This window comes from Finegoldia sp. P1-F-LS, from assembly GCF_052932205.1.
The window spans coordinates 1-112,735 of sequence record NZ_JBRFJH010000006.1 but is presented as its reverse complement, the minus strand read 5'-3'; the positions used below and the strand labels follow the sequence as shown (position 1 = coordinate 112,735).

Here is a 112,735-nt window from a genome sequence, read left to right as displayed (position 1 = left end):
GCACAGCTCGGTAGCTACGTCTGGGAAGGATAAGTGCTGAAGGCATCTAAGCACGAAACCAACCTCGAGATAAGATTTCTATGAGATTACTTGAAGAAAACAAGATAGATAGGTCAGAGGTGTAAAGATAGTAATATCAAAGCTAACTGATACTAATAAATCGAAAACTTGACTGGAAATATATACTGTTATTGATTGAAATGTAAAAGTAAATAAGTATGGTGATAAAAGCAAGAGGGATACACCTGTACCCATGCCGAACACAGAAGTTAAGCCTCTTAACGCCGATGGTACTACGATGGAAACGTCGTGGGAGAGTAGGTAGTCGCCAAACAATTAAGATCTAGTGATGACAATGTCCGCTAGGTCTTTTTTTGTGAGTTCTTTTAGCTATACTAATATAGAAAATGGTGTAAAGATTTCTCTAGACAATAGTCGCAAGAAGCACAAGGGTCAGAACCGTAGCAAACATCTCGCACGAATATCTAGACTACGAAAATAAATAAATTCTAAGCTTGTGAACCTAAAATCGCAAACTCGCTAACGCTCAAACAGTGCGATTTTTTAACGGTTCCCTTCGCTTGAATTTATGATTATTTTCTCCGTATGATATTCTTAGCTTCGATTGTTTGCTTGAAGGTTTCGCAAGATTTACAGTTGCAAGACACACAGAGCTCAAAAATCAGAGCAAACATCTCGCACGAATATCTAGACTCCGAAAATTAATAAATTCTAATCTTGTGAACCTAAAATTGTGAACTCGAGCAAAGCTCTCAAACAGCACAATTTTTTAACGGTTCCCTTCGCTTGAATTTATGATTATTTTCTCCGTATGATCTTCTTAGCTTCGATCGTTTGCTTTAAGGTTTCGTTATTTTGAGAATTGCAGAGCAAGGATAAAAATTGTGCAAAGACTTTGCAAGACTACAGTTGCAGGACAAAGATAGGTCAGACTAGAAGCAAACATTTCGCACGAATATCTTTGGTTAAAATTTAATGTTCTCACTCGCTCAGCCTCACTTCAGAAATCTTTTTTAAAGATAAAGAAATGTAGATTTACTCGTTCGAAGCGTCGCTCATGAAAAACATTAAATTTTATATAGTAATATTCTTAGCTTAGATTTTTGATTTTTTAATTTGAGGGATTTTCTATAGGAGATAGTAAATGATTCATGGATTTTTTTAAATTAAATATTTAAAATAAAACGAGTAAAGATTATTATAAATGTTTGTATGAATTTAGTAATGTTGTCATAAATATTTTAAAGAGAATGTTGAGGTGTAAATAAGAAGGTAAGTTTGATATAATAGTTAAGTAAATCAATAGTAATTTTAAATATGATTAATAGAAGCAAAGAAAGGAAATAATTATGAAGGATAATAAGTCGAAGATTTTTTTAGTTATAGGATTTATTGCTGTGGCTATTTTGGTCATGGTTTTTGTAAAAAAGAAGCCTAATGGAACAAGTGAAGTTAAGTCAAATCAATCTGAACAAAATGTTAGTGAAAGCTCGAACAGCTCTGAAAAGAAAGACACATCAGACTTAAATAGTTTCAAAGAAGCTTATAAGCAAGTAGACAAGGAAGATGTTTTATTTGCTGGTAAGGATGCTGGTTTTGAGAAGTTTTTCTCATACGATAAGCCGGTTTTTGTAAATTTCACTTGGATTGAATGTGCTCCTTGTAAGGAAATGGCTCCATATATTGAAAACACGTTCGATAAGTTTAAAGGAAAGGCTGTTGTTAAGGATGTTGAAGTTAATGTGAACAATGATTTCGCATCACAAGCTGGTATTAGGGTTACGCCTACTCAAATTTTCATTCCTTTAAAAGAAGATTTTAAATTTTCCGATAAAGCTAAGAGTGTGATGGATGAATATTTCCAAGAGGTTACTGTTAATGGTAAAAAGGGATATATTCACGAAGGTTTGTTGAAGGAAAATGAATTAGAGATTTTGATTTCGGATATGATCAATGGATAGTTTATTAGATTTTTTATCGAAACTAGTAAAAGATTATGTTTATTTGGCTCCGATTATTTCTTTAGTTGCGGGTATTTTGACTAGTTTTCTTCCCTGCTCATTGCCGATGATTCCAATTATAATTGGGTATTTGTCGGGAAATAATTACGATAGAAAAAAATCGTTCAAGGTAGCTTTGGTTTTTAGTTTAGGTAGTATTTTAGTTTTCACAATTTTTGGATTAACTGCTGCCTTGGTTGGTAAAATTTTAAATCAATTTAGTAGAGTATTTTATATTATTATTGGAATACTTTTAATTCTTATGGCGTTTCAAAATTGGCATGTTATCAAGATTATTAGTCTCAATAAGTCCAGTAAGATTACAAAAACTGGACTTCTGGGAGCTTTTCTAGCTGGTGTTATCCAAGCGGTATTCGCATCGCCATGTTCAACACCTGTTTTGGTTTCGTTGATGGCTATAGCGGCTAATACTAGAAACATTTTATTTTCTATTGTTTTATTTGTATTCTACGGCATAGGTAATTGTTTTTTGGTGTTTATGTCTGCTTTATTGATGGGTAAAGTCGAAGAGATTATTCAAAATGATTCATATACTAAGGTTTCTAAGATTATTGAAATAGTTCTTGGTGCAGTATTGATGTTATTTGGATTATATTTCTTGTACCAAGGTATTTAGGAGGAAATTTATTGGAAAAAGACGTATTAGAGTCAAAAAAATTGCAAGATTTGAAAATTATTGCTAAGGCTGTTGGCGTTGCAGGTATTAGCAAATACAACAAGCAAGATTTGATAGAAGAGATTATTAGTCAGGTTAATATTAATGAGAGGAATAATTCTGAAGAAGATTATGATGAATCATCTTCTAACGATGAAAAAGATTTGAAAGATCCATTAAAAGTTGAAGGGATATTGGATTTGCACGAAAATGGATATGGATTTTTGAGATCAGAAGGTTATGATTCAGGAGATGATGATATTTATGTTCCACCTGTTCAAGTTAGAAGATTTAAGCTAAAAACGGGAGATTTTGTAGAAGGATTATCTCGTGAAAAAAAAGATAAAGAAAAATTCAATGCTTTGATTTATGTGAACCGTGTAAATGGAGATACTGTTGAAAATCTAAGAAATAGGCCTGATTTTGAAAATTTGACGCCGATTTATCCAACAGAAAGATTAACGCTAGAAAGAGATTCTAACAATGTATCGATGAGAATTATGGATTTGATAAGTCCTGTTGGAAAGGGGCAAAGAGGATTGATTGTTGCCTCACCTAAAACTGGTAAGACGACTTTGCTTAAAAACATTGCAAATTCTATTAGAAAAAATTATCCAGATATTCACGTTATTGTTTTGTTGATTGACGAAAGACCGGAAGAAGTTACTGATATGAAGCGTTCTGTTTTGGGAGCAGATGTTGTAGCTTCAACTTTTGATGAGATGCCTCAAAATCATATTAGGGTTGCTGAAATCGTGATTGAGAGAGCCAAGAGACTTGTAGAACATAAAAAAGATGTTGTAATATTGGTCGATTCAATTACTAGATTATCTCGTGCATATAATGTTACTAGCCCTTATTCAGGTAAGACTTTGTCTGGTGGACTTGATCCTCTAGCATTGAATGGTCCTAAAAGATTTTTCGGTGCTGCGAGAAATATAGAAGAAGGCGGTTCTCTGACTATATTGGCGACGGCTTTGATAGAAACAGGATCTAGAATGGATGATGTTATATTCGAAGAATTCAAGGGAACTGGAAATATGGAAATCAAATTGGACAGGAATTTGTCAGAACAAAGAGTTTTCCCTGCAATTGATTTGAATAAATCTGGAACTAGAAAAGATGAATTGCTTCTTACTAAAGAAGAATTATCTGCAATTAATAAAATCAGAAAACAATTGAATTCACAAGAAAATAAAGATATTGCAGATCAAATTATAAAAATGATTAAAAACACAAAAACAAACAAAGAATTTGTAAAATCAATAAATGATTTGCAAAGTTTGTAAATAAAATTATAATGAAATATTCAAATTTGGTAGACAAGTTAATACTCATGTGTTATAATAGGTAAGTCGAAAATAATTTTGAGAAAAACGAGGTGATAATATGAAAAAAGATTTACATCCAGAATACCACGAAGCTACAGTAACTTGCGCTTCTTGTGGCAATACTTTTAAAGTAGGATCTACTAAAGAAAACATAAACGTCGAAGTTTGTAGTCAATGTCACCCATTTTATACAGGACGTCAAAGATTTGTAGAACATGGTGGTAGAGTAGAAAAATTCAAGAAAAAATACAACATGGATTAGCATTTTGCCAGTGCCTTTTTGGTGCTGGTATTTTTGTGTTAAAAAATAGATAATGAACAATGAAAAGGTAAATTGAAATGAAGAAAACTACAATTGGGGGACAAGCCTTAATCGAAGGAATTTTGATGAGAGGTCCTTCAAAGTATTCCATAGCCGTAAGAAAACCAGATCAAGACATTGATTTGGTTGTAAAAGACTTAGAAAACAATAAAATAAATTTGATGAAGATTCCTTTTATTAGAGGAGTTGTTAGCTTGTTTGATTCTATGAAATTAGGAATGGATGCATTGATGTATTCGGCAAGCTTCTACGAAGATGATAGCGAAAATTTTTTCGATAAACATTTTAAAAACAATGCCAGAAAGATAGAAAATGTGTTTTCTATAATAGTATCAGTTTCATTGGCGTTATTGTTTTTCTTCTTTATTCCAACTTTTCTTACATCATTTGTTAAGCTAAACCATTCATCTTTTAGCTTCAATTTAATAGAAGGACTGATACGAATTATAATATTTTTTACATATCTTTTTATAGTTTCTCATTCAAAAGATATGAAAAGAGTATTTGAATATCATGGAGCTGAACACAAAAGTATTTATTGCTATGAAAAAGGACTTGATTTGACAGTTGAAAATGTTAGAAAACAAAGTAGACTTCATCCAAGATGTGGTACTAGCTTTTTGTTTACTGTTATGATAATTTCTATTTTGGTTCTGGGCTTAGTTGGATGGCCAAATCCACTGATGAGAATGTTGTATCGTATAATATTACTTCCGGTGATTGTGTCGATTTCTTATGAGATTAATAGATTAATCGGAAAATACGATAATAAAATTACTGCAATGCTTGTTAAGCCAGGATTATGGGTTCAAAAATTTTTCACAGTAAGAGAACCTGATGACAAGATGATTGAAGTAGCTATCTTGGCGCTAAAAAATGTAATTCCAGAAAAAGAAGATGAAGATTTATGGTAATAAAGGATATTTATAATTTGTTCGATAAATCCGATTGTCTGATGATTTTGGAAAAATTGTATAACTATAATTTCTCTGACTCTATTATCCATTCAAATGACAAGATAAATGAGAATGATGAGAAAATAATATTAGAATACAAAAAACTTTATGATGAGGATATTCCAATCGAATATATACTTGGGTTTAAATACTTTTACAACAGAAAGTTTTACACAGATTCTAGTGTGTTGATTCCAAGATTTGATACTGAAATTTTGGTGGATGAAATAATAAATATAAATCGTAAGTTTGAAAACATATTGGAAATCGGGATTGGATCGGGGATAATATCAATCACTTTGAATTTGGAATTGAATTCAAAAGTTTTGGGAGTAGATATAAACGAAAAAGCCATTGAACTTTCCAAGAAAAATGCAGAGAGTTTGAATGCGACTAACGTTGAATTTATTTATTCTGATTTGTATGAGAATGTGAATTATAAGTTTGATTTGATAGTTTCCAATCCGCCTTATATAGACAAAAAAGATTTCAATTCACTTGAAACAAAAATTTTAAAAGAACCACGATCTGCACTTTTCGGTGGAGATGATGGACTGTATTTTTATAGAAAGATAATAAATCAAGCTAGTGATTATTTAAATGAAGATGGTATGCTCGCTTTTGAAATAGGTTATAATCAAAGAGAGAGCATATTTGAGATTTTAGATGAAAACGGATTTGAAAATCACTATTGCATAAAAGATTTTAACGGTTTTGATAGAGTAATAATTGCGAGGAGGTAATTATGTTTGAAAATTTAGATAGCGTTGTTGATAAATTCAAAGACTTAGAAGTAAAAGTCGCAGATCCTGAAGTTATCGCTGACATGGAAAATTGGACGAAATTAATGAAAGAACACGCTGATTTAGAACCAGTTGTTAATAAATATTTGTCATACAAAGATAATTTGAAAAATTTAGAAGAAGATAAGGAGTTGTTGGGTACTACTGGAGATAGTGAAATGGAAGAACTATTGAAAGATGAAATCTCAACATTGGAAGAACAAATCGAAAAAGACCAAGAAGAATTGAAGATTTTGTTGTTGCCAAAAGATCCTAACGATGAAAAGAACGTATTTATCGAAATAAGAGCAGGCGCCGGTGGAGATGAAGCGGGATTATTTGCTGGTGAACTTTTGAGAATGTATCAAATGTATTCCGACAAAAAACACTGGACAACTGAAATAATGGATATTCAACAACAAGGTGTTGGTGGAATCAAAGAAGTTGTAATGATGGTAAAAGGAAAAGGCGCTTATTCTAGATTAAAATACGAATCTGGAGTTCACAGAGTTCAAAGAGTTCCTCAAACTGAAAGTTCGGGAAGAATTCACACTTCTACTGCAACTGTTGCGGTATTGCCAGAAGCGGAAGATGTCGATGTAAAAATCGAACAAAAAGATTTGAGAATAGACGTGTTCAGAGCGAGTGGTAACGGTGGACAATGCGTAAACACTACTGACTCTGCTGTCAGAATTACACACATCCCAACAGGTCTTGTAGTAACATGCCAAGACGAAAAATCACAAATTAAGAACAAAGACAAAGCTATGAAAGTTTTGAAATCTAGATTGTATGATTTGATGGAAGAAGAAAAGAATAAAGATAGAGCAGATGCTCGTAAATCTCAAGTTGGTACTGGAGACCGTTCTGAAAGAATTAGAACTTACAACTTTCCACAAGGAAGAATTACTGACCACAGAATCAACAAAACAATATTCCAATTACAAAATTTCTTAGATGGAGATATCGAAGAAATGATTGATGATTTGACAAGCTACGATCAAGCTGAAAAATTAAAAATGATGAATTAAAAATTAACTCGAGTTTAATCGCTCGAGTTTTTTATATTATAGTAAGTAATGATATAATTAGATATATATTTAGATTTAGGAGATAAAAATGAATAGCGAATTAATTTATGAATATTTAGATAAAATCGGAAGAGATGGTTACAAGTTGGGACTTGATAGAATGCAAAAAACTTTGAAGATTCTAGGCAATCCCGAAAAAAGTTTTAAAATAATCCATGTTGCTGGAACGAACGGGAAAGGTTCCACATCAACTTTTATATACCAAACACTTAAAGAACATGGATATAAAACTGGACTTTTCACATCACCTCACATAATTAATTTCTACGATAGAATAAAAATCGACAAGGAAATTTCAGAAGAAGATTTCATGAGGATTTTCGAAATTATCAAGGATACTATTGAAGAAAATGATATAAAAGTGTCTACATTCGAATTTATAACTTTGTGTGCGATTTATTATTTTGCAGAACAAAAATGCGAATATGTTGTCCTTGAAGTTGGAATGGGTGGAAGATTGGATGCAACAAATGCTACAGATGAAACATTGTTATCAGTAATTACAAAAATTGGATTGGATCATCAAGAATATTTGGGAAATACATTGGAAGAAATCGCCTACGAAAAAGCTTGCATCATGAAGCAAAACGGAAGATGTGTCGTTTACGATCAACAAGAAAGTGTATTGGACGTTTTCAGAGAGGTCGCAGAAGAAAGAAACAACAAACTATATATTTGTGATTTTGATGAAGCTAAAAACATCGAAATCAACGCAACACACAATTCTTTTGATTGGAAAAATTTGCACATTGAAACTAGATTAGTTGGTAGATATCAATTATTCAACGCACAGTTAGCATTGACTGCGATTGACATATTAAGAGACGAACTTGATTTGTCTGATGAAGATATTATAAATGGTTTCAAAAACGCATACATTCCTGCAAGATTTGATGTAATTAGACACAATCCTACTGTGATTTACGATGGTGGGCACAATGCTGACGGCGTAAAAGCATTAAAATCATCAATAGAATCTGTGTTTGGCGATAAAAAAATTGTATTTGTTTACGGAGTATTGAAAGACAAAGACTACAACGACGAAATCAAACTAATTTATGAAAATGCCAAAGCATTTGTTACATTTACTCCAGATTCTCCAAGAGCATTAAAAGCAGAAGATTTGAAAAAACAAATTGAAGTTTATAGTGATAAAGTTGTTGCAAAATCAAATGTAAATGACGCCGTGGATTATGCTATTGAACATTTCAAGGATGATGTAATTATAATTTTTGGAACATTGTACAGTGCGGAGCAAGCTTATGAACATTTATAAACAAGTTTTTGATGGAAAAAACATCGGGGAAATCTTGTACGATGAACCGATGAAAAATCACACTACTTTCAAAATTGGAGGTAATTGTGATGTTATGATATTTCCACAAAATGAAGAACAAATAATAAATTCTCTCCAATTAATTAAACAAAACGACTTTGCATACAGAATTATAGGCAACGGATCGAATTTGTTAGTTAGCGATGATGGGCTAAGAGAAGTTGTAATTAAATTACACGATAATTTCAATGAAATAAGAATTGATGGTGATCTTTTAATAGCACAATCAGGCGCGTTATTGAGCTCTGTTAGTAAATTAGCTATTAACAACTCATATGCTGGTTTTGAAGCTGTTAGCGGCATACCTGGAGACATTGGAGGAGCTATTACAATGAATGCAGGTGCCTATGGAACAGAAATGAAAGATATTGTTCACAGAGTCAAAGTGATTGATACAGATTTGAAAGTAAAATATCTTAACTGTGACGAGATGGATTTTTCATACAGACACTCAAGAGTTCAAGATGAAAAATTAGTCGTTTTGGAAGTTGAATTTATATTAAAAAAAGGCGACCAAAAAGAAATTCTCGATAATTTTCATGACTACACAGAAAGAAGAACATCAAAGCAACCTTTAGAGCTTCCTTCATGCGGCTCAGTGTTCAAAAGACCAGAAGGACACTTCGCTGGACAATTGATTGATGAAGCAGGCCTCAGAGGCTATAGGTACAATGATGCGATGGTTAGTGAAAAGCATTGCGGTTTTATAGTTAATGTTGGAGATGCAAAATGCTCTGATGTTGTAGCTGTTATAGAACATGTGCAAAAAGTTGTGTTTGAAAAGTTCAATGTGAAATTAGAACCAGAAGTGAGAATTATCGGTGGAAAATAAAATAAAATTAACTAGAGAATATCACGTGCATTCAGTTTACAGTCGTAACAATCACGGGAAAAGTACAATCGAAGAAATTGTACAAGAAGCTAGAGCAAAAAAGTTAAAGACTATAAGCATAACTGATCACGGTCCAGGACATATGATGTATGGAATAAAAAGAAAATTAATTCCAGTACAACGTCAAGAAATCGACAGACTCAAAGAAAAATACGACGACATTGAAATTTTGATGGGAGTTGAAGCCAACGTAATTGGCTACGATGGAGAGATAGATATTAGAGAAGAAGAGAAGAAGTATTTTGATTTTATTAATGTCGGATTTCACAATGGAGTTAGATTTGTAGATAAGAAATCTTTTTATAATTATCATGTTTTAAAAAGATTGAGTTGGATGGGGCCATCAGTCAGGAAAAAAATGATTGATTTGAACACAAATGCAATGGTAAAAGCGTTGGAGAACAACGATATTTTTATAATAACTCATCCAGGAGATAAAATAGATGTGGACATCGAAAAAATCGCACAAACATGCGAAAAAACAAATACAGTAATGGAAATTAACAACCACCATCCACATTTATCAGTAGAAGAAATCAAAATTTCTTCACATTATAATGTTAAATTTAGTCTAGGAAGTGATGCTCATCACAAGAAAAATATTGCTAATGTGAATGACAGCATCAGAAGAGTAATTGAATCAGGTTTGGATATTAGTAGAATTATAAACATCGATTAGGAGAATTCATGGAAGTTGTAATTGTTACAGGAATGAGTGGAGCTGGCAAGAGTGCTAGCAGCCATATTTTAGAAGATTTGGGATATTATACATTAGATAATATGCCTCCATCTCTTTTATTAAGTTTTATAGATTTGACTACAAAAAGCAAGAAAAAAATCAATAAAATAGCGTGCGTAGTTGACATTAGAGGTGGAGAATTCTTCGCTGATTTGATGAAGTCAATAACACTTTTGAAAAATCAAAGCATTGATGTAAAAATATTGTATTTGGATGCATCGGATGAAATTCTAATCAGAAGATACAAAGAACACAGAAGACCACATCCTTTGGCTATCAATGGAAATATTTCACAAGGAATTTCTAATGAAAGAGAACTTTTGAGTGAAGTTAGAAATTCAGCAGATTCAATTATCAACACATCAAATCTTACACTAGGAGAATTGAGAAGAAAAATTTTATATGTATTTTCTCTTAAAGATGTAGACACCAAACTTGCAATATCCGTTGTATCATTTGGATTTAAGCATGGGATTTTGTTGGATGCAGATTTGGTATTTGATGTAAGATTTCTCCCAAATCCTTACTACATTGAAGAATTAAAAAAATCTTCGGGATTAAATACAGATATCAAAGATTATGTATTCGGATTTGATGAAGCAAATGAATTCTTAGATAAATTAGTAGATATGGTGGAATTTTTGATTCCCAAATATTCAAAAGAAGGAAAAACAAACTTGGTTATAGGAATAGGATGCACCGGTGGAAAGCACAGGTCCGTTGCAATAGCACAAGCTTTGACAGCAAGGCTTGAAGGAAATGGAGAAAAAGTTTATGTATCCCACAGAGACCAAAAATTTTGGTAAAAAAATAGTAACTATCGGTGGAGGAACAGGAAATTCTATATTATTAAGAGGAGTAAAGAATTTCACATCAAACATAACCACAATTGTGACTGTGGCTGATGATGGTGGTGGAAGTGGAGTTCTTAGAGAAGATTTGGGAATGCTACCTCCTGGTGATATTAGAAACTGTCTTGTGGCGCTAGCTAATACTGAACCGATAATGGAAAAATTAATTAATTATAGATTTTCAAATGGCCAATTAAAAGGACAGAGCCTAGGTAATTTATTGATAGCAGCGATGAATGATATATGCGGAGATTTCAATGAAGCGATAAAAGAAATAAGCAATGTCCTTGCGATTACAGGAAAAGTGTTGCCAATGACTTTAGATAATGTCAAATTATTCGCTGAATTGGAAGATGGATCTACAATTGAAGGTGAATCTAACATCACGTTTTTGAACAGAAAAAACGGAGGTAAAATCAAAAGGGTATACACATCACCAAAACTTATTTTGCCATTGAAAGAATCCATAGATAGTATAATGGATGCAGATATTGTTCTATTAGGGCCAGGATCATTATACACATCTATAATTCCTAATCTTCTAGTAACAGATATATCACAAGCACTAAAAGAAACAAAGGCAGAAGTTGTGTACATATTGAATATAATGACACAACCTGGAGAAACTAATGGCTACAGCGTTACAGATCATGTAGCTGCCATTATCGATCACGCAAATTCAAATATTATCGATAAAATAGTCGTTAATTCCAAAGAAGTAGACAAATATGCCAAGTACAGATACAAATCAATCGAAAATTCTACTCCTATATATCTTACTGATGAAGATCGTGAAGATATGAAAGAATTAGGAATAGAAATTATCGAAGCAGATATATGTGATATAAGCTATGACTACATTGTACACGATCCTAATAAACTAATGAAAGCTATATTAGAAAGATATTAATATGAATACAATTATAGAAAATTTAGATGAAAAAAATAAAATACAAGCACTTGAAAAAGCTGCAGAGTTGATAAAAAATGGAAGTGTAGTAGCATTTCCTACAGAAACTGTTTACGGATTAGGTGCAAATGGATTGGACGAAGAAGCTTGCAAGAAAATATTTGATGTCAAGAGAAGAAAAAGAGATAATCCATTAATTTTACACGTAACTAACGAAGATATGGTGAAGAATTTATCATCAGAAATAACTGAAGATCAGAAAAAATTGATGGATAATTTGTGGCCAGGCCCATTGACTATAATTTTTAAAAAAAGTGATAAAGTTAATGATGTGGTAAGTTGTGGTGGAGATACAGTTGCAATTAGAAATCCTTCTGATGAAATTGCAAGATTTTTGATAGACAAATCAGGATGTCCAATAGCAGCTCCTTCTGCAAACAAATCAGGAAGACCATCTCCAACTAACGCTCAAGATGTATACAGCGATATGCAAGGCGAGATTGAAATGATTTTGGATGGAGGAAGCTGTAACATTGGAATTGAATCAACAGTTGTTGATTTGACAGAAAAACCTTACACAATACTTCGACCAGGTTTTTACACAAAAGAAGATTTGGAAGAGTATTTGGATGAGGTTGTTTACGATAAATCATTAATTGATTCTAACACTATTCCAAAATCGCCAGGACAAAAATACAAACACTACGCACCCAAAACAAAACTTATAGTAATCAAAGGAAACATGGATAACATACAAAATTATGTTGATAGCTTGGGAATAAATACCGATGAAGTTGGATTTATACTCACAGAAGAAACTGCAGAAAATGTAAATTTTGAAAATGTAAAAATAATTTCGAAAAGAAATGATTATTTAAATTTTGCGCATAACATATTCACATACCTCAGAGAATTAGACAAATTCAACTACAAATTATTAATTTGTGAAGGGGTAAATGAACAAAAAATGGGTATAAGTATAATGAACAGACTTAAAAAATCTTGTGCTAATAACATAAAAGTAATTTAGTGTGTTATAATAAAGAGTATAAAGTTTATTTTATAGGAGGAATTATGAGTAAAGTAACTGTATTTGATCATCCGTTGATTAAACACAAATTAACAATTTTACGTGATAAAAACACAGGAAGTAATCAATTTAGACAGTTAGTTTCAGAAATAGCAACTTTAATGTGCTATGAAGTTACTAGAGACTTTAAATTAGAAGATTGTGAAGTAGAAACTCCGATAGGAAAAACTACCGGCCAAACATTGAGTGGTAAAAAGCTGGGAGTAGTTCCAATTTTAAGAGCAGGTTTGGGAATGGTTGAAGGATTTTTAAGTGTATTACCAGCAGCAAAAGTTGGACACATTGGATTATACAGAGATCCAAAAACATTGAAACCTGTTGAATATTATTGTAAATTGCCAAAAGATGTTGAAGAAAGAGATATTATCGTTGTAGATCCAATGCTTGCAACAGGTGGATCTGCAGAAGCAGCAATTACGTTCTTAAAAGAACATGGATGTAAGAACATCAAATTGGTGAATATAATAGCAGCTCCAGAAGGAATCAAAATGGTTCAAGAAAAGCATCCTGATGTTGATATATACGTGGCAGGTCTAGATGAAAAATTAAACGATCACGGATATATCGTACCTGGTTTAGGCGATGCAGGAGACAGATTATTTGGTACTAAATAGCTTTAAGCTTTTAGTTATATACTTATGGTTTTAGAATAATTTTCAAATATTCTAAAACCATCTCTAAATTAGGAGGTGAAACAATGTCAGATACTGCTATATCAAAAATTAAAGAAGCTGAAGAGAAGGCTAGGCTTATTGTCGATGAAGCTAATGAAAAAAGAAAAAGCATTGTAGAAGATGCAAAATCAGAAGCTAAACAAAAATACGACGAAATTATCAACGAAGCTCAAAAAGTTCGAAATGAAAAACTTGAATCTTCAAAGAATAAAGCTATTGAAGAATCAAAAGATTTAGAACAAAAAGCTAAGATGAATAACGAAAGTATTAAAAACATCGACTTAGATACAGTTGAAGGACTTGTAGACAAAATCGTTGAAAGGATAGTGAGTTAATGGCTATTGTAAAAATGAGCAAATTTGATTTGTATTCATTTGATTATGATAGGGAAAAATTACTCGAAGATCTTCAAAAGTTTAATTATGTTCATATTGATGAAAAGAAAGTAGAAGACGAAAATCAAGGTGTAAGGAATTTAGATAATTCTGAACAAATTGTTAGCATTAGTGAAAAGCTTACCAAAGTAAAATGGGCTATAGATTTGCTTGAAAAGTATTCAGAAAAGCACAATAAAATAGACGAATTAAAACAAGGTAAGAAAACATTTAAGCTAGATGAGCTTACTAAAAAAGCACTTGATTTTGACTTTGATGAAAACTACAAAGAACTTTCATCTTTAGATAAACAACTGATAGAGCTCGATCAAAACAATCAAACTTTGAATCAAAAGAAGTCCGAATTAACTCCTTGGGAGAATTTGGATTTGGATATTTCAAAAATCGATGATTTTAAAAGAGTTAAGGTAGTTACTGGAACTGTGAGTGATAAATTCATCGATCAGTTGAAATTAAACACAAAAGATATTGAAGATATTTATATCGAAGAAATTTCTCGAAATTCAGGCTTTGTATACTTGCTTGTTATCGCTAAGGATTATGAAAAAGCTCAAGATATCCTTAGAGACAATGGATTTGTCAATATTAACATTAAGTCTAACGGACTTGTAAAAGATGAAATTAAAAATATTGACGAACAAATCATTGCAAATAAAAAGCAATACAAAGAAATAGAAGATCAAATTAAATCAAAAACAGATTTGACTGAACAATTTAAGATTTATCATGATTATCTTGAAAACAACAGCTTAAAAGAAGAAGCTACAAGTAAAATTAAGAGGACAGATAAGATTGATATAATCGAAGGATACATTCCTTCTGACAAGGAAAAAGACTTTGAAAATCTATTACAAAACTCATTAAATAATAAGTATTATTTGGAAATGAATCCAGCAGATAAAAACGATCCAAATGTACCAATTATTTTGAAAAACAGAGGATTTGCAAAAGCTTTTGAAAGTATAACAGGAATGTATTCATTGCCAAAATACAACGAAGTTGATCCAACACCATTATTGGCACCTTTCTATTGTTTCTTCTCAGGAATGATGATTGGTGATTTAGGATATGGATTGATTGTATTTTTAGCAATATTAGTAGCTCTCAAGATTTTTAATCTTGATGAAAAGAAAAAGCAATTCTTGAAATTCTTTATGTTCATATCAATTGCATCGATGTTCTGGGGATACATTTATGGATCATTCTTTGGTGGAATTATACCAATGACTCCAATCATCGACACAAGTAAAAATGCTATGACTTTAATAATTTTATGCTTAATATTTGGTTTTATACATTTATTCTTTGCATTGGGAATCAAGGCATACATGTTGGTGAGAGATCACAAGCCTTTGGATGCATTTTATGATGTAGGACTATGGTATTTAATTATTGTTAGTATATTAGTTTTACTAATTGGTAAGTCTTTAGCATTGCCGGCTATTGCATTGACAATTGCAAAATGGATTGCTATTGCATCAGCTGTTGGAATTATTCTTACAGCAGGAAGGGATGCAAAAAGCATCGGTGGTAGACTTGGCTCAGGTTTGTATTCATTGTACGGAATATCAGGCTGGATAGGAGATTTCGTATCTTATATGAGACTTATGGCTTTAGGTTTATCAGGAGCATATATTGCAGTAGCAATTAATATGATTGTAAAAATGATGGCTGGATCAAGCATTATAGGATTTATATTTGGACTTATCATATTCGTGGTTTTCCAAGCGTTCAACGCATTCTTATCATACTTGTCAGCATACGTTCACTCTGCAAGATTGATTTTCGTAGAAATGTTTAATAAATTCTACGAAGGTGGTGGAGTGCCATTCAAGAAACTTATAACAGAATCAGATTATTTTAACATAACAAACAAATAGGAGGATATTATGGAAAAATTCTTTTTAGAAAATGGTGGATTAGTTTTAGGAGTATTATCAGTAGTAATAGCAGTTTTATTTTCAGGTATGGGATCTGCTAAAGGTGTAGGTATGGCAGGGGAAGCTGCAGCTGGAGTAGTTATTGAAGAACCAGAAAAGTTTGGTAAATCATTAGTACTTCAATTATTACCAGGTACACAAGGTTTATACGGATTCGTAATTGGTATCTTAATTCTATTTAAACTTGTAGGTGGAAATATTTCTTTGGCACAAGGTTATGTTTACATCGCAGCAGCATTGCCAGTAGGTGTTGTAGGATATTTCTCAGCAATTGCTCAAAGTAAAGTAGCAGTTAGTGGTATCAACATCTTAGCAAAGAATGAACCTCAACAAGCAAAAGGTATTATCTATGCCGTAATGGTTGAGTTATATGCCATCTTAGCATTCGCTATTTCATTCTTATTAATGAACCAAATCCAAGCTTAGTGGTGATTTAGATGTCTAATTTAGATAATATAATTAATGAAATTCTTGAAGATGCAAAAAAAGAATCAGAACACATTCTAAATGATGCAAATCAAGAAAAAGAAAAAATCATTGAAACTAAAATAGACCAGGCTAATCAAGAAAAAGATACAATATTAAAAAAAGCAGAATCTGAAGCAAAAGGTGTATACGACAGACATTTATCTCAAGTTGTTTTAAAATCAAGAGATAATGCGCTTTTTGCAAAACAAGAAGTAATTGATAGTGTTTTACAAAAAATTAAAGATAAATTAAAAAACATGTCTCTTGAAGATTATAAAAAATATTTAACAAATAGTTTATCCAAAATGGATTTGAATAGCGATGATTTGTTAGTATTGCAATCAGATAAGTACGACAGTTTGAAGAATGAAAACTTTAATGTAAAATTATCAGATGAAACAGTTGACAGCGGATTTTGTATTAAAAGAGGTAATGTATTAATTAATAATAATTTTTCTTCACTGGTAGATTCAATGAAAGATGAATTGGAAGTAGAAATTGCAAAAACTCTTTTTAAGAAGTAGGTGATAATATGAAAAAAGAAAATTTCATACATCAATCTGCTATAACTCGTGTCAAAGAAAAAGAATTATTGAGCAAGAATGATTATGAAAGACTGATAGATGCAAGTAACTTAGAAGAAACTGTAAGATTACTTTCGGATTCAGTATATCAATCAGAATTTGCAAAGCTTGATAATTATAAGAATTACGATGTTGCTTTGAAAAATGAGTTAAAAAAGACTTATAAATATATGTATGATATGAGTAGTTTCCAATATCCTGTTGATTTAATTGCATTAAAATACGATTATCATAATTTAAAAGTGTTAATTAAAGAATATCTAAAAGATGAAGATTTTTCTTCTATGTTAAGTGATATAACTAGAATGGAATTCAAAACTATGAGGGATTCTATTAAAGAAAATACCGAAAGTGAAATGGAACATTTCGATAAAGTTATAAGAGAATCAATCGCTGATTACGAAGAAAACCAAGATCCTCAAATGGTAGATATTTATGCTGACAGAGAATATTTTGTGGAAACATCAGAAATTGCAAAACAAATTGATTCAGTTTTGATAAATGAATATGTTGAAGATTTGATAGACTTTACGAATATTAAAACTTTACTTAGAGTTCAAAATCAAAAGAAAAGCCTAGAATTTTTGAAAAAAGTTATTATTCCAAATGGAAGTATTGAATCTGAAAAATTTGAAGCTGAATTGCATTCTGAAATTACTGAGGATAGTCCATTATTCAAACAAGCTAGAATTTACTACTATGTGAAGGAAGCTATCAGCGAATATAAGAAATCAAATAGTTTGTCTGTTTTTGAAAAAGCAATGGATGATTATTTGATGGAAAAAATCAAAGAAATCAAAAAGGTTACTTACGGACCTGAGGTTTTGTTTGGATATTTATTTGCGAAAGAAACTGAAATTAAGAATTTGAGGATTATTTTTGTAGGAAAGATTAACTCATTGAAACCTGATTACATCAGGAGTAAGTTGAGGTTAAGTTATGCGTAAAAAAGTAGCTGTAGTAGGTGATAGAGATTCTGTATTAGTCTTTAAGGCTTTGGGAGTAGATGTATTTGAATCTATTGAAAGCACAGATGCTAGAAAAACTGTAGACAGGCTAGCAAAAGAAGATTACGGCGTGATTTTTATTACTGAACAAATAGCAGAAAAAATCAAAGAAACAATAGACAGATATAATGATAAAGTTTCACCAGCTATTATCTTGATACCTTCTAATCAAGGTAGCTTGAACATTGGAATGAACAGAATAAATACTAATGTTGAAAAAGCTGTTGGAGCAAACATTTTGTAAAGGAGAGCTTATATTGAAAGAAGGTAAAGTATTAAAAGTATCCGGACCTTTAGTAGTTGCTGAAGGAATGGAAAACGCAAGCGTATATGACGTGGTTGAGGTTTCAGACGATAAGCTCATTGGAGAGATTATTGAAATGAGAGGCGATAAAGCCTCAATTCAAGTATATGAAGAAACAACAGGAATAGGCCCTGGAGATAAAGTTGTATCTACAGGACATCCACTTTCAATCGAATTGGGACCTGGTATATTAGAGCAAATGTTTGATGGTATTCAAAGACCATTAAAATCTTTGCAAGAAAAAGCTGGAGACTTCTTGTTAAGAGGAGTTAGCGCTCCATCATTAAACAGAGAAAAGAAATGGGAATTCAAACCTGTTAAATCTGTTGGAGATGAAGTTGAACCAGGAGATATTATAGGTGAAGTTCAAGAAACCGAAGTTATTGTTCACAAAATAATGGTTCCAGCAAATGTATCTGGTAAAATCAAATCAATTGAATCTGGAGAATTTACTGTTGAACAAACAGTTTGCGTTGTTGAAGATGAATCAAAAGATATTGAAATAAACATGATTCAAAGATGGCCTGTAAGAGATGGTAGACCATATAAGGAAAAAGAAGATCCAATTAAACCATTGATTACTGGTCAAAGAGTTATTGATACATTCTTCCCAGTTGCAAAAGGTGGTACCGCAGCAATTCCGGGACCTTTCGGTAGCGGTAAAACAGTAGTTCAACACCAATTAGCTAAATGGGCAGACGCTGAAATAGTTGTGTATGTAGGTTGTGGAGAACGTGGTAACGAAATGACAGACGTACTTAACGAATTCCCTGAGTTGATTGACCCTAAGACAGGACAATCATTGATGAAGAGAACAGTTCTGATAGCTAACACTTCCAACATGCCAGTAGCAGCCAGAGAAGCAAGTATCTACACTGGAATTACAATTGCTGAATACTACAGAGATATGGGTTATTCAGTAGCAATGATGGCAGACTCAACATCAAGATGGGCAGAAGCTCTTCGTGAAATGAGTGGTAGACTTGAAGAAATGCCTGGTGATGAAGGTTACCCTGCATACTTGGCATCAAGAATTGCTGATTTCTACGAACGTGCTGGTAAAGTAAAATGTTTAGGTAGTGACGGAAGAGATGGATCATTAACAGTTATTGGTGCGGTATCTCCTCCAGGTGGAGATATTTCAGAACCAGTTACACAATCTACACTTAGAATTGTAAAAGTATTCTGGGGATTGGATTACGCATTAAGTTACATGAGACACTTCCCAGCTATTAACTGGATTAACTCTTATTCATTGTATCAAGATAAGATTGACGAATATTTGGATGCAAATGTAGATTCTAAATTCTCAGATTATAGAAAACAAGCTATGAAGTTATTACAAGAAGAATCATCTTTACTAGAAATAGTAAGATTGGTTGGACGTGATTCATTAAGTGATGAAGATCAAATCAAACTTGAAACTTCAAAATCTTTGAGAGAAGATTTCTTGCAACAAAACGCATTCCACGAAACAGATACATTCTGTTCATTGGACAAACAAGCAAAAATGTTGGATTTAATATTAACATTCCACAAGGAATCCTTGGAAGCTTTGCAAGAAGGAGCTTATGTTTCAGAAATTTCAAAACTTCCTGTAAGAGAAAAAATCACACGTGCAAAAAATATTCCAGAAGACGAATTACAAAGATTTGACGAAATTAAACAAGAAATTAAATCACAAATTACCGATTTAGTTAATGGAGGTGAACGTTAATGATTAAAGATTATAATTCAGTAACAGAAGTAGTCGGACCATTAATGGCGGTAGAAGGTGTAGAAGGCGTAAAATACGACGAACTTGTTGAAATAGAATTACAAAATGGTGAAAAAAGACGTGGTCGTGTTGTAGAAATTGACCACGATATAGCAATGGTTCAAGTATTCGAAGGTACAAAAGGAATCAACTTACAAGAAACTACAGTAAGATTTTTGGGTAGACCTTTGGAACTTGGAGTATCTGAAGATATGATTGGTAGAGTATTCGATGGTTTAGGTAGACCAATAGATAATGGCCCTAAAATTATTCCAGAAGATAAAGTGGACATCAATGGTTCATCTATCAACCCGGTATCTAGAGATTATCCATCAGAATTTATTGAAACAGGTGTTTCTACAATAGATGGTTTGAATACTCTTGTTAGAGGACAAAAACTTCCTATATTCTCAGGGTCAGGTCTTCCTCATAACAAACTGGCAGCCCAAATAGCAAGACAAGCAAAAGTATTAGGTAAAGACGATAAATTCGCCGTAGTATTTGCTGCGATGGGAATAACATTTGAAGAAGCTCAATATTTCATCGGAGACTTCAATAAAACTGGAGCCATCGACAGGGCAGTATTGTTCATGAACTTAGCGGATGACCCAGCAATTGAAAGACTTTCAACTCCAAAAATGGCACTTACTTGTGCAGAATTCTTGGCTTTTGAAAAGGGCATGCACGTTTTAGTAATCATGACAGACATGACAAACTACGCAGAAGCACTACGTGAAGTATCAGCAGCCAGAAAAGAAGTTCCAGGACGTAGAGGATATCCAGGATATTTGTATACTGACCTTGCAACTTTATACGAAAGAGCTGGTAAGATTGTTGGAAGAGAAGGATCTATTACACAAATTCCTATCTTGACAATGCCAGAAGATGATATTACTCACCCAATACCAGACTTGACAGGATACATTACAGAAGGTCAAATCATACTTTCACGTGAATTATACAAGAAAGGATATGAACCTCCTATCAATGCTATTCCATCATTATCAAGACTTAAGGATAAAGGTATTGGTAAAGGCAAAACAAGAGAAGACCACGCAGATACAATGAACCAAATTTACGCAGGATATGCATCAGGACTTGATGCAAAACAATTATCCGCAATCCTTGGAGAATCTGCGTTAAGTGATGCTGATAAAGCATTTGCTAAATTTGCTGAAAGATTCGAAAGAGAATATGTAGATCAAGGTTATTATACTGATAGATCAATCGAAGAAACTCTTAATATAGGTTGGGATTTATTAAAAGAAATACCACGTACAGAATTGAAGAGAATCAAAGATGAATTAATAGATAAATATCTTGGAAATGGTGAAGGGACTGATGAGTAATGGCAAGACTCAATGTCAATCCTACAAGAATGGCTCTTTCGGAGCTGAAAGCTAGGCTCAAAACATCTTCTAGAGGTCACAAGTTATTAAAAGACAAACAAGATGAACTTATGAGACAATTCATCGAAATGATCAAAGAGAACAAAGCTCTAAGAGAAAAAGTTGAAGCGAAACTTCAAAACTCTTTTAGTGATTTTCTAATGGCGAGTGCAATAATGAGCCCAGAGTTTTTAGATGAAGCGGTATCTTTTCCAAAAACAAAGGTAAATGTTGATATCGAAACTAAAAACGTAATGAGTGTTATTATTCCACAAATGAAATTTACTCGTGAAGGCGAAGCTGATTCTAGTGAGATATATCCTTATGGGTATGCACAAACATCACAAGATTTGGACTTGGCAATTGATTCATTGAATTCAGTAATGGATGAAATGTTAGAATTGGCACAAATCGAAAAAGCCACACAATTAATGGCGGATGAAATTGAACAAACTAGAAGAAGAGTAAACGCTTTGGAATATAGAACAATTCCAGACTTAGAAGAAACAATTAAATATATCAGAGCTAAGCTTGATGAAAATGAACGTGCTAATATTACAAGACTTATGAAAGTTAAAGATATTATAGCAAAACAAGAAAGCTAATAAATTAAAATTAGACTGTATTTGATAAATAAAATTATTAAATGCAGTCTTTTTTTATTTTTTTGGATAAATTTTTTTAAAAATTTCGCATAAAATTATGATTAGTTATGTTGATAATATTTATTAGCTATGCTATTATTTTAGTAGTATTAATCTAAGTTTGAAGGATAAATGAAAAAAATTTTTATCAGATTTAGTTATTTAATTTTTTGAACTATTTTAAAATATTGTTTTTTATTAAAAATCGCTTTTAATTAGAATTTTTTAAATAAAAAACTTTATACTTGGAAAGGGACTGCTCAATGAAAATTACGATAGATTATAAGAAACAATTATTGGATATTATGTTTGATATTTACATAAAAGACCATAAAAGTGAAAAAGATTCGATGGAAAGCCTAAGGCTGTATTCTCACAATAGATTGGAAAATTGTCAGAATAAAGATAAAAGAAATTTTTGTTCATCATGTTCAATTAGATGTTTCAGCAAAAACAGAAGAGAAGATATCAAGAGAGTTATGAAATATTCAGGGCCGAGGTTGATTTTTTACAGACCATTAGCGCTTCTCAGACATACATTTAATCACTTTTGGAGGAATTTAAATGATAAATAAAAGACTTATTGCTATGATGAAGGATTCAACAAAATATGTTTTGTACACTGTTTTATTAAACTGGATTGGGCTTGTTTTTAATATTATTTTTGTAATAACGATTTCAGGCGTTATTCAAAATATTTATGAAAAAAAAGAAATTGGAGACTCATTTTACATTTCTTTGGTTATTATGATTTTGACAATAATTGTAAGGTATTTTACAAGTTATAATAGTCATATTCTATCGCAGAAAGCATCTGTTATAGTGAAAAAAGAGTTGAGACATAAATTATACGAAAAATTACTTAGCTTTGGTACATCATATAATAAATTCGTAAACACGTCAGAATTATTGCAACTTGCAGTCGATGGAATAGAACAACTTGAAATGTATTTCGGTGGATTTTTACCTCAGTTTGGATATAGCATTCTTGCACCAGTTACTCTATTTGCGGTACTTATGTTTTTTTCTCCAAAAGCAGCTTTGGTGATGATAATAGCAGTTCCGTTGATTCCATTATCCATAGTAGCAATTATGAAATTTGCAAAAAAACTTTTGGGAAAATATTGGGGAAATTACGCAAATTTAGGACAGACATTTCTTGACAATGTAGCTGGTCTTACTACATTGAAGATATATCAAAGAGATTACGACTACGAGAAAAAAATGGACAGGGAAGCTGAAGATTTCAGAAGGATAACGATGAAAGTTTTGAGTATGCAGTTAAATTCCATTACCGTGATGGATGTAATCGCATTTGGGGGAGCTGCGATTGGTTCTATCATATCAATAGTTCAACTTGTAAATGGTCAAATTTCACTAAAATCTGCGATTATTGTGATATTACTTGCAGCGGATTTCTTCATTCCACTAAGGCAACTCGGTTCGTTTTTTCACGTATCAATGAATGGTATGGCAGCGAGCGATAAAATATTTAAAATACTTGATTCTCATATTGAAGAAAGAGGAGATAGAGAATTTCCGAGAGAACTATCTTCTATTAAATTTGAAAATGTGGATTTTTCATACGACGGAATTAGAAACATAATAAACAATTTGTCTTTTTGTATAAGTTCCAATTCTATTACTTCTTTTGTTGGAGAATCCGGTTCGGGAAAATCAACTGTTGCATCTCTTCTTCTCGGTATAAACAAAAGAGCTTCCGGAAAGATAATGTATGAAGATACCGAGCTTTTCGACATTAAAGAATCTGATTTGATGAAAAATGTGACGATAGTTTCGGCTAACAGTTATATTTTCAAAGGCAGTCTGAGAGATAATCTTTCTATGGGAGATGTAGATGTATCAGATGATGATATGTATACTATACTGAAAAAAGTAAATCTCTATGATTTTTTCGAATCTGAAAACTCATTGGACACAAAAATTAACGAAGCGGGCTCAAATCTATCAGGTGGACAAAGACAGAGATTGGCAATTGCGAGAGCCATACTAAAAGATAGCAAAGTATATATTTTTGATGAGGCGACATCTAACATAGATTTGGAAAGCGAAGAAATAATAATGAATCTGATAAATGAAATTGCAAAAGACAAAATTGTTGTGTTGATTTCTCACAGACTTGCAAATGTTACTTCATCAGAAAAAATTTACGTTTTGAAAAACGGAAATATTATAGAACAAGGTTGCCATAAGCAATTAATCTCGAATGATGGTTTGTATAAAAAGATGTTCACAGAGCAATATAAATTAGAAAATCTAGGAGAAATATAATATGAGGAGAAGTGGATTTAATATTATGATGAAATTGATAACTCTTGTAAAACCTCTTATAGGGTTTATGTTTCTGGCAATAATAGCAGGAGTTATTGGGAATTTGGCAGCAATTTTTATCCCTGCATATTCTTCTTATGTAATTGCGAATATTGTATCAAGAGCAGATCAAATTAATTTGAATATGAGCTTCATATTGTTGATAGTGCTGGCGATTTCACGAGGATTTTTGAGATATGTAGAGCAGTTGTGCAACCACTTTATCGCGTTTAAGCTACTAGCTATAATAAGAAATAAAGTTTTTAGAGCGCTTAGGAGACTTGCACCAGCAAAGCTAGAAGGAAAAGAAAAGGGAAATCTTATTTCTCTTATTACAAGCGATATAGAACTTCTTGAAGTTTTTTATGCACACACTATATCGCCAATTTTTATAGCTTTTATCACAAGCGTTATTGTTGTTTCGATTTTATTCGCATACAGTGTTAAAGCTGCGATTTTTGCGATGATTTCATATTTAATTGTTGGGCTATTTCTACCTATCTTTTCTTCAAAAAGTGGCAAGAAGGAAGGGTTGGAATTGAGAAATGAATTTGCAGATTTAAATTCATATCTTTTGGATTCTTTGAGAGGAATGAAGGAAGTAATACAATACTCTTATGGAGAAAAAAGACTCGACTACATTGATGAAACTACTGTGAAACTCAATAGAAAACAAGAACGCATAAAAGTTTTTGAAGCACAAAATAGGGGTTTTACAACATCGATTGTTGCACTTCTTGGTCTTATTATGTTTGTAATTATGAAAAACGAAATGGTAGCTATCTTCGATATAAATAAATTAATTGTAGTCACAGTTCTTTTTATGTCGAGTTTTGGGCCGGTGATAGCTCTTTCAAGTTTGTCGGCAAATCTTAGAAGCACTTTTGCCAGTGGAGATAGAGTGCTAAACATACTTGAAGAAAAACCTCAAGTTCTCGAAGTTTACGACCAAAATAAAACGTATTTTAGTGATTTGAAAATTGAGGACATAACTTTTAGCTATAATGATGAGATTATTTTGAATGATTTCAACCTCAGTTTAGAAAATGGCGAAAAATTAGCGATTTTTGGAAAAAGCGGCTCTGGAAAATCGACTCTTTTGAAACTTATAATGAGGTTTTGGGATGTCGACAAAGGCGAGATTAAAATATCGGACAGAAACATCAAACAAGTCAACACAAAAGATTTGCGCGACATAGAAAATTATATGACCCAAGAGACGTATCTTTTTCAAGGTAGCATACTAGAAAATATTAAGATAGCAAAAAAAGATGCGAGCTTGAATGAGGTGATAGAGGCTTGCAAGAAAGCATCGATTCATGATTTTATTTGCTCGCTTAAAGATGGATATGAGACAAATGTCGGAGAACTCGGAGAAAAATTGTCCAGTGGTGAAAAGCAGAGAATTGGTCTAGCAAGGGTTTTTCTACACGATGCGCCATTATATATCTTAGATGAGCCAACTAGTAATTTAGATGCGTTGAATGAGGGCATTATTTTAAATGCGATTTCGAAAGAAGAAAACAAATCTATGTTAATAGTGTCCCACAGGAAATCTGCGTTGAATATCGCTGATAAGACTATTGAGATAAAGACAAAAAGAAATTCGTAAAGATTTGATTGAGTAGATGAAAATTTCTTACGAGCGATTTTATCACGAGTGATTTGAAAAAATGAACAGGAACGGATAATGAAAATTATAATTTCACCAGCGAAAACATTTAAGATTAGAAAATTAAAAAAAGAGAATATTGATTGTTTATTTGAAAATAAGAAAAATGCGCTAGTTTCAATAATGAAAGAAAAATCCATTGAAGAACTAAAATCAATGTGGAAATGTTCTGACAAAATAGCTGAGGAAAGTTACAAGCTATATAAAAACTTTGATGTATCACCAAAAGGTTGTGCTATAAGAAGCTTTGACGGGATTCAATATCAGTACATGGATGTTGACTCATTAGATGAAGATAAACTCGAATATTTAGAAGAACATCTCAGAATTTTATCGGGACTTTATGGAATACTTAGGCCATTCGATCAAATATTAAGATACAGATTGGATTTCGAAGATAAGTTTATTAATCTGTATGAATTCTGGGAAGATGAAATAAGAAATCACTTTGAAGGTGAAGAAATAATCGACTTGGCTTCAAAAGAGTATGGGCAAAATATTTACAAGTACCTAGATAAAACACCAGTTAAAATTGAGTTCAAAGAAGAAGTATTGATCGACGGAGATATTAAATTGAAGACAAAAGCAACTCCATCGAAAATTCTTAGAGGTAGAATGGTAAATTATATGGCAAGAAATCATATTGAAAATATTGAACAACTGAAGAAATTTTCTTGTGATGGATATAGTTATTCTGAAAAAAACAGCGATAAGAAAAAGCTGGTGTTTGTGAAATCATTAGTGTCTGAATAAGTAAAAAAAGACTTTGTTTGTAACATTGATATGTTAAACAAAGTCTATTTTTTTATTTTTTTGATTTTTGTTTTGTATTTGTTTCTATAATCGTTAGGAGTGACTTTTACAACTCTACGAAACGCTTGATCAAAATAAGATTGTGAATTGAATCCGCAGAGTTTAGCTATATCGTTAATAGGCTTATTTGATGTTTTTAATAACAACATTGCTGATTCCATTCTTCTGTTGAGCAAAAACTGCATTGGAGTTTTTCCGTAATTATTTTTAAATTCATGAATTAAATGTGATTTAGAGATCATGAATTTTTCTGATATGGAGTCAAGTGTTATTTCTTGGTTGAAATTTTCATAGATGAAATCATGGACATGTTTAGTAAATGAATCTTGTGCGGGATCATCCATTGTAAACTTTAGGTCTCCACGTCTTTGAATTTCTGTAATCAAAATACTTATCAAACAAGAGCATACTCTTTGATATCTAAATCTTTTGTACTTAGCTTCTTCAAGAATTTTGTTAATATAGTACAAAATAACCATATCTCGGTCATTGATGTGGTTGTGTTTGATGCTTAGTACGGCTTTATCTTTTTGTTCTGTATCAAATGAAACTTCTGAAACAGCTAATGTATAAAACTCAAAACTTTCTGATTTTGAAATTTCTGTTATTTTGGATCCTTGATTGACGATTAATACATCAAAAGGTAGTATTTCTATTTTTTTGTCGTTTACAATAAAAGTTCCATTTCCTTTTAGACAATAGTACATTTGGTGAAAAGGAAGAATTCCTCGTTTTATTTCTTCATTGATTTTAAGTTCTGTTTTTGAAATAAACAATAACTTAATGTACAAATCATCTCTAGGTTCAATCTTGTAAAACTCACTATTCATTTTCTTTATCCAAACAGTCCTTACATATTCCATTAATCAAAATATTTGTAGAATTGATTTTGAATCCTTTTAAATCAGAACTTTCAACTGTATTTTCCGTATTAAAATTGTAAATCTTACCACATTTTTCGCATTTAAAGTGACCATGAGTTTCTGTTTTAATGTCGTATCTAAGTTCAGAATTATCGATATTAAGCTCGGACACAATTCCTGCTTTGAGAAAAACCTTAACTGTATTATAGATAGTTGTTCTGGATAATGTAGTTAATTTTGGAGCTAAATAATTGTAAATATCATCAACAGTAGGATGAATAAGATTATTTTCCAAATAATCTAAAATTACAATTCGTTGATATGTAGGTTTGATACCATTGTCTAGTAATTTTGTTCTCAAATAATTTCCATTGTTTTCCATAATAAATTCCTTTCAAATAACGACTTTTATTATATCAGCTAGAAGATATACAAGTCAAACTACTTGAAATATATTTGACTTCAATGTAGAATATAAAAGATAAAAAATCAAGGAGGATTTATGAAAAGAATTATTGGAGTAGACGAAAAAGTATCTCCAAAGATGCTAATACCTCTAAGTATTCAACATACTTTTGCAATGTTCGGTGCAAGTGTATTAGTACCTATAGTTTTGGGGATCAATCCTAGTATTGTTTTACTAATGAACGGTATCGGGACACTGTTATTTATTTTGATTACAAAAAGAAAAGCACCTGCTTATTTGGGAAGTAGTTTCGCTTTCTTGGGACCCGCAACCATAATTATTGGGCAATCGGGATTTCGTTATGCACAAGGAGCTTTCGTTGCAATAGGACTTATTGGGTGTATTCTGGCATACATAATTTATAAATTCGGAACGGATTGGATTGATGTTGTTTTGCCACCTGCAGCTATGGGAAGTGTTGTAAGTTTGATAGGATTTGAACTCGCGCAAGCTACTGTTTCTGGCGGTAAGATCGGTGCAAATATTATGACAGATACAAGAACTACAAATGACCTTATAGTTTTCTTGGTTACATTGTCAGTAGCAATTTTAGGTTCAGTTTTGTTTAAAAAATTCTTAGCTACAATACCAATTTTAATCGCAATTATAACAGGATATATTGTAAGTGTTGCTTTAAAGATGGTTGATTTTACACCGGTTATGCAAGCATCACTATTTACATTACCTAAATTTCAACTTCCAATATTTGACCTAAAATCAATAATCACAATGTTGCCTGTAATTTTGGTAATAACTAGTGAACACATTTCACACCAAGTAGTTACAAGTAATATAATAGGAAGAGATTTATTAAAAGAACCTGGTCTTCATAGATCGATTTTTGCAGATAACTTTTCAACTGCATTATCTGGTTTTATTGGAGGAGTTCCAACTACAACTTACGGTGAAAATATCGGCGTAATGGCAATTACTAAAGTTTATTCGGTATATGTAATTGCAGGAGCAGCTTGTATATCAATTTTAATGGCATTCATTGGACCATTATCAGCATTAATATCATCGATACCAGGTAATGTAATTGGTGGAGTAACATTCTTACTTTACGGCATGATAGGAACAAGTGGTATCAGATTATTAGTAGACCAAAAAGTAGATTACTCACAATCCAAAAACTTAATATTAACTTCTGTAATATTTGTAACTGGACTTTCAGGATTGAAGATAAACTTCTTGGGAGTATCATTATCAGGAATGGTTCTCGCATCAGTTGTTGCAGTAGTTTTAAGCTTATTATTCTATGTATTTGATAGAATGGGAATAATGAACGATTAGTAAATATAATTAGTGAACTTTTATTAGTTCACTAATTTTTTTATTGCGACAATAGCATAAGTATCATTTTCACTTTAGTTTATGTATAATTTTAGTATGAAGGTTTTAATTATTGAAGACGATAAAATAATTTTAAATTCGCTTAAAGAATATTTAGAAAATTGGGAATACGAGGTGTTCACAAATTCTGGAATAGATATTATGGAGGATGTCAAAAACATAAAGCCAGATATAATTTTGATGGACATTATTCTTCCTAGCTTTAATGGATATTTTTGGTGCGAAAAAATACGAAATACAACTGACATTCCAATAATTTTTATATCCTCAAAATCAGAAGATTTGGATATCATAATGGGAATGCAGATGGGAGCAGATGATTATATCACCAAACCATTTAATTTTGATGTACTAATGGTGAAAATTAATGCCATAATGAAGAGATATTACGGAAATAATACAATCAAAAGTGCCTTAGATTTTAATGATGCTGTGCTCTTTATTAACGAATTTAGGCTGGAATATAAAGACAAGGATACTAATCTTACCAAGACAGAAATGCTAATTTTAAAATCGTTATTCGAAGCTAAAGGTGAAATAGTAACAAGAGAAAAATTGATGGATCAGTGTTGGCAAAATGATTTTTTCATTGATGATAATACATTAGCCGTGAATATAAACAGAATCAGAAAAAAATTAAATAAACTTGGCTTGGATAATTTTTTGTTGACTAAGAAATATTCGGGATACTATTTAAATGACGGAAGTAATCAAAATGAATAAATTATTATACTTTTTGAAGAAAAATTTCAATTCGATTTTGTTTTTCATATCAATAAATGTTATTTATTTTATAGTCTGTTATTTGAACAATGTGGATATAAGAGTGTTTATCCAAGGATTTGAAATATGTTTGATTGTATTTTTTATTTATTTGGTAATTAAATACTTTGATTTTCAAAAGGAATTGTCAAACGATGAGAAAATTGAAGAATTAGAAAAGCAAATTGAAAGTATGAGAAATGACTACATTTCATGGCAAAAAGATATCCAAGAATATTTTTCTATGTGGGTACATCAGATCAAAACACCAATAACTTGCTTGGAAATTCTGACAGAAGATAATAAAGAAATGAAAATGCAACTTAAATCAATCGACAACTACACGAATATGGCTATAAATTATTTGAAGCTTAATTTGCACGAAAAAGACATGGATATAAGTGTTGTAGATGTTGATAATCTACTCAATATGTTGATAAAAAAATACTCACTTCTGTTTATTAACTCACATATACGATTGGATTTTAGAAAAAACGGATTAAAATGCATTACAGATAGCAAATGGCTAAGTGTTTTGTTGGAACAAATTCTCTCCAATGCGATTAAATACTCCGAAAATTCACAGATCATTGTAGATTCTTTTAAGAAAGACAATTCTATAGTGATTTTAATAGAAGATTACGGAATAGGGATTCCAGAGGAAGATATCAATAGGATTTTTGATAAAGGATATTCGGGATTTAATGGAAGATTAAAACAAAAATCGAGTGGGTTGGGTTTGTATTTGGCAAAATCTATCGCAGATAAACTGGAAATAACTTTGAAAGTCGATTCTACTGTAGGTCAAGGTAGTAAATTTTATATAATTGTGAATAACTAATCTTACGATTTTGTAAGATTGAATGATTTTTGTTAGTTTAGATAAATGCTACTTTTTCTAAATTCATTTAACATATAGTTATGGAGGGTGTTATGAATATTTTAGAATTAAAAAACATAAGAAAAGTATACAAAACAAAAAATGTAGAAACAGTAGCATTAAAAGATGTGAATTTTTCTGTAGAAAAGAATGAATTTATAGCAATAATGGGAGAATCAGGTTCAGGTAAAACAACTTTACTGAATGTAATATCAACATTAGATAAGCAAACTAACGGCAAGGTCGTATTAAATGGCAAAGATATTTCCGCTTTAAAAGAATCGGAAGTTGCAAAATTTAGAAGAGAAAAACTTGGATTTGTATTTCAAGATTTTAATTTATTGGATATTTTCTCAAACAAAGACAATATATTTTTGCCAATGGTACTTTCAGATTATAAGCCAAAAGAAATGGAGAAAAGATTATCTGAAATTCAAGATTTGTTAGGTATTGAATCGTTTGTTAACAAATATCCTTATGAGGTTAGTGGTGGACAAAGACAAAGAATTGCGATAGCAAGAGCTTTGATTACAAAACCAGATTTGATATTGGCAGATGAGCCGACAGGTGCATTGGATTCAAAATCATCAGATATGATACTTGATTTATTTACAAAAATTAATAAATTAGGACAAACTATATTAATGGTAACTCACTCTGTGAAGGCAGCTTCATTTTCTAACAGAGTAATATTTATAAAAGACGGCGTTGTGTTCCATGAAATTTATAAGGGAAACAGCGACAACAAGGAATTTATGGAGAGAATTAATGAATCATTGACTGTTATAAACAATCGAGGTGTAGATAATGAATTCTAAATTATCTACGAAGTTCGCTCTCAAAAACTTAAAAGCCAACAAAATCGTAAATATTCCATATATTTTGTCAACGAGTATTATGGTGGCGATTTTGTTTATTATGATATCTCTATTAGATAACAAATACGTTATGCAAAAAGACCAATTTGGAGCGATAATAGTTTTCGGATCAATTATCATATCGATATTTACATTTGCTATTATTATGTATGCAAATAGATTTTTGATAAAACGAAGATTCAAAGAATTCGGATTGTATCGTGTTTTCGGATTGGAGAACAAGCATATCAATAGAATTTTGTTAAAAGAAAAGTCGATATTTTTTGTTCTTATTTCAACATTAACAATTGTATTCGGTATTACATTGGGGAAAGTATTGTTCTTAGCCGTTGGAAAATTGATGCAAGAAAATTTCAGCATAATGCAGTTTGGAATTTCAAGAAAAGCAATAATACTGACATTAGCATTTAATTTTGTAATCAGCTTTTTAACATTCATTTTCGATATATTGAATATAAAATCTGCTACAACTAGAGATTTATTTGCAAAAGGACAAAAATCGGAATCTGAACCAAAAGTTAAAGTAATATTTCTCATTCTAGCAATAGTTCTAACAACAATTGGTTACTACATCGCGTTGACAATAGAAGGAAGCTTGGAAAGTTTGTTGATGTTTTTCGTGGCAAGTTTACTTGTATTGTTTGGAACATATTGTGGATTTGTTGCAGTAACTATTTTTGTACTAAAAATGATGAAGAAAAACAAGAATTTCTTCTACAAATCGAAAAACTTCATCACTGTGTCGGGTATGCTTTACAGAATGAAATCTAATGCTGTAGGGTTAGCCAGTATCGCAATTTTATGTACAGGAGTTGTAGTATCACTATCGACTACAATGGCTATCTACAACAGTGCAGAAAAAGTTGTAGATTCAACTGTAAACAGAGATTACAAATTGATAGGAACAATTACACCGGATAAAGATTTTTCCCAAAAAATCGAAAAAGAGAAGGCTAGATTAAAAAATTTAGTCACAGAAAAAACAAATCCTAAAAATGATTATTATCAAGTTAGTACGATGATGTTTGCAAACCTTGATGGTAATAAATTTTCTAAAATGGGAATGAATAATACGCATCCAATCTATATTATGATTCAAACTTTGGATTCATTTAACAATAAGTTTTCCAAGAATTATTCATTGAACGATGGAGAAATTTTATTGAATTCAAATTACATGAAATATTTGACATCAGATAAGATAACATTGGGAAGTGCTGATTACAAATTCAAAAAAATTGACGAGATAGAAGGAAGAAATATTGCTGTGGATATGTTCTACGTAGTTGTAAAAAACGATGAGGATTTGGTAAGATTTTGCAATGATTTCAGAATGCCTACGGATAATGAAGTAGCAAGTAAACCTTTGGAAGTTGAGGTATCATACTTTTTAGATTCTGACAAAAAACTAGATGGAAAAGAATTTATCTCCAAAGACAGTTCTCTTCAATTTGTATCTAGACAAGAAACAAAAACTGGAGTGTACAGTATGTTTGGAGCGTTCTTATATATTGGTTTCATCATAAGTTTTGTTTTATTAATTGGAACTTCGATAATAGCTTATTACAAGCACTTGTCAGAAGGAATTGAAGATAGGAAAAACATTCAAACAATGAAAAAAGTCGGACTCTCAAACAAAATGATCAAAAAGACATCATCGCAACAAATTTATTGGATGTTCTTCTTACCACTTTTTGTGGCAGTAATTCACTCAGCAATTGCATCTAAAATGTTGTATCAATTGTGCGGGATTTTTGGAATAAGAAATATATCTGAATTTGCTATTCCATTTGCGATATCAGTTGCCATAATAATTACAGTGTATTTAATAATATTTAAAATAACGAGCAATGTCTACTATAATTTAGTAAGCGAATAAATAAAACTGGAGGAAACTCCAGTTTTTTTCGTTGTGTGTTTTAAAAAATAATGATTTCGTGATAAAATAGGAATATCAATTAAGAGGGGTTTTTAAATGAAAGTAGTTAGAACTGAAGATGCGGTAGGTCACATTTTACCGCATGATATGACTAGAATTGTAAAAGACGTGGTTAAGGAAAGAGCTTTTAAAAAAGGTCACGTTATTACAGAAGAAGATATTCCTGTTTTATTGAGCATGGGCAAGGAACATATTTACGTTATGGAATTAGAAGATGATGATTTGCACGAAAATGATTGTGCAATTATATTGAAAGATATCTGCATCAATGAACACATGCATTCATCTGATATAAAAGAAGGTAAGATTGAAATAATTTCCGATGTGGATGGATTTTTGAAAGTGGACAGAGATAGGTTATTCAAGTTAAATTCAATTGATGACATATCAATTGCAACTGTTCTGGGTAATCAACCAGTAAGAAAAGGACAAAAAATTGCTGGAATGAGAATTATCCCGCTTTTCACAAAAGAAAAAGTAATGGATGAAGCGAAGAAAATAATGAATGGAGTTCCTATTTTGGAAATCATTCCATTTGATACAACAAAAAAATGTTCCATCATTACAACGGGATCTGAAGTGTACAAAGGTCTTATTAAAGATCAATTTGGACCTGTGTTAAAAGAAAAAATGAGAAATTACAATTGTGAAGTAATAAATCATGTAATTGTCGATGATAATAGCGAAAATATTACACGAGAAATCAATAAGGCACTAGAAAACAAATCAGATATCATTTTGGTTTCTGGTGGAATGAGTGTAGATCCAGATGATATGACACCAAAAGCGATAAAAGATTCGAAGGCAGAGGTTGTAACTTACGGTTCTCCTGTACTACCAGGAGCGATGTTTATGTTGGCTTATAAAAACGACACTGCAATTATGGGACTTCCAGGATGTGTCATGTTCAACAAATCTACAGTTTTCGACATTATTTTGCCTTATATTTTTGCAAATATTAAAGTTACGAAAGATATGATTAATAGTTTGGGTTATGGTGGATTTTGCATGCAATGTTCAGACTGTCACTTCCCAAATTGTGAGTATGGTAAAGGGTTATGATAGGAAAGGTAATAAATAAGAAAAAAATATATTTGTCAGCGGTAATACTTGTAGCTTCATTAATTTTTGGAATGGTAATTCGAAAACAATCAGGTCTATCTTTTGAACCGAAAATAATGAATTTTGTACAAAATCTTACGAGTAATTTCACTTTTTATATTTTCAAAGCATTCACAATACTTGGCAATTTCAGTACGTATTTTTTAATATTGGCGATTAGCTTATATTATTCAAAACGTATTGGCAAGAATTCTTTTTTTACTATTACACTTATATCTTGTTTGATTGGGCTTGTGGCTATGAATGTGTACAAATATAGCTTTCTCAGAGTAAGACCTCTAGATTTCTTCAAAATAGAACAAGGCGGTTACAGTTATGTCAGTGGACATAGTTTGGTGAGTACAAGCTTTTATTTCACTTTGAGTTATTTGTTATGCAGCTTAAAAAATTACAAATTCATCTATCTGAGAATAATTCCATTTGTAATTGCTTTTAGTAGGCTTGTTGTAGGAGTGCATTGGCCAACAGATGTTTTTTTTGGAATGTTAGTTGGATATGTAAGTTATTTGGCTACGGTATTTGTGGCGGAAAAATATATAATAAAATCAAATAAAAATCTTGATGAACTATAAATTTATTTTTATGGTTCATTTTTTATTGGAAGTTTTCCTACTATACATTTGAACTTGGTTGGTATAAAATTTAAGATGAAGTATAAAAGGAAGGATTAAAAATGAATAAATACGATTGGTTTGTAATAATTTGTAGTATTGTTCTATTATTGATTACTTTTTTTCTAGGGTTTGTTGTATTAAAAGATACTGAAACAAACTTGGATAGAAGATTAAAGGATCATTTTACAAAAATGGGACAAAATTCTCTTATTGCGATGATGGCAAAAATCACAAAATTTGGTAACGTTGAAACACTTATGATTATAAGTATACCTATTGTGTTTTTTACTGTGAGTCAGCACAATTATGTATCAGCATCATCAATAATCATGAGCGTTATGCTTAGTGTTATTGCAGTTCACACATTAAAATTTGTGTTTAGAAGAAAAAGACCGAAAGTAAATAAAGGAATAAATTATTTTGGATATTCTTTTCCTAGCGGTCATTCATGTGTTAGTATGAGCTTTTATTTGACGATTGCGTATGTACTAAGCTACGGATATAAGTTTTTCTTCGTGACGATGCTTATAGCGATTGTGTTCGCATTTATGATTGCAGTTTCCAGAATTATTCTTGGGGTGCATTGGTTTACGGATGTCGTGATAGGAAGTTTGATGGGGCTAATATGTGCATATTGGTCTATATATATGTTTAGAATGAATTATTATTTTACATTTATTTTTGGTTAGGAGTGAAATTATGAGTACAATTGAAAAATTAAGAAAAGATAAAATGTTGGCAATGAAGAACAAGGACAAGTTAAAATCTGGAGTTATTTCTTTGATGATGAGCAATATTTTATTGGAACAAAAAGAAAAGAAAAGAGATTTAACAGATGATGAACAAATAGCATTTGTTAAGAAAGAGCTTAAAGAAACTGTGGATGCTTTGGAACAAACACCAAAAGACAGAGTAGAAACTATAGAAGAAACAAAACAAAAGATTGAAATTATCAAATCTTATCTACCAGAACAAATTTCTGAAGAAAAACTAAAAGAAATCATAGAAAAATTCATGGAAGAAAATTCCCTTGAAAAATCTAACAAGTCAATTGGTCAAATCATGAAGTACATGATGGCAGAATACGGCAAATACACTGATGGTAAGACTGTTAACAAAATAGTTCAAGAAATTATAGGTGCGTAGTGGATAAGAATACTGTATTAGATTATTTTAGGGATTTTTCTAAAATAAATAGATGTTCAAAGCATGAAGAAAAAATAGCAGATTATTTGGAAAAATTTGCTCACGATAATGATTTAGAGTGCAATAGGGATAAATCAAATAATATTTACATTAAAAGAAAAGCTGACAAAAGTTTGGAAGAAAGCCATGGAATAATACTTCAAGCACACATGGATATGGTGTGCGTTTCCGATGAAGAATATGATTTTGACAATGGAATCAAAATCATAGAAGAAGATGGATTCATGTTTGCTGACAAGACAAGTCTTGGGGCAGACAATGGAATTGGTCTTGCAATTGCTATGGCTACTTTGACATCTAATCAAAAACTTCCTCAAATAGAAGCTGTGGTGACTACAAGTGAAGAAGTAGATATGAGCGGTGCGATGAATTTTGATTTTGATTTGTCTGGGAAATATTTCATTAACATAGATTCAGAAGATGAAAATGAATTGATTGTAGGTAGCAGTGGTGGGGAAAATGTCAATGTTGAAATAAACAAAAATTACGGTTCAGAAAGCTTGTCCAATTTTTACAAAATTTCTGTAAAAGGACTTAAAGGTGGACACTCTGGAATGGAAATTGATAAGAACCACCAAAATGCAATCAAGGTTGTTTTTGAATTCTTAAAAACACTGGATGATTATTATATCTGCGATTTTTACGGTGGTACAAAAGACAATGCCATTCCAACAAATGCAGAAATAGTTATATCTACTGATGAATCCATTGACTCACTTAACAAGAAATCAGAAGAATTTATATCTAAGATTGATTTGGAAGATTTTGATAAGGATTTGAAACTTGTATTTGAACAAGTAGATGAACAAAAATGTCTGGATAAAAAAACAACAGAAAATCTTACGGATTTAATTATAGAATTAAATTCTGGTGCTATTTCTTACATCGAAGGTCTTGATGAAACTGTAGAAACATCATGTAACTTGGCGATTGTAAATTCACTGGATGATAAATTTGAAATCATAATATCTAGTAGATCTTCAAACCATGACAAATTATTAGAGCTAAGAGAAGATATAATTTTAAAAGCAAAAAAACACGATGCAACTGCATTCGACTACAATTATTATCCGACTTGGGAATTCAATGAAAAATCCGAATTGATGGAAGTAGCAAAGAAAGCTTTCCAAAAAATAAATGATAGAGAAATTTATGTAAAAGTTATCCACGCTGGACTTGAATGTGGCGTATTTGCAGAAAAATATAAAAACATTGATTGCATATCAATAGGACCTACAATGTACGATGTACACACAACAAAAGAAAGATTGGATATTGAATCTTTGGATAGATTTATAAAATTCTACAACGAAATTATGAATATGTTGACTAATTAGTGCCGCTGTATTATAATAGTATTACAGAGATACAATTAGGAGGTCGTATGAAAAATAATAAAAGATTTGCAATTATTTTAGCTATAATTGCCTTAGCCTGCGTTGGAGGATTGATTTTCAAATTAGTAAAAGCTAATCAGAATAATGAAACTAAGTACAAATTGTATACAGTATCACAAGAAAGTGATTTGGTCTTTAGTGCTATATCAAAAACTGGAGATGTACAACAAGTTTACAACAATCAAGCTTATGGTGAGGTTGAAAAAGTTCATGTGAAAAATGGTCAATCTGTGAAAAAAGGAGATGTACTGATTACTTTTGTAAACAAGGAAGTTGAAAAACAAATTGATCAAATGCAAATGCAATTGGATCAAGCTAAAAGTCAAGCAGGTTATGCACTAGAAGATAGAAATAATGCATACAAATCCTACAATAAATTGGTAGAAAAATATAACAAAACTTTTTCTCCTGAATTGGAAATGCAAATTGATCAAATGGAGCCTTCACTTAATCAATCAAATAGAGCTTACAAGCAAGCTCTTGATCAAGTAGAATTACAAAAGAAACAACTTAATGATTTAAAAGAAAGCTCGTCAAAAACAATCAAGGCTACAATTGATGGAACATGTAAAGTTAATGACAAAAATATCGACAATCCGATGAGTCAAGGAGCTTTGATTGAAGTCACTAGTGATGAAAATATTATTGAGGGAAATATTTCAGAGTACGACTACAACAAATTAAAAGAAAATGACAATGTGGAAGTAATTCCTATTAATGGAGATGAAAAAACGAAAGGAACAGTAGTAGAGATTTCTAATACTCCAGAAAGTCAAGCTGGATCATTTGGATCCAATCAAATGCAAAACATGACGGAACAATCTGGAAGTAATTCTTCGAATTTCGTATTCAAAATAAAAACACAAAAGCCTATTCATGTTGGATTTAATGTTCAAGTTAGAAAAAAATCCGATAAAATTGAAATTGCAAAAGAAATGGTAAAAGAAGAAGACTCCAAGTACTATGTATTTGAATACAAAGATTCAAAAGCTGTAAAAAAACAAGTTCAACTAGAAAAAAATGCAAATTCATATACAGTGATTTCTGGATTAAAATCTGGTGACAAAATTATTTCTAATGTAAAAGATTTGAAAGATAATCAAGAAATAAAGGTTGAAGATTAGTCATGATAGATTTAATAAAAATTAACAAGTTTTATAATTCAGGAGAGAACAAACTTCATGTTCTTAAAAATGTTAGTTTGGATATTAATAGCGGGGATTTTGTTGCAATAATGGGAGAGTCTGGATCTGGGAAGTCCACATTAATTAATATTCTTGGGTTTTTGGATAAGAATTTTACAGGAATATATAGGTTTGAAAATGTGGAGATTAGCAAATTTTCAGATAATAAATTGTCCGATCTTCGCAATAAATCTGTGGGATTTATTTTCCAACAATTTCAACTTATTCAAACCTACACAATAGCTGAAAATGTAGAATTACCTCTTTTGTATCAAGGGAAATCTTACAAATACGCCAGAGAAAAAGCATTGAAAGCTTTGGATTTGGTCGGGATTAAAAATCAAGCAGACAAAAAGCCGAAACAACTTTCAGGAGGTCAGCAACAAAGGGCTGCGATTGCTCGTGCTATTGTTCACAATCCAAAATTTATCATAGCTGACGAGCCGACAGGTGCGCTTGATTCAGAAACTAGCAAGGAAATAATGACGCTATTCGATGAACTGAATAAAAAACTGAAAATCACAATAATAATGGTTACGCACGATAAAAATATTACACATAATTGCAACAGAAAATATTTTATGTTAGATGGTGTTTTACAAGAGAGGGATAGTTATGAAGTTTAATGTTTTATTTAATACTGCCTTCAAAGATATCATCAAAAACAAAAAACGTTCATTGTTGACTATGCTGGGAATTATTATTGGGATTGCAGCAGTAATAACTATTATTGCAATCGGTAGAGGTTTCCAAGACTACGTTGTTGATAGCTTAATGGGTGGAGAAGATAAGGAACTTAGCGTTGCCTTTTATTTCCAACCTGATAATCCAACAAATTCTGTTGGAAGCAATACATCAGTATTCACCGAGAAAAATATTAGAGATATTTCACAAATTACAGATGTCGTAAAAGTTGAATCCGATCCAGATCAATTTCAAAATGATTTGCTAAATGTTTCTATACGAAAAAATGATGGCAAAATGGAAAGCGCGTTCGCAAAACCTGTCGAAGAAACTGAAAGCAAAATTGTAAATGGAAGAGCTATTACGAAATTAGACGGAGAAAATAACCAAAAAGTTGCAGTCATTTCTCAAAAAATAGCCGACGAAATATTCGAAAATGAAGATCCAATCAACAAGACAATTCTTGTAAAAAATGATTATTTTGTTATTGTTGGAGTAAAAGAGAATAATGCTGCGACAAGTTTATTCAGTATCGGAAATGATGTAGATTTGCCAAAAGGTACACTTCAATCACGTCAACCGAAAGACAACAATTCAATCTCAATGATTAATGTTGTTTTAAAAAATGGTACCAAAGTTCAAGATAAAGCAAAAGAAATTAAAGAATATCTCGAGAAAAATGGACCTATGAAAGCGGCAGGATCATATAGTTTCGTAGATATTGCAAAACAAATTGAAGGTATCAGCAGTGTATTGGGTTCAATCACTATTTTTATATCTTTAATAGCTGCCATTTCTCTTTTAATCGCTGGAATTGGAATGATGAATATGATGTACATTTCGGTTGCAGAAAGAATCAAAGAAATAGGGATTAGAAGGGCGATAGGCGCAAAGAAAAAAGAAATCTTGTATCAATTTATGCTAGAAGGAATTATTGTTACTGTAATTGGCGGAATAATTGGATACATCATTGGAATGATTGCTGCATTTATTGCATCAAAATTCTTGCCATTCCCAATTAAACTAGAATTAATGCCAGTTCTAATATCTTTAGGTATTTCTTTGGGAATAGGAATTGTGTTTACTTATTCTCCAGCAAATACAGCAGCAAACAAAAATGTAATAGATATTATTTAAGATTTGAAAATGAGTTTATTATATGATAAGCTCATTTTTTTATTTGATTTTTAGCATAAAATCTTATATATTTTTATTGGGTGATTAAATGATATTAATGATAGATAATTACGATTCGTTCACATATAACATTGTTTCTTATTTGAGAATATTAAAAGAAGAAGTTATCGTGAAAAAGAATGACGAGATAAAGTTGGAAGAGATAAAACAATTAAACCCAGAAATCATAGTGATTTCACCAGGGCCAAAAACGCCAATAGAATCCAAAATTTCTCTTGAAATATTTGAAAAATTAAAAGGGAAATATCCAATTCTTGGTATTTGTTTGGGTCATCAAGCATTGGCTTATTCAATGGGACTTGAAATTATAAAAGGACCACGACCAATGCACGGTAAAATGACAGAGATTAATCATGACGGTAAGGGAATATTTTCAGATATTCCAAATCCTGTAAAGGTAATGAGATATCATTCGCTAATCGTTGATGATAGTAAATTTGAAAATGGAAAATATGGAGATATGATTATAACATCGAAAACCTTTGATGGAATAATTATGGGATTTAGAGATTCTAAAAACAAGATAGAAACTGTTCAATTTCATCCAGAAAGTGTGGGAACTGATTACGGACTAAAAATGATTGAAAACTTCTTAAAGGAGGTAAGATATGATTCGTTCTAAGAAAGTTAAATCAGATGTAACAATTCTAGATATTCTATACAACATAAAAGATAAAAACTTGCCATTTTTATTAGATAGTGCGAAGGGAAGTTATAATCAAGGCAACAAATCATACATAGGTTTCAATCCAGAAATTGTTTTGAAATCGAAGGATAACAATGTTGAAATCAGTGGACTTGTAAATAAAAATATTAGCGATAATCCACTTAATCAACTTAAATTAATAATGGATGATTATTTGCAAGAAGATGATAATCAATTTATCGGTGGAGCAGTTGGACTTTTGTCATATGATTTTACGAGTTCCAATTGTAATGTCGTTTTAAATTCTGAGAAAAATACTGATGTGTACGATGCTTATTTTGGAATTTATTTTAAAATAATTGAATTTGACAATAATACAAAAGAATACACCATTTATTACTTGAATGATACAGATATTACAGATGTTGAAGCTGTATTTGTAAAACCAAATTATGCAGAAAAACAATACAAAACATCTGAGCTTATCAAAACAATAACAAAAGAAGAATATGCGAAAAGCTTTGATGACATCAAAACTATGATTGAAAATGGTGATGTGTATGAAGTTAACTTAACTCAACAGTTTATTGTAGACACGACCAAGGATAAGTTTGACATTTATAAGAAACTTCGAGAAGTTAACAAGGCAGACTTCATGGCTTATATGGATTTTGGTGAATACTGCGTTTTATCTTCATCTCCAGAGAGATTTTTCGATTGTCAAAATGGACATGTTCAAGCGAGACCTATCAAGGGAACAATTCGAAGATCTAATGATAAAGACGAAGATGAAAAATTGAAAAATGAATTATTAAATAGTGACAAGGATATTTCAGAGTTATTGATGATAGTTGATTTGATGAGAAATGATTTGGGAATGAGTTGTGATGCAGAAACCATAAAAGCTATTAGCAATTATTCATTGGAAACTTACGAAAATGTTCATCATTTAGTGGCTACAATTGTTGGTAAATTAAGAGAAGATGAAGATGTGTTCAGTTTAATTAAAAACATTTTTCCGGGAGGATCAATCACCGGAGCTCCTAAGCTTGCTTCAATTGAAGCGATTGACAAGGTTGAAAAATTCAACAGAAACATTTACACAGGATCCATTGGTTACATTTCTTTCAACCAAAATTGTGATTTCAACATTTTAATCAGAACAATTTTAAAAATAAATAACCGCTGCTACTTCTCAGGTGGTGGAGCAATAACTTGGGATTCTGAAATGAATAGCGAATATGATGAAACAATTCAAAAATCAAGAAAAGTGTACGAGGCTTTGATATGAATGATGGAATAAAATACGGCAAGGGGCTTTTTGAAACTATAAAAGTAGTAGATTCAAATCCTGTTTATTTTGAAGATCATATTGAGAGACTTGAAAATTCTATGAAATTTCTAGGGATTAATGCAGATAATTTAAGAGAAAATATAAAAGACAAAATGCAAAACATCAATTTAGCTACTGATTGTTTGAGAATTATGGTCTTGGACGATAATGGTGATTATGATTTGTTTATTACTACAAGAAGCACCGATTATTCCGATGAAAAATACACAAAAGGATTGAAACTAAAAGTTCTCAATCAATTACGAGATAAAAACAACCCTTTAATTTATCACAAAACAAATAATTATTTGCTAAATGACTATTTGCACAAAAAATTATTGGAGGAGGGATTTGATGAGGGGATATTTCTAAATAAGGATGGAAATGTGACAGAGGGAACTTATACTAACGTGTTTTTTATCCAAAAAGAAACAATATTAACCCCACCGGTAGAAGATGGAATATTGCCAGGCATTTTTCGCAAGAAATTAATAGATTTTTTACGAGTAAAAAGGTATAATATAGTTGAAGAGTCAATTAAGTTAAACGAATTACGAGATATGGATTGTTGTTTTGTAACAAATTCTCTGATGGAAATGAGATTAGTTAAACAAATTGATGAAATATTGTTTTCAAAAAATAATCTGTTCTGTGAAATATCGAAAAAACTGAGGATAGAAAATTAATTACGATTTTCGAATGACTGGTAAAAATATTTGGAACTGGAGGATTTTATGGATCAAGATTACAAAGAATATATGAAGTTAGATAAACAACTCTGTTTTCAACTTTATGCCGCATCACGTATAGTAACAAATACATACTCAAAATTTTTGAAACCTTTAGGATTAACTTACACTCAATATATTGTGTTTTTAGTTCTTTGGGAAAAAGATGGGATTACAGTGGGGCAATTGTGCGATAAATTATACTTGGATAATGGTACTATTACTCCTATAATAAAAAAGATGCAATCCCAAGGCTACCTTGAAAGAGTGCGTAGTTCAAAAGATGATAGGATTGTAATGATTTACTTGACAGATGAAGGGAAAAAATTACAAGAAAAAGCAAAAGAAGTACCTAAGTTAGTTTCTGAGTGTGCATATATTTCTGATGATAAAAAAGTTCAAATGAATAATATATTACAAGAGTTTTTTGATAATTATAATAAAACAAAAAAATAAAAAGCAAAAAAACGATTCAGTATTGATATTAATACTGAATCGTTTTTTTTAATTAACTCTAGATAGTAATAATTTTACTATTTCACTGTTATCATCTAATTTTATTGAAGGGATAGTTCCAACTTCTTCGTTAGTAGAACCGTCTTCATTTAATCCTTGTCCTAGTGGATACTCTACGATTAATCCTGTGTTAGGAAGTGACTTGTAAGTGTGAACGATATTTAATCCATTTCCTGAAGTTGTTTCTCCGACAGTAGTTGCAAACTTAGTTCTGTTAGCTATTTGGCATACGAAATCCGCACTATTTCTTGTGTTCTTGTTCTGCAATATATAAACATCACATTGCTGTTCTTCGGTTTTTTTAATAGTTAAATTAAACTTTGTAATGTATTTTATATTTTTTTGATTATCATTTATTTTAATATTTGAAACATTCTCTATGGTTTTGAAACTTATACCATTTCTATCTAAAATATTTTTAGAAATAATAGGCTGAGTTTTATTTGCGACATTAAACTCAACATTGATATCAGATTTCAATAGAGGTTTGATTATCACATTAATAGCATAATCCAAATTATCGGAATCATTATCTCTTAAATCTATTATGATTTTATTTTTCTTTTTATTACTTTTCAAAATATTTTCAAAAATTTTAGCGTCTTGTTCAATATTCACTGAATCAAAATCTGACACCTTAACGTATAGTGCATCCTTGTAGTTATCGATAGAATATGCTCTAAAATTTTTTTCAGGAATTTCATCTGCTAGATTGGAATACCTCTTCACAGATAAATTATTTAAAATTTGATTCTTGTTTTCTTGTTGTAAAATTTGATTAAATGTGTGTTTATCGGCTATTCTTACATTTGAATCATAAAGTTTCTTTAAAATATCATTATACAAATCACACACTTCTTGTGTCGACATTTCACCCTTTTTCTTAGCAGATTCCAATTTGATTTTTGATTTGAAATTTGGTTTTAAGGATAAAAAGTCTGTATCTTTGTATTTTTTTGTCTGTGGTAGATTCATATATGAATTTTCGATTTGATTACATATTTCGTCAAAATCTTTTAGTATATATTTTTTGGAAATTACTGGACTATACTCAGCAGGCCTGGAGTTTATGTATTTATAAGTGAATAAAGCGAAAATAAGAATTAAAAATAATAAAAAAATTTTTCTAAAAATTTTTACCCTATTTTTGCTATTTGCATAGATTTTACGTGATCTTTTCATGTCTCACCTCTTTTTAATCAGTATAATATAAAAAAAAGTCCTGGTCAATTGAATAAAATAATAGAAACTGGGTATATAACAATATAGAGAGAAGAAGAGGTTAGTTATGAATAATGTTTTACTGATAAATAGAATAATTCCTACAATTGATGACGATAGAATTTGCAATGTTACTTTTGTAATTGCCGATATGCATCTACAAGAGGTGCACGACAAAATTATTAAAGTCATTGGTTCATCGGAATATATGGATTTCAATAATACAGAAATAAGCTACAATGGGTTTACCACTAAGCAGAAAGCTAAAATAATTCCAGAAATTATGAAACTTTTGGTGGAAAATAATTTGCGAGTTTATGGTGTGTATGATTTATATTCATAAATTTGATGTAAAATAATTAACTAACAGTCTATAAATTAATTTAAGGAGTATGATATAAATGAAAAGAGAAGAATTATTAAAAAAAATTGACGAACAATTAGTTTTTGAATTACAATCAGGCTATGAATACAAACAAATGGCTTCTGAATTCAATGATATGGATTGGGATGGATTTGAACACTTCATGGAAATGCAAGCCCATGAAGAATATGAACACGCTGAATACTTCAGAAAATGGTTACAAGAAGTTGGATATAAGATTGAATACAAAACAATCGAAGCTCCAAAAGCTGACTACGATAAAGATGTATTAAGCATTTTTAAAGCGGCTTTAGAACACGAAAAAGAAGTTACAAGAAGAATCAGAGAATTATTTGATGCAGCTCATGAAATCAAATTCTATGAAGTATACACTCTTCTACAAAAATTCATCGACGAACAAATCGAAGAAGAAGCTACTTTTGATAATATAATAGCAAAACTTGAAAGAACTGAAAACAGTAATGCTGGTCTTGCAATATTAGATCACGAAATGGCACAAAGACAATAATTTGTTTATAAAAAAGCGACTTTTTTAAGTCGCTTTTTTAGTGAAAATATTCTAAAGTTTTGTTATAATAAGTGGTATATTTCTTAGATATTTAGTGGAGGTGAATATGAAAATAATTAACTCTGATTTAGAGAAAATTGCTTTTTTAATAGAACAATATCCTGATGAATCTCTGCCAGAAATTGCTTTTTGCGGTAGAAGTAACGTTGGCAAATCATCTTTTATCAATTCTATTTTGGACAGAAAAAACTTAGCAAGGACTTCTTCAAAGCCAGGAAAAACTCGTACGGTAAATTTTTATAACGCTAATAATGAGTTCAGATTGGTGGATTTGCCTGGATATGGATATGCTCAGACATCAAAATCTGAAAAGAAAAAATGGGCTCAAGTTATAGAAACTTACTTAAATAATAGAAGAAATTTGTATGAGGTATTTTTAATTGTAGATATTAGACACAAACCTACTGTTCAGGACAAGGAAATGTATAATTGGATTATTCAAAGTGGTTTTTGTGGATTTGTAATTGCTACAAAATTAGACAAAATTGGTAAAACAATGATAAAAAAGAATTTGAATATCATAAAAAAAGAACTAAACATAGATGATGACAATCTCATCTACGAATACAGTTCAACGTCGAAAACAAATAAAAAAGCTGTTATGGAACAGCTCGAAATGATTTTAAAATACGGTAGTGGAATTGAAGAATAAAAGTAAGAAAACCCCATTGTTGGGGTTTTAATTTTTAAACTACTTTTATACGACAATAATATTTTTTATGTCATGTATGATTTATTATTGCCAATCATAAAAATTTATTGGATTATTCTACTTCTGAAAAGTCGTCTTTTCCAGCACCACAAATTGGGCAAACCCAATCTTCAGCTAAATCTTCGAAAGCTGTTTGTGGTTGAACACCTGCATCTGGATCTCCTTCAGCTGGATCATAGATATATCCACATACGTCACATACATATTTTTTCATGATTAATTTCCCCCTTTAAGATAATTACCTGTTATCAGGTACAAATTATATATACCCACTGTAAAAAATTTTAATCATTATTTCATTTTTATTTTTATAACAAATAATTAATGGCGAAATGTTAAAGTTTTTTAGTATTTGGGTATAATCATATTGGGTGATAATATGTATATATTTAAGAGGCAGTTTGTCAGCGACAGGACAATTGCTACTAAAAATATTCATACTATGCTCAGACTATTAAGAAAAGTTGTACCAGATGAAGAACTTCTTTATGATATAAGATTGATAATTAATGAATTGATTTTTAATGGGCTAGAACATGGTAACCAGTTTGATATAAATAAAAAAATAACTTTCAAAATAAAATTAAACGATGATTATATTCGAATATGCGTCAAGGATGAGGGTACGGGAATTGATTATTGTTCTAATAGTTATTTCAATAATGATATTTATGTCAGAGGTAGAGGATTATTTATAGTAAGTAAATTGGCTGACGAGTTAAAAATTAGAGAAAATTGTGTAGAAGCGAAGCTATTAGTGAAACCTAATTAATAAGTGATCTAATAGCTTCTTTTATTGAGTAAAATTAGTAAATGCGATTTTTACACAAATTTTTCTTTTATTTTTTTGAATTTATGATATAATGAATTGTCACAAATTAGAGGGAAGTGGAATTTTGAAAAGAGAAGATGTAAGAAATGTAGCAATAATCGCCCATGTTGACCACGGTAAGACAACTTTGGTAGATGGGTTATTGAAAACAAGTGGTATTTTTAGAGAAAATCAAGATGTTCAAGATCGTGTAATGGATAGCAATGACATCGAACGTGAAAGAGGAATTACTATTTTATCTAAAAATACGGCAATAAACTACAAAAATCATAAAATTAATATTATAGATACTCCGGGTCACGCAGACTTCGGAGGAGAAGTAGAACGTGTATTAAAAATGACAAACGGAGTTGTGTTGGTAGTAGATGCGTTTGAAGGACCTATGCCACAAACTAAATTTGTTTTGAAAAAGGCTTTTGAATTAAATTTACCTACAATTATTTGTATCAATAAGATTGATAGAAAAGAAGCTAGGGTAGATGAAGTAGTTGATGAAATTTTAGATTTATTTATTCAGTTAAATGCAGATGAATCATATTTGGACTCACCATTTGTATACGCTTCTGCAAGAGAAGGATTTGCAACTGATGATTTAAATGAAAGACCAGAAGATATGACAGCTTTGTTGGATAAAATCATCGACTACATTCCAGCTCCAGAAGGAGAAGAAGATGCTCCTTTCAAACTTTTAATTTCTACAACTGATTTTAGCGATTACGTTGGAAGAATTGGTATTGGTAAAATTGAGCAAGGTAAAGTAAAGGTTAACGATAGCTGTGTAATTGTAAATTACAATGATCCTGATAAGAAAAAGAAAATAAAAGTAACTAAAATTTATGAATTTGACGGATTAAATAGAGTTGAGGTTAACGAGTCAAAATTCGGTTCTATCGTAGCTTTAACAGGCGTTGAAGGAATAGAAATCGGGGACACTTTAGCAAACGAAGAAGACTGTGATCCTATTGAATTTGTAAGTATTTCTAATCCTACTTTGGCGATGAATTTCTCGGTTAACAACTCGCCATTTGCAGGGCGTGATGGAAAGTTCGTTACAAGTAGACAAGTTCGTTCAAGATTATATAAAGAATTAGAAACAGATGTAAGCTTGAAAGTTGAAGATACAGATTCTACAGACACTTTCAGAGTTAGCGGTAGAGGAGAGCTTCACTTGTCTGTATTAATTGAAAATATGAGACGTGAAGGATTTGAATTCCAAGTATCTAAACCAGAAGTATTATTTAAAAAAGATAAAGACGGAAAAGTCCTAGAACCAATCGAAATTGTTACAATTGATATTGAAGAAGGATTTGTTGGAACTGTAATCGAGAAATTAGGTACTAGAAAAGGTGAATTGCAAGATATATCAAATACTTCTAGCGGATACACAAGACTTATTTTTGAAATACCTTCAAGAGGCCTTATAGGATACCGCCAAGAGTTTTTAAGTGATACAAAGGGTAACGGAGTTATCAATACAGAACTTAAAGGATATGAGCCATATAAAGGGGAAATTCCAAAACGTCAATTGGGTTCATTGATTTCATATGACACAGGTACTGCAACAGCATATGGATTAAACGCGGCACAAGATAGAGGTATATTATTCGTTCAACCTCAAGATGAAGTTTATGAAGGAATGGTTGTTGGTTCTAATGCAAAGGGATTAGATATTGAAGTAAATATTTGCAAGAAAAAAGCTCAAACAAATATTAGATCTTCAGCAGCTGATGAAGCATTAAAATTATCTCCTCCAAAAATTATGAGTTTGGAAGAAATGATGGAGTTTGTTGAAGAAGACGAATTAATAGAAATTACACCTCATCATTTAAGATTGAGAAAAAGAATTTTGGATACTCAATTGAGATACAAATCAAAAAAATATAATAAATAATTTTAAAGGAATTTATCGTTTGATAGATTCCTTTTTTTATTCTAAAATTAGTTAAAATCAAATTTAACAATAAATTAATACAATTAGAATAAACGCTGGTTGTTTTGGGTATATAAAGTTTATAAAATTATAAAGTATGATTGTTTTTCTAATAAATTAGTTTAATAAGATACAATAGAATTTTAATTTAAAAAAATATTTGCTTTAGTTTGAAAAAGCGAGTATACTAAGAATATAAGAGGCATTATATTATTTTTATTAATGGGTAAAGGTTACCTAAAAAAATTTAAGGAGTAAGGTATGGGAGAAATCAATATAAAAGACAAAACATTAGATGAGTTTTTCGATGCAATTATGATGCTAAATGGTAGAGAAGAGTTACAAAGATTTTTTGAAGACGTTTGCACAATTAGAGAACTTCATTCCATTTCACAAAGATTAGAGGTAGCAAAACTACTAAAAATCAGAAAAACATATAGTGAAATTGAAAAAGATACTGGTGCATCTACTGCTACAATTAGTAGAGTTAATAGATCTTTACAAAGTGGGGCACAGGGCTACGAATTAGTTTTGGATAATTTGATAGCAAAAAACTTGGAAGAAAAAAGAAAAAGAAAACAAAATTAATTTATTATCCGCAAATTAAAGTTTGCGGATATTTTACTATCTTTTAACATTTTGGGTATATAGTAATACAGAGGTGATTTAATGAAAATTACATTTTTAGGAGCGGCACAAGAAGTAACTGGTTCTTGCTATATAGTAGAAACTGAAAAACATAAATTTATGGTTGATTGTGGATTGTTTCAAGGCAGCAAAGAATTAGAACAAAAAAACCATGATGAAATAGATTTTAGTGATGTTGAATTCATGCTTTTGACTCATGCACATATTGATCATACTGGAAGGATTCCACTATTATATAAAAATGGTTTTAGAAAGCCAATTTATTGTACAAAAGCTACAAAAGATTTGGCAGAAATAATGTTGATGGATAGTGCGAAGATTCAAGAAAGTGATGTTGAATGGGAAAATAGAAAAAGACAAAGATCTGGAAAACCTCTTCTCATCCCACTTTATACGACAATTGATGCGATGAGTTGTATTTCATTGTTTAAGGGACGATTTTACGATGAAGTTGTCAAAATAAATGAAGATATAAGGGTAATTTTTAGAGATGCTGGTCACATGCTAGGATCATCGAGCCTTGAAATATTTATAACTGAAAACAAAAACACTACTAAAATTATTTTTTCGGGAGATATTGGAACTTCAAATAATCCAATTTTAAACAATCCTTATGTTTTATCAGGTTGCGATTATTTGGTTATGGAATCTACTTATGGTAACAGAATTCATGAGGCTTACAAAGAAAGCGTTCATGAATTGATAAATATAATTGAAAAGGTTTCAGCAAAAGGTGGGACAGTAATTATTCCTAGTTTTGCAGTGGGAAGAACTCAGGAGATAATTTATGAGTTGAATAGCTACTATGATTATCAAATTAAAGATCATTATGAAAAGAAAGTTCCGGTATATGTGGATAGCCCGATGGCTCTTGAAGCGACTAAAGCATTTATGGAAAATACTGATTTGTTTAATCAAAAAGCTAAAGATTACATTTCCAGTGGAGATAATGTTTTTGAATTTGAAAACTTGCACTATGTTAAAAATATTGACGAATCTAAAATGCTAAATAGCGTAAAATTCCCAAGAGTTATCATATCTTCAAGTGGAATGGCTACAGCAGGTCGTGTTCGTCACCACTTGAAACACAATTTGTGGGATGAGAAAAATGCTGTAGTATTCGTTGGATATCAAGCTCAAGGTTCACTAGGAAGGATTTTATTGGATGGAGTTGATGAAGTTAAGCTATTTGGTGAAACAATTAAAGTAAACGCCAAAATATTTAATTTAGGTGGATTTTCAGGACATGCCGATCAAAATGATTTGATGGAATTTGTAGATAATATGAAAATAAAACCTAAGAAAATTTTCATCACACATGGCGAAAATGATGGCGCAGAGGCTTTATCTAAATTGTTAATAGAAAAGTATAATGTTGAGGCTATTATTCCAGAAATTTATTCAACAGAAGAATTTGAACCTGGAAATTATAATATAGAACAAGAAATATCGACAAATCGTGAAAATAATGATTTGTATGAAGAATTAGAAAAAATAAAGAAAAAAATAGATAGATTGTATGAAAACAAAGAATTGTTTGACCACAAAAACATGGATTCTGAAGAATATAATCAACTTAACAATCAAATTTTAGATTTAAAGAATAAAATTATGACGATAAACATGATAACTGGAGAATAATTTTAGATATTGTATTACTTTTATAGCTTGGAGAATATATGGAAAAATATTTTTATCATGGAAAAAATGAAACAGATGTTTATTTATTTCATGAAGGAAACAACAATAATTTGTATAAATTTTTAGGATCACATATTTATACGGATGATATTGGGACCTACACCAGATTTTTGGTGTGGGCTCCTAATGCAAAAAATGTAAATTTGGTTGGAGATTTCAATAATTGGAACGACTATTCACTTCCACTTAGAAAATTAAAAGATGGAGAAATTTGGGAGATATGCATTAGAAATGTCAAAATATTTGATTCATATAAGTACAGAATAGTCACGCAGGATTCAGAAGTTTTGTATAAAGCTGATCCTTTTGCATTTCATAGCGAATTAAGACCAAAAACTGCTAGCAAAGTTTATGATATTGAAGGCTATAAATGGAATGATCAAAAATGGCTTAAAAAAAGAGAAACGACAGATAAATTTAATAGTCCTATGAGTATCTACGAGATAAATCTTTCTTCATGGAGAAAACATGGTGAAAATTATCTGTCTTATGTTCAACTATCAGATGAATTGGTATCTTATCTCAAAGAAATGAATTACACTCATGTTGAGTTTATGCCATTAATGGAGCATCCTTTTGATGGCTCGTGGGGATATCAACTTACGGGATTTTTTGCAGCGACTTCTAGGTTTGGATGTCCAAAAGATTTGATGTATTTGATTGACAAATTACACCAAAACGACATTGGAGTTATTATGGATTGGGTTCCAGCTCATTTTTGCAAAGATGATTTTGGGCTTAGAAAATTTGACGGAAGTAATTTATTCGAAAAAACAGATCAATATTTAGCTGACAACGATCAATGGGGAACGTTGAACTTTGACTTTTCAAAAAAAGAAGTTGTAAATTTCCTTATATCTTCTGCGTTATTTTGGTTCAAGTACTATCACTTGGATGGGCTAAGAGTTGACGCAGTGGCTTATATGATTTACTTAAATTTCTCTGGAAAAGACATCCGTAACGAAGATGGTGGATACGAAAACAAAGAGGCAATTGAATTTATCAAAAAATTAAATAATACAATTAAACAAGAGTTCCCTAGTGTTTTTGTCATTGCGGAAGAATCGACTGCTTGGCCAAATGTAACAAAGCCAGTAAAAGAAAATGGTCTTGGTTTTGATTTTAAGTGGAATATGGGTTGGATGAATGATATCATAAAATACATGAAAATGGATCCTCTATTTAGAAAAGATCACCATAACTTACTAACTTTTTCGATAATGTATGCATTTAATGAAAATTACATTTTGCCATTTAGCCATGATGAAGTTGTTCATATGAAAAACTCGATGATTGGAAAAATGCCAGGAACTTACGATCAGAAATTCGATCAAATAAGACTTTTGTATTCGTTCATGTTTGCACATCCTGGTAAGAAACTTTTGTTTATGGGTAATGATATAGGCCAATTTGATGAGTGGAATGAGTATAAAGAAATCACATGGGAAGTTTTGGAATACGAGAAACATCAAAAACTTAAATATTTCATGAAAGATTTGAATAAATTCTACTTAAATAATGATGAATTTTATGATTTGGATACAAGCTATTCTGGTTTTCAATGGGAAGATGTGAATAATGCAAATGAATCTTTGATAATTTTTGAGAGAATTAATTCTAAAAATGAAAAAATTATTTGTATTTTTAATTTCACACCAGTTAGAAGAAAAAAATATCCAGTAGGAGTAGACGAATATGCACTATATTCAGTTGTACTTAATTCTTCAATGAAAAAATACGGTGGAAGTTTACTAAGAAACAAACCATATTATTCAAAAAATAAAGAACATAACAACAGAAAATTTTCTATTACGGTTGATATAGAACCATTTTCTGCAATGTTTATTAAATTGAACAAACTTAGATGTATCAATAAAAATTAGGAGGGCTTATGAAGGCACGAAATAGAGTAGTAGCTATGCTTTTAGCGGGAGGACAAGGCTCAAGATTAAAAGCTTTGACAAAAAAAGTTGCAAAACCAGCAGTGTCATTTGGTGGGAAATATAGAATAATTGATTTTGCCTTAAGTAATGCTGCGAATTCCGATATAAGGGATGTAGGAATTTTGACACAATACAAGCCATTTAAACTAAATTCACACTTAGGAAATGGATCTAGCTGGGACTTATCCAGAAATTCAGGTGGTCTAAGAATTTTATCACCATTTGCTACAGAAGTTGGTGGTAATTGGTATGAAGGTACGGCAAATTCAATTTACGAAAATATGAATTATTTGGATGAATTAGATGCAGAATATGTTCTAATTTTATCTGGTGACCATATTTATAAAATGGATTACAATGAGATTTTGAAATATCATAAGGATAAAAATAGCGAACTTACAATTGCTGTAATGGAAGTAGATTGGAGTGAGGCTAGCAGGTTCGGTATTATGAATACTGATGATAATGGAAAAATCGTTGAATTTGAAGAAAAACCAAACAATCCAAAAAGCAATTTAGCTTCCATGGGAATATATATTTTTAATTGGCACACTTTGAAAAAATATTTGATCGCTGATAATGAAGACAAGAATTCCAAACACGATTTTGGTATGAACATAATCCCTAAGATTATAGATGATGGTTTGAATGTTTTTGCTTGGAAGTTTGATGGTTACTGGAAAGATGTGGGAACTGTAAGAAGTTACTGGCAAGCGAACTTGGATTTATTAAATCCTGATAATAAGCTTGATTTGTACGATACTAGTTGGAGAATTTACACAAAAAACAGAAATCTTCCTCCTCATTATGTTGATGAATTTGCAGATGTTAAAAAATCATTAATCAATGAAAATTGTTTGATTTATGGGAATGTTAATAATTCTGTTTTGTTTTCATCGATAACTGTGGAAAAGAATGCAGAAGTTCATGATTCTGTTATTTTAAGTGATACTGTTATCAAAAAAGGAGCAAAACTTTACAACTGTGTCGTAGCAGAATCCATGACTATTGAAGAAAATCAAGTTATTGGAGAAAAAGACTCAGACAAAATCTTCTTAGTTAGTGAAGATGGAATCGAAGAGTGCTAGGAGGAAATTATGCAAAATTGTATTGGAATTATATATGGTGGAAAAGGTAGACAGGATTTCGGATATTTAACTGATTCCAGACCAGAATATATGCTTCCTTATGGAGCTAGATATAGGATTATAGATATTGCTTTGAGTAACTTTGCAAATAATGAATTTTCAAATGTTGTTTTGTATGGCGGAAAAATCATGAGATCAACTCTAGATCACTTGGGAAATGGTGAAAGTTATGAATTAAATAGAAGAAGAAACGGACTTGTTATTTTCCCTCCGACTTTTGAAAATGCAGGCAAGGAAATTGTCGCTTACAACGAAACAATAGAGTTTTATTTGAGGTCAAAGGAAGATGAGTTGTATTTCTACGATCCGATGGTTATTTTTAGAGAGGATTTTTCAGTATCACACGATAGATTTATCGAGCAAGATTTGGATATACTTTTATTTTGCAAAAAAGTAGATAATGCAACAGGATTATTTATCGGAGAAACTAGACTAAATTTAGATAATAATGGTAATTTGATTAGTATAGGAACAAATCAAGGAATTGATGATGAATTTAATTTGATGACAAATATTGGGTACATGAAAAAATCTGTTTTCTTAAATTTGATTCACGATGCAGCAAAGAATTCCAGTTCCAATGAATTAATTGATGTTATTATCTCTAATTTAGATAAATTAAAAATCGGCGTTTACATGATAGATGGATATGTTGAAGTCATCAGAAATTTGACGCAATTTTATGATGCAAATTTAAAATTATTAAATGAAGATGTTTACAAAAATGTATTTTTCAAAAACGGTTTGCTACTAACAAAATCAAAAGACGAGCCATCTGCTTTGTATGGAGAATCTGCTTGCGTGAAAAATTCATTGATTGCAAACGGAGTCAAAATAAACGGAAAAGTCGAAAACTCAATTATTTTCAGAGGTGTAGAAATTCAAGAAGGGGCAGTTATTAAGAATTCTGTTATTTTTGAGAGGTCAATGATTGAAAAAAACGCTGTTGTTGTAAACACAATTACAGATAAAGGAGTTTTAGTAAAAGAAAATGTAACTGTAGTTGGTAATCCAAATTATCCATACGAATTAAAAAAGAATGCTATATTAGAAGACAAATAGGGGAACTTAAATGAAGATTTTATACTGTGCAGCAGAGGCTGATCCGTTTATAAAAACAGGTGGACTTGCAGATGTAGCAGGTACGCTTCCACTAGAGATGAAAAAACAGGGTCATGATGTAAAAGTGGTCATTCCTTTGTACAAATTGATTAATGAAGAATACAGAAAAAAATTTGAATTTGAAGGAAGCTTTTACGTAGACTTGGATTTTAAGCATCATTATGTTGGCGTATTTAAATACATTCATAGAGGTGTTGAATTTTATTTTCTAGATAACGAAGATTATTTCAATAGAGATAATGTTTACGGAGAATATGATGATTGTGAGAGATTCGTGTTTTTCTCAAAAGCTTGTGTCCAATTGTTACGATATATAGATTTTGATTGTGACATTATCCATTCAAATGATTGGCACACGGCCATGGTTAATGTTTATGCCAGAGACTTTGCAAAAGGCGACCCTTTCTATGAGTCAATTAAAACAGTTTTTACAATTCACAACTTAAAATATCAAGGTGTTTTCAGTTCCAATTCATTAAGGCAAACAGACTTATCACCGATGTATTTTACTGAAGATGCATTAAAATTCTACGATGCAATTAACTTCATGAAAGGCGCAATAGTTTTCAGCGATAGAGTTACAACTGTTTCCAAAACATATGCCGATGAGATAAAGTATTCTTTCTTCGGAGAAGGGTTAGATGGGATTATAAGACAGTATCACTATAAAATATCCGGTATTACAAATGGCATTGATACGACAATTTGGAATCCAGAAACAGACAAATATTTATTCAAAAATTATTCGCTGAAAAATATAAAAGACAAGGATGAAAACAAAAAAGTGCTACAAAGAATGTACGGATTAGAAGAAAAAAATGTTCCTGTATTCGCCATGGTGACTAGATTGGTTGAAAACAAAGGACTAGAACTTGTTAGATACATTATGGACGAATTTTTGACTACAGAAGATGTTCAAGTGGTAATTTTGGGAACAGGTGACTATTCTTATGAAGAAATGTTCAAATACTACGAGTGGAAATTCCCAGATAAATTAAAAGCAAATATTTATTATAACAATGAAGAATCACACAAGATATATGCGGGTGCAGATTTCTTAATGATGCCTTCAATATTTGAGCCTTGTGGGATATCACAATTAATTGCTATGAGGTATGGAACAATACCAGTAGTGCGTGAAACTGGAGGATTGAGGGATACTGTTCAATCATTTAATGAATTTAGCAAAGAAGGTAATGGATTTTCATTTACAAATATCAATGCACATGACTTCTTGTATACATTGAGACGCGCAATATCTTTTTACTACAATGATGATTTTAATATAATCAAAGAAAATGCTATGAATTCTAAAAATGATTGGGAAAAATCTGCGAAAGAATACATCGAACTTTATGAGGAGATTATTAAATGATGGACATTTCAGAAGATCAACTAAGAAGATTACTACAAATCAAATTATCGTATAATTCGTTGGTTGATCTTCAAGATGCAAATCTATATGAAATTAGAATTGCGCTTAATGAAGTCATTAAAGAATTGATTTCTGAAAATCAAACTAATAGTAACACTGACATATCATCAAGATCATATATAGTATCATTTGAACTAATGGTAGAAAATCTGTTTGAAGATTATATTGAAAAACTCAATATAAAAACTTATTTGCAACATATTTTACAAGAAAAATATGATGATGTTGTAAATATGGACAATGATTTGCACTTAGGTCAAAGTTATATCGGAAGATTCGCCGTAGATTTGTTTGAGAAGTTTTCAAAACAAGGTAAGTTTTGAAAAGCATATTCTATTTTTTACAAAAATTCACAGTTCAAACAACAAATAATCGATGAAAATCAAATTGAGACAGCATTCCACGAACCAAAAACAAGCGTTGTTTTTAAAAGATCTACTCAATACGATATAGAATTAGATAATAATATAATAAAATCTCAAATTTACGATATTCCTTATTTAAATGAGAATACTAATTTTATTAGATTATTTGCACCAAAAGCTAACCCGAATCTTAATTACGAAAATTTTATTCGCGGAAGAATTGAGGAGATTTATTCTGAAGAAAATAAAATTGATTCGATTCGTCAATTTGTTTACACTCCTGAAATTGATGAATTCGGGAAATATATTAAATTCTTGCAACAAAAATTTCTATCGGATTCAATAGTGGAAGACATATTTAATGATGAAATAAAATTTTTCGAAAACGCAGATAAAATTGAACAGCATATTCAAATTAATATTGTTGAAACGAATGTTTCCTTAGTAATAATTTCGTTTTTACAAAAACTTTTGGATTTGGGATTTGATTTTGAAAAAGCTTTGATAAAGTGTAATAAAATTTTCGGATATATCAATATTAATCTGCACAGAGAGTCATTTGAATTAATGGATTTGAGGTATTTATATCAATTTGCTGATATAAAAAAGATAATTGAATTAATAAATGGAAATGCTCTTAAAAATGGATATCCAGAAATTATCAAGGAAGATTTCCTAGATTGTTTTAATCTGATAGCTTTCATATCTCACGAAATAATTGTAGGTTCTAATTATCATAAGAAATATTTATTAGAAAGCGAATATATAGATATTGACACAAATATTCAAAATAAAATTGCGATACAAACTTATGGATTTAACGACGATTTATTCAATAATAAGATAGATTGCGATAATTTGTATTCTAGCAAACTAAAGTACAAGAAAAAACTTGTCAATAAGTATAACCTGAAAAATATAAATGATAATAGTATTTTTAATATGCAATTATCAGATTTTCACGAAGGTAAAAGACAAGTTTTAAATGTTTTTTATATCTTGTATTTATACTTAAAACTAAAAGATAATGTGAACACTATCATCACTCCAACGACTTTTTTTATTGGCGGTATGAGTTCGTTTGATTATTTATTTTGCAAGAAAATAATAAGCTTGTGTATCGGTCTATCAAATATAATAAATTCAGACAAACTTATTCAAGAAAAAATCAAACTAATATTTGTTGAGAACATAATGCTTGATCAAATGCCAGACTTTGCTAAAGCAAGTGATGTTTTCAATTATATTCCTTACAAAAACTTCGATGTTTCAAATACTTATCCCTATGCTTTTATGAAGAACGGATCAATTTTATTAACTAGTAATTCAAATGTTTATGAAAATGTAAATAATTTAAGCGAAAATAACGGAGTGTTCAAATTTGATAAAGAAAGCTCTGCAAATACTGAATCTAGTTGTATGAACTTTATATTAGAAAATATAGAAATAATAAAAAATCAAAAAGTTATAGACGAATTTATGGAGATATATAATTTGATTATCAAATATAATGATAGTTTTAATGTAATAAACTCTTTTGACAATTTTGCTGAAGTTAACGAAAAAATTCAAATAATGTATCTAGATGAAAATTTGTGGAATGGTTATATGTTGAAAAATATAGAAATATCGGACATTTTCGGAATTAATTATTTAAAAGATTATTAGGAGTTATAAATGTATGAGTTAGGATTTAATTACAACAAAGAATATACGTTTTTCAAGATTTATGCTCCTAAAATAAATAGAGTAAAGTTATTACTTTATGAAAATTACAATGATGTAAGATACAACTCCATTGATATGAAAAAAAGTGATGGATATTTTGAAGTCAAAGTTGAAGGAGATTTGGATGGAATTTACTACAAATATCAGCTTGATGAAAAATTCGAAATTGTGGATCCATTTTGTAAAGCTTCTTCAATTAATAGCTTAAAATCATGTGTAATAGATTTGAATTCCACAAACCCAGATGGTTTTATTCATGAAGAATACGAAATAGCAAACAAGAATGAAGCTATAATCTACGAATTATCAATAAAAGATTATTCTTCTGACATATCGAGTAAAATTAGAGATGATTATAGAGGGAAATTTTTGGGATTGATAGAGGAAAGTGATGTTTCTGGGATAAATCATTTAAAAGATTTGGGTATAACACATGTTCATTTGATGCCTGTATTTGATTTTGTAGGTATTGATGAGAGAAATTCAGAAAGATTTTCTGGAGATAATTACAATTGGGGATACAATCCTGAAAATTATAATTGCATCGAAGGGAGCTATTCCACAGAGCCAGAAAATCCAAAGAATAGAATCATTGAATTCAAAAAAATGATTCAAACATTACATGCAAATCATATTGGTGTGATTATGGATGTGGTTTACAATCATACTTTCAGAAACAAAGATCATCCATTTAATCTGATTTATCCACAATTTTATAGAAGTGATAAGGATGGAGATTTCACAAATGGATCTGGAGTTGGAAATGAATTAAACACCGAAGATGAATTTGTGAGACGATTTATTATTGATAGCTTATTGTATTTTCAAAAAGAATTTCACATTGATGGTTTCAGATTTGATTTAATGGCTCTAATAGATTCAGAAACAACCGATAAAATCGTAAGTGAACTTAGAAAAAACGATGAAAATGTAATTATTTACGGAGAGCCATGGATGGCAGATGAATCTCCGTTACAGAAAAATAAAAGAACGATTTTTGGTAGTCAAAAAGGGAAGGATTATGCTTTTTTCAATCCGTTTTTCAGAAACGCTATTAAAGGAGATAACGATGACGATTCTACAGGTTTTGTTCAAGAAAATGTAGATAAAATTGGTTTGGAAACTGGAATTTGTGGATCGATTTATTATGATGAAAAAAGACATGGTTTTTGCGAAAATCCTAATGAAACCATTAATTATTTTAATTCTCACGATAATTTAATTCTTCAGGATAAATTAATTAAAACAAACGCAGATATCGAAACGTCAACAAAGCTTTGTTTTGATTTGATAATGCTAAGTAAAGGGGTACCGTTCTTTCATTGTGGAAATGAGTTTCTAAGAAGTAAGTCGATGTATAAAAACACTTATAATCTTTCTCTTAGTATCAATGCAGTTGATTGGAAATTGAAACACGATTACGTTGAAATATACGAATATGTTAAATCATTGATTAAATTTAGGAAAATGCATCCAGAATTTAATCTGAAAGATGCGAATGAAATTAGAAATAAAATTAAATTTTATGATGTAAATGATTATTGTATTTGTTTCAGCGTTAAAAACAATGAAGGATTTTTACTTGTATTTATAAATTCAGGAGAAGGCTTTACATTTGATTTGAATGAATATTTTGAAGATTTTAACAAATGCACGAAAATTTTTGACGAAAAAATCATTGAAATGGAAACAAATGAAAATGAAATTTTGATTGATAGAAGAAAAAGCGGGGTATATTCTATAAGTATGGAGAAATAATGAATACTAGATATGAACTTAAAGATGTAGATGAAATTTTGAATATTGAAGGTTTTTTCGGTGGAGATCAACAATGGTTTGAAGATATTTTGAATTCGAACTATCTCACTAAAAAGGGCTGTTCAGTAATTGCCATGACAAATTATTTTATCTACATTGCTAATACAAAAAGAGAATATGCCAAGTTAGTTCCAGAAAATCTTTTGGGAAAAAGAATAACTAAAACTGAATATATAAAATTTGCAGATATGCTGTCAACATTTCTGAAGCCTAAAATATACGGCGTACCATTTTTGTTCCCTATGAATAACGGAATAAGAAAGTATGCCAAGAAAAATGGAATGAGTCTTGTAGCGCAAAACTACAATTTTACTTGGAAAATCAGAAACATTGTGACATATATAATAGGAGCAATAGCAAATGGCTATCCAGTTTTGATGTTGACATTAAATCACAAAAATCCTGATGTTAAATTTCATTGGGTCACTATAAATTCGATTTACTACGACGATGGTTGGAAAATTGAATGCTCTAATTGGGGAGTAAAGAGAGTGTATGATTTAGAAAAATGGTTTAAGCAAAAATCTTTGTATAAAGGTTTAATTTATTATCAATAGGAGGATTTATGGATTATTTAAAAGTATACAATGAATGGTTAAATGATAAGTCTTATGATGAAGAAACAAGAAATGAATTGGAAGCAATAAAAGATAATGATGAAGAAATAAAAGATAGATTTTATAAATCATTGGAATTTGGTACTGCTGGATTGAGAGGAAAAATTGGAGCAGGCACTAATAGAATGAACAAGTACAACATCATGAAAACTACACAAGCACTTGCCGATACTATCAAAAATTACGGCGATGAAGCTTTGAAAAGAGGCGTTAGCATTAGCTACGATGTTAGAAAATTTTCAAAAGAATTTGCAGAAATCTCTGCAAATGTACTTGCATCTAATGGAATAAAAGTTTATTTGTCGGATGATATAAGACCAACACCAATGTTGTCGTACTCTATTAGAAAATTCAATTGCATTTCAGGAATTATGATTACTGCTTCTCACAATCCAAAAGAATACAATGGATACAAGGCTTATTGGGAAGAGGGTAGCCAAATTCTTGAAGACAAGGCTGATGAAATTTTGAGTAATTTGGACAAAATCAAAAGTTTTACAGAAGTTAAGATAGGAGATTTTGAAAAATTAATAGCTGAAGGTAAAATACAATATTTTGGAGAGAATTTGGACAAAGATTATTTTGAAGATGTTCTAAGTCTTACAATTAATGATGACAACATTGATAAAGATGTGAAAATTGTTTATACTCCATTGAACGGAACTGGAAATAGATTCGTAAGACATATTTTAGATGTTAGAGGATTCAAAAATGTTTACGTTGTAAAAGAACAAGAAAATCCTGACAGCAATTTTACGACTGTTCCTTACCCAAATCCTGAAAATCCAGAAGCATTTGAATATGCAATTAATTTGGGAAAAGAAGTTGGAGCTGATTTGCTATTAGCAACTGATCCAGATGCAGATAGAACTGCTGTCGAAGTTTTAAGTAACGGAGAATATGTTTTCTTAGATGGCAATAAAATCGGAGCTTTGTTGACAAACTACATTTTGAGCCAAAGATATGAAAAACATGATTTGCCAGAAAACCCTGCAGTTGTTAAATCAATTGTAACGGGTGATTTATCATCTAAAATCGCCAAAAAATACGGCGTTGAAATGATAGAAACATTAACTGGATTTAAAAATGTTTGCGGAAAAGCTAATGAATACGAAAAAACTGGAGAAAAGTCTTGGGTATTTGGCTACGAAGAAAGTATTGGTTATTCTTATGGAACATTTGTAAGAGATAAAGATGCAGTAAGTTCTTCAATGATGATTTCAGAAATGTTAGCTTATTACAAGACACAAGGAAAAACTTTGATCGATGTTTTAAATGATTTATATAAGGAATTTGGATATCACGAAAATTCACTATCTTCCGTTGTTTTAGAAGGATTGGATGGTCAAGAAAAAATCGGAAGAATCATGGAAGAATTCAGACACAATCCAATTAGTGAAATAGGTTCTACAAAATTAGTTGAAACAAAAGATTACGATGTAAATTTTGAAGATTATGGAACTCCAAGATCAAATGTTTTAAAATATTATTATGATGATGGATCATGGTATGCGCTACGTCCTTCTGGAACTGAACCAAAAATTAAATTATATATTTATTCTGTTGCAGATTCAAAAGAAAAAGCTGAACAAAAAGTTTTGGATATTGAAAAAATAGCAAAAGAAAAAATGATGAATGTTAAGTAACTTTATAATATCACTTATTCTATATTTTAGAGTAAGTGATATTTTTTAATTGGCAAATATTGTGATTTTTTGATATTGTATGTATAATATATTTATTAAATTTTAGGAGATATAAATGAGAAAACTTGAAGAGAGAATAATGAAAGACGGTTTGGTATTACCGGGAAATATACTGAAGGTAGACAGGTTCATTAATCATATGATTGATCCTGTTCTTTTTGAAGATTTAGCAAATGAATTTTACGAAAAATTTAAGGATAAAAAAATCAATAAAATACTTACAATAGAAGTCAGTGGAATTGCAATAGCATATGCATGTGGTATTAGATTTAATTGCCCAGTTGTTTTTGCAAAGAAAACAAGCTCAAAAACGTTGGGCGACAATTGCTACAGAACAGAAGTTTTTAGTTTTACAAAAAACAGAAGCTATGAAGTAATGGTTTCAAAAGAATACTTAGATGATAAAGATCATGTTTTATTGATAGATGATTTTCTTGCAAATGGGAAAGCTTTGGAAGGGTTGATTGATATTTGCTCACAAGCAAATGCAACTGTTGAAGGAATTGGAATTCTAATCGAAAAAGTTTTTCAAAAAGGTGGAGAAAATCTAAGAAGACAAGGATACACCATAGAATCATTGGCAAGAATCAAAGGATTTACTGACGATTCTGTTATATTTGAAGATTAATTTTGACAAATTGTAACTTTATTATTCATTTATTAAGTTCAAAATGTGATATATTATATTAGGATAAAAATGAGAAAGGATGGAATTCTATGAAATACATTATTGACATATTAGATGCATTCTTTTCTATACAAATTACTCCGAATTTAAAATTATATAATTTAATTTCTATGTTTTTTAAATATTTGTTTGTAATAATCATTTATTATTTTATTTTCAATATAATCAAGATGATTTATTTGGATATAAAAGGAACAAACAATATGAATTACAGTTCAAATACTTATTTAAAACTTATTAATAGAAAAGAAAATTTGCCTTTTAAAATACAAGAGCATTATTTTATAGGAAGAACTGCCACTATAGGAAGAGATGATAGCAATCAAGTTGCATTGAAGGATAGGTTTATCTCTAAGAGACATGCACGTATTTATAAAGAAAAAAATAATTATTATATTGAGGATTTGAATTCTGCTAATGGAACTTTTTTGAATGGAAATAAACTGATTAATTCTGCTAGATTAAACGACAAAGACTTAATAGATATTGGACAAATTGAATTCATGTTTGTAAATGGTGACAAAGATGCAAACTAAACGTAAACAAAATAGCAGATTTAAAGAATTTATCGATAACTTAAAGCCAATGCGTGTTAATGGTAGGATGATTAAGCCAGTTTATTTAATACTTTTGTTTAACATATTTGGCTTTTTTCTTGCTTTAGGATCAAATGAAAAAGGATTAGATACAAAAGCACTAGCTTACTTTTTGTTTGCTACGATTTTAATGTTTTTAGCAAATAAATACGTAACAAAAATCACTAAGGGAGACGGATATATATTACAAATTGCATGTATGCTTTTTAGTATAGGTATAATTGTTATTTACAGACTTAATCCTCACGAAGGATTAAAACAAATAATGTGGTTCACAATTGGAATACTGTTGTTTTTTGGAACTTTTTTTATTTTGAAAAGTTATAAAAAATGGTACAAATTTACTGCACTTTATTTGATTGGTTGTATAGTAATGTTTTTAATGACATTACTACTTGCAGAAGATAAATATGGTGCTAGAAACTGGATAAGTATTTTCGGCATTGGTTTTCAACCATCTGAAATCACTAAAATATTGTACGTGTTTTTCTTAGCAAGTTATGATTACAATATTGATTTATTGGACAGAATAAATTTAGATTCAGCAAAAAAATACAAGAAATACCTTCCAATAATCAAAAGATACTTTCTAATGATTGTCGTGTATTTTTTTATAGGATTGTTTTTCTTGCAAAAAGATTTGGGAACTGCGATGATTTTTTACGGATTATTTTTAGTTTATCAAATTGTTAATCAAGAAGACATCAGATTAATTATATTGAACTTACTAATCGCTATAGTTGGAGCAGTGGCTGCGTATATGCTTTTTTCTCATATAAGAATAAGAGTGTCTACATGGCTTGATCCATGGAAGAATATTGACGGAATAGGATATCAAATCACGCAAGCTTTATTCGCAATAGCAAGTGGAGGATTTTTCGGAACTGGGCTTGGATTAGGAAGGCCTGATGTAGTTCCTGTTGTAACAAGTGATTTTATTTTCGCAGCTATCTGCGAAGAAATGGGAACTTTTACAGGAATGGGCGTAATAATGTTGTTTTTGATTTTGATTTACAGAGGGATGAAAATTTCATTGTATCAATCAAATAAGTTCTACAAAATTGTTGCCCTTGGAATTTCTGTTATTTTTGCAATTCAAGGTCTTGTTATGTTCGGTGGAGTTATGAAATTGGTTCCTTTGACAGGAATCACAATTCCATTTGTAAGTTACGGTGGTACTTCAATGGCGATGTCATTTATTTGCTTGGCAATTTTACAATTCTGCTCAACTGATCAAGGAGAGGAAGATATTTATGCAAAATAAAATGAACAAAAGAATTATAGTGGTTTTATCTTTCTTGATGACTTTGTTCGTGCTATTGGTTTTGTATTTGACATATTTTCAAATAGTAAAAGCGGATAAAATAGCAAACAATGAGTACAATAAAAGGTTATGGGTAGATGAAGATAAGGTTGAGCGTGGAACTATATATGACAGAGATAAAAATGTATTGGTAGAAACTAAGAAAGATTCAGCTGGAAAAAATTATAGATTTTTTGATTATGCTGATATTTATGGAAATATTACAGGATATAACTCAAAAACTTACGGTACAGCTGGTCTTGAAAAATCTTATATGAAAGAATTGTTGAATATTAACAAAGACACTCCTTTATCACAATTGAGAAATATAGTAAGTTCAAATAATAAAGGTAACGATCTTGTATTGACAACAAATTCTACTTTACAAAAGCTTGCATACAATTTGCTAGATGGCAAAAAAGGTTCAATCGTAATGATGAATCCGACTACTGGAGAAGTTTACGTAATGGCGACTTGCCCATCCTATAATCCAAATGAAGTATCTTCACAATGGCAAGAACTTTTGAACAGGGAGTCTTCTCCATTATTAAATCGTGCAACACAAGGTATGTATACTCCAGGATCTGTTTTTAAAATAATAACTGGTAATGCAATATTGGAAAACGAAGATAAAGTTGACAAAGTTGTTGAGGATAACACGGGTACAATTGAATTTAATAAATACACTATTTCAAATAACAATGGAGCTGTGTATGGGGAGACTGATTTAAGAAAAGCTCTTGTAAAATCATCTAATGTTTATTTTGCATCTCAAGGTGTAAAATTGGGCAATAAAATTTTGCAAGATAATACTTCGAAATTTATGATTGGTAAGAAAATTCCTTTTGATTTGCCTGTTGCAGTGAGCGTCAATGGATATATGAAAACAAAAAGTAATGCAGATATTGCAACAACAAGTTTTGGACAAGGAGAAACCTTGGTAACTCCTTTGAATATGGCGATGGCTATGAGTGCTGTTGCTAATAATGGACAAATGTTGAAGCCATACTTGGTTAGTCAAATAATAGATTCTGAAGGAAAAGTTGTTAAAGAAACTAAGCCTGAATTATTATCTGAAATTGGTAATAAAAAAAATATGGAAACATTAAAAGATTATTTGAGATCGACTGCAGAAAGCTACGATACATTAAATGTTAGCACATCTGTAATTGCAAAATCAGGTACGGCAGAAATTAAAGATAAAACAAGTACACATGCTTGGTTTGTTGCAGCTGCACCTGCCAAGAAACCTAAATTTGCTATAGCAGTAATCTTGGAAGATGACAACTCTTACGGTGTGAAAACTGCAGGACCTATAGCTTCAAAAATGCTTAACGCAGCAATTAATGAATTGGGTTTAGAAAAATAAAAAAACATGGATAGCTTTGATAATTCATTGCAATCCATGTTTTTCTTTTTATAAGAATTTGTCTTTGATATTTAACCAATACCAGTCTTTTAAGAAAACTAATTTGTTGATATATTGATCAGAATAAGTGAAATTTACATAATCTACATTATCATAGCTTCTGTTCAATCCGTCTGCCAAAACTATGGAACTTTTTCTGTCAAAATTGTGGTCTCTAAAATACAATGTAACATTACTTTTCGATGGAACTACAAGAGAATTCAAAAGTGAACGATAAGCTTTCGAATTAATTGGAGCTAGTGGAGTCACTTGGAAACCATCTAGACCATGATACAAAACAGATCCACCCGCTGAGAAGTTATATGCAGTTGACCCAGAAGGAGTGGAGACTATTATTCCATCTCCAGCAAATGATTCTAAGTGATTATCATCGATGTATACATCCAAATATACAATAGAGGAGTCATCGCTTTTTACTACGAACTCGTTAAGTGCTTTGTGTGTATAAGTTTTGCTGCTATTTCTGATTGCGGTTTTTGATTCTAGTAAAGAAATTTTTTCAATTCCATAATTTTCATTGATTAAATCTGAAATAAATTTGTCGATATTTGGAATTAAAATTTCTTGATAAAATCCAAGATGTCCTGTATTTATTCCAACGAAAGGAATTGTTGAAAACTCGTATTTATGAACAGCTCTTAAAAAAGCACCATCCCCGCCAATGCATAGATTAATGAGTGCATTTTCGTCAAAATCAAATGTAGGTTTGAATCCTTTCTGTTCTAATTTATCTTTGACAATCAGCGCTGTTTCCAGCGATTTTTGGTTATCGTTTACATATATATTTATAATTTTGCTGTTATTGTTCATTTATTCTAAAAGCTCCTAATATTTGTTATAATTTTATTATACCAAATAACTGGAGATTTAAACAATGAGACAAATTAGTTTTAATGTAGATAAAAAAATAAGATTAGATGAATTTTTGAAAAAAAATCACATTTCCCATAATTTATTCATCAGTATTTACAAAGACGATATTTTTATAAATGGGAAACATGCTAAGAGAAACTCTAAGTTAGAAAAAGGAGATATTGTAACTATCAATCTTAGGGATGAAGAAAACAAATATGAGCCAATTAACATGGACATCGAAGTTCTTTATGAAGATGATGATATTTTCGTATTAAATAAACCTGACAAGCTAACTATGAATAAAGATGGAGAAAAAAGCTTGGCAAATTTCGTGTCTTATTTGTTTGAACAAAGAAATATTAAGCAGAAAGTTAGATTTATAAATAGATTGGATCAAGACACATCAGGCGTGGTAATGGTTGCGAAAAATAAAATAGCACAAGCTTTTTATCAAAAAAACTCATTTAAGAAAAAATATTTGGCAATTGTGATGGGAAATCCAATAAATCAAAAAATAGAGTTGAATTTGAAACGAGATGGAATTAAAACAGAAATTGATGAAAATGGGAAAAAAAGCGTGACAATTTTGGAAAATTTGAAAAATTATGGCGATTATTCATTGGTAAGTTTAGAGCTATTAACAGGAAGAACTCATCAGATAAGAGTTAGCATGGAATATATCAATTGTCCAATTGTTGCAGATAGCTTGTATTGAGAAAAAATCAAAAACTTTTCTCAAATGCTTCACGCTAATAAGATAGAATTTGTGGATATGAAAGGGGAGTTCCATAATATTGCGACAAATCTTCCAGAAAGATTCAAAGATTATTTGAAAGAATAACTTCCCTTGAAAACAATTTTACGTTGTAGTATAATTAAATTAACCTCAGAAGAGGAACCCTGAAAAATTAAACCGACACACACTATAAGGGATGACGGACGTTTGATAATTGATGACGAGCCCTCCTTGAAGGGATGCCAGATGTTTGATACAGTCAACCCACCTTCACATACTGAAGGTCATTAATTGATTAGGGTCTTCTGAGGATATTTTGTGAATAAAAGCGATTTCGCTTATTAGCATGGGAAAAATCTCATGCTTTTTTATTATGCATTTAATTTTATGTTATCTATTCACTTAAGTAGCATGAAAATGTATAATATATGATAGATAAGGTGAGTGATATTATGAAAGATTCTAATTTAAAAAAATGCCCAAATTGTAATTCATTTGTAGAAATTGATGATAGATTTTGTAGAGTATGTGGTCATGATTTTTCAAAAGATGATGATTATTCTTCTGAAGGCAAAACATTTGAAGATTTTTTGTTAGAAGCTTCTAAATTTAGAAACGAAACTCAAAACCATAAACTTGGATTAACAGAAAATGAAGAATTTTTAAATTCTTATGAAGAAAATTCTTCTAATGAGAAGAATCATTATCATGAGAATAAATACTCAAATCAAGACACAACAGATAGGCTAAATGTTGTAGATATTGAATCAGAATCCTTGAAAGAAGAAAGAAAAAAAGCATATCAAGAAACAAACAACGATTATGAAGATTACTATGATTATTACGATTACGATGATGATAAGTCACCTATAATTAAAAAAATTATCTTGTCTGTTATTGGAATAGCTTTATTAATTGGTATTGTATTTGGAATCAAATACATAAAACCAATGTTTCAAGAAAATTTAGCAGAAAGAACCATCACTGCAGAATCTGTAAAAGCTAAATTCATACAATCTGTGCAATCAAAATCATCAGAACAAATGATAAGCGTTGTTCAATCTTCAAACCAATCTATACCTTTTAAAAATAAAGATGCAGAAGAATTTATAAACGAAATAAATTCTAATCCACAACATCAAGCGACTATTTTGAAATGGTTAGAGGATGATGAAGCAAAATTAAAATCAAATAAATCATACAAAAGTACTAATCCAATAAAGATGGTTAAAGGAAATGATGGATATAAAATTTTGATAGATCCAATCAAACTTACAATAGAAAATCCAATAAATGCAAAGTTGAGTGTAGAAAATGCATCGGAATATGCATTTGCTGGAAAGAAAGTTTTAGTAATTGAATCAAATGATTTAACTTTGAGACAAAATTTTGATTTGTCATTTTTCTCTAAAAATAATACTATTAATTGGGACACGGTAGATATCAGTAAATCTCTTCCTGATTTTGATGTAACAAGTGGGGATAAAAATTACGAAATCAGAAAAACAATTGATGAAGACTGTCTTGTATATGTAAATGATAAAAACACAGGACTTACTACAGATAATTTTAATGATAGAGGTAAAAAAAATCTAACAGAAGATCAAGATTTTGTGAGAATTGTAGCCAAAGGGAAAAATGGACTATTAAAATCTCCTAAACAAACTGTTGGTTGGGAAACTTGGGTTAGATTGTATTTAAAAGACTAAATTATAATTATTTTATTAAAATGATTGAGCATTTTAATAAAAGGGTATAATAAAAACATAGTAAAAAATTATTTAAGGAGATGTTATTATGAGTTTAATGGATTACTTGGAACATAAAAGAAGAGAAAAAGAAAGACAAATCAAATGGGAAATTGCTAAACGTAAATACGAAGACGAAGCTAAAATTACATTAGGTACAGTTATCGGTGCTTCATTAGGTTTAGCAGCTGGTTTATTATTAGCGCCTAAATCAGGTGAAGAAACTCGAAAAGATATCAAAAAATTCGCTGAAGAAACAAAGAAAACAGCAGTAAATAATTTTAACGATGCAGTAGACACTGTCAAGTTAACTGCAGATAATGTTACAGACAGCGTAAAAGACAAATATCAAGATTTCCAAGATAGAGGAATGACAGAATTAAACAGAGTTTCTGATCAATTTGACGAAGTTAAAAATGATTTAGGAGTTCTTGGTGAAGATCTTAAAGAAGTAGTTAAAAAAGATGCAAAAGATATCAAAGAAGATGTAAAAGATACTAAAGAACAAGTAAAAGATTCAGCAAAAAAAGTTGGAGATTCAGCTAAAAAAGTCGCAGAAGATGCAAAAGAAGGCGCAGAAAAAACTGTAGAAGAAGGCAAAAAACAAGCAAAGAAAACTGCTGAAACTGCAAAAGAAGAAGCAAAAGAAGTAAAAAAAGAAATCAAAAAGTAGGTAAGAAATGATAGATGCTTTATATATATTTAAAATAATATTATATATTTGTTTATCTGGATTCTTAATTGCTTTAATCGTATTCTTATTAAAACTTACTGACCTAATCAAAAGCATAAAAGCTGTTTTGGCAGATAATAAAAAGGATATCGATAGATCAATTGGCGAAGTTCCACAAATCTTGGATAATGTATCAGGAATTACTAATAAAGCCGATAGATTAATTGGCGATGTTTCTCCAGATGTAAGAAATATTACAAATAATGTAAGTAACACTTTATCTCATGTGGAATCTGTTTCAAGCAATGTATCTAATACTGTAGATTATGTTGCAGAATCTGTAACAGATACTGCTACTAATATAAAATACGGATTTTTAAATTCTGCAGACTATGTTGGATCTGCAAGGGATATTATCAATTTCGTAAAAAGTTTAGCTAGAAGATAATTGAATAAAATTTTTTAAGCCAATCTGAGTATTTCTGATTGGCTTATTGTAAATTTTAAGTTCACTATATTTCTATGAAAACAATTGTAAAAATGTTAAATTCCTATTGAAAAACGATTGAATTTTTGATATGCTATTAAGGAAAGATGGGATAGAATGAAAAAAATAAAAATTATCTCGAATCCATCGTCTGGGAGTCAAGCACATAGTAGAGATTTGACGAAACTAATTAATTATTTAATAGAAGATAATTTTGTGGTTCAACTTTTTAAAACAAAGAAGAAAAATGATGCTTACAATGAGGCATTTAATACATCTTCAGATGAGTGGGATTTGATAGTTATTTCTGGCGGAGATGGAACGGTTAATGAAGTTGTAAATGGAATTTGCGATAGCGAAAGTGATATTCCGATTACGATATATTCTACAGGTACAGTAAACGATTTCGCAACTTATCTAGACTTGCCATCAACACCTTACAAATTATATAGAATGATTAAAACGGGTAAAATCATAAAAAGCGATGTCGGAAAGATAAGTAATGATGATTCGCATAGGTTTTTCATCAACGTTTTTGCAGTAGGAAATATTGCTTCTGTTAGTTATGTAACTGATAAGGCTCAAAAAGCGATTTTTGGTAGACTGGCCTATATTGTAGAAGGATTAAAAGAACTTCCAAACACATTGAATCAGCCTATGGAGTTGAAAATCAAAACTAAGGATGATTATTTAGAAGTTAAATCGCCTATAATGATTATTTCAAACTCGAATACTGTAGGTGGATTTGAAAATATTTGCCCACAGGCAAGAATCGATGATAATAAATTAGATGTTTTGATTATTAAACATTCTCGTCTTAAAGAAGTTGCACAGATTATGATAGATGCTTTTAGTTCAAAGCATATCTACTCTGAAGATGTATTATATTTTCAAACTGATACTTTAACCATTGAATCATCACAGACTGTTCCAGGAGATGTTGATGGTGAATATGGTGGAAATTTACCAGTGAAAGTTGAGATTAATAACAAACCAATAAATATTTTAGTAAGGAGCGATTAAATGTCATCACCAACAATTAAAGATGTAGCAAAACTAGCTGGGGTTTCGATTTCTACAGTATCTAGAGTTATGAATGATTCTAAGCCTGTAAGCCCAGAAGCGCGTAGAAAAGTTTTGGATGCAATCGAAAAACTTGATTTTAAGCCAAATGAATTGGCAAGATCTTTGGTAATGAAAAGATCCAATTTGATTGGCGTTGTAGTGAAAGATATCGGTATTCCATACATGGCACAAATTGTAAGAGGCGCTGAAGAAATTGGAAGAATGTACAAATACGATATACTTTTATCTTCTACATATGGCGATTTGGAACAAGAAAAAAAGATTATAGATTTCATGTTCACAAAGCAAGTGGAAGGAATAATTTTGATTTCAGAAGATATTGAGCCAGAGGTTATTTTTAAATTAAAGGATCAAACAGTTCCATATATTCAATTGGATAAGTTCTGGAATATAAAAGATGTTCATACTGTACAAATAGATTACAAAGAAGCTATGATAAATATGATTAATCATATTTATGATTTAGGTCACAAGAAAATTTTATTTGTAAAAGAAAATCAAGACACTGAAATTGGTCAAGAAAAATTAAAAGGATACAGACAAGCTTGTGATGATTTGAAATTAGAAAAATTTGAAATCTCATCAGAAGGAGTTTCTGTAAAAGATGGTTATGAAGCAGGAGATAAGATTTTCCAATTAAAAGAATCACAAGATATAACTTGTGTAAGTTTTAGTGAAGATGCACAAGCTATTGGATTTATAAATTATTGCTACGATAATAACAAAAAAGTTCCTGAAGATATTTCTGTATCCGGATTTGGAGATATACCAATGACAAGTATTTACAGACCAACTCTTACTACAGTTCAAGAACCTTATTATGATATTGGGGCAGTATCAATGAGAACTTTAGTAAAGGTCTTGAAAGAAAACAAAACTATTAATGAAAAAGCAATACTAGGTTCTCAAATAATGAAAAGAGAATCTGTAAAAGATATCAATTAAAATATTTTCCTGTTTAAAAAATCGAATAATAGGATATAAATAAAGTAGTCATAGGAGGATTATTATTATGGTAGAACAAAATGTTATAGTTAAAAATGAAACTGGTTTGCATGCTCGTCCAGCTGCATCATTGGTACAATTTGTAAAGAATTTTGATGGTAAAGTTGAGCTTATTAAAGACGGAAAAACAGCTAACGCTAAATCTATTTTCAACGTTATGGCTTTAGGTATTTCACAAGATACTGAAGTTACTGTTAGATTAGATGGCGAAAACGAAGAAGAAAATTTAAAAAAACTAGTTGAATTTATAGAAAATTTGGAAGACTAATTCAAGTAAGAATGTATAGCCGTCACTTTTGTGGCGGCTTTAGTTTATAAGGAGGTAATATGAGTTTAATTAAAGAAGGTATTATTGCAAGTGAGCAGATAGCTATTGGTAAAGTTAAACTTATGAGAAAACAGAAAGTTAAGATTAATACCGAAAAAATTTCTGACGAAGAAATTAAACTTCATGTAGATAAGTTTAATAAAGCTTTGGATGATTACAAAACAATTTTATCTGAGACTAAGGTTGATAATGATACACAAAAACAAGTTATCGAAGCTCATTTGAGTATGTTGGATGATCCTTTTTTATCAGAAACTGTTATCGGAAAAATTAACGAGAATAATTCAAGTGACAAAGCACTAACAGATACAATAGATGAAATGGTTGTGATGATGGAGTCTCTTGATAATGAGTATATGAGAGAAAGAGCTGCGGATTACAAGGATATAGGACAACAATTATTATACAAGATTAAAGGAATTGAATATCAAAAACTAGATTCGTTGGAACCTAATACTATTTTGGTTTCAAAAGAATTAACTCCTTACGAGACATCTATAATTGACAAAGATCATGTAGTAGGTTTTTTGATGGATTTAGGTGGGAAAACCGCTCATACATCAATTATTGCACAAACTTTAGGGATTGCTTGTCTTGTAGGAATGAAGGATATTACAGAAAATGTTAATGATTCTCAAACAGTTATTATAGATTCATTTAAGGGAATTTGTATAATTGATCCTGATGATAAAACTATTTCAGAATATAAGAATATAAAATCTGAATTAGATAATGAAAAATTAAGGCTCGAAGAAAATAGGCACAAAAAGGCTATCACCAAAGATGGAAGAGATATTGATGTAATGACTAATATTGGAAATATCGAAGATCTTGATAAAGGTTTAGAATCCGGGGCTGAGGGAGTCGGATTATTCAGAACAGAATTTTTGTATATGTACAATGACCATTTTCCAACTGAAGATGAACAATTTGAATCTTATAAAAAAGTTGTGGAAATTTTAGATGGAAAATCAGTAATTATAAGAACTTTGGACATAGGTGGAGATAAAGAACTTCCTTATTACAAATTCCCCAAAGAAGATAATCCATTTTTGGGTTGGAGAGCTTTGAGATTTTGCTTTGATATGAGAGATGTTTTTGATGCTCAAATTAAAGCTATTTTAAGAGCTTCTGCATTTGGAAAAATTAGAATAATGCTTCCTATGGTTATTTCGGTTGAAGAAATAGAGAATGCACTTGAAATCATAGAGAATAATAAAAAACAATTGAGAAAAGATAATATTGATTTTGATGAAAATATCGAAGTTGGAATCATGATCGAAACTCCAGCAAGTGTTATTGTCGCTGAAGATTTAATAGAATACGTCGATTTCTTTAGTATTGGAACTAATGATTTGACTCAATATATTTTGGCAAGCGACAGAGGTAATGAAAAAATTTCTAACCTATATAACACATATAATCCAGCGGTTTTAAGAGCTATTAAAAAAGTTATAGATGTAAGCCACGAACATGGGAAATGGACTGGAATGTGTGGTGGATTTGCTGGAGATACGAAAGCTACGAAACTTCTATTGGGTATGGGTTTAGATGAGTTTTCTGCACCTGCAGCATCAATTCCAAAAATCAAAGATATTATAGCTAACAATTCATTTGAAGAAGCAAAAATTTATGCTGATGAAATTTTAAAATTGAAAAAAACTTCAGAAATTGAAAAGAAGATTTCCAAATAAATATTTTGTTTTCAAATTCTGATGTTTAATGATAAAATTGTATTGGTGATTATATGGAAATCAAAGATTTACAATTTTTTAAAGATAAAGATATTTGCGATTGTGATTTGCAAGATGATAAATACATTGTAAATACTAATTCAGGTAAATATATTGTAGAAATATATGAGGGAGATTTGGAGTCTTTCTTGAATTTGAATAAAAGAAATAATAATTTATTGTATGAGCTAAATGACAAATTTACAAAGATTGAAGATAGTGGATTTGAAAATGGGCATACTTTTGTTATCAAGAAATACATTCAAAATCTTACAGAACAAATCAATCCAATAAAACAAATCGAACTTGGCAATGAAGTGGGAAAAGTTCTAAGAAAACTTCACGATAATAGCCAAATTGACGACGATACTACGTGGTCTAAGATTTTTAATTACAAAATCAATAATCTTATTTACAATTATTCCATGACAAATTTCAGAGGTGAAAAGGACTATATAGTTTTTGATTATATCGAAAGTAATAGATATTTGATTGATTCAAGAAAGTTGAGTAACATTTATTTGTTTGATAATATAGGATCTATTTATGCAGACGATAACAATTTGAATTTTGTATCTAAAAATATCAGTTACATGGCAGATTCTTTCTATGAGTTCAGAAAAATTAATGAAGTAAATGAGAATAGCAGGATATTCTATTATTCATTATTAAAATCGTATTTTAATGGAAAAATTCCAAGATTATTTTACAGAATTCTTGCAATTTACTCTATATTGGATATATTGGAACCAAAATTGAACGAATCAAAAGAAGTTGATTTAACGCAAGAGTTTGATAGAATATTGAAAATATACAACGACTTTGATTGTATAATTCCTGTGTGGATCAAGGAAACTGAAGAAAAAATAAAGGAGCTTGGTGATGAAGGTAAATTGTAAGTTCTGGTTTGAAGATGATAATGGTAAGAAATTTTTTGGAAAAGGAAATTATCTACTTTTAAAAGAAATAAACAAGACAAAATCTCTTAACAAAGCTTCAAAAAATCTCAAAATGAGTTACAGCAAAGCTTTTAATATTATTAAAAATAGCGAAAAAATCTATGGAGAGAAGTTCGTAGATACTGAAATTGGCGGAGCGCATGGTGGAGGTTCCACATTGACTGAGGCAGGAATCAAATTAATCAAAGAATATGAAAAAGCTATGTCAAATTTTAACAAAACTAGTAATAATTTAACAGAAGATATTACAAAAACTTTCTAAAATGCTTGTATTTTTTACAGAATAAGTGTAATATATATTTATCGAAGTGTCTAATAATTAAAATCTCAATGTTTAGCATTGAGATTTTGTATTTGGATACTATTTTTAATTTATAAAAAGGAGATAAAATGAAAAAAGTAGTTTTAGCATTAGGTGGAAACGCTCTCGGAAATTCACCAGAAGAACAAATAAAAGCGGTTAGAAAAACTGCAGTATCCATAGTTGATTTGGTTGAAGACGGTAATGAGGTTATCGTTTGCCATGGTAATGGTCCACAAGTGGGTATGATAAATTTGGCTATGGAAACAGCTCACAATTCAAATTCACAAATTTCAAATATGCCATTTGCAGAATGTGTTGCAATGAGTCAAGGATACATAGGATATCATTTACAAAAGGCTATCAAAAATGAATTATCAAAAAGAAATATGAAAAATGCTGTGTCTACTATTATTACACAAGTTAAAGTAGACAAGAATGATGAGGCTTTCTCTAATCCAACAAAACCAGTAGGACTATTTTACTCAAAAGAAGAATCTGAAAAGCTTGCCAAAGAAAGTGGCTATACTTTTAAAGAAGATTCAAACAGAGGCTACAGAAGAGTTGTTCCATCACCAAAACCAATTGACATTATCGAAAAAGAAGAAATCAATACTTTGATAAAAGAAGATTTCATTGTTATTGCTGGCGGGGGCGGAGGAATCCCTGTTATAGAAAATGATGGTCAATTAGAAGGAATAGGTGCTGTAATAGATAAGGATTTTACTTCTGAAAAATTAGCTGAAATTTCAGATGCAGATTTTTTAATCATTCTAACTGCTGTAGAAAAAGTATGTATTAATTACGGTGAAGAAAATGAAGAAGGCTTGGATGAGTTAAACTTATCGAGAGCACACAAATTGATTGAAGAAAAACAATTTGCAGAAGGATCTATGCTTCCAAAAGTCAAGGCTTGCTTGAATTTCATTCAATCAGGTGATAATAAAATCGCTTTGATTACTTCTTTGGAAAAAGCAAAAGAGGGAATCAATGGTTTAACAGGAACAAGATTTGTAAAATAATAATAGTACTTCCAAAACAAATTATGAAATTGATTTGATTTTTGGAAGTATTTTTTTATTACTCTTTTAATTATTTCAAATTTAATATAAAATATACTTTAATGAAATTATAAAGGAGAGTGTATATGGAAAGTAAGTCGAATTCATTGTTTGATTATTATGGAAATCCTTCTTTACTTAAATCATTTCCGATAGCTATGCAACATTTATTGGCAATGATTGTGGGTAATGCTTTGCCATCAATAGTCTTAGCAAGTGCTTTGAAATCAAGTGAGCATGCAATTACAGATGCACAATCAATTTATTTGATTCAAGCTGGAATGTTTATTGCTGCAATAGCTACATTATTACAATTGTATCCAGTTTTAAAATTTGGTGCAAAATTACCAGTCATTATGGGTGTTAGTTTTGCTTATATTCCTGTTTTACTATCAATTGGAAAACAATATGGAATAGGAGCTGTCTATGCATCACAACTGGTAGGTGGTATTGTAGCGATTTTCACGGGAATGTTTATTGGAAAAATAAGGAAATTTTTCCCACCGATAGTTTCTGGGACTGTTGTATTAACTATTGGGCTTAGTTTGTATTCAGTAGCTGTAAATTATATGTCAGGTGGAAATGGTCCAATGCAAGGTGAAATAAGAAACTGGGTTGTAGCGATTATAACATTGTGTGTTGTTTTATTTTGCAATATGTTTATGAAAGGTTACATAAAATTAGCGGCAATTTTAGTTGGAATTATTGTAGGATATATAATATCATTATTTTTAGGCATGGTTAAATTTGACAATGTTGTTAATGCCTCTTGGTTTATGCTTCCACAAATTTATCCTTTTAAATTCCAATTCCATTTGGATGCTATCTTGACAATGTCAATTATGTATATCGTAAATTCTGTTCAAGCAGTAGGTGATTTAACGAGCACCACTATTGGTGGAATGGATCGTGAACCGACTGATGTAGAATTGTCTGGTGGTATCAAAGCAAATGGTCTTGTAAGTGTTATAGGTGCATTCATAGGAGCCCTTCCAACTGCAACTTATTCACAAAATGTTGGAATTGTATCTATGACAAAAGTAATAGCAAGAAAAGTTTTATTGATTACTGCTAGCATGGTATTTGTTTGTGGTTTGATTCCAAAATTTGGAGCATTGATGCTTTCAGTTCCACAAGCTGTAATTGGTGGTGCGACTATATCTGTATTCGCACAAATCGCTATGAGTGGTATGAAGTTAATTACATCAAGCGAAATGAGCGTTAGAAACACAACTATAGTTGGATTGGGTGTAGCACTTGGTATGGGAATCACACAAGTGGGACCAAACGCTGTGAGATATTTTCCACAATGGTTCAGAATGGTATTCACAGCATCACCAGTAGTTGTAGCAACATTGATTGTATTTTTCTTGAATATCATAATTCCAGAAAAAACAATAGAACAAGAAGAAAAAGAAAGAAAAGAAATAGATTAAAAAATCCCTCGTAAGAGGGATTTTAATATTTCATATATTTTTTATCAATGTATCTTTTTAATACGAATGAAAGATGTGAATACCAAGTGAATCCTTTATAGTATAGTAGTGCTTTTTCATTTCCACAGTATAAAATTTGCATAGGATCGGTGTCTGGAACATAAGATTCCAATTCTTCATTGTTTAATGTATGTGCAATATTTTTCATCAAAATAGGAGACTGCCTGATGGCATACACGCCTGCCTTTGGTAAATTAGGATATTTATCTATACTTACACAATCTCCAACGGCAAATATTTTGTCGGAAATTCTCATATATTCATCGGAAATCAAAAAGTTTTTATCGGTAGTATTTAGATTACTAAAATCAATATTCACTCCACTAGAACCAATACACATGATTAATTTGTCAAAATCAATATCTATTTCATCAATTGATGATACATTTTTGTTTTCGTAAACTTTAATACCTTTTTTCTTTAATAATTTTCTAGCTTTCATATTAGCTTTGTCGCTAAAGCCTTCCATATTCACACTGCCTCTTGTTACAATAGACACATTTTTATCAGGATAAATAGTTTTTAATACAAAAGCTAATTCCAATCCACTTGCCCCAGCTCCTAATATTAGGATATTTTTATCATTTTCTTTGATTTTTTCTTTCAAATCGATAATCGTATTAATGGGTTTAGAATTGATTACATTATCTCCTTTGCCAATTGTCTTTTGTGTAGCTCCTAAATTTATACTCAAATAATCGTAGTCTACAGTGTGATTTTCAGCTATTACCTTTTTGTTTTCATCGTCAATTTTTACGATTTTATCAAAAATTAATTCAGCGCCGTATTTTTCGCAAACTTTTCGTACATCAAAGCATATCTCATCATGAGAATATACTCCTTCCAAAAAACCAGTATACATACCAGAATAATATTGGTATTCGTTGTCTGTGATAACAGTAATTTTTATGTCGGGATATTTTTCTTTAATATTTTTGATTACAAAAATATGACCGTGACCGCAGCCACATAATACTAAGTGTTTCATTTTGTCTCCTTATTAATTTGATATTATTAATTATTTATATAATATCAGAAAATTTGACCAATGTTAAATTCATTTTTTAGTTTGACAATGCAGTTAATAATTGCTAATATTATATTGTATAGAAGGTATCTATATTTACACGATAACAACGTTTACGTTATTAAATAAACCATGAAAAAGTACGATAAAATTTTTTAATTGTAAGCAAATGTTATCATTAAAATTGAAGGAGGACATTATGTCAAAAGTTTACAAAAAAATAATTGCTTTATTTCTTTGTTTAAGTATGGTTTTTGCAACAGCTTGTGGTGGTGCTGGCAAAGATTCATCTGATAGCGGAAAATCTTCAGATAAAAACGACAAGAAAGAAAAAGTAAAAGTAACTATGGTTACTGACCAAGGTGGAATTAACGATAAATCTTTCAACCAATCAGCATATGAAGGATTTGAAAATGCTAAAAAAGAAGGATGGTTGGATTACAGATATATCGAATCACACAAAGAAGCAGAATATGCTCCAAATATGGAAACAGCATTGGATGATGAAAGCGATGTAATATTTACAATTGGATATGCATTGTACAAAGCAACAGATGCTGCTGCAAAAGAAAACAAAGATCAAAAATATGCAATAATTGATAATGCAAATGTCGAAAAGAGACCAAATATGATTGGGGTTTTATTTGCAGATAACGAAAACTCATTCTTAGTTGGATACATCGCTGGTATGACAACTAAAACAAACAAAGTTGGTTTTGTTGGCGGTATGAAGAGTGATGTAATTGATAGATTTGAATACGGATTCAAAGCAGGTGTTAAAGAAGCTGAAAGACAAAAGAAACAACCTATTGAATTCCAATCACAATATGCTGATAGTTATGCTGCGCCAGATAAAGGTAAATCTATTGCTAACTTAATGTATCAAAAAGGTGTAGATGTTATTTTCCACGCAGCAGGTGGTACTGGATATGGTGTTATTCAAGCTGCTATCGACAATAACAAATACGTTATTGGTGTTGACAGAGACCAATCAGCAGATGCTCCTAAAAACATGTTAGTTTCTACAGTTAAAGGTGTTAATGTTGCTGTTCAAAAAATCTCAAAAGATCTTAAAGATGGTAAGTTTGAAGGTGGAAGTACAGTAACTTATTCATTAAAAGATGGAGATGCTGTAGATATTGCTTACGCAAACAATGATTTAGTAGCAAAAGATGTTAAAGACAAAGTTGAAAGCTTAAAGAATGATATCAAAGAAGGAAAAATCAAAGTTCCACAAAACGAAAAAGAATTTACAGAATTCGGATTTGATAAATAAGGTTGAGAACAGGGATTGAAAAATCCCTGTTTTTATAACTATTTTTAAAAATGAAAGGGAAAAACATGAACGATGAAAAAAATATTGTTGTGGATTTAAAAGATATATCAAAATCTTTTGGCAGCAATAAAGTACTTGATAATGTAAATTTCAGTCTTCATGAAGGAGAGGTTCATGCTTTGTTGGGAGAAAACGGAGCTGGAAAAACAACTCTAATGAACATACTATACGGGTTGTATGAGCCCACATCAGGAAGCGTTACAGTAAAAGGAAAAACTTTTGATCAAATGACTCCTAAACTAGCAATACAAACGGGAATAGGAATGGTTCATCAACATTTTATGCTTATAGAACCATTTACGGTATATCAAAATATTGTTTTAGGAAAAGAAATAACAAGTAATGGTGGATTTCTAGACAACAAAAAATCTATCGAAGAGGTAAAAGCATTATCAGAAAAATACGGATTGACGATTGATCCAGAAGCAAAAGTTTCTGATATCTCAGTAGGAATGCAACAAAGAGTTGAAATCTTAAAATGTCTATATCGTGGAGCGGATATTTTGATATTTGACGAGCCTACGGCGGTTTTAACTCCACAAGAGATAGATGATTTTATAAAAATAGTAAAAAATCTTACGGAATTAGGCAAATCCATAATAATAATTACGCATAAATTATCTGAAATCAAAGCTATGGCTGATTACTGTACTGTAATTAGACGTGGTAAATTTATCGATAAGTTAAATGTAAAAGAAATCGATGAAAATATTTTAGCGGAAAAAATGGTTGGTCGTGATGTAAGATTTAATGTTGAAAAACAAGACCAAGAACCAGGCGAAGTTGTCTTAGATATTAAAGATTTAGTCGTAAAAGACTCCAGAAACATTGACGTTGTAAAGAAATTAAATCTTCAAGTTAGAAGAGGAGAAATTGTTGGTGTTGCTGGTGTAGATGGTAATGGACAATCGGAATTAATTGAAGCGATTACTGGTCTAAGGAAAATAGAATCAGGAACTGTTACATTAAAAGGAAAAGACATCACAAATCATTCTCCACGCGAAATCATTGATTCGGGAATGAACACAATCCCAGAAGACAGACAAAAACACGGACTCATATTAGATTATTCTATTGCTGACAATTTGATATTGGAAAATGTAAAAAAGAAACCTTTTAGTAAAGGGTTAAAGTTAGATTTTAATGCCATTAATGAAAACGCAAAACAATTAATCGAAAAATTTGACATCAGACCAAATGATTATCATCAAAAAACTAAGAATTTGTCAGGTGGTAACCAACAAAAAGTAATTATAGCAAGAGAAATTTCTAACAATCCTGATTTATTAATAGCAGCTCAGCCTACAAGAGGACTTGATGTTGGAGCGATAGAATTTATTCACAAATATTTAGTAGATCAAAGAAACAAAAATAAAGCGGTATTGTTAGTATCGTTTGAATTGGATGAAGTAATGGATTTATCAGATAATATTGCAGTTATTTTCGATGGAAAAATTGTTGGAGAAAAACCATCAAACCAAACTAATGAAATGGAACTTGGTAGATTAATGGCTGGAGGTGTTGTAGATGAAAAATAACAATGAAAAAATTTCAATATTCACAAAATACAACAAGCTATTCTTCATGCTTTTATCTATTGTAATTGGCCTTTTGGTTGGTGCATTAGCATTAATATTAGCTGGATATAATCCACTAGAAGCATACAAACTAATGCTTGAAGGTGTTTTTAAAAGACCTAAAAATGTCGGTTGGACAATTGTAAATGCCATTCCAATAATATTTACAGGTCTTGGTGTTGCATTCGCCTTCAAAACAGGTTTATTCAATATCGGTGCAGAAGGTCAATATATAGTTGGAACAATGGTAGCATTTATTTTAGGATATAATCTCCATTTACCAGCTTTTATTCACGTTCCTGTAGTAATTATTGTAGGTATGTTAGCCGGTGCTGCTTTCGGTGCATTAGCTGGATTTTTGAAGGCAAAATTCGGCATTCATGAAGTTATATCTACGATAATGCTTAACTGGATAGCTTTTTATTTTAATAATATGGTTGCAAATTATCCGAAATTTAAAGCACCTAACTCAATGGGAACACATGAAGTTCAAGAAACTGCAAAAATAACATTATTGCAAAATGCAAAAGGACTTCCAAAAGCAATAGATAATTTCTTCAAAGCTCCAATTCACTTGGGATTAATATTAGCGATTGTGGCCGCGATATTGCTATGGTATATTTTGAAGAAAACAAACTTAGGATATGAATTGAAAGCAGTTGGTCTCAACCAAGATGCAGCAAAATATGGTGGAATTGATGTCAATAAAAAATTGACATTATCTATGGCTATAAGTGGTGCAGTGTGTGCACTTGGTGGAATCACACAAGTATTAGGATACAGATACACAATCTCAGCATTATCTAGCATGGAAAATTTTGGGTTTGATGGATTGGCTGTTAGTTTGCTTGCAAATAATAACCCAATAGGATGCATTTTCTCGGGATTGTTTTTCGGTGGCTTGAAATACAGTGGAGCAAACGTTCAAAGAGTTTTGCATGCTCCAACTGAAATGATTAACATAATAATGGGAACAATTATTTTGTTTACAGCAATTCCGTTGATGTTCAGAATAATTAAATCTAGATTCAAAAACAAAGGAGGCAAATAATGAACTTAGTACTTTTAGGATTAGTAATAGGTAATACATTAATCAACGCAACTCCTATTTTATACGCTGGATTAGGTGGTATGGTTTCTGAAAAATCAGGAGTTACAAACATTGGACTTGAAGGTATGATGACAATAGGCGCATTAATTGCAGCAACTGTCGGTTATTACACTCATAATCCATGGTTAGCATTCTTATGTGGTGGTCTTAGCGGAATGGTATTTGCATTAATCCACGCAATTGTTTCAATAACATTTGCTGGAGACCAAACAATTTCAGCAATTGCTATAAACTATTTGGGACCTGGTGTTGCATTATTTGTATCTAGAATATTTTTTGATGGAGCAACTCAAACCAAACCAATCGAACCACAATATAAAATCCCACTTATCTTTGATGGAATACAAAATAAATTCTTGGCAAATATAATTTCATTGCCAGCTACTGTTTATTTGGTATTTGTTTTAGTATGTTTGATTTATATATTTATGTACAAAACAAAATGGGGAATGAGATTGATAGCTGTTGGAGAACATCCAAAAGCAGCAGAAACTTTGAATATAAATGTATTTTTAGTCAGATATATGGCGGTTTTATTCTCAGGATTTATGGCTGGATTAGGTGGAGCTACAATGTCAATTTCTCTTGTATCTTCATTCTTCCCTGCATTAGTTGCTGGTCAAGGTTTCATAGCTTTGGTTACAGTAATATTTGGTAAATGGACTCCTCAAGGTGTTATGTTAGCGGCATTATTCTTCGGATTTGCTCAATCAGTATCAGTAGTATTAGGAGGAACAAATCTTCCAATACCTTCAGAATTGATATCCATGATTCCATATGTCGCAACTTTAGTTGTACTAATATTATTTGGTGGAAAAACAAAAGCACCTACAGCAGATGGAGTTCCATATTTGAAAGACGATATAGCAATTTAAAATAATCAAAAAAGGTAGTGTGAATTTCACACTACCTTTTAAATTTACAACTACACTAAATGACGCTCTACATAAAAACTCAAAATTTTTCCATCATAAGAAATAATTCCAGAATCAACCATTGAGCCTAGAAGATTTATATCATTATAATCAGATTCCCAACCCAATAAATTCGCGTAATAATCTTCGATTTGAGGAGATCTTCTTACATTAATAAGTCTTTTCATATCTTCAAGATGTTGAGGAGTTTTTGTTGGAATTCCTTCAGCAATTATAATTAACTTATCGTCTTTGAACTCTGAATCTATTCTTATACTTTTTGTGTCATACATGAAAAAATAACTTAAAATTTCTGACACGATTAATTTTGCTTTTTTTTCTTCGTTACTAATCATCGTTTTTCAACCTCACTCTCATTAAAAAATTATCCATTTCACTAAAAACAGGAACTAATATTCCTGCTACAAATCCGCCTGAAAATCCATTATTGTACAAATTAACTCCACCATGAACAACTCCTATGTTTAAAACCATAGCCATGTGCAAAAATCCGGCTAAAACTCCTCTGAAAAAGCCAAACTCACCAGCAATTGGGGCAAGAGTAGTTCCAAATAGTGCCGCTAAAAGACTTGAAGTAGATAGTGGATTAAAAGTATTTAAAATTGAAGCTAGAAAAACTCCAACTAAAATTGGTATAGTGTTTTTAGGGTGCTTACCAAATGCAGAAAATCCTGTAACAGTAAAAATTCCGCCTATTATTGGTCCGCTTATGTTACCGCCTACAATAATGATGTATGTCGTTGCTATTAGCCCCATGATGCCCATATTAATCATAGTTTGATATAAACCATCAAGTGATATAAAATCAGTTGCTAATCTACCAGAATTGTACATTATGTTTTCATATCCATGAAAAGACATATTATTCTTTATAAATCCTAACAAAAATATAGCTATGAAAAGCAAATACAAAAATATAATAATTCTGATATCATTTGTCGGATATACTACATTAACTGATTTTATAGTAACATTGAACATTCTTAAAATTCCTACATAAAGCATGCCGACAATTCCTGCTGTAAATCCCATGTTGTACAAATTATAACCTTGGTGAAATCTTAAAAAAGCTCCTGAAAGTGGTACCATAATTATACCTATGCTTATTCCTACAAGATAACTTATTATGATTGAATGAACAGGGGATAGACTAGAATTAAACGCTATTTCACTAATCAAAGGGCCCAATGCGCTTCCAAATAAAGCTGGAAGTATTACAGATGCTTTTGATGTGTTTTCGATTTTCGCATAAATCAAGACTCCAATAGTTATTGGGATTGTATTGAAAATATTTTTACCAAAAAAAGCAAATCCAGTCATTGTAAAAATAGCTGCGACTCCCGGTCCAGAAATAACAACCTTAAAATTTTGTGATAAAAGAGTTGACAATAAACAAATCAAACCTGCATTAAAAAACGCAGCTCCAATATTTGCCAAATACATATAGTCTGTAATTAAAGTGCATGGACTTTTAATTATAGTTATCAAACCATTAAAAATTTCTGTGGGAGAATTAAATAAGAATGCTACGACCATCAGCAAACCTGCCAATATGTAGAGAAGCTTATAAATTCCCATCGAGTGAAAAACTTTTTCTTTCATAAGACCTCCATTTATAATTTAGTATATTTTATTATAAAGAAGTACAATTTTCAACAAAAAAGGAGCGATATTATCATATCACTCCAAAATATTAATTCGGTTTATTTAAAAGTCTGTTTTTTAATTCTTGTTCCATTGCCATTAATTCTTGTTTTGCTTTAAGTCTATTTTCGTGACCTTCGATTTGAATATTTCTAACTTCATCCAATGCGCTGATAAGTTGTTCGTTCGTGTGTCTAATTGTTTCAACATCAACGATTCCTCTTTCAGTTGCTTTTGCAGTTTCTATGGCACTCATCTTCAAAGTATCTGCGTTTTTACGCAATAAATCATTAGTCAAATCAGTAACCTTCTTTTGGGCTTCTGCTGCTTGTGAGTTATGATAAACACCCAATGACAAAACCATTTGGTTTTTCCATATAGGAATTGTATTTACTATTGTAGATTGAATTTTTTCAACCATGACAGCATTTGAAGATTGAACCATTCTTATTTGTGGAGCCATTTGTAAACTAACCATTCTTGTAAGTTCAAGATCGTGCAATTTTTTTTCAAATCTAGTGGCCAAATCTCTCAAATCATTTGCTTTTTGTGCAGTTATTGAATTAGGAGAACTTTCAGCTTCTTTAAGCATGTTAGGAAGTTCTTCATTTCTTACTTGATCCAGTTTCTTTTGACCGGCAAGAATGTACATGCTTAATTCTTTGAAATATTGTTCGTTAAGTTTGTACATTTGGTCAAGTAAGGAAATATCTTTCATCAATGTTATTTGATGGTTTTCCAAAATTTTTGAAATCTCATCTACATTTTTCTCAGCTTTCTCATAGTTTGCTCTTAATGCAGTTATCTTATTGGCACCTTTTTTGAAAAATCCAAATACACCCTTATCTTCTGTTTCATCAAATGATTTTAATTCTGTAACTACGGAAGATAATAGATTACCAACTTCTCCCAAATCTTTTGTCTTTACAGAATTTAGTGTTTTTTCAGAGAAACTAGCAATTTTCTTTTGGGCTCCTACTCCGTATTGTAAAACTATATTGGAATTAGACAAATCAATCTGTTTTACAAATTCATCAACTGTTTTTTGCTCTTCAGGAGTAAGATTAACTTTTTGGTCAAATTCAGGGTAAAAAACTTCATCTTCTTTAACTTCGTCCAATGTAGCTTCTTCCACATCTAAAGTCAATTTAATAGGTTTATCTTCCATTATTCAGCACCTCTCTTAAACATTGTATTTTTCTCTATCAATCCGTCTTGTGACAACAATGTATTCATAACTTCGATTTCCGAGTTAATATTCAAAATATCATCGCTGTACAAATCTGTTAAAAGCTTTGAAAAAGCTTTATTGATATTCTCGATGGCATTTTTAATGTCTTTCTTTGATTTTTCGACACTAATAATATCATTTTTTTCATTTTCAAATTGAATGTAATTTTTCACCAAATTTATAGCCGTTGGAGTGTAATAATCTACGAATTTATTAAGTCCATTGACATCAGAATTATCGTTTTGAATTTGATTATTTATCGACACTAATAAATCTTTTAATTTAATGACATCTTGTTTGAAATCAAAATCCTTGATAGATGTAATTAAATTTTCAGTTATCGTAATATAATTAGTAATATCTCTGTTGGATTCAATCTCTTTTTGGTTTTCTTCTGATTTGCTTTCATCTAAATAATGAGCTTTGTAAGCATCGTAACTTGTTCTATCTAACAAAAACAAATGACCATTTTCCACAACACGAGCTTGAGGGAAGTATCTTTTGTTTATGAAATAAATTAGTTCCTTACTACATTTTTCAACAGGAAGATTAACCGCAGATGCAAAATCTTCTACGCTTAAAATTTTATTGTCTCCAATTTCTGTTTTGTATCTTAAAAATCGTTGTAATTTTGATGCGTGTATATGTGACAGAAAACCCACAACACCAAATCCCAAACCTATCATAATTCCAGCAACCATATCAACAAAGTCATGATTAAGTGATCCCATAGAGCCAAATAAAGTCATAGCACCTATAGCATAACTTATATTTCTTAGCGCAAAGTAGCTTTTTGGATTAATCTTTTTTTGAATTACTAACTTAGGGTCTTTGTTTGCCAGATATTGTTGTTTCGGTTTAGGTTTCAGATTAAATGTATTCATAACGACATTTAGACCACTTTTTGATAAATCCAACGCCATATCGATTGATTTTTCTATTATTTCACCAACTTTTGAAAAATCATTGTCGCTTATAGCGCTATCTATATATTCTTCTAATTTATTTTTTTTCATTTCACACCTTCCTAATTACTATTGTACCATATATAGTAGTCGAATTTAAATGAAATTTTCTTACAAAAATTTTAAATTATTTTTAAATTTTGCTTTGACTTTTAAATATTTACAATTCAGTTTATAATAGTATTAGATTTTCAAAATAAAATACAGGAGGATATATGGAAGAAATAAGTGCAGGTGGGGTAGTTATCAACAATGGTAATGTTGCTGTACTTAAAAAGTTCCGTGGTGAATGGGTTCTTCCTAAAGGTAGGGTAGAGAAAGGAGAAAGTTTAGAACAAACTGCAATTAGAGAAGTTTTTGAAGAATCAGGACTAAGAGCCGAGATTGTTAAGTATATTGGATATGTAAAATATAAATACAGACACATGGATGGCACTAAAGTTCTTAAAACAGTTCACTATTTTTATATGGTAACGAAAGATAATAATATTATCCCACAAAGAGAAGAAGGCTTTGCAGAAGGAGATTTCATGAATCCTGACAAAGCTTTGAGATATGTGCGTCACAGTGCAGAGAAAAATATGATAAAAACAGCTAAATCATTTATAGAAAAAAGGTAAAGATATGAGCTTTTCATCTGATATTAAAACTGAAATAATAAGTAATCTTGATGATTACGACGTTTTGGCAATGCTATCAGCTTTTACTAAGACAATAGGTACTTTGAATTACAATTCATTTGGTGTGAAGATTACATTAAAAACAGAAAGTAATCCAGTTGCAAGATTGATATTTTCTAATTTGAAAAAATTTTACAATTATGAATGTGATATGAAGGTTATTCACAATAACAATCTTCGAAAGAAAAATATATACGAAATACTAATTGACGAGAAAATATCGAAACAATTTTGTGAAGATACTCATACTTCAACAAGTCCATTTGACTTTGATTTGGGAATTGATGAAAAAATTATAGATTCCAATGTCAAGAAAATTAGTTTTTTACAAGGAGCTTTTTTAGGTACTGGATTTTGTTACGATCCATCAAAGATGTATCATTTGGAGATTATTTTCAAGCAAGAAAATGTTGGTATGCAAGTTAAAGATATGCTTTATGGTTTTGGAATAAAATCTTCTATTTTTGAAAGAAACGAAAATTATGTTTTGTATATAAAAGAAGCAGAAGCTATTTCTGATTTTTTGAGCTTGACAAAGGCTTACAATAGCGTTTTAAAACTTGAGAATGTCAGAGCCTTAAAAGATATAAAAAACAATGTCAACAGAAGATTTAATTTTGAAACAGCAAATTTGAATAAAACAGTAGATGCTGCTTTGAAACAGAAGCTTATAATTGAAAAAATTGAAAAAACTATTGGTCTTGAATCACTAGATCCTTTATTGTTGGAGCTAGCTTATGCCAGAATTGAAAACCCAGATGTTTCATTGAAAGAATTGGGAGAAATGATGACCCCTAAGATTTCAAAATCTGGAGTTAGTTATAGACTTAATAAACTTAAAAAAATTGCTGATGATTTATAATTGTCAGCAATTTTTCTTTTAAAATAATCGAAATTATTATAAAATAAGCTAAAGGAGTTTGAAATGATAGATACTTTTACGCATTTACATGTTCATACAGAATACAGTTTGCTAGATGGGTTTTCTCCTATCGAAAAGCTTTTAGATAAAGCCAAAGATTTGCAAATGAAAGCCATCGCTATTACTGATCATGGCAGTATGTTTGGAACAGTAAAATTTTATAAGGAATGCAAAAAAAGAAATATAAAACCTATTATTGGTTGTGAAATCTACACTACTAATAAGGATCATAAAATCAAAAATCCAGAAAATAAATTCTACAATCATTTAGTTCTTTTGGCTAAGAATCAAAAGGGTTATTCTAACTTGATGAAAATTGTGTCACTTGGATATGTTGAAGGATTTTATTATAAACCTAGAGTGGACAAGGAGACTTTGAGGAAATATTCGGAAGGTATCATTGCCTTGTCAGCATGTTTAAAAGGAGAAGTACAAGAATCCTTAATAAGATATGGATATGACAAGGCCAAAGATGTAGCAAAAGAATTGAAAGATATTTACGGAGAAGACTTTTACTTAGAATTGCAAAATCATTCTTCAAGAGAAGATATGGTTGTTATGGAAAATATTCCCAAAATTGCTAAGGAATTAGATATTGGACTTGTATGCACAAATGATGTTCATTATATTGAAAAAGAAGATTATAAAATACACAATATTTTGATTTGTCTTCAAACGGGAAAAACTATCGAAGAAGACAATAAAATGAGCTACATTCCGGGAGAATTTTTCCTTAGAAGCGAAGAACAAATGAAAGATTTGTTCAAGGATTATCCTGAAGCGATTGAAAATACAAAAAAAATTGCAGAAATGTGCAACGTAGAACTTGAATTCGGTCATCTCCACCTACCATATTTTGCAATTCCTGAAGGCTTTACCAATAGTAGCTATCTTAAAAAACTCGTTTTTGATGGACTTGAAAAAAGATTTGCAAATGATGAAAGATTACAAGAAGCAAAAGAAAGATGCGAATATGAACTATCTGTAATCGAAAAGATGGGATATGTCGATTACTTTTTAATCGTATGGGATTTTATAAGATTTGCAAAATCACAAGATATTCCAGTTGGACCTGGGCGTGGATCTGCTGCAGGAAGTATTATAAGTTATTGTCTAGAAATTACAGACATTAATCCATTAGATTATGATTTAATTTTCGAAAGATTTTTGAATCCTGAACGTGTTTCTATGCCAGATATCGATATAGATTTTTGTTACGAAAGAAGAGAAGAGGTAATAGATTACGTTGTAAATAAGTATGGCGAAGACAAGGTTGCTCAAATTGTAACTTTTGGAACAATGGCAGCTAGAAATGCGATAAGAGATGTCGGAAGAGTTCTTGCAATGGATTTTAAAACAGTGGATGACACTGCGAAGAAAGTTCCTAATCTCTTGAATATTAATATCGACAAATCTCTTGAAATTTCTCCGGAATTTAGAAAAGCTTACGAAGAAAATCGTGATGTAAAAAAATTAGTAGATGTTGCACGAAGAGTTGAAGGTATGCCGCGTCACACATCAACTCACGCAGCAGGTGTTGTTATTTCCAAACTTCCAATAATGGAATACGTTCCGTTGGCAATTAACAAAGATGCAGTTATCACACAATTCAACATGACAGAACTCGAAGAACTTGGTCTATTGAAGATGGACTTTTTGGGTCTTAGAACTTTAACTGTAATTAGTGATTGCATTAAATATATCAAGAAAAATAAAAACATTGATGTGAATTTTGAAGATATGAACGAAAATGATCCAAAAGTTTTGTCGATGTTTACAGTTGCGCAAACTTTGGGAATATTCCAATTTGAATCTCAAGGAATGAGAAACTTCTTAAAAGAATTGAAGCCAACTAAATTTGACGATTTAATTGCGGCGAATGCTTTGTTTAGACCTGGTCCAATGAATGAAATTCCGACTTATATTCACAACAAACATAATGAAGAAGATGTTGAATATTTATCTCCATTACTTGAAGATATATTGAAACCAACTTATGGTACGATTGTATACCAAGAACAAGTTATGCAAATAGTTCAAAAAATCGCAGGTTTCAGCTTGGGTGAAGCGGACAATTTGAGACGTGCGATGAGTAAGAAAAAAATGAAAGTAATGGAAGATGGAAGAAAAGAATTCATCTTTGGAAAAAAAGATGAAAATGGAAATATTTTAATTGAAGGAGCAATTAGAAGAGGCGTTGAAGAAGATGTTGCAAATAAAATCTACGATTTAATGATAGATTTTGCAAAATATGCCTTTAATAAATCTCACTCTGCAGCTTATTCATTAGTAGCTATGAGAACAGCTTGGTTAAAATATTATTATCCAGTTGAATTCTTGGCGGCATTGATATCTTCAGTTATGGGTAATACTTCTCAAATTTCGTTGTATATTGAAGAAGCAAGAAGACTTGAAATCGAAATATCTCCACCAGATATTAATTACAGTTTGGATAAATTCGACGTAAAAGACAATTCGATAATTTATGGATTAAAGGCTATCAAAAATGTTGGAACGAATTTAATCGACCAAACAATTATTTCAAGAAATGAAAATGGTAAATTCAAAAGTTTCAGAGATTTTGTTGAAAGAATTTACGCAAAGGACAAATCAGCTATTAACAAAAGATCGATTGAATCTCTTATAAAAGCTGGAGCATTTTCATCTCTAGGAGAAACTAGAGCGACATTAATGCTTCAATACCAATCTATCATTGATTCAGTTCAGTCGGGATTAAAAAATAATGTACCTGGTCAATCTAATTTGTTTGATATGTTTGAATCAAATGATGAAAATGATAGAGATGATTTCACAAGAAGAGAAGAGTTCGATAAATCCGAACTTTTGAGAATGGAAAAGGAAGTATTGGGTATATATTTATCAGACCATCCTTTAAGAGCGTATTCAAGTATTATAGATCAATATTCTAATTTTTCTACAGGAGATTTGGAAGACGATGCTTACAATGAAAAAAACTTTGATGGAAAAAGAGTTAAGGTCGTAGGAATCATTGAATCTATCAATAAAAAGTTTACAAAAAATCAGAAAATAATGGAATTTGTGAAATTTGAAGATTTGTATGGAACTATGGAGTTAATAGTATTTCCACAAAAATACGAACAATATTCTGAAATTTTAAATGAAGATGAGATTTTGATTGTAGGTGGAAGGCTTAATATCATTGAAGGTGAAGATCCTAAAATTATAGTGGACAGCATTCAAAGCATCAAATCTATTTCAAATGTTGAAAAACAAGAAGAATCAGAGACAAAATTATTTTTAAGAATTACTAAAAATATGCCAAGCTATATTTTGGATAAAGTCAAACCAATACTACTTAATAGCAAAGGGAATACTCAATCAAATATATATTTTGAAGATAAAAAACAAAACTATTTGCTAGGAAATGAATTTAGAATTTCATGCGAAGATAATACTATTGATGAGTTAGTTTCATTATTAGGAAGAGAAAATGTAGTTTTGAAATAGAGGTTAAATATGAAAACAATAGCAATTCTAACAAGTGGTGGCGATGCACCAGGAATGAATGCATGCATTCGTTCTATAGCTAGAACTTGTATTTACAATGGTATAAGAGTTATGGGAATAAGGTCTGGATATGATGGGCTTATGAACGGAAATATTTATGAAATGAATGTTTCTTCCGTTGCAGATATTATTCACCGTGGCGGAACTATCTTGGGTTCTGCGAGATGCCCGGAATTCAAAACCGAAGAAGGTCAAAAAAAGGGTGCACAAATATTAAAAGATTTTGGAATAGATGGACTTGTGGTTTTAGGTGGAGATGGTTCATTTAAAGGTGCAAGTGCACTTAGCAAAATAGGAATATCGACTATTGGGATTCCTTGTACAATTGATAATGACATGGGTTATACGGATTATACGATTGGATTTTTCACTGCTGTTGAGACAGTAAGTGATGCGATATCAAAATTAAGAGACACTTCTTCAAGCCATGGACGAGCGAACATAATCGAAGTTATGGGAAGAAATTGTGGAGATATCGCATTGTACTCAGGTGTTGCATCGGGAGCAGAATCTATTCTCGTTCCTGAAGTAGAATTAAATATAGATGAGGTTACTGAAAAAATCGAACGAGGAAGAAAAAGAGGAAAACTTCATCATTTAATTATGCTTGCTGAAGGAGTCGGTGGAGCATATGATATTAAAAATATGATTGAAGAAAAAACTGGAGTAGAAACAAAAGTTACAATTTTGGGTCACGTTCAACGTGGTGGAACTCCATGTACATTTGACAGGTTAATGGCAACACAAATGGGAAATTTGGCAGTAAAATTAATAATGGAAGAAAAAACAGACTTGGCCATCGCTATGAAAGATAATAAAATAACCACAGTCCCAATTGATGAGGCAGTGACAACAAAAAGAAAATTTAGAGATGATTTGTATGAAATATCCAAAGAAATCTCAATATAATTAGGAGTAAATATGTTAAAGAAAACTAAAATAGTCTGTACTATTGGTCCAGCATCAGATTCTGTAGAGACTTTAAAAACATTGATGCAAATAGGAATGAATGTGTGCAGATTGAACTTCTCACATGGAAGTCATGAAGAGCATTTACAAAGAATAAAAAACATAAAACAAGCGCGCGAAGAATTGGATTTACCAGTAGCAATTATGCTTGATACAAAAGGCCCTGAAATAAGATTGGGAGATTTTGGAGTAGAACAAGTTCAACTTTCAATTGGGGATCAATTTACATTAACTACAAGAGATGTGATTGGAGATCAAAATATATGTTCTGTAAGTTACAAAGGACTTCCAAATGATTTGAGTATCGGAAAAAAAGTATTGATAGATGACGGATTAGTTGAGCTTGAAGTTATAGATATCAAAGACACAGATATAATTTGCAAAGTCAATAATTACGGTGTTTTAAAGAGCAAAAAAGGTGTTAACATTCCTAACTCAAAGGTAAAATTGCCAGCAATCACTGAAAAAGATATTTCCGATATAATATTTGGAATTAAAAATGGAATTGATTATATTGCAGCATCATTTATTAGAAAATCACAAGACGTATTAGATATTAGGAAGATTTTGGAAGAAAATAATGGCAATGATATAAAAATAATTTCTAAAATAGAATCACAAGAAGGCGTGGATAATTTAGATGAAATAATCAATACTTCAGATGGAATTATGGTGGCAAGAGGAGATTTGGGTGTAGAAATTCAAACGGAAATTATGCCTATGGTTCAAAAAGAAATAATCAAAAAAACTTCTCTAGCTGGAAAACCAGTAATAACAGCAACACAAATGTTGGATTCTATGATTAGAAATCCGAGACCAACAAGGGCAGAAGTTACAGATGTTGCGAATGCGATTTTGGATGGTAGTGATGCGGTAATGCTTTCTGGAGAAACTGCAGCAGGAAATTATCCAGTAAATGCTGTAAAAGTTATGAACGATATAGCAATTAATACTGAAAATTCTGAAGAATTTAAAGAAGCTGCTAATAAAAGATTGCAATGGTTGGACATTACAACAACAAATGCAATTAGTATCGCAACTAGAAGTATTAGTGAACAATTAGGAGCAAATGCAATTGTTGTAGCAACAACTTCAGGATCAACGGCAAGAAACGTATCTAAATATCGTCCATTATCTCCAATAGTTGCAGCTACTACATCAGAAGGAGTAATGAGAAAATTATCTTTGATTTGGGGAGTTCATCCAGTTCTAAGCGAGTTAAGCGAAAATACAGATGAGGTAATTGACAGATCAATTTCTGCTGGAATCAAAAAAGATTTGGTTCACGAAGGAGATTTAATTATCATTACAGCAGGACTTCCAGTCGGGGTATCTGGAACTACAAACTTATTAAAAGTTCACACAATAGGAGATATTTTGATCGAAGGAACTGGAATAGGTAAGAAATCTGTAACTGCAAAAGCAAGAGTTGCCAAGGGAGTAGAGGATTTGGCTTCTAAATTTGAAGATGGCAATGCAATTGTATTGTATAGTTTGGAAAGAGAATTCGTTCCATATATTCAAAAAGCGTCTGCAATAATCGTAGAAGAAGGTGGACTTACATCACCAGCTGCAATAGTTGGATTGCATTTGGGAATTCCAACAATTGTAGGATGTAAAGATGCTGTAAGCAAGATAAAAGACCAAGAAATCTTGACCATAGATCCAATAGCTGGATTAGTTTATCGTGGAGCAGCCAAGATTTTATAACAGTAATGTGGTACAATAAACTTAGAGGTAGAAAATGAAAGCTGTAATTTTTGATATGGATGGCGTAATAATCGATAGTGAGATAGTTTATATTGATTTTTTTAAGAAAGTGCTAAAAGATTTTGACGTCGAAATATCCAAAGAAGATTTGTTTTCTCTTGCTGGTTTAAGTCAACAAAAAACTGACGAATTTTTGGAATCAAAACTTCATAGAAAGCCTGAAGAAGTATATGGTTTGATGAAAAATTACATCGAAGGCGATAAAATAAATTATAGTTCTTTGGTAATGGATGGTTTCTATCCATTACTCAAAGAGCTTAAAAGAAAAAACTTCAAGCTTGCTTTGGCATCATCATCACCAAAAAATACTATTGATACAGTTTTGAAAGAACTAGATATCAAGGATGAATTTGATGTGATAATCAGTGGTGAAGATTTTGAAGAATCAAAGCCAAATCCTGAAATTTACATTAAAACTTGTGAGATTTTAGGAGTAAAACCACAAGATGCTGTTGCAATTGAAGATTCTGATTACGGTATTGAATCTGCGAAAAGTGCAGGATTGACGGTGATTGCCAGAAGAGAGGATAGATTTAATTTTAAACAAAACAAAGCTGATTTTATTGTCGATAATCTACAAGATATTAAATTTATATTAGAAAAATTTGAAAAAGAAAAAAATGGCGTATACAAAATCAGAAGAAAATCAAAAGAATTTGTAAAAGCTATGTTTTTTATCGACAAAGATTCGTTCAATGATGATGTAGATGAATGTGATATTTATTGCTTATATAAAAATGATAAAATGAAGTCTGCGATTATTAAAAAAAATGATAAAATATTATACAAGAACGTACAATCGGATTTGGATTATGAATTAATATTAGAAAGTATAAAAAATAAGGAAATAGATGAGATTAGATAAATTTTTAAAAAATTCAAGGATTATCAAGAGAAGAACTGTAGCAAAAACTGCTTGTGAATCACAAAGAGTGAAAATCAACGACAAAATCGCTAAACCTGGAGACAACGTAAAAGTCGGAGATATAATTGAAATAAGCTTTGCTCAATCGATTTTAAAAGCGAAGGTTACAGAATTAATAGATAATCCTAAAAAAGATGATGCGGATAAAATGTTTGAAACTTTAGGAGATTAAAATGAATACCAGGGAAAATCAGATAAGAAAAAGAAGAAAAAACGTTAATAAATTTAGGATAATCGTTTCAGCTATAACGATTTTTGCTTGTATTACGTTACTATTTACAATTTTTAAGCAACAAATTCAAATTAGAAACATTAATAATGTTAAAATTGAACAACAAAATAAAAAAGCTGAACTTGAAAAAGAAATAGTGAAATTATCTGACGATACCAAGAACTTGGATAATCCTAAGTTGATTGAAAAATATGCTAGAGAAAAATTAGGGATGGTTAAACCCAATGAGATTTTAATCAAAGATGAAAAGGAAAAACCAAAAAAAGATAGTAACTTCACACCATCACCAACTTTAGATAAAAAGTCTGATAAATAATTATTGACACCGTTTTTTCAGTAGTATATACTGGTATATAGTATTATATTAGGAGGAAGATATTGCGTATGTCTATATCAGTGGGCGATATTGTTGAAGGTAAAGTAACAGGAATTACGAAGTTTGGGGCATTTGTAGAATGCGAAGATGGAACTAAAGGTTTGGTTCATATTTCACAAATTTCTAATGACTACATAGAAAAAGTTGAAGATGTGTTAAAAGTTAATGATGTAGTTAAATGCAAAGTTATGAGCATTGAGGATAATAAGATTAGCTTTTCAATAAAGGAATGTCTTCCAAAAAAAGAGCACAAAAAAGAATTTTCTAAGAAAACTTTTTCTGATGAGGACAAGAATTCAAACAAAGAATCTAGTCCAGAGTCAGCGTTTGATGATTTACTTTCAAAATTTATGAAAGAAAGCAATGAAAGATTAGATTCTATCAGACAAAGAGAAAATAAAAAATTTTCCAAGAAAAGAAAGTATAATTAGGAGTAGCGCCGCAGATTCATGCGGCTTTTTTAGTAGTATGGATTTGATACACAAAATAAAAAACACGATAATAAGAGAAAATTTAATAGAAAAACACGATAAAATTTTAATAGGGTTATCAGGTGGGGCGGATTCCGTGTTCTTATTAAATATTTTAATTCAACTGCAACGTGATTTGGATTTTGAAATATATACATGCCACATCAATCATTCTTACAGGGATACTGCACTTAGGGATGAAAATTTTTCAAGAAAGATATCTGAGGAAAATAACATTAAATTTTTCTCGAAAAAAGTAGATATGAAACAATACTCTATTGATAATTCGATTAGTCTGGAAGATAGCGGTAGAATTTTAAGATACAAATACTTTAATGAAATCTTAAAATCAGAAGATTTAAATAAGATCGCAGTTGCGCACCATTTAGATGATCAAGTTGAGACTTTTTTCCTACATTTGTTCAGAGGGAGCGGGATTGATGGATTGTGTGGAATACAATACCATAACAAAAATATTATAAGACCTCTATTAGATGTTTCCAAAAGTGAAATACTAAATTATTTGGATGAGAATGATATTGACTATGTAACCGATGAGACTAATTTTGTGGCAGATGTCCAAAGAAATAAAATTAGACTAGAAATGCTGCCTTATATTCAAGATAATTTCAATAGTTCAATAAGCGAATCTATATATAGAACTGTTAATATTTTAAAAGATTCAAAAGAAATAATCGACGATGTTACTAACTTCAAATACAAAAAATTAGTCAATCAAGAAAACGGTGAATATTTTATAGATGTTAATTTATTCGTAAGAGAGAAGAAATCTGTTAAGCGAAATATAATTCGAAAACTTTTAATTGAATTAAATGGTTCAAATCAAGATATTAGAATGGTTTATATTTATGATATTATAGAATTATTTGATTTAAAAAATGGTAGCCAATATGTATTTAAAGACTACAGTTTTTTCAAAAGTTATGATAAAGTAATAATTAGGAAAAATCTAAATAATAAAAAAAATCAAAGTGTAAAATTTGAACTTGGAGAAATTAGCTTTGGAGACTTTAAAATAAATAGTTATTTAACAGAAAATACAAATGTGAAACCTTCAAGAAATAAAATGATTTTCGATTCTAAAATTCTTTCAAATAATCTTTTTTTAAGAAAAAGGAAAAATGGAGACAGAATCAAATTAAAAGGATTTACTAAGAAAGTTAAGTCTGTATTTATTGACAATAAAATTGCACAAATCAAACGCGATAATTATCCTATTTTGAGCGATGAAGAAAATGTGTATGCTATTTTGTCATTGAAAAGATCAAATTTGTACATGAAAAATGATAACAGCAAAGAAGTTTTAGTTATAGAGGTGACATATGAAAAGTAATTTATGTGATGCGGTTGAAAAGGTATTAATACCAAAATCAGAAATCGACAAAAGAATTGAGGAATTAGGACAAGAAATTACTGAAGAATACAAAGATAAGGGAGAACTTATAGTAGTTGGTATTCTAAGAGGAGCTGCTATGTTTATGAGCAATTTAACTTTGAATATTGATCTTGAAGTTGGAATTGATTTTATGGCTGTATCGAGTTATGGACATTCTTCAGAATCTAGTGGGACAGTAAGAATTATTAAGGATTTAGAAGAAGATATTGCTGGTAAAAATATTCTTATAGTTGAAGATATAGTAGACAGTGGTCGTACACTAAATTACTTAGTTCGAAATTTACTTGATAGAAAAGCAAAATCAGTTAAAATTGCAACTCTTTTGGATAAACCAGATAGAAGAACTAACGAGGTTGAGGTTCAATTTAAAGGTTTTACTGTGCCTAACGAGTTTATAGTAGGTTATGGATTAGATTTTGCACAAGAATTTAGAAATATTGAAGATATCTGTGTTTTGAAGAAATCTTATTATGAAAAGGAGATTTAATGAAAAAAGTAACTAAAAGTTTAGCGATTTATCTTGTTCCAATTATTTTAATAGCTTTTTTTGTTACTATGACTCAAAATAATACATTGAGTACAAAATATTTTACTGTCAATGAGATGATAGTAAACGTAAAGAAAGATAATGTTAAAGAAATTGTAGCAAAAGGAAATGATATAAAAGGTGTGCTAAAAGATAGCAAAGCTACGCCTTTTAAAATGTACATGCCATCTGAAATGTGGGAAGTATTTTATAATAATTATCTGAAGGAATCTGTTGAAAATAATAAAATAGTTTTGAAAACTGAAAAAGATCCTGGTAAACCTTGGTACATGGATATGATGCCAACAATATTAATAATTGTTGGTTTAGGAATTATATGGTTTATGTTTATGAATCAAACACAAAATTCTGGTAATTCTAAGGCGATGAATTTTGGAAAATCAAAAGCAAAACTCAACCAAGATTCTAAAGAAAAAGTTGTGTTTGCTGATGTGGCTGGATTAAAAGAAGAAAAAGAAGAATTGATGGAAATTGTAGATTTTCTTAAAAATCCTTCAAAATATATTGATATTGGAGCTAGAATTCCAAAGGGAGTTTTGCTAGTTGGACCTCCGGGAACTGGTAAAACATATTTATCAAGAGCGGTTGCTGGAGAAGCAAAAGTTCCATTCTTCAGTATTTCTGGTTCTGATTTTGTTGAAATGTTTGTTGGTGTTGGTGCATCCAGAGTTCGTGATTTGTTCGAACAAGCTAAGAAAAATGCTCCTTGTATAATTTTTATTGACGAAATTGATGCTGTAGGTAGAAAAAGAGGAGCAGGCCTTGGTGGAGGGTATGACGAAAGAGAACAAACGTTGAATCAATTGCTAGTTGAAATGGATGGTTTTGGCAAAAATGAAGGCGTAATTGTGATGAGTGCCACTAATAGACCTGACATTTTAGATAAAGCGTTGCTAAGACCTGGAAGATTCGATAGAACAATATATGTAGGACTTCCAGATGTAAGAGAAAGATTAGAAATTTTAAAAGTTCACACTAAAAACAAAAAACTTAAATCAGATGTGGATTTAGCAGATATTGCAAAGACAACAACGGGATTTTCTCCAGCTGATTTGGAAAACTTGTGTAATGAAGCTGCCCTTCTTGCAGCAAGAAATAATGAAGCCGAAATTTCAAATGATGTATTCAAAGAAGCATCTATAAAAGTTGTAGCAGGCCCAGAAAAGAAATCACAAGTTGTAATCGAAAAGGAACGTGTGCTTACAGCTTATCACGAATCTGGTCATGCAATTGTTTCTGGATTTTTGGAAGATAATGACAAAGTTCATATGATTACAATTATTCCTCGAGGAAGAGCGGGAGGATTCACGGCATATCTTCCACAAGAAGATGCAAAATTTATGACTAAAAGACAAATGCAACATAAATTGATTTCGCTATTAGGTGGACGTGCAGCAGAAGAAGTTGTGCTTGATGATATCTCTACTGGTGCAAGCAACGACATCGAAAGAGCGACGAAAATCGCACATGCAATGGTAACAAAATACGGTATGAGTAAAAGATTGGGACCTATGATGTACGGTGGAGATGATGCTGAAGTGTTCTTAGGTGAAGAGCTTGGGAAGAACAAACAATATTCAGATAAAATTGCCTATGAGATTGATTCTGAAATGAGAGAATTAATTGATGAAGCCTACAATAAAGCTTTGAATATTTTAAATGAAAATATTGATTTATTGCATGCATTGGCCAATAAACTTTTAGAAAAAGAAACTATTGGACAAGAAGAATTTGAGGCAATATTTGACAAATATACTAAGACAAAAATTCACGAGAATGAACCTAAAGAATTAGTTGATGTAAGAAAAAAAGACGAAGAAATAGAAAAAAATATAGATAATCAGGAGAAATAATGAGAGCACAAAATGTTATAAACGTCATGTATATATTGATTTTGCTTTTTGGATTGAAGCAAATGTACAATGTATACAAAGTTAAAAAAAATATTGGAAGAGTCATCAAAAACTTTAACCAAAGAAAAAGAATTTTAATGATGGTTGCATCATATTCAATAGTAGTCTTGGGATTATTGTACCTTTATCAACAAAAAACATGGTTCCCATTAATTTATATACTACTGGGAGTTATATTTATTTATTTGACATTCGAAAAAATTTCATTCACAGATAAAGGAATTTATTTCAATGGATTTTTGGCAGAATATGAAGATATCAAACAATGGAAATATTCAAAAGACAAGAGGTTTTTGGAATTAATTTTGAAAAATTCCAAAGCTAATAGTAAACTTATTCCTATCAATCCAAGTGATGCTTCTGAAATGCAAGTAATCATAAAAAAGAATAAGAAAAAACAATAAAATACTTGACAACAAAACCGTGATTAAATATAATAAAAAAAACACTATTTTTGTTTTTCATAAATTGGCTTTCTTTGATTGCCAATTTTTTTTATTTTAATACATGGAGGTATTATGGATACAAACAAAATTTTTGGAATTGACACTTTTGATAAGAGACAAATGAAAGATTCGTTACCTTTTCCTGTTTATCAAAAATGGAAAAATGCAGTTAGAAAAGAAGATTTACTTGATATTGAAACAGCAGAAATAATTGCACATGCTATGAAAAAATGGGCAATTGAAAGAGGAGCTACTCATTTTTGTCACTGGTTTCAACCATTAAATGGTTTAACAGCAAAAAAACACGATTCTTTTTTGGATAGAGGAGACGATAATACTCCAATAAATAGATTTTCAGCAAAAGAATTAATTAAAGGGGAACCAGACGCTTCATCATTTCCTACAGGCTCCATTAGATCTACGTTTGAAGCAAGAGGATACACTTATTGGGATTGTACATCTAACACATTTATAGTAGATAATATAATGTATATACCATCAGTGTTTGTATCTTATGATGGAACTACTTTAGATAAAAAATTACCACTACTTAAAAGTTTGGACTACTTGTCTGATTATGCTACTAAACTTTACAACGAAATTTCTGATGACCATTGTTACAGAATGAAAGTTAAAATTGGATTGGAACAAGAATTCTTCCTTATTGATGAAAATGTATATAAACAACGTATTGATTTGATTAACACTGGAAGAACTCTTTTAGGAGCACAAGCACCAAAATCACAAGAACTTACTGACCATTATTTCGGTTCAATTCCACAAAGAGTTGAAGCTTTTTACAAAGATTTTGACGAAAAATTATTCAGACTGGGGATATACGCTAAGACAGAACACAACGAAGTTGCTCCAAATCAATTCGAAGTAGCAATTCTTTTTGAGAACGCAAATATTTCAGTAGATGATAATCATTTGGTAATGGAAATTTTGAAAACTACTGCAAGAAAACATCATCTCGTATGTTTATTGCACGAAAAACCATTTAAAGGTGTAAATGGATCCGGTAAACACAATAATTACTCTTTAGTTACAAATCACGGTAGAAATGTATTCTCACCAGAAGCTGACATGGAAAATGATCTTGTATTCTTGATATTTACAGCTTGTTTGATAGAAGCGGTGGACAAATCACAAGCACTTTTAAGATCGGCATCTTCTACTACTTCAAACGACTATAGATTGGGAGGAGACGAAGCTCCACCATCGATAATATCTATGGATTTGGGACAAGATATCGAAGAGACGTTTAATTCATTAATGAATGAAGAAGAAATTGTTAGAAATTATCCTAAATTTTCAATAAATAGATTCGATTACATTCCACCAAATATGACAGATAGAAACAGAACAAGTCCATTTGCCTTCAGCGGAAACAAATTTGAATTCAGAATGTTGGGTTCTTCGAATAGTGCAAGTGATGTCAACATAGTTTTGAATACAATGTATGCAAATGCAATCAAAAGAGTTTACGAAAAATACAAATCTCAAAATGAAAATATTGAGCAATTTATCAAATCAGAAGTTGTAGATATTTTGAAAAATCACAAACAAATTTTATACAGACAAGACAACTATACACAACTTTGGAGAGAAGAAGCTAAGAAGAGAGGTTTGTTGGATTTAGTTCATTATTTTGATTCTTTATATTCATTAATCTCAGAAGAATCTATTAAGGATTTTTGTGGTATACTAAGTGAGGAAGAATTACACGCAATCTATGATGTTGGATTGGAAGATGTAATAACAACTCATGAAATTGAAGCGAAGACTTTGATTTATATGTTGGATAAATTTGTTATTAATGCTTTTTCAAAACAACTAATTCAAAATAATAAATTAATTGAGAAGTGCGGTATTAATAGCTTAGATTCTACACAAGAAAAATTGAAAAATGGTTTAAATGAAATCATCAACAAGAGAAATAACCTAGAAGAAATGGTACACAAATCTGATTTTGAATCTAAATATGAAAAGGCTAAATATTTCCAATATGAAATTAGCCCTCTAATTGAAGAAATCAGAGAAGTTCACGATAATCTTGAAAAATTTGTCTACAAAGAAAATTATAATTTGTGTGATATTCAAGACATATATTCATCATTAATATAATTATAGGAGGAGTAATGAGTAAATTTATTTTTATTACTGGAGGGGTTGTCTCTGGTATAGGTAAGGGAATTAGTGGTGCAAGTATTGGTAGAATGCTAAAAGACAGAGGAATTTCTGTGTTTATGCAAAAATTTGATCCTTACTTGAATATTGACCCAGGAACTATGAGTCCTTATCAACACGGGGAAGTTTTTGTAACAAAAGATGGAGCGGAAACTGACCTAGACTTAGGCCACTACGAAAGATTTATCAACGAAGAATTAACTCAAAGATCAAACATTACCACAGGAAAAGTCTACAATGATGTTATTAAAAAAGAAAGACGTGGAGATTACAACGGTAAAACTGTACAAGTTATTCCACATATTACTGATGAAATAAAAAAAGCAGTGTACAAAGCTGCTGAAGAATCACAAGCTGATATTGTTATAACAGAAATTGGTGGAACTGTTGGAGACATTGAATCATTGCCTTTCTTGGAAGCAATCAGACAAATCCATGCAGAAAATGAAAAAGAAGATGTATTATTTATTCATACAACTTTAGTTCCAACAATACCTGGAAGCAATGAATTAAAAACTAAACCAACACAACATTCATACAAAGAATTGATGAGTTTGGGAATTAAAACAAATGTAATAATCCTTAGAAGTGAAGGCATAGTTACAGATGAATTAAAAGAAAAAATCTCATTATTCTGTGACGTTCCTGTTGAAGCTATTATTCAATCATTTAATGTTGATTTTATTTATGAAGTTCCATTGAAATTCCAAGAACAAAATTTGGATAAGTATATCATGAGAAAAATGAAACTTAAATCCAAAGTTGAAGAAGACGGAAAATGGAGAAAAATGATTGAAAACTACAGAAAAGCAACTGAAACTGTAAACATAGGTTTAGTGGGGAAATATACAGAACTTCACGATGCTTATCTTTCTGTAGAACAAGCTCTAATAGATGCGGGATATGCAAATAATCACAAAGTAAACATTCGTTGGATTAATTCAGAAGAATTAAACAAAGATAATATAAAAGAATCATTCGAAGGCTTGAATGGTATCATCGTTCCAGGCGGATTTGGTGGAAGAGGCATGGAAGGAATGGTTGAAACTTCAAAATATTGTCGTGAAAGCAATATGCCTTATTTCGGAATTTGTTTGGGAATGCAAATTGCCGCAATAGATATTGCTAGAAACGTATTAGGTTTGGCAGATGCCAATACAGCTGAAGTTGTTGCTGATTGCAAAAATCCTGTAATAAGTTTGATGAAAGAACAACGAGATATTGAAGATATAGGTGGAACATTAAGACTTGGTAATTACGAATGTCACTTGAAGGATAAATCATTAGCAAAAGAATTGTATGGTGAAGAATTCATTCAAGAAAGACACAGACATAGATATGAATTTAACAACGATTATAGAGAACAATTCGAAAAAAACAACGTAGTATTTTCAGGAATTAATGACCAATATAATTTGGTAGAAATGCTTGAAATACCAGAAAACAAGTTCTTCTTAGGATGTCAATTCCATCCGGAATTCAAATCAAGACCTAACAAAATTCATCCTCTATTCGATGGATTTATCAAAGCATCCATTGAAAATAAATAAAGAAGGTGGAAGATATTTTACTCGTAATAGATATTGGAAATACTAATATCGTATTAGGTATTTTTAAAGATGATGAACTGATTTTTGAATGGAGAATATCGACAGACCTACACAAAACTAGTGACGAGTATGCTCTAACACTAAGGCAAGCTTTGGAATATTCAAACGTAAAAAAATCAGATGTAAAAGAAGCTATCATTGGTTCAGTAGTACCAAATCTAATGCCAACTATACCAAAAGCAGTTAAAAAATATTTGGGAATAGAACCATTGATAGTAGATGAAAAAATAAAGACAGGAATAGTTAATAAATATGCGAGTCCTAAAGAAGTCGGTGTAGATAGAATCATCAACGCAGTAAGTGCTTGTAAAAAATATTCTACTCCAGTTATTATCGTAGATATTGGAACTGCGATTACTTTCGATTATATTACAGAAAATAAAGAATACTTGGGTGGAGCAATAGCTCCAGGGATTGCAATCTCATCTGAAGCATTATTTATGAAGACGGCAAAACTACCTAAAATTGAAATAGAAATGCCGGATAATGTTATTGGAGACAGTACTGTAAAAAGTATGCAATCTGGAGTTGTGTTTGGATTTATTGGATTAATAGATTATATAATTGAAAAAATCTTAGAAGAAAAACATAAAACAAAAGACGAGGTAACAATTATTGCGACAGGTGGTTTTTCGTATTTGATTGCTAAACAATCCAAGTACATCACAATTATAGACAAACTAATCACTTTGGATGGATTAAAAATTATTAACGATTTAAATAAAAATGATTAAAGAAAAATTGAAATTGAATAGTAATTTGTTTTTGGCACCATTGGCTGGAGTTACAGATATTCCTTTTCGAATAATTTGTGGAGAATTAGGAGCTGGATTATGCTTTACAGAAATGATAAGTGCCAAAGCACTTTACTATGATGACAAAAAAACTAAGAAACTTTTAGATACAGATCCTCGAGAAAAAAGTACGTCGGTTCAAATATTTGGACACGAACCAGAAATCATAGCCTATGCAACAAGATTTCTGACTGAAAATTACAATTTCAAATCTATAGATATAAATATGGGATGCCCTGCACCTAAAATTTTCAAAAATGGAGATGGCTCAGCATTAATGGGGGACTTGAACTTAGCAGAAGATGTTATAAGAGCCTGTAAAAACAACACTGATTTGCCAGTTTCTGTAAAATTTAGACTTGGAATTGATGAAAATTCTATGAATTATATGCAACTTGCACAAATTTGCGAAAGATTAAAGGTTGACTACATTACACTTCATGCTAGAACAAGAAAGATGTTTTATTCAGGAGAAGCTGATTGGTCACACATTAAAAGAGTCGTTGATAATGTAGACATATCTGTATTTGGCAATGGTGATTGCTTTACAAAAGAAGATATCAGAAAAAACATGGAATACTCAAATTGCGATGGAGTTTTATTAGCAAGAGGTGCAATGCAAAATCCATTTATTTTTAGTGATTATGAAAATAAATCAAAAGAAGAAGTAATCGACACTATAAAAAAACACATGCAATTGAAATTGGAGTTTTATGAAGAAAGACGTGCGATTTTGGAAATGCGAAAGCATATTCAATGGTATCTGAAAGGATTCAGAAATTCCAATAAAGTAAAAAATAAAATCAATCAATTGACAGATCTTGATGAAATATACAAAATTCTAGATGAATTTAAAAATGAATAATTTAATTATATACTAAAAACTTGACAATTATGCCTTTTGTTATATAATTTTAGAATATATGGTTAAAATTAAGGAGAATAGATTATGGCAGATAAAGAATTTTTATTAACTCAAGAAGGATTAGATCAACATAAAGAAGAACTTGAGTTTTTAAAGACTACTCGCAGAACAGAAATAGCTGAAAAAATCAAAGTTGCAAGAGGATTTGGTGACCTTTCTGAAAATGCGGAATACGATGAAGCTAAAAATGAACAAGCTCAAGTAGAAGAAAGAATTAACTATCTTGAAAACTTGCTTTTACATGCAAAAGTAATTCAAGATGATGAAAATCAAAAAGATGTTGTTACAGTGGGATCAACTGTAACTTACAAAAATTTAAATTTAAACAAAGAAATGACTTATCAAATAGTAGGAACGGCAGAATCTGATCCTTTTGCAGGCAGAATTTCAAATGAATCTCCAACTGGAAAAGCTCTGTTAAACCTAAAAGTTGGTGACACAACAAAAGTTGAAACACCAGGTGGAATCGTAGAATTAAAGGTATTAACTGTAAAGAAAGGATAATAATGGAAAATTTAAACGAAATGCTACAAATTCGTAGACAAAAGTTGCAAGAATTATTAGATGCAAATGAAAATCCATACGTTCATGAAAAATTTGATAATGCTAATAATACTAAAGAAATATCTGATAACTTTGACGAATTTGACGGAAAAGAAGTTAAAATAGCCGGAAGAATTATGAGTAAAAGAGGCCATGGTAAAGTTAATTTCATGGACTTGCAAGATTCTCTTGGTAGAATACAATTATTTAATAAAGTAAATGAGTTAGGCGAAGAAAACTACGCAAAAGTTAAAAATATGGATATTGGAGACATTGTTGGTGTTGAAGGAAGCATATTCAAGACACACAGCGGCGAAATATCTATCAGAACAAAATCAGTAGTTTTATTGTCTAAATCATTACAAATATTACCTGAAAAATGGCATGGATTAAAAGATCCGGATTTGAGATATAGACAAAGATACGTGGATTTGATTATGAATCCAGAAATCAAAGATACTTTTGTTAAGAGATCTAGAATTATTTCGGCAATCAGAGAATTCTTGGATACAAGAGGATTCTTGGAAGTTGATACTCCAATCTTAAATACAATTGCTGGTGGAGCAAATGCGAGACCATTTATCACTCACCATAACACTTTGGATATAGATATGTATTTGCGTATTGCAAATGAATTATACCTAAAGAGATTAATCGTAGGTGGATTTGACAAAGTTTATGAAATGGGTAGAATGTTCAGAAACGAAGGAATGGACCACACACATAATCCAGAATATACGGCAATAGAATTGTACCAAGCATACGCTGACTACAACGATATGATGGATATAACGGAACAATTAGTTGCATTCGTGTGTGAAAAAGTTAATGGTTCTATGAAATCTCAATTCGGTGAAACTGAAATTGACTTTACACCACCATGGAAAAGAATCACAATGGTTGATGCAATAAAAGAATACGCAGACATAAATTTTGATGAAATTGAAACTGATGAACAAGCTCGTGAAGTTGCTAAAGCAAATAATGTTGACATAAAAGACAACATGTCGCGTGGAGAAGTAATCAACGAATGCTTCGAACATTTCTGCGAAGAAAAATTGGTTCAACCAACATTTGTATTGGGTCATCCAGTGGAAGTAAGTCCATTAGCTAAGAAAAATCCAGATGACGAAAGATACACTCACAGATTTGAAGCATTTGTATGCACAAAAGAAATCGCAAATGCATTTAGTGAATTGAACAATCCAATCGATCAAAAAGAAAGATTCTTGAAACAAGTTGAAGCTAGAGAAAATGGTGACGACGAAGCTCAAATGATGGATTATGATTTCTTGAACGCATTGGAAGTAGGACTTCCACCAACAGGCGGATTGGGAATTGGTGTTGACAGACTTATAATGATGTTGACTAACAACGAATCAATCAGAGATATTATGTTGTTCCCAACAATGAAGCCAGTTGGAAATAATTCTTCTGATAGTTCAAAAGATGGTGAAGACAATACAAAAGCTAAGAAATTAGACTTATCAAAAGTAAAAGTTGAACCATTATTTGAAGATTTTGTAG

At 30.7% G+C, this 112,735-nt stretch carries 109 protein-coding genes and 2 rRNA genes; 101 read left to right on the top strand and 10 right to left on the bottom strand.

Annotated elements, in window-relative coordinates; translation table 11 throughout:
• From ACU68Y_RS06555 to yaaA, 29 genes are all read left to right on the top strand, one after another.
• Positions 1–176, top strand: a 23S ribosomal RNA gene (locus ACU68Y_RS06555); the annotation flags it as partial.
• Positions 177–217: 41 nt separating this feature from the next.
• Positions 218–334, top strand: a 5S ribosomal RNA gene (gene rrf, locus ACU68Y_RS06550).
• Positions 335–1,370: 1,036 nt separating this feature from the next.
• The gene (locus tag ACU68Y_RS06545) at positions 1,371–1,982 is read left to right on the top strand and encodes a thioredoxin family protein (RefSeq protein ID WP_094202738.1); all 612 of its coding nucleotides are present in this window, start codon (positions 1,371–1,373) and stop codon (positions 1,980–1,982) included.
• Positions 1,975–2,658: a cytochrome c biogenesis CcdA family protein gene (locus tag ACU68Y_RS06540; RefSeq protein ID WP_002840306.1), complete on the top strand. Its 684-nt coding sequence runs from the start codon at positions 1,975–1,977 to the stop codon at positions 2,656–2,658. Before ACU68Y_RS06545 ends, ACU68Y_RS06540 begins: the two co-directional genes overlap by 8 nt.
• Before the next feature lie 11 nt (positions 2,659–2,669).
• Positions 2,670–3,986, top strand: coding sequence for a transcription termination factor Rho (gene rho, locus ACU68Y_RS06535; RefSeq protein ID WP_002842130.1), 1,317 nt, complete (start codon positions 2,670–2,672; stop codon positions 3,984–3,986).
• Between the two features lie 100 nt (positions 3,987–4,086).
• Complete coding sequence (gene rpmE, locus ACU68Y_RS06530) at positions 4,087–4,290, top strand: 50S ribosomal protein L31 (protein WP_002836835.1); 204 nt, start codon at positions 4,087–4,089, stop codon at positions 4,288–4,290.
• A 77-nt stretch (positions 4,291–4,367) separates the two neighbouring features.
• Complete coding sequence (locus ACU68Y_RS06525) at positions 4,368–5,264, top strand: DUF1385 domain-containing protein (RefSeq protein ID WP_316450908.1); 897 nt, start codon at positions 4,368–4,370, stop codon at positions 5,262–5,264.
• Positions 5,258–6,049, top strand: a complete 792-nt coding sequence (gene prmC, locus ACU68Y_RS06520; protein ID WP_446755684.1) for a peptide chain release factor N(5)-glutamine methyltransferase — start codon at positions 5,258–5,260, stop codon at positions 6,047–6,049. The genes ACU68Y_RS06525 and prmC overlap by 7 nt, the downstream gene beginning before the upstream one ends.
• Positions 6,050–6,051: 2 nt before the next feature.
• Positions 6,052–7,119: a peptide chain release factor 1 gene (gene prfA / locus ACU68Y_RS06515; protein WP_002840294.1), complete on the top strand. Its 1,068-nt coding sequence runs from the start codon at positions 6,052–6,054 to the stop codon at positions 7,117–7,119.
• A gap of 88 nt (positions 7,120–7,207) precedes the next feature.
• Positions 7,208–8,455 (top strand): bifunctional folylpolyglutamate synthase/dihydrofolate synthase, encoded by a 1,248-nt coding sequence (locus tag ACU68Y_RS06510; RefSeq protein WP_002842127.1) that lies wholly within the window; start codon positions 7,208–7,210, stop codon positions 8,453–8,455.
• Positions 8,442–9,347 carry a UDP-N-acetylmuramate dehydrogenase gene (gene murB / locus ACU68Y_RS06505; RefSeq protein ID WP_012290818.1) on the top strand — a complete coding sequence of 302 codons (906 nt, stop codon included), beginning with the start codon at positions 8,442–8,444 and terminating at the stop codon, positions 9,345–9,347. The genes ACU68Y_RS06510 and murB overlap by 14 nt, the downstream gene beginning before the upstream one ends.
• Positions 9,337–10,086, top strand: coding sequence for a PHP domain-containing protein (locus ACU68Y_RS06500; RefSeq protein ID WP_446755685.1), 750 nt, complete (start codon positions 9,337–9,339; stop codon positions 10,084–10,086). Before murB ends, ACU68Y_RS06500 begins: the two co-directional genes overlap by 11 nt.
• Before the next feature lie 8 nt (positions 10,087–10,094).
• Positions 10,095–10,952 carry an RNase adapter RapZ gene (gene rapZ / locus ACU68Y_RS06495; protein ID WP_002842161.1) on the top strand — a complete coding sequence of 286 codons (858 nt, stop codon included), beginning with the start codon at positions 10,095–10,097 and terminating at the stop codon, positions 10,950–10,952.
• The gene (locus tag ACU68Y_RS06490; protein WP_002837756.1) at positions 10,921–11,907 is read left to right on the top strand and encodes a gluconeogenesis factor YvcK family protein; all 987 of its coding nucleotides are present in this window, start codon (positions 10,921–10,923) and stop codon (positions 11,905–11,907) included. The genes rapZ and ACU68Y_RS06490 overlap by 32 nt, the downstream gene beginning before the upstream one ends.
• A 1-nt stretch (position 11,908) precedes the next feature.
• Positions 11,909–12,937 carry an L-threonylcarbamoyladenylate synthase gene (locus ACU68Y_RS06485; protein WP_060790806.1) on the top strand — a complete coding sequence of 343 codons (1,029 nt, stop codon included), beginning with the start codon at positions 11,909–11,911 and terminating at the stop codon, positions 12,935–12,937.
• Between the two features lie 44 nt (positions 12,938–12,981).
• Positions 12,982–13,611 carry a uracil phosphoribosyltransferase gene (upp, locus tag ACU68Y_RS06480; protein ID WP_002837744.1) on the top strand — a complete coding sequence of 210 codons (630 nt, stop codon included), beginning with the start codon at positions 12,982–12,984 and terminating at the stop codon, positions 13,609–13,611.
• 83 nt (positions 13,612–13,694) lie between these two features.
• A complete protein-coding gene (locus ACU68Y_RS06475) occupies positions 13,695–14,006 on the top strand; it encodes a hypothetical protein (protein ID WP_002837740.1) in 312 nt (103 codons plus the stop codon).
• Positions 14,006–15,946 (top strand): V-type ATP synthase subunit I, encoded by a 1,941-nt coding sequence (locus ACU68Y_RS06470; RefSeq protein ID WP_446755686.1) that lies wholly within the window; start codon positions 14,006–14,008, stop codon positions 15,944–15,946. The genes ACU68Y_RS06475 and ACU68Y_RS06470 overlap by 1 nt, the downstream gene beginning before the upstream one ends.
• A 9-nt stretch (positions 15,947–15,955) precedes the next feature.
• The gene (locus ACU68Y_RS06465) at positions 15,956–16,432 is read left to right on the top strand and encodes a V-type ATP synthase subunit K (RefSeq protein WP_002837669.1); all 477 of its coding nucleotides are present in this window, start codon (positions 15,956–15,958) and stop codon (positions 16,430–16,432) included.
• Positions 16,433–16,443: 11 nt separating this feature from the next.
• The gene (locus ACU68Y_RS06460) at positions 16,444–16,998 is read left to right on the top strand and encodes a V-type ATP synthase subunit E (RefSeq protein WP_002840342.1); all 555 of its coding nucleotides are present in this window, start codon (positions 16,444–16,446) and stop codon (positions 16,996–16,998) included.
• Positions 16,999–17,006: 8 nt separating this feature from the next.
• Entirely contained in the window at positions 17,007–18,005 is a 999-nt protein-coding gene (locus tag ACU68Y_RS06455) for a V-type ATP synthase subunit C (RefSeq protein ID WP_002837700.1), read from the top strand.
• A complete protein-coding gene (locus ACU68Y_RS06450) occupies positions 17,998–18,309 on the top strand; it encodes a V-type ATP synthase subunit F (RefSeq protein ID WP_002836812.1) in 312 nt (103 codons plus the stop codon). Before ACU68Y_RS06455 ends, ACU68Y_RS06450 begins: the two co-directional genes overlap by 8 nt.
• Positions 18,310–18,322: 13 nt before the next feature.
• Entirely contained in the window at positions 18,323–20,086 is a 1,764-nt protein-coding gene (locus tag ACU68Y_RS06445) for a V-type ATP synthase subunit A (protein WP_446755687.1), read from the top strand.
• The gene (locus tag ACU68Y_RS06440) at positions 20,086–21,474 is read left to right on the top strand and encodes a V-type ATP synthase subunit B (RefSeq protein WP_002840316.1); all 1,389 of its coding nucleotides are present in this window, start codon (positions 20,086–20,088) and stop codon (positions 21,472–21,474) included. The genes ACU68Y_RS06445 and ACU68Y_RS06440 overlap by 1 nt, the downstream gene beginning before the upstream one ends.
• Positions 21,474–22,118, top strand: a complete 645-nt coding sequence (locus tag ACU68Y_RS06435; protein WP_002837680.1) for a V-type ATP synthase subunit D — start codon at positions 21,474–21,476, stop codon at positions 22,116–22,118. Before ACU68Y_RS06440 ends, ACU68Y_RS06435 begins: the two co-directional genes overlap by 1 nt.
• 302 nt (positions 22,119–22,420) lie before the next feature.
• Positions 22,421–22,732: a nitrous oxide-stimulated promoter family protein gene (locus ACU68Y_RS06430; RefSeq protein ID WP_035110567.1), complete on the top strand. Its 312-nt coding sequence runs from the start codon at positions 22,421–22,423 to the stop codon at positions 22,730–22,732.
• Positions 22,722–24,449, top strand: coding sequence for an ABC transporter ATP-binding protein/permease (locus tag ACU68Y_RS06425; protein WP_002837688.1), 1,728 nt, complete (start codon positions 22,722–22,724; stop codon positions 24,447–24,449). Before ACU68Y_RS06430 ends, ACU68Y_RS06425 begins: the two co-directional genes overlap by 11 nt.
• Position 24,450: 1 nt before the next feature.
• Positions 24,451–26,100: a thiol reductant ABC exporter subunit CydC gene (gene cydC / locus ACU68Y_RS06420; protein WP_446755688.1), complete on the top strand. Its 1,650-nt coding sequence runs from the start codon at positions 24,451–24,453 to the stop codon at positions 26,098–26,100.
• Between the two features lie 78 nt (positions 26,101–26,178).
• Complete coding sequence (gene yaaA, locus ACU68Y_RS06415; RefSeq protein ID WP_446755689.1) at positions 26,179–26,913, top strand: peroxide stress protein YaaA; 735 nt, start codon at positions 26,179–26,181, stop codon at positions 26,911–26,913.
• A gap of 44 nt (positions 26,914–26,957) precedes the next feature.
• Here the strand turns inward: yaaA and ACU68Y_RS06410 are convergent, their stop codons facing one another.
• Complete coding sequence (locus ACU68Y_RS06410) at positions 26,958–27,803, bottom strand: AraC family transcriptional regulator (RefSeq protein ID WP_316530670.1); 846 nt, start codon at positions 27,801–27,803, stop codon at positions 26,958–26,960.
• The gene (locus tag ACU68Y_RS06405) at positions 27,796–28,218 is read right to left on the bottom strand and encodes a Fur family transcriptional regulator (protein WP_035112737.1); all 423 of its coding nucleotides are present in this window, start codon (positions 28,216–28,218) and stop codon (positions 27,796–27,798) included. Before ACU68Y_RS06405 ends, ACU68Y_RS06410 begins: the two co-directional genes overlap by 8 nt.
• A gap of 120 nt (positions 28,219–28,338) precedes the next feature.
• On the opposite strand from ACU68Y_RS06405, the gene uraA reads away from it, so the two are divergent.
• From uraA to ACU68Y_RS06320, 17 genes are all read left to right on the top strand, one after another.
• On the top strand, positions 28,339–29,595 hold the full coding sequence (uraA, locus tag ACU68Y_RS06400; protein WP_002837683.1) for a uracil permease: 1,257 nt from the start codon (positions 28,339–28,341) through the stop codon (positions 29,593–29,595).
• Positions 29,596–29,691: 96 nt separating this feature from the next.
• Positions 29,692–30,378 (top strand): response regulator transcription factor, encoded by a 687-nt coding sequence (locus ACU68Y_RS06395; protein WP_230958049.1) that lies wholly within the window; start codon positions 29,692–29,694, stop codon positions 30,376–30,378.
• Positions 30,371–31,258 (top strand): sensor histidine kinase, encoded by an 888-nt coding sequence (locus ACU68Y_RS06390; protein WP_316450918.1) that lies wholly within the window; start codon positions 30,371–30,373, stop codon positions 31,256–31,258. The genes ACU68Y_RS06395 and ACU68Y_RS06390 overlap by 8 nt, the downstream gene beginning before the upstream one ends.
• A gap of 92 nt (positions 31,259–31,350) precedes the next feature.
• Complete coding sequence (locus ACU68Y_RS06385) at positions 31,351–32,115, top strand: ABC transporter ATP-binding protein (RefSeq protein ID WP_446755691.1); 765 nt, start codon at positions 31,351–31,353, stop codon at positions 32,113–32,115.
• Complete coding sequence (locus ACU68Y_RS06380; protein ID WP_446755692.1) at positions 32,105–34,054, top strand: FtsX-like permease family protein; 1,950 nt, start codon at positions 32,105–32,107, stop codon at positions 34,052–34,054. Before ACU68Y_RS06385 ends, ACU68Y_RS06380 begins: the two co-directional genes overlap by 11 nt.
• 96 nt (positions 34,055–34,150) lie before the next feature.
• A complete protein-coding gene (locus ACU68Y_RS06375; RefSeq protein WP_446755693.1) occupies positions 34,151–35,176 on the top strand; it encodes a molybdopterin-binding protein in 1,026 nt (341 codons plus the stop codon).
• Positions 35,173–35,808, top strand: a complete 636-nt coding sequence (locus ACU68Y_RS06370) for a phosphatase PAP2 family protein (protein WP_446755694.1) — start codon at positions 35,173–35,175, stop codon at positions 35,806–35,808. Before ACU68Y_RS06375 ends, ACU68Y_RS06370 begins: the two co-directional genes overlap by 4 nt.
• A 101-nt stretch (positions 35,809–35,909) precedes the next feature.
• A complete protein-coding gene (locus tag ACU68Y_RS06365; protein WP_412646335.1) occupies positions 35,910–36,539 on the top strand; it encodes a phosphatase PAP2 family protein in 630 nt (209 codons plus the stop codon).
• A 10-nt stretch (positions 36,540–36,549) separates the two neighbouring features.
• On the top strand, positions 36,550–36,996 hold the full coding sequence (locus tag ACU68Y_RS06360) for a GatB/YqeY domain-containing protein (RefSeq protein WP_002837657.1): 447 nt from the start codon (positions 36,550–36,552) through the stop codon (positions 36,994–36,996).
• A complete protein-coding gene (gene pepD / locus ACU68Y_RS06355) occupies positions 36,996–38,393 on the top strand; it encodes a beta-Ala-His dipeptidase (protein WP_446755695.1) in 1,398 nt (465 codons plus the stop codon). Before ACU68Y_RS06360 ends, pepD begins: the two co-directional genes overlap by 1 nt.
• A 47-nt stretch (positions 38,394–38,440) precedes the next feature.
• Positions 38,441–39,577: an efflux RND transporter periplasmic adaptor subunit gene (locus ACU68Y_RS06350; RefSeq protein WP_094225770.1), complete on the top strand. Its 1,137-nt coding sequence runs from the start codon at positions 38,441–38,443 to the stop codon at positions 39,575–39,577.
• A gap of 2 nt (positions 39,578–39,579) precedes the next feature.
• A complete protein-coding gene (locus ACU68Y_RS06345; RefSeq protein WP_002842198.1) occupies positions 39,580–40,263 on the top strand; it encodes an ABC transporter ATP-binding protein in 684 nt (227 codons plus the stop codon).
• Entirely contained in the window at positions 40,253–41,458 is a 1,206-nt protein-coding gene (locus ACU68Y_RS06340; protein ID WP_002837784.1) for an ABC transporter permease, read from the top strand. The genes ACU68Y_RS06345 and ACU68Y_RS06340 overlap by 11 nt, the downstream gene beginning before the upstream one ends.
• A gap of 88 nt (positions 41,459–41,546) precedes the next feature.
• Positions 41,547–42,140 (top strand): anthranilate synthase component II, encoded by a 594-nt coding sequence (locus ACU68Y_RS06335; protein WP_002840324.1) that lies wholly within the window; start codon positions 41,547–41,549, stop codon positions 42,138–42,140.
• Positions 42,127–43,455, top strand: coding sequence for an anthranilate synthase component I family protein (locus ACU68Y_RS06330; RefSeq protein WP_446755696.1), 1,329 nt, complete (start codon positions 42,127–42,129; stop codon positions 43,453–43,455). Before ACU68Y_RS06335 ends, ACU68Y_RS06330 begins: the two co-directional genes overlap by 14 nt.
• Positions 43,452–44,183 carry an aminotransferase class IV gene (locus ACU68Y_RS06325; protein WP_316449095.1) on the top strand — a complete coding sequence of 244 codons (732 nt, stop codon included), beginning with the start codon at positions 43,452–43,454 and terminating at the stop codon, positions 44,181–44,183. The genes ACU68Y_RS06330 and ACU68Y_RS06325 overlap by 4 nt, the downstream gene beginning before the upstream one ends.
• 48 nt (positions 44,184–44,231) lie before the next feature.
• Positions 44,232–44,681 (top strand): MarR family winged helix-turn-helix transcriptional regulator, encoded by a 450-nt coding sequence (locus ACU68Y_RS06320; RefSeq protein ID WP_002837723.1) that lies wholly within the window; start codon positions 44,232–44,234, stop codon positions 44,679–44,681.
• A gap of 48 nt (positions 44,682–44,729) precedes the next feature.
• Here ACU68Y_RS06320 and ACU68Y_RS06315 read toward each other — a convergent pair whose 3' ends face one another.
• Positions 44,730–45,716, bottom strand: coding sequence for a S41 family peptidase (locus tag ACU68Y_RS06315; RefSeq protein ID WP_230582941.1), 987 nt, complete (start codon positions 45,714–45,716; stop codon positions 44,730–44,732).
• Positions 45,717–46,029: 313 nt separating this feature from the next.
• Between ACU68Y_RS06315 and ACU68Y_RS06310 the strand changes: the two genes are divergently transcribed.
• The 3 genes from ACU68Y_RS06310 (at position 46,030) to yihA (ending at position 47,567) form a co-directional block, all read left to right on the top strand.
• Complete coding sequence (locus ACU68Y_RS06310) at positions 46,030–46,305, top strand: hypothetical protein (protein WP_002837776.1); 276 nt, start codon at positions 46,030–46,032, stop codon at positions 46,303–46,305.
• Between the two features lie 58 nt (positions 46,306–46,363).
• Entirely contained in the window at positions 46,364–46,855 is a 492-nt protein-coding gene (locus ACU68Y_RS06305) for a ferritin (RefSeq protein WP_002840292.1), read from the top strand.
• Between the two features lie 106 nt (positions 46,856–46,961).
• Entirely contained in the window at positions 46,962–47,567 is a 606-nt protein-coding gene (gene yihA, locus ACU68Y_RS06300) for a ribosome biogenesis GTP-binding protein YihA/YsxC (RefSeq protein WP_002842192.1), read from the top strand.
• Positions 47,568–47,679: 112 nt separating this feature from the next.
• Here yihA and rd read toward each other — a convergent pair whose 3' ends face one another.
• Positions 47,680–47,841: a rubredoxin gene (gene rd, locus ACU68Y_RS06295; RefSeq protein ID WP_002837650.1), complete on the bottom strand. Its 162-nt coding sequence runs from the start codon at positions 47,839–47,841 to the stop codon at positions 47,680–47,682.
• Positions 47,842–48,006: 165 nt separating this feature from the next.
• Here rd and ACU68Y_RS06290 point away from each other — a divergent pair, with 165 nt between their 5' ends.
• The 17 genes from ACU68Y_RS06290 to ACU68Y_RS06210 all read left to right on the top strand — a co-directional run bounded on the left by ACU68Y_RS06290 (position 48,007) and on the right by ACU68Y_RS06210 (position 68,576).
• The gene (locus tag ACU68Y_RS06290) at positions 48,007–48,399 is read left to right on the top strand and encodes an ATP-binding protein (RefSeq protein ID WP_002837714.1); all 393 of its coding nucleotides are present in this window, start codon (positions 48,007–48,009) and stop codon (positions 48,397–48,399) included.
• Between the two features lie 91 nt (positions 48,400–48,490).
• On the top strand, positions 48,491–50,350 hold the full coding sequence (typA, locus tag ACU68Y_RS06285; RefSeq protein ID WP_154273698.1) for a translational GTPase TypA: 1,860 nt from the start codon (positions 48,491–48,493) through the stop codon (positions 50,348–50,350).
• Between the two features lie 300 nt (positions 50,351–50,650).
• Positions 50,651–50,977 carry a YerC/YecD family TrpR-related protein gene (locus ACU68Y_RS06280; protein WP_002837684.1) on the top strand — a complete coding sequence of 109 codons (327 nt, stop codon included), beginning with the start codon at positions 50,651–50,653 and terminating at the stop codon, positions 50,975–50,977.
• An 81-nt stretch (positions 50,978–51,058) separates the two neighbouring features.
• Complete coding sequence (locus ACU68Y_RS06275; RefSeq protein WP_446755699.1) at positions 51,059–52,678, top strand: MBL fold metallo-hydrolase RNA specificity domain-containing protein; 1,620 nt, start codon at positions 51,059–51,061, stop codon at positions 52,676–52,678.
• Positions 52,679–52,716: 38 nt separating this feature from the next.
• Entirely contained in the window at positions 52,717–54,621 is a 1,905-nt protein-coding gene (gene glgB / locus ACU68Y_RS06270) for a 1,4-alpha-glucan branching protein GlgB (protein WP_446755700.1), read from the top strand.
• 8 nt (positions 54,622–54,629) lie between these two features.
• Positions 54,630–55,769, top strand: a complete 1,140-nt coding sequence (locus ACU68Y_RS06265) for a glucose-1-phosphate adenylyltransferase (protein WP_446755701.1) — start codon at positions 54,630–54,632, stop codon at positions 55,767–55,769.
• Positions 55,770–55,778: 9 nt separating this feature from the next.
• Positions 55,779–56,891: a glucose-1-phosphate adenylyltransferase subunit GlgD gene (gene glgD, locus ACU68Y_RS06260; protein WP_446755702.1), complete on the top strand. Its 1,113-nt coding sequence runs from the start codon at positions 55,779–55,781 to the stop codon at positions 56,889–56,891.
• Positions 56,892–56,901: 10 nt separating this feature from the next.
• Positions 56,902–58,326, top strand: a complete 1,425-nt coding sequence (gene glgA, locus ACU68Y_RS06255; RefSeq protein ID WP_446755703.1) for a glycogen synthase GlgA — start codon at positions 56,902–56,904, stop codon at positions 58,324–58,326.
• Entirely contained in the window at positions 58,323–58,709 is a 387-nt protein-coding gene (locus ACU68Y_RS06250; RefSeq protein ID WP_446755704.1) for a hypothetical protein, read from the top strand. The genes glgA and ACU68Y_RS06250 overlap by 4 nt, the downstream gene beginning before the upstream one ends.
• Positions 58,710–58,721: 12 nt before the next feature.
• The gene (locus ACU68Y_RS06245) at positions 58,722–60,419 is read left to right on the top strand and encodes a glycogen/starch/alpha-glucan phosphorylase (protein ID WP_446765327.1); all 1,698 of its coding nucleotides are present in this window, start codon (positions 58,722–58,724) and stop codon (positions 60,417–60,419) included.
• A 9-nt stretch (positions 60,420–60,428) separates the two neighbouring features.
• Positions 60,429–62,237 carry a type I pullulanase gene (gene pulA / locus ACU68Y_RS06240; RefSeq protein ID WP_446755705.1) on the top strand — a complete coding sequence of 603 codons (1,809 nt, stop codon included), beginning with the start codon at positions 60,429–60,431 and terminating at the stop codon, positions 62,235–62,237.
• Entirely contained in the window at positions 62,237–62,854 is a 618-nt protein-coding gene (locus ACU68Y_RS06235; protein ID WP_446755706.1) for a hypothetical protein, read from the top strand. Before pulA ends, ACU68Y_RS06235 begins: the two co-directional genes overlap by 1 nt.
• 8 nt (positions 62,855–62,862) lie before the next feature.
• Complete coding sequence (locus tag ACU68Y_RS06230) at positions 62,863–64,560, top strand: phospho-sugar mutase (RefSeq protein WP_012290786.1); 1,698 nt, start codon at positions 62,863–62,865, stop codon at positions 64,558–64,560.
• A gap of 115 nt (positions 64,561–64,675) precedes the next feature.
• Entirely contained in the window at positions 64,676–65,248 is a 573-nt protein-coding gene (locus ACU68Y_RS06225; protein ID WP_002837691.1) for a xanthine phosphoribosyltransferase, read from the top strand.
• 89 nt (positions 65,249–65,337) lie between these two features.
• Complete coding sequence (locus tag ACU68Y_RS06220) at positions 65,338–65,844, top strand: FHA domain-containing protein (protein ID WP_002837647.1); 507 nt, start codon at positions 65,338–65,340, stop codon at positions 65,842–65,844.
• Complete coding sequence (locus ACU68Y_RS06215; protein WP_002837679.1) at positions 65,834–67,168, top strand: FtsW/RodA/SpoVE family cell cycle protein; 1,335 nt, start codon at positions 65,834–65,836, stop codon at positions 67,166–67,168. The genes ACU68Y_RS06220 and ACU68Y_RS06215 overlap by 11 nt, the downstream gene beginning before the upstream one ends.
• 1 nt (position 67,169) lies before the next feature.
• Positions 67,170–68,576 carry a peptidoglycan D,D-transpeptidase FtsI family protein gene (locus tag ACU68Y_RS06210; RefSeq protein WP_446765326.1) on the top strand — a complete coding sequence of 469 codons (1,407 nt, stop codon included), beginning with the start codon at positions 67,170–67,172 and terminating at the stop codon, positions 68,574–68,576.
• A gap of 48 nt (positions 68,577–68,624) precedes the next feature.
• Here the strand turns inward: ACU68Y_RS06210 and ACU68Y_RS06205 are convergent, their stop codons facing one another.
• On the bottom strand, positions 68,625–69,446 hold the full coding sequence (locus tag ACU68Y_RS06205; protein WP_002837640.1) for an NAD(+)/NADH kinase: 822 nt from the start codon (positions 69,444–69,446) through the stop codon (positions 68,625–68,627).
• A gap of 64 nt (positions 69,447–69,510) precedes the next feature.
• Here ACU68Y_RS06205 and ACU68Y_RS06200 point away from each other — a divergent pair, with 64 nt between their 5' ends.
• From ACU68Y_RS06200 to ACU68Y_RS06145, 12 genes are all read left to right on the top strand, one after another.
• A complete protein-coding gene (locus tag ACU68Y_RS06200; RefSeq protein ID WP_446755707.1) occupies positions 69,511–70,206 on the top strand; it encodes an RluA family pseudouridine synthase in 696 nt (231 codons plus the stop codon).
• A 473-nt stretch (positions 70,207–70,679) separates the two neighbouring features.
• A complete protein-coding gene (locus ACU68Y_RS06195) occupies positions 70,680–71,936 on the top strand; it encodes a zinc ribbon domain-containing protein (protein WP_446755708.1) in 1,257 nt (418 codons plus the stop codon).
• A gap of 88 nt (positions 71,937–72,024) precedes the next feature.
• Positions 72,025–72,648 carry a YtxH domain-containing protein gene (locus ACU68Y_RS06190; RefSeq protein WP_094202714.1) on the top strand — a complete coding sequence of 208 codons (624 nt, stop codon included), beginning with the start codon at positions 72,025–72,027 and terminating at the stop codon, positions 72,646–72,648.
• A 7-nt stretch (positions 72,649–72,655) separates the two neighbouring features.
• Entirely contained in the window at positions 72,656–73,096 is a 441-nt protein-coding gene (locus tag ACU68Y_RS06185; protein WP_002837755.1) for a hypothetical protein, read from the top strand.
• A 156-nt stretch (positions 73,097–73,252) separates the two neighbouring features.
• Positions 73,253–74,158 (top strand): diacylglycerol/lipid kinase family protein, encoded by a 906-nt coding sequence (locus ACU68Y_RS06180; protein ID WP_446755709.1) that lies wholly within the window; start codon positions 73,253–73,255, stop codon positions 74,156–74,158.
• Complete coding sequence (locus tag ACU68Y_RS06175) at positions 74,159–75,166, top strand: LacI family DNA-binding transcriptional regulator (RefSeq protein WP_002842202.1); 1,008 nt, start codon at positions 74,159–74,161, stop codon at positions 75,164–75,166.
• A 67-nt stretch (positions 75,167–75,233) separates the two neighbouring features.
• Positions 75,234–75,494 carry an HPr family phosphocarrier protein gene (locus ACU68Y_RS06170; protein WP_002836732.1) on the top strand — a complete coding sequence of 87 codons (261 nt, stop codon included), beginning with the start codon at positions 75,234–75,236 and terminating at the stop codon, positions 75,492–75,494.
• 59 nt (positions 75,495–75,553) lie between these two features.
• Positions 75,554–77,248: a phosphoenolpyruvate--protein phosphotransferase gene (gene ptsP, locus ACU68Y_RS06165; protein WP_002842124.1), complete on the top strand. Its 1,695-nt coding sequence runs from the start codon at positions 75,554–75,556 to the stop codon at positions 77,246–77,248.
• Positions 77,249–77,301: 53 nt separating this feature from the next.
• Positions 77,302–78,186 carry a hypothetical protein gene (locus ACU68Y_RS06160; RefSeq protein ID WP_094202713.1) on the top strand — a complete coding sequence of 295 codons (885 nt, stop codon included), beginning with the start codon at positions 77,302–77,304 and terminating at the stop codon, positions 78,184–78,186.
• Positions 78,170–78,508: a winged helix-turn-helix domain-containing protein gene (locus tag ACU68Y_RS06155; protein ID WP_094202712.1), complete on the top strand. Its 339-nt coding sequence runs from the start codon at positions 78,170–78,172 to the stop codon at positions 78,506–78,508. The genes ACU68Y_RS06160 and ACU68Y_RS06155 overlap by 17 nt, the downstream gene beginning before the upstream one ends.
• A 128-nt stretch (positions 78,509–78,636) precedes the next feature.
• Entirely contained in the window at positions 78,637–79,569 is a 933-nt protein-coding gene (gene arcC, locus ACU68Y_RS06150) for a carbamate kinase (RefSeq protein WP_094202711.1), read from the top strand.
• Between the two features lie 125 nt (positions 79,570–79,694).
• Positions 79,695–81,044 carry a uracil-xanthine permease family protein gene (locus tag ACU68Y_RS06145; RefSeq protein WP_094202710.1) on the top strand — a complete coding sequence of 450 codons (1,350 nt, stop codon included), beginning with the start codon at positions 79,695–79,697 and terminating at the stop codon, positions 81,042–81,044.
• Positions 81,045–81,066: 22 nt separating this feature from the next.
• On the opposite strand, the gene ACU68Y_RS06140 is transcribed toward ACU68Y_RS06145, so the two are convergent.
• Positions 81,067–82,092: an NAD(P)/FAD-dependent oxidoreductase gene (locus tag ACU68Y_RS06140; RefSeq protein ID WP_094202709.1), complete on the bottom strand. Its 1,026-nt coding sequence runs from the start codon at positions 82,090–82,092 to the stop codon at positions 81,067–81,069.
• Positions 82,093–82,330: 238 nt separating this feature from the next.
• Between ACU68Y_RS06140 and ACU68Y_RS06135 the strand changes: the two genes are divergently transcribed.
• The 4 genes from ACU68Y_RS06135 (at position 82,331) to ACU68Y_RS06120 (ending at position 87,030) form a co-directional block, all read left to right on the top strand.
• Entirely contained in the window at positions 82,331–83,407 is a 1,077-nt protein-coding gene (locus ACU68Y_RS06135) for a BMP family lipoprotein (protein WP_002840315.1), read from the top strand.
• Between the two features lie 65 nt (positions 83,408–83,472).
• A complete protein-coding gene (locus ACU68Y_RS06130) occupies positions 83,473–85,005 on the top strand; it encodes an ABC transporter ATP-binding protein (protein ID WP_002840308.1) in 1,533 nt (510 codons plus the stop codon).
• Positions 84,995–86,095 carry an ABC transporter permease gene (locus ACU68Y_RS06125; RefSeq protein WP_304152081.1) on the top strand — a complete coding sequence of 367 codons (1,101 nt, stop codon included), beginning with the start codon at positions 84,995–84,997 and terminating at the stop codon, positions 86,093–86,095. Before ACU68Y_RS06130 ends, ACU68Y_RS06125 begins: the two co-directional genes overlap by 11 nt.
• Positions 86,095–87,030, top strand: a complete 936-nt coding sequence (locus ACU68Y_RS06120) for an ABC transporter permease (RefSeq protein WP_002837778.1) — start codon at positions 86,095–86,097, stop codon at positions 87,028–87,030. The genes ACU68Y_RS06125 and ACU68Y_RS06120 overlap by 1 nt, the downstream gene beginning before the upstream one ends.
• A 50-nt stretch (positions 87,031–87,080) precedes the next feature.
• Here the strand turns inward: ACU68Y_RS06120 and ACU68Y_RS06115 are convergent, their stop codons facing one another.
• From ACU68Y_RS06115 to ACU68Y_RS06100, 4 genes are all read right to left on the bottom strand, one after another.
• Positions 87,081–87,425 (bottom strand): hypothetical protein, encoded by a 345-nt coding sequence (locus tag ACU68Y_RS06115; RefSeq protein WP_002837793.1) that lies wholly within the window; start codon positions 87,423–87,425, stop codon positions 87,081–87,083.
• A complete protein-coding gene (locus tag ACU68Y_RS06110) occupies positions 87,418–88,692 on the bottom strand; it encodes a DUF1576 domain-containing protein (RefSeq protein WP_002837641.1) in 1,275 nt (424 codons plus the stop codon). The genes ACU68Y_RS06115 and ACU68Y_RS06110 overlap by 8 nt, the downstream gene beginning before the upstream one ends.
• 91 nt (positions 88,693–88,783) lie before the next feature.
• Entirely contained in the window at positions 88,784–89,902 is a 1,119-nt protein-coding gene (locus tag ACU68Y_RS06105) for a toxic anion resistance protein (protein ID WP_446755710.1), read from the bottom strand.
• Complete coding sequence (locus tag ACU68Y_RS06100; RefSeq protein WP_446755711.1) at positions 89,902–90,981, bottom strand: 5-bromo-4-chloroindolyl phosphate hydrolysis family protein; 1,080 nt, start codon at positions 90,979–90,981, stop codon at positions 89,902–89,904. The genes ACU68Y_RS06105 and ACU68Y_RS06100 overlap by 1 nt, the downstream gene beginning before the upstream one ends.
• Positions 90,982–91,145: 164 nt before the next feature.
• Here ACU68Y_RS06100 and ACU68Y_RS06095 point away from each other — a divergent pair, with 164 nt between their 5' ends.
• From ACU68Y_RS06095 to lysS, 19 genes are all read left to right on the top strand, one after another.
• Positions 91,146–91,550 carry an NUDIX hydrolase gene (locus ACU68Y_RS06095; protein WP_002837648.1) on the top strand — a complete coding sequence of 135 codons (405 nt, stop codon included), beginning with the start codon at positions 91,146–91,148 and terminating at the stop codon, positions 91,548–91,550.
• A 4-nt stretch (positions 91,551–91,554) separates the two neighbouring features.
• A complete protein-coding gene (gene whiA, locus ACU68Y_RS06090; protein ID WP_002837783.1) occupies positions 91,555–92,472 on the top strand; it encodes a DNA-binding protein WhiA in 918 nt (305 codons plus the stop codon).
• Positions 92,473–92,535: 63 nt separating this feature from the next.
• Positions 92,536–96,021 carry a DNA polymerase III subunit alpha gene (locus ACU68Y_RS06085; protein WP_060790768.1) on the top strand — a complete coding sequence of 1,162 codons (3,486 nt, stop codon included), beginning with the start codon at positions 92,536–92,538 and terminating at the stop codon, positions 96,019–96,021.
• A 9-nt stretch (positions 96,022–96,030) separates the two neighbouring features.
• Positions 96,031–96,990 (top strand): 6-phosphofructokinase, encoded by a 960-nt coding sequence (gene pfkA, locus ACU68Y_RS06080; protein WP_002840236.1) that lies wholly within the window; start codon positions 96,031–96,033, stop codon positions 96,988–96,990.
• A gap of 12 nt (positions 96,991–97,002) precedes the next feature.
• The gene (gene pyk, locus ACU68Y_RS06075) at positions 97,003–98,760 is read left to right on the top strand and encodes a pyruvate kinase (RefSeq protein WP_002840276.1); all 1,758 of its coding nucleotides are present in this window, start codon (positions 97,003–97,005) and stop codon (positions 98,758–98,760) included.
• A 34-nt stretch (positions 98,761–98,794) separates the two neighbouring features.
• Complete coding sequence (locus ACU68Y_RS06070; RefSeq protein WP_304151847.1) at positions 98,795–99,685, top strand: HAD family hydrolase; 891 nt, start codon at positions 98,795–98,797, stop codon at positions 99,683–99,685.
• Entirely contained in the window at positions 99,672–99,917 is a 246-nt protein-coding gene (locus ACU68Y_RS06065) for an RNA-binding S4 domain-containing protein (RefSeq protein ID WP_002837761.1), read from the top strand. Before ACU68Y_RS06070 ends, ACU68Y_RS06065 begins: the two co-directional genes overlap by 14 nt.
• A 1-nt stretch (position 99,918) precedes the next feature.
• Positions 99,919–100,293 carry an FtsB family cell division protein gene (locus ACU68Y_RS06060; RefSeq protein WP_060790765.1) on the top strand — a complete coding sequence of 125 codons (375 nt, stop codon included), beginning with the start codon at positions 99,919–99,921 and terminating at the stop codon, positions 100,291–100,293.
• A gap of 68 nt (positions 100,294–100,361) precedes the next feature.
• The gene (locus ACU68Y_RS06055) at positions 100,362–100,784 is read left to right on the top strand and encodes a S1 RNA-binding domain-containing protein (protein ID WP_002837779.1); all 423 of its coding nucleotides are present in this window, start codon (positions 100,362–100,364) and stop codon (positions 100,782–100,784) included.
• A 37-nt stretch (positions 100,785–100,821) separates the two neighbouring features.
• A complete protein-coding gene (gene tilS / locus ACU68Y_RS06050) occupies positions 100,822–102,177 on the top strand; it encodes a tRNA lysidine(34) synthetase TilS (protein WP_311433063.1) in 1,356 nt (451 codons plus the stop codon).
• Positions 102,167–102,727 carry a hypoxanthine phosphoribosyltransferase gene (hpt, locus tag ACU68Y_RS06045; protein WP_002840307.1) on the top strand — a complete coding sequence of 187 codons (561 nt, stop codon included), beginning with the start codon at positions 102,167–102,169 and terminating at the stop codon, positions 102,725–102,727. The genes tilS and hpt overlap by 11 nt, the downstream gene beginning before the upstream one ends.
• On the top strand, positions 102,727–104,640 hold the full coding sequence (gene ftsH, locus ACU68Y_RS06040) for an ATP-dependent zinc metalloprotease FtsH (protein ID WP_446755712.1): 1,914 nt from the start codon (positions 102,727–102,729) through the stop codon (positions 104,638–104,640). Before hpt ends, ftsH begins: the two co-directional genes overlap by 1 nt.
• On the top strand, positions 104,640–105,104 hold the full coding sequence (locus ACU68Y_RS06035) for a DUF5673 domain-containing protein (protein WP_002837696.1): 465 nt from the start codon (positions 104,640–104,642) through the stop codon (positions 105,102–105,104). Before ftsH ends, ACU68Y_RS06035 begins: the two co-directional genes overlap by 1 nt.
• Positions 105,105–105,218: 114 nt before the next feature.
• Positions 105,219–107,273 (top strand): glutamine synthetase III, encoded by a 2,055-nt coding sequence (locus ACU68Y_RS06030; RefSeq protein ID WP_002842173.1) that lies wholly within the window; start codon positions 105,219–105,221, stop codon positions 107,271–107,273.
• Between the two features lie 14 nt (positions 107,274–107,287).
• Positions 107,288–108,886, top strand: a complete 1,599-nt coding sequence (locus ACU68Y_RS06025; protein WP_094202704.1) for a CTP synthase — start codon at positions 107,288–107,290, stop codon at positions 108,884–108,886.
• 5 nt (positions 108,887–108,891) lie between these two features.
• The gene (locus ACU68Y_RS06020; protein WP_002840252.1) at positions 108,892–109,680 is read left to right on the top strand and encodes a type III pantothenate kinase; all 789 of its coding nucleotides are present in this window, start codon (positions 108,892–108,894) and stop codon (positions 109,678–109,680) included.
• Entirely contained in the window at positions 109,673–110,605 is a 933-nt protein-coding gene (dusB, locus tag ACU68Y_RS06015) for a tRNA dihydrouridine synthase DusB (RefSeq protein ID WP_446755713.1), read from the top strand. Before ACU68Y_RS06020 ends, dusB begins: the two co-directional genes overlap by 8 nt.
• 84 nt (positions 110,606–110,689) lie before the next feature.
• Positions 110,690–111,169, top strand: a complete 480-nt coding sequence (greA, locus tag ACU68Y_RS06010; protein WP_002837705.1) for a transcription elongation factor GreA — start codon at positions 110,690–110,692, stop codon at positions 111,167–111,169.
• Between the two features lie 2 nt (positions 111,170–111,171).
• The coding region (gene lysS, locus ACU68Y_RS06005) for a lysine--tRNA ligase (protein ID WP_446755714.1) at positions 111,172–112,735 on the top strand (1,564 nt) is incomplete at its 3' end.

Bases quoted from the DNA above. Each gene is read 5' to 3' on its own strand.
- ACU68Y_RS06025 (WP_094202704.1), top strand. From the start codon at position 107,288: ATGAGTAAATTTATTTTTATTACTGGAGGGGTTGTCTCTGGTATAGGT.
- typA (WP_154273698.1), top strand. From the start codon at position 48,491: ATGAATTGTCACAAATTAGAGGGAAGTGGAATTTTGAAAAGAGAAGAT.
- ACU68Y_RS06525 (WP_316450908.1), top strand. From the start codon at position 4,368: ATGAAGAAAACTACAATTGGGGGACAAGCCTTAATCGAAGGAATTTTG.
- ACU68Y_RS06280 (WP_002837684.1), top strand. From the start codon at position 50,651: ATGGGAGAAATCAATATAAAAGACAAAACATTAGATGAGTTTTTCGAT.
- ACU68Y_RS06345 (WP_002842198.1), top strand. From the start codon at position 39,580: ATGATAGATTTAATAAAAATTAACAAGTTTTATAATTCAGGAGAGAAC.
- ACU68Y_RS06160 (WP_094202713.1), top strand. From the start codon at position 77,302: ATGGAAATCAAAGATTTACAATTTTTTAAAGATAAAGATATTTGCGAT.
- ACU68Y_RS06250 (WP_446755704.1), top strand. From the start codon at position 58,323: ATGATGGACATTTCAGAAGATCAACTAAGAAGATTACTACAAATCAAA.
- ACU68Y_RS06195 (WP_446755708.1), top strand. From the start codon at position 70,680: ATGAAAGATTCTAATTTAAAAAAATGCCCAAATTGTAATTCATTTGTA.
- ACU68Y_RS06430 (WP_035110567.1), top strand. From the start codon at position 22,421: ATGAAAATTACGATAGATTATAAGAAACAATTATTGGATATTATGTTT.
- pulA (WP_446755705.1), top strand. From the start codon at position 60,429: ATGTATGAGTTAGGATTTAATTACAACAAAGAATATACGTTTTTCAAG.
- ACU68Y_RS06125 (WP_304152081.1), top strand. From the start codon at position 84,995: ATGAAAAATAACAATGAAAAAATTTCAATATTCACAAAATACAACAAG.
- ACU68Y_RS06470 (WP_446755686.1), top strand. From the start codon at position 14,006: ATGGCTATTGTAAAAATGAGCAAATTTGATTTGTATTCATTTGATTAT.
- ACU68Y_RS06360 (WP_002837657.1), top strand. From the start codon at position 36,550: ATGAGTACAATTGAAAAATTAAGAAAAGATAAAATGTTGGCAATGAAG.
- ACU68Y_RS06065 (WP_002837761.1), top strand. From the start codon at position 99,672: ATGAGATTAGATAAATTTTTAAAAAATTCAAGGATTATCAAGAGAAGA.
- ACU68Y_RS06395 (WP_230958049.1), top strand. From the start codon at position 29,692: ATGAAGGTTTTAATTATTGAAGACGATAAAATAATTTTAAATTCGCTT.
- ACU68Y_RS06030 (WP_002842173.1), top strand. From the start codon at position 105,219: ATGGATACAAACAAAATTTTTGGAATTGACACTTTTGATAAGAGACAA.
- tilS (WP_311433063.1), top strand. From the start codon at position 100,822: ATGGATTTGATACACAAAATAAAAAACACGATAATAAGAGAAAATTTA.
- rd (WP_002837650.1), bottom strand. From the start codon at position 47,841: ATGAAAAAATATGTATGTGACGTATGTGGATATATCTATGATCCAGCT.
- ACU68Y_RS06485 (WP_060790806.1), top strand. From the start codon at position 11,909: ATGAATACAATTATAGAAAATTTAGATGAAAAAAATAAAATACAAGCA.
- glgB (WP_446755700.1), top strand. From the start codon at position 52,717: ATGGAAAAATATTTTTATCATGGAAAAAATGAAACAGATGTTTATTTA.
- ftsH (WP_446755712.1), top strand. From the start codon at position 102,727: ATGAAAAAAGTAACTAAAAGTTTAGCGATTTATCTTGTTCCAATTATT.
- ACU68Y_RS06130 (WP_002840308.1), top strand. From the start codon at position 83,473: ATGAACGATGAAAAAAATATTGTTGTGGATTTAAAAGATATATCAAAA.
- ACU68Y_RS06170 (WP_002836732.1), top strand. From the start codon at position 75,234: ATGGTAGAACAAAATGTTATAGTTAAAAATGAAACTGGTTTGCATGCT.
- ACU68Y_RS06185 (WP_002837755.1), top strand. From the start codon at position 72,656: ATGATAGATGCTTTATATATATTTAAAATAATATTATATATTTGTTTA.
- ACU68Y_RS06330 (WP_446755696.1), top strand. From the start codon at position 42,127: ATGATTCGTTCTAAGAAAGTTAAATCAGATGTAACAATTCTAGATATT.
- greA (WP_002837705.1), top strand. From the start codon at position 110,690: ATGGCAGATAAAGAATTTTTATTAACTCAAGAAGGATTAGATCAACAT.
- ACU68Y_RS06190 (WP_094202714.1), top strand. From the start codon at position 72,025: ATGAGTTTAATGGATTACTTGGAACATAAAAGAAGAGAAAAAGAAAGA.
- yaaA (WP_446755689.1), top strand. From the start codon at position 26,179: ATGAAAATTATAATTTCACCAGCGAAAACATTTAAGATTAGAAAATTA.
- ACU68Y_RS06215 (WP_002837679.1), top strand. From the start codon at position 65,834: ATGCAAACTAAACGTAAACAAAATAGCAGATTTAAAGAATTTATCGAT.
- glgA (WP_446755703.1), top strand. From the start codon at position 56,902: ATGAAGATTTTATACTGTGCAGCAGAGGCTGATCCGTTTATAAAAACA.
- ACU68Y_RS06055 (WP_002837779.1), top strand. From the start codon at position 100,362: ATGTCTATATCAGTGGGCGATATTGTTGAAGGTAAAGTAACAGGAATT.
- rpmE (WP_002836835.1), top strand. From the start codon at position 4,087: ATGAAAAAAGATTTACATCCAGAATACCACGAAGCTACAGTAACTTGC.
- ACU68Y_RS06145 (WP_094202710.1), top strand. From the start codon at position 79,695: ATGGAAAGTAAGTCGAATTCATTGTTTGATTATTATGGAAATCCTTCT.
- ACU68Y_RS06060 (WP_060790765.1), top strand. From the start codon at position 99,919: ATGAATACCAGGGAAAATCAGATAAGAAAAAGAAGAAAAAACGTTAAT.
- yihA (WP_002842192.1), top strand. From the start codon at position 46,962: ATGAAAATAATTAACTCTGATTTAGAGAAAATTGCTTTTTTAATAGAA.
- murB (WP_012290818.1), top strand. From the start codon at position 8,442: ATGAACATTTATAAACAAGTTTTTGATGGAAAAAACATCGGGGAAATC.
- ACU68Y_RS06095 (WP_002837648.1), top strand. From the start codon at position 91,146: ATGGAAGAAATAAGTGCAGGTGGGGTAGTTATCAACAATGGTAATGTT.
- ACU68Y_RS06545 (WP_094202738.1), top strand. From the start codon at position 1,371: ATGAAGGATAATAAGTCGAAGATTTTTTTAGTTATAGGATTTATTGCT.
- ACU68Y_RS06070 (WP_304151847.1), top strand. From the start codon at position 98,795: ATGAAAGCTGTAATTTTTGATATGGATGGCGTAATAATCGATAGTGAG.
- whiA (WP_002837783.1), top strand. From the start codon at position 91,555: ATGAGCTTTTCATCTGATATTAAAACTGAAATAATAAGTAATCTTGAT.
- ACU68Y_RS06350 (WP_094225770.1), top strand. From the start codon at position 38,441: ATGAAAAATAATAAAAGATTTGCAATTATTTTAGCTATAATTGCCTTA.
- ACU68Y_RS06220 (WP_002837647.1), top strand. From the start codon at position 65,338: ATGAAATACATTATTGACATATTAGATGCATTCTTTTCTATACAAATT.
- ACU68Y_RS06120 (WP_002837778.1), top strand. From the start codon at position 86,095: ATGAACTTAGTACTTTTAGGATTAGTAATAGGTAATACATTAATCAAC.
- ACU68Y_RS06180 (WP_446755709.1), top strand. From the start codon at position 73,253: ATGAAAAAAATAAAAATTATCTCGAATCCATCGTCTGGGAGTCAAGCA.
- pfkA (WP_002840236.1), top strand. From the start codon at position 96,031: ATGAAAACAATAGCAATTCTAACAAGTGGTGGCGATGCACCAGGAATG.
- ACU68Y_RS06085 (WP_060790768.1), top strand. From the start codon at position 92,536: ATGATAGATACTTTTACGCATTTACATGTTCATACAGAATACAGTTTG.
- ACU68Y_RS06115 (WP_002837793.1), bottom strand. From the start codon at position 87,425: ATGATTAGTAACGAAGAAAAAAAAGCAAAATTAATCGTGTCAGAAATT.
- ACU68Y_RS06135 (WP_002840315.1), top strand. From the start codon at position 82,331: ATGTCAAAAGTTTACAAAAAAATAATTGCTTTATTTCTTTGTTTAAGT.
- ACU68Y_RS06375 (WP_446755693.1), top strand. From the start codon at position 34,151: ATGAAAGTAGTTAGAACTGAAGATGCGGTAGGTCACATTTTACCGCAT.
- ACU68Y_RS06390 (WP_316450918.1), top strand. From the start codon at position 30,371: ATGAATAAATTATTATACTTTTTGAAGAAAAATTTCAATTCGATTTTG.
- ACU68Y_RS06315 (WP_230582941.1), bottom strand. From the start codon at position 45,716: ATGAATCTACCACAGACAAAAAAATACAAAGATACAGACTTTTTATCC.
- ACU68Y_RS06230 (WP_012290786.1), top strand. From the start codon at position 62,863: ATGGATTATTTAAAAGTATACAATGAATGGTTAAATGATAAGTCTTAT.
- glgD (WP_446755702.1), top strand. From the start codon at position 55,779: ATGCAAAATTGTATTGGAATTATATATGGTGGAAAAGGTAGACAGGAT.
- ACU68Y_RS06265 (WP_446755701.1), top strand. From the start codon at position 54,630: ATGAAGGCACGAAATAGAGTAGTAGCTATGCTTTTAGCGGGAGGACAA.
- ACU68Y_RS06290 (WP_002837714.1), top strand. From the start codon at position 48,007: ATGTATATATTTAAGAGGCAGTTTGTCAGCGACAGGACAATTGCTACT.
- ACU68Y_RS06475 (WP_002837740.1), top strand. From the start codon at position 13,695: ATGTCAGATACTGCTATATCAAAAATTAAAGAAGCTGAAGAGAAGGCT.
- ACU68Y_RS06335 (WP_002840324.1), top strand. From the start codon at position 41,547: ATGATATTAATGATAGATAATTACGATTCGTTCACATATAACATTGTT.
- ACU68Y_RS06110 (WP_002837641.1), bottom strand. From the start codon at position 88,692: ATGAAAGAAAAAGTTTTTCACTCGATGGGAATTTATAAGCTTCTCTAC.
- ACU68Y_RS06035 (WP_002837696.1), top strand. From the start codon at position 104,640: ATGAGAGCACAAAATGTTATAAACGTCATGTATATATTGATTTTGCTT.
- ACU68Y_RS06325 (WP_316449095.1), top strand. From the start codon at position 43,452: ATGAATGATGGAATAAAATACGGCAAGGGGCTTTTTGAAACTATAAAA.
- ACU68Y_RS06155 (WP_094202712.1), top strand. From the start codon at position 78,170: ATGAAGGTAAATTGTAAGTTCTGGTTTGAAGATGATAATGGTAAGAAA.
- upp (WP_002837744.1), top strand. From the start codon at position 12,982: ATGAGTAAAGTAACTGTATTTGATCATCCGTTGATTAAACACAAATTA.
- ACU68Y_RS06175 (WP_002842202.1), top strand. From the start codon at position 74,159: ATGTCATCACCAACAATTAAAGATGTAGCAAAACTAGCTGGGGTTTCG.
- ACU68Y_RS06340 (WP_002837784.1), top strand. From the start codon at position 40,253: ATGAAGTTTAATGTTTTATTTAATACTGCCTTCAAAGATATCATCAAA.
- cydC (WP_446755688.1), top strand. From the start codon at position 24,451: ATGAGGAGAAGTGGATTTAATATTATGATGAAATTGATAACTCTTGTA.
- ACU68Y_RS06435 (WP_002837680.1), top strand. From the start codon at position 21,474: ATGGCAAGACTCAATGTCAATCCTACAAGAATGGCTCTTTCGGAGCTG.
- ACU68Y_RS06425 (WP_002837688.1), top strand. From the start codon at position 22,722: ATGATAAATAAAAGACTTATTGCTATGATGAAGGATTCAACAAAATAT.
- prmC (WP_446755684.1), top strand. From the start codon at position 5,258: ATGGTAATAAAGGATATTTATAATTTGTTCGATAAATCCGATTGTCTG.
- ACU68Y_RS06205 (WP_002837640.1), bottom strand. From the start codon at position 69,446: ATGAACAATAACAGCAAAATTATAAATATATATGTAAACGATAACCAA.
- ACU68Y_RS06455 (WP_002837700.1), top strand. From the start codon at position 17,007: ATGAAAAAAGAAAATTTCATACATCAATCTGCTATAACTCGTGTCAAA.
- ACU68Y_RS06275 (WP_446755699.1), top strand. From the start codon at position 51,059: ATGAAAATTACATTTTTAGGAGCGGCACAAGAAGTAACTGGTTCTTGC.
- pyk (WP_002840276.1), top strand. From the start codon at position 97,003: ATGTTAAAGAAAACTAAAATAGTCTGTACTATTGGTCCAGCATCAGAT.
- ACU68Y_RS06490 (WP_002837756.1), top strand. From the start codon at position 10,921: ATGTATCCCACAGAGACCAAAAATTTTGGTAAAAAAATAGTAACTATC.
- ACU68Y_RS06450 (WP_002836812.1), top strand. From the start codon at position 17,998: ATGCGTAAAAAAGTAGCTGTAGTAGGTGATAGAGATTCTGTATTAGTC.
- rapZ (WP_002842161.1), top strand. From the start codon at position 10,095: ATGGAAGTTGTAATTGTTACAGGAATGAGTGGAGCTGGCAAGAGTGCT.
- ACU68Y_RS06370 (WP_446755694.1), top strand. From the start codon at position 35,173: ATGATAGGAAAGGTAATAAATAAGAAAAAAATATATTTGTCAGCGGTA.
- prfA (WP_002840294.1), top strand. From the start codon at position 6,052: ATGTTTGAAAATTTAGATAGCGTTGTTGATAAATTCAAAGACTTAGAA.
- ptsP (WP_002842124.1), top strand. From the start codon at position 75,554: ATGAGTTTAATTAAAGAAGGTATTATTGCAAGTGAGCAGATAGCTATT.
- ACU68Y_RS06235 (WP_446755706.1), top strand. From the start codon at position 62,237: ATGAATACTAGATATGAACTTAAAGATGTAGATGAAATTTTGAATATT.
- ACU68Y_RS06385 (WP_446755691.1), top strand. From the start codon at position 31,351: ATGAATATTTTAGAATTAAAAAACATAAGAAAAGTATACAAAACAAAA.
- ACU68Y_RS06410 (WP_316530670.1), bottom strand. From the start codon at position 27,803: ATGAATAGTGAGTTTTACAAGATTGAACCTAGAGATGATTTGTACATT.
- ACU68Y_RS06100 (WP_446755711.1), bottom strand. From the start codon at position 90,981: ATGAAAAAAAATAAATTAGAAGAATATATAGATAGCGCTATAAGCGAC.
- ACU68Y_RS06460 (WP_002840342.1), top strand. From the start codon at position 16,444: ATGTCTAATTTAGATAATATAATTAATGAAATTCTTGAAGATGCAAAA.
- ACU68Y_RS06310 (WP_002837776.1), top strand. From the start codon at position 46,030: ATGAATAATGTTTTACTGATAAATAGAATAATTCCTACAATTGATGAC.
- uraA (WP_002837683.1), top strand. From the start codon at position 28,339: ATGAAAAGAATTATTGGAGTAGACGAAAAAGTATCTCCAAAGATGCTA.
- ACU68Y_RS06105 (WP_446755710.1), bottom strand. From the start codon at position 89,902: ATGGAAGATAAACCTATTAAATTGACTTTAGATGTGGAAGAAGCTACA.
- ACU68Y_RS06365 (WP_412646335.1), top strand. From the start codon at position 35,910: ATGAATAAATACGATTGGTTTGTAATAATTTGTAGTATTGTTCTATTA.
- ACU68Y_RS06305 (WP_002840292.1), top strand. From the start codon at position 46,364: ATGAAAAGAGAAGAATTATTAAAAAAAATTGACGAACAATTAGTTTTT.
- dusB (WP_446755713.1), top strand. From the start codon at position 109,673: ATGATTAAAGAAAAATTGAAATTGAATAGTAATTTGTTTTTGGCACCA.
- ACU68Y_RS06225 (WP_002837691.1), top strand. From the start codon at position 64,676: ATGAGAAAACTTGAAGAGAGAATAATGAAAGACGGTTTGGTATTACCG.
- ACU68Y_RS06440 (WP_002840316.1), top strand. From the start codon at position 20,086: ATGATTAAAGATTATAATTCAGTAACAGAAGTAGTCGGACCATTAATG.
- ACU68Y_RS06200 (WP_446755707.1), top strand. From the start codon at position 69,511: ATGAGACAAATTAGTTTTAATGTAGATAAAAAAATAAGATTAGATGAA.
- ACU68Y_RS06510 (WP_002842127.1), top strand. From the start codon at position 7,208: ATGAATAGCGAATTAATTTATGAATATTTAGATAAAATCGGAAGAGAT.
- ACU68Y_RS06140 (WP_094202709.1), bottom strand. From the start codon at position 82,092: ATGAAACACTTAGTATTATGTGGCTGCGGTCACGGTCATATTTTTGTA.
- ACU68Y_RS06320 (WP_002837723.1), top strand. From the start codon at position 44,232: ATGGATCAAGATTACAAAGAATATATGAAGTTAGATAAACAACTCTGT.
- ACU68Y_RS06405 (WP_035112737.1), bottom strand. From the start codon at position 28,218: ATGGAAAACAATGGAAATTATTTGAGAACAAAATTACTAGACAATGGT.
- hpt (WP_002840307.1), top strand. From the start codon at position 102,167: ATGAAAAGTAATTTATGTGATGCGGTTGAAAAGGTATTAATACCAAAA.
- ACU68Y_RS06465 (WP_002837669.1), top strand. From the start codon at position 15,956: ATGGAAAAATTCTTTTTAGAAAATGGTGGATTAGTTTTAGGAGTATTA.
- ACU68Y_RS06380 (WP_446755692.1), top strand. From the start codon at position 32,105: ATGAATTCTAAATTATCTACGAAGTTCGCTCTCAAAAACTTAAAAGCC.
- arcC (WP_094202711.1), top strand. From the start codon at position 78,637: ATGAAAAAAGTAGTTTTAGCATTAGGTGGAAACGCTCTCGGAAATTCA.
- ACU68Y_RS06540 (WP_002840306.1), top strand. From the start codon at position 1,975: ATGGATAGTTTATTAGATTTTTTATCGAAACTAGTAAAAGATTATGTT.
- ACU68Y_RS06210 (WP_446765326.1), top strand. From the start codon at position 67,170: ATGAACAAAAGAATTATAGTGGTTTTATCTTTCTTGATGACTTTGTTC.